The organism is Kutzneria sp. NPDC052558, from assembly GCF_044547355.1.
Taxonomy (GTDB): domain Bacteria; phylum Actinomycetota; class Actinomycetes; order Mycobacteriales; family Pseudonocardiaceae; genus Kutzneria.
Window position 1 is genome coordinate 57,672 of record NZ_JBIUAG010000025.1, and the last position, 101,995, is coordinate 159,666.

General features: G+C 70.7%; 99 protein-coding genes and 1 riboswitch (1 of these 100 running past the window's edge). Of the genes, 40 read left to right on the forward strand and 59 right to left on the reverse strand.

The features are described from left to right. Window positions 1–328, forward strand: partial view of an acyl-CoA dehydrogenase family protein gene (locus tag ACIG5F_RS35060; RefSeq protein ID WP_396524348.1) — the final stretch only. 821 nt of this gene lie to the left of the window's left edge; only the last 328 of its 1,149 coding nucleotides appear in the window; its start codon lies off the left edge, out of view; the stop codon is at window positions 326–328. Between the two features lie 58 nt (window positions 329–386). Here ACIG5F_RS35060 and ACIG5F_RS35065 read toward each other — a convergent pair whose 3' ends face one another. Then, a complete protein-coding gene (locus ACIG5F_RS35065) occupies window positions 387–1,415 on the reverse strand; it encodes a lanthionine synthetase LanC family protein (RefSeq protein ID WP_396524350.1) in 1,029 nt (342 codons plus the stop codon). A gap of 214 nt (window positions 1,416–1,629) precedes the next feature. Here ACIG5F_RS35065 and ACIG5F_RS35070 point away from each other — a divergent pair, with 214 nt between their 5' ends. Together ACIG5F_RS35070 and ACIG5F_RS35075 are read left to right on the forward strand one after the other, a co-directional pair. Then, entirely contained in the window at window positions 1,630–3,099 is a 1,470-nt protein-coding gene (locus tag ACIG5F_RS35070; protein ID WP_396524248.1) for a hypothetical protein, read from the forward strand. Further along, window positions 3,096–3,587, forward strand: a complete 492-nt coding sequence (locus ACIG5F_RS35075; protein ID WP_396524249.1) for an SCO family protein — start codon at window positions 3,096–3,098, stop codon at window positions 3,585–3,587. The genes ACIG5F_RS35070 and ACIG5F_RS35075 overlap by 4 nt, the downstream gene beginning before the upstream one ends. Here ACIG5F_RS35075 and ACIG5F_RS35080 read toward each other — a convergent pair. Beyond that, window positions 3,580–4,056, reverse strand: a complete 477-nt coding sequence (locus tag ACIG5F_RS35080; RefSeq protein ID WP_396524250.1) for a hypothetical protein — start codon at window positions 4,054–4,056, stop codon at window positions 3,580–3,582. The genes ACIG5F_RS35075 and ACIG5F_RS35080 overlap by 8 nt on opposite strands. 230 nt (window positions 4,057–4,286) lie before the next feature. Here ACIG5F_RS35080 and ACIG5F_RS35085 point away from each other — a divergent pair, with 230 nt between their 5' ends. Beyond that, on the forward strand, window positions 4,287–4,967 hold the full coding sequence (locus ACIG5F_RS35085) for a hypothetical protein (protein WP_396524251.1): 681 nt from the start codon (window positions 4,287–4,289) through the stop codon (window positions 4,965–4,967). A 7-nt stretch (window positions 4,968–4,974) separates the two neighbouring features. Here the strand turns inward: ACIG5F_RS35085 and ACIG5F_RS35090 are convergent, their stop codons facing one another. The 4 genes from ACIG5F_RS35090 to ACIG5F_RS35105 form a co-directional block, all read right to left on the reverse strand. Next, a complete protein-coding gene (locus ACIG5F_RS35090; RefSeq protein ID WP_396524252.1) occupies window positions 4,975–5,613 on the reverse strand; it encodes a hypothetical protein in 639 nt (212 codons plus the stop codon). 125 nt (window positions 5,614–5,738) lie between these two features. Next, a complete protein-coding gene (locus tag ACIG5F_RS35095; RefSeq protein WP_396524253.1) occupies window positions 5,739–7,475 on the reverse strand; it encodes a carbohydrate-binding module family 20 domain-containing protein in 1,737 nt (578 codons plus the stop codon). Window positions 7,476–7,525: 50 nt separating this feature from the next. Next, window positions 7,526–8,761 (reverse strand): styrene monooxygenase/indole monooxygenase family protein, encoded by a 1,236-nt coding sequence (locus tag ACIG5F_RS35100; protein ID WP_396524254.1) that lies wholly within the window; start codon window positions 8,759–8,761, stop codon window positions 7,526–7,528. A gap of 93 nt (window positions 8,762–8,854) precedes the next feature. After that, a complete protein-coding gene (locus ACIG5F_RS35105) occupies window positions 8,855–9,511 on the reverse strand; it encodes an alpha/beta hydrolase (RefSeq protein ID WP_396524255.1) in 657 nt (218 codons plus the stop codon). A 603-nt stretch (window positions 9,512–10,114) separates the two neighbouring features. On the opposite strand from ACIG5F_RS35105, the gene ACIG5F_RS35110 reads away from it, so the two are divergent. Further along, entirely contained in the window at window positions 10,115–11,260 is a 1,146-nt protein-coding gene (locus ACIG5F_RS35110; RefSeq protein WP_396524256.1) for a DUF222 domain-containing protein, read from the forward strand. A 482-nt stretch (window positions 11,261–11,742) separates the two neighbouring features. Here the strand turns inward: ACIG5F_RS35110 and ACIG5F_RS35115 are convergent, their stop codons facing one another. Genes ACIG5F_RS35115 through ACIG5F_RS35145 form a run of 7 tightly spaced genes read right to left on the reverse strand, consistent with a single transcriptional unit; the run spans window position 11,743 to window position 20,595 of the window. Continuing rightward, a complete protein-coding gene (locus ACIG5F_RS35115; RefSeq protein ID WP_396524257.1) occupies window positions 11,743–12,900 on the reverse strand; it encodes an acyl-CoA dehydrogenase family protein in 1,158 nt (385 codons plus the stop codon). After that, complete coding sequence (locus ACIG5F_RS35120) at window positions 12,897–14,810, reverse strand: biotin carboxylase N-terminal domain-containing protein (protein WP_396524258.1); 1,914 nt, start codon at window positions 14,808–14,810, stop codon at window positions 12,897–12,899. Before ACIG5F_RS35120 ends, ACIG5F_RS35115 begins: the two co-directional genes overlap by 4 nt. A gap of 5 nt (window positions 14,811–14,815) precedes the next feature. Beyond that, entirely contained in the window at window positions 14,816–16,414 is a 1,599-nt protein-coding gene (locus ACIG5F_RS35125; protein WP_396524259.1) for an acyl-CoA carboxylase subunit beta, read from the reverse strand. Next, window positions 16,414–17,556 (reverse strand): acyl-CoA dehydrogenase family protein, encoded by a 1,143-nt coding sequence (locus tag ACIG5F_RS35130; protein ID WP_396524260.1) that lies wholly within the window; start codon window positions 17,554–17,556, stop codon window positions 16,414–16,416. Before ACIG5F_RS35130 ends, ACIG5F_RS35125 begins: the two co-directional genes overlap by 1 nt. Beyond that, complete coding sequence (locus ACIG5F_RS35135) at window positions 17,553–19,199, reverse strand: acyclic terpene utilization AtuA family protein (protein WP_396524261.1); 1,647 nt, start codon at window positions 19,197–19,199, stop codon at window positions 17,553–17,555. Before ACIG5F_RS35135 ends, ACIG5F_RS35130 begins: the two co-directional genes overlap by 4 nt. After that, on the reverse strand, window positions 19,196–19,987 hold the full coding sequence (locus ACIG5F_RS35140) for a TIGR03084 family metal-binding protein (protein WP_396524262.1): 792 nt from the start codon (window positions 19,985–19,987) through the stop codon (window positions 19,196–19,198). The genes ACIG5F_RS35135 and ACIG5F_RS35140 overlap by 4 nt, the downstream gene beginning before the upstream one ends. Then, window positions 19,984–20,595, reverse strand: a complete 612-nt coding sequence (locus ACIG5F_RS35145; protein ID WP_396524263.1) for a TetR/AcrR family transcriptional regulator — start codon at window positions 20,593–20,595, stop codon at window positions 19,984–19,986. The genes ACIG5F_RS35140 and ACIG5F_RS35145 overlap by 4 nt, the downstream gene beginning before the upstream one ends. A 337-nt stretch (window positions 20,596–20,932) precedes the next feature. Here ACIG5F_RS35145 and ACIG5F_RS35150 point away from each other — a divergent pair, with 337 nt between their 5' ends. Beyond that, window positions 20,933–21,718, forward strand: a complete 786-nt coding sequence (locus tag ACIG5F_RS35150) for a glycoside hydrolase family 75 protein (RefSeq protein ID WP_396524264.1) — start codon at window positions 20,933–20,935, stop codon at window positions 21,716–21,718. A gap of 133 nt (window positions 21,719–21,851) precedes the next feature. On the opposite strand, the gene ACIG5F_RS35155 is transcribed toward ACIG5F_RS35150, so the two are convergent. Both ACIG5F_RS35155 and ACIG5F_RS35160 read right to left on the reverse strand, forming a co-directional pair. Continuing rightward, on the reverse strand, window positions 21,852–22,583 hold the full coding sequence (locus ACIG5F_RS35155) for an SDR family oxidoreductase (RefSeq protein ID WP_396524265.1): 732 nt from the start codon (window positions 22,581–22,583) through the stop codon (window positions 21,852–21,854). Between the two features lie 114 nt (window positions 22,584–22,697). Further along, window positions 22,698–23,219 (reverse strand): MarR family winged helix-turn-helix transcriptional regulator, encoded by a 522-nt coding sequence (locus tag ACIG5F_RS35160; protein ID WP_396524266.1) that lies wholly within the window; start codon window positions 23,217–23,219, stop codon window positions 22,698–22,700. Window positions 23,220–23,341: 122 nt separating this feature from the next. Between ACIG5F_RS35160 and ACIG5F_RS35165 the strand changes: the two genes are divergently transcribed. Then, window positions 23,342–23,929 carry a hypothetical protein gene (locus ACIG5F_RS35165; RefSeq protein ID WP_396524267.1) on the forward strand — a complete coding sequence of 196 codons (588 nt, stop codon included), beginning with the start codon at window positions 23,342–23,344 and terminating at the stop codon, window positions 23,927–23,929. A 5-nt stretch (window positions 23,930–23,934) separates the two neighbouring features. On the opposite strand, the gene ACIG5F_RS35170 is transcribed toward ACIG5F_RS35165, so the two are convergent. Then, the gene (locus ACIG5F_RS35170) at window positions 23,935–24,579 is read right to left on the reverse strand and encodes a TetR family transcriptional regulator (RefSeq protein ID WP_396524268.1); all 645 of its coding nucleotides are present in this window, start codon (window positions 24,577–24,579) and stop codon (window positions 23,935–23,937) included. A gap of 94 nt (window positions 24,580–24,673) precedes the next feature. Between ACIG5F_RS35170 and ACIG5F_RS35175 the strand changes: the two genes are divergently transcribed. The 3 genes from ACIG5F_RS35175 (at window position 24,674) to ACIG5F_RS35185 (ending at window position 27,218) form a co-directional block, all read left to right on the forward strand. Further along, a complete protein-coding gene (locus ACIG5F_RS35175) occupies window positions 24,674–25,627 on the forward strand; it encodes a zinc-binding alcohol dehydrogenase family protein (RefSeq protein ID WP_396524269.1) in 954 nt (317 codons plus the stop codon). An 80-nt stretch (window positions 25,628–25,707) separates the two neighbouring features. Continuing rightward, window positions 25,708–26,046, forward strand: a complete 339-nt coding sequence (locus tag ACIG5F_RS35180; protein ID WP_396524270.1) for a YciI family protein — start codon at window positions 25,708–25,710, stop codon at window positions 26,044–26,046. Then, window positions 26,043–27,218 (forward strand): RNA polymerase sigma factor, encoded by a 1,176-nt coding sequence (locus ACIG5F_RS35185; RefSeq protein WP_396524271.1) that lies wholly within the window; start codon window positions 26,043–26,045, stop codon window positions 27,216–27,218. The genes ACIG5F_RS35180 and ACIG5F_RS35185 overlap by 4 nt, the downstream gene beginning before the upstream one ends. Here ACIG5F_RS35185 and ACIG5F_RS35190 read toward each other — a convergent pair. From ACIG5F_RS35190 to ACIG5F_RS35205, 4 genes are all read right to left on the reverse strand, one after another. Next, on the reverse strand, window positions 27,154–28,182 hold the full coding sequence (locus tag ACIG5F_RS35190; RefSeq protein ID WP_396524272.1) for a YbhN family protein: 1,029 nt from the start codon (window positions 28,180–28,182) through the stop codon (window positions 27,154–27,156). The genes ACIG5F_RS35185 and ACIG5F_RS35190 overlap by 65 nt on opposite strands. A 152-nt stretch (window positions 28,183–28,334) precedes the next feature. Beyond that, a complete protein-coding gene (locus tag ACIG5F_RS35195) occupies window positions 28,335–28,673 on the reverse strand; it encodes a hypothetical protein (protein WP_396524273.1) in 339 nt (112 codons plus the stop codon). After that, window positions 28,670–28,831, reverse strand: a complete 162-nt coding sequence (locus tag ACIG5F_RS35200; RefSeq protein ID WP_396524274.1) for a hypothetical protein — start codon at window positions 28,829–28,831, stop codon at window positions 28,670–28,672. Before ACIG5F_RS35200 ends, ACIG5F_RS35195 begins: the two co-directional genes overlap by 4 nt. Before the next feature lie 152 nt (window positions 28,832–28,983). Beyond that, entirely contained in the window at window positions 28,984–29,889 is a 906-nt protein-coding gene (locus tag ACIG5F_RS35205; RefSeq protein WP_396524275.1) for a helix-turn-helix domain-containing protein, read from the reverse strand. 220 nt (window positions 29,890–30,109) lie between these two features. Here ACIG5F_RS35205 and ACIG5F_RS35210 point away from each other — a divergent pair, with 220 nt between their 5' ends. Further along, window positions 30,110–30,925, forward strand: a complete 816-nt coding sequence (locus ACIG5F_RS35210) for an SAM-dependent methyltransferase (RefSeq protein WP_396524276.1) — start codon at window positions 30,110–30,112, stop codon at window positions 30,923–30,925. 3 nt (window positions 30,926–30,928) lie between these two features. Here ACIG5F_RS35210 and ACIG5F_RS35215 read toward each other — a convergent pair whose 3' ends face one another. From ACIG5F_RS35215 to ACIG5F_RS35225, 3 genes are all read right to left on the reverse strand, one after another. Beyond that, entirely contained in the window at window positions 30,929–32,872 is a 1,944-nt protein-coding gene (locus tag ACIG5F_RS35215; RefSeq protein WP_396524277.1) for an intein-containing Rv2578c family radical SAM protein, read from the reverse strand. Between the two features lie 85 nt (window positions 32,873–32,957). Then, window positions 32,958–33,338, reverse strand: coding sequence for a PPOX class F420-dependent oxidoreductase (locus ACIG5F_RS35220; protein ID WP_396524278.1), 381 nt, complete (start codon window positions 33,336–33,338; stop codon window positions 32,958–32,960). Window positions 33,339–33,356: 18 nt separating this feature from the next. After that, on the reverse strand, window positions 33,357–33,950 hold the full coding sequence (locus ACIG5F_RS35225) for a dihydrofolate reductase family protein (RefSeq protein WP_396524279.1): 594 nt from the start codon (window positions 33,948–33,950) through the stop codon (window positions 33,357–33,359). Window positions 33,951–34,038: 88 nt separating this feature from the next. Between ACIG5F_RS35225 and ACIG5F_RS35230 the strand changes: the two genes are divergently transcribed. Continuing rightward, window positions 34,039–34,536: a winged helix-turn-helix transcriptional regulator gene (locus ACIG5F_RS35230; protein WP_396524281.1), complete on the forward strand. Its 498-nt coding sequence runs from the start codon at window positions 34,039–34,041 to the stop codon at window positions 34,534–34,536. Here the strand turns inward: ACIG5F_RS35230 and ACIG5F_RS35235 are convergent. After that, window positions 34,485–35,366: an aminoglycoside phosphotransferase family protein gene (locus ACIG5F_RS35235; RefSeq protein WP_396524282.1), complete on the reverse strand. Its 882-nt coding sequence runs from the start codon at window positions 35,364–35,366 to the stop codon at window positions 34,485–34,487. The genes ACIG5F_RS35230 and ACIG5F_RS35235 overlap by 52 nt on opposite strands. A gap of 107 nt (window positions 35,367–35,473) precedes the next feature. Between ACIG5F_RS35235 and ACIG5F_RS35240 the strand changes: the two genes are divergently transcribed. Next, complete coding sequence (locus tag ACIG5F_RS35240; RefSeq protein WP_396524283.1) at window positions 35,474–35,686, forward strand: hypothetical protein; 213 nt, start codon at window positions 35,474–35,476, stop codon at window positions 35,684–35,686. A 52-nt stretch (window positions 35,687–35,738) separates the two neighbouring features. Then, a complete protein-coding gene (locus ACIG5F_RS35245) occupies window positions 35,739–37,361 on the forward strand; it encodes a YibE/F family protein (protein ID WP_396524284.1) in 1,623 nt (540 codons plus the stop codon). A gap of 1 nt (window position 37,362) precedes the next feature. Here ACIG5F_RS35245 and hisS read toward each other — a convergent pair whose 3' ends face one another. Genes hisS through ACIG5F_RS35260 form a run of 3 tightly spaced genes read right to left on the reverse strand, consistent with a single transcriptional unit; the run spans window position 37,363 to window position 39,974 of the window. Further along, window positions 37,363–38,613 (reverse strand): histidine--tRNA ligase, encoded by a 1,251-nt coding sequence (gene hisS / locus ACIG5F_RS35250; RefSeq protein WP_396524351.1) that lies wholly within the window; start codon window positions 38,611–38,613, stop codon window positions 37,363–37,365. A gap of 26 nt (window positions 38,614–38,639) precedes the next feature. Continuing rightward, window positions 38,640–39,272 carry a hypothetical protein gene (locus ACIG5F_RS35255; RefSeq protein ID WP_396524285.1) on the reverse strand — a complete coding sequence of 211 codons (633 nt, stop codon included), beginning with the start codon at window positions 39,270–39,272 and terminating at the stop codon, window positions 38,640–38,642. A 3-nt stretch (window positions 39,273–39,275) separates the two neighbouring features. Further along, entirely contained in the window at window positions 39,276–39,974 is a 699-nt protein-coding gene (locus ACIG5F_RS35260) for an MBL fold metallo-hydrolase (protein WP_396524286.1), read from the reverse strand. 129 nt (window positions 39,975–40,103) lie between these two features. Here ACIG5F_RS35260 and ACIG5F_RS35265 point away from each other — a divergent pair, with 129 nt between their 5' ends. Further along, on the forward strand, window positions 40,104–40,955 hold the full coding sequence (locus ACIG5F_RS35265; protein ID WP_396524287.1) for a peptidylprolyl isomerase: 852 nt from the start codon (window positions 40,104–40,106) through the stop codon (window positions 40,953–40,955). 185 nt (window positions 40,956–41,140) lie between these two features. Here ACIG5F_RS35265 and ACIG5F_RS35270 read toward each other — a convergent pair whose 3' ends face one another. The 15 genes from ACIG5F_RS35270 to ACIG5F_RS35340 form a co-directional block, all read right to left on the reverse strand. Beyond that, window positions 41,141–43,441 (reverse strand): RelA/SpoT family protein, encoded by a 2,301-nt coding sequence (locus tag ACIG5F_RS35270; RefSeq protein ID WP_396524288.1) that lies wholly within the window; start codon window positions 43,439–43,441, stop codon window positions 41,141–41,143. A 182-nt stretch (window positions 43,442–43,623) separates the two neighbouring features. After that, on the reverse strand, window positions 43,624–44,151 hold the full coding sequence (locus ACIG5F_RS35275) for an adenine phosphoribosyltransferase (RefSeq protein ID WP_396524352.1): 528 nt from the start codon (window positions 44,149–44,151) through the stop codon (window positions 43,624–43,626). Next, entirely contained in the window at window positions 44,148–45,365 is a 1,218-nt protein-coding gene (gene secF, locus ACIG5F_RS35280; protein WP_396524289.1) for a protein translocase subunit SecF, read from the reverse strand. Before secF ends, ACIG5F_RS35275 begins: the two co-directional genes overlap by 4 nt. Window position 45,366: 1 nt before the next feature. After that, window positions 45,367–47,139 carry a protein translocase subunit SecD gene (secD, locus tag ACIG5F_RS35285; RefSeq protein WP_396524290.1) on the reverse strand — a complete coding sequence of 591 codons (1,773 nt, stop codon included), beginning with the start codon at window positions 47,137–47,139 and terminating at the stop codon, window positions 45,367–45,369. 184 nt (window positions 47,140–47,323) lie between these two features. Further along, a complete protein-coding gene (yajC, locus tag ACIG5F_RS35290; protein WP_396524291.1) occupies window positions 47,324–47,701 on the reverse strand; it encodes a preprotein translocase subunit YajC in 378 nt (125 codons plus the stop codon). 78 nt (window positions 47,702–47,779) lie between these two features. After that, complete coding sequence (ruvB, locus tag ACIG5F_RS35295; protein WP_396524292.1) at window positions 47,780–48,829, reverse strand: Holliday junction branch migration DNA helicase RuvB; 1,050 nt, start codon at window positions 48,827–48,829, stop codon at window positions 47,780–47,782. Continuing rightward, window positions 48,826–49,425, reverse strand: coding sequence for a Holliday junction branch migration protein RuvA (ruvA, locus tag ACIG5F_RS35300; RefSeq protein ID WP_396524293.1), 600 nt, complete (start codon window positions 49,423–49,425; stop codon window positions 48,826–48,828). The genes ruvB and ruvA overlap by 4 nt, the downstream gene beginning before the upstream one ends. Further along, complete coding sequence (gene ruvC / locus ACIG5F_RS35305; protein WP_396524294.1) at window positions 49,422–49,994, reverse strand: crossover junction endodeoxyribonuclease RuvC; 573 nt, start codon at window positions 49,992–49,994, stop codon at window positions 49,422–49,424. The genes ruvA and ruvC overlap by 4 nt, the downstream gene beginning before the upstream one ends. A gap of 207 nt (window positions 49,995–50,201) precedes the next feature. Beyond that, entirely contained in the window at window positions 50,202–50,987 is a 786-nt protein-coding gene (locus tag ACIG5F_RS35310) for a class I SAM-dependent methyltransferase (RefSeq protein WP_396524295.1), read from the reverse strand. Window positions 50,988–51,034: 47 nt separating this feature from the next. Then, window positions 51,035–51,541 (reverse strand): DUF4262 domain-containing protein, encoded by a 507-nt coding sequence (locus ACIG5F_RS35315; protein WP_396524354.1) that lies wholly within the window; start codon window positions 51,539–51,541, stop codon window positions 51,035–51,037. A 275-nt stretch (window positions 51,542–51,816) separates the two neighbouring features. Then, a complete protein-coding gene (locus ACIG5F_RS35320; protein WP_396524296.1) occupies window positions 51,817–52,569 on the reverse strand; it encodes a YebC/PmpR family DNA-binding transcriptional regulator in 753 nt (250 codons plus the stop codon). 47 nt (window positions 52,570–52,616) lie between these two features. Next, window positions 52,617–53,234 carry a pyridoxal 5'-phosphate synthase glutaminase subunit PdxT gene (gene pdxT / locus ACIG5F_RS35325; RefSeq protein ID WP_396524297.1) on the reverse strand — a complete coding sequence of 206 codons (618 nt, stop codon included), beginning with the start codon at window positions 53,232–53,234 and terminating at the stop codon, window positions 52,617–52,619. Between the two features lie 42 nt (window positions 53,235–53,276). Continuing rightward, window positions 53,277–54,692 (reverse strand): amino acid permease, encoded by a 1,416-nt coding sequence (locus tag ACIG5F_RS35330; RefSeq protein ID WP_396524298.1) that lies wholly within the window; start codon window positions 54,690–54,692, stop codon window positions 53,277–53,279. A gap of 175 nt (window positions 54,693–54,867) precedes the next feature. After that, window positions 54,868–55,176 (reverse strand): AzlD domain-containing protein, encoded by a 309-nt coding sequence (locus ACIG5F_RS35335; protein ID WP_396524299.1) that lies wholly within the window; start codon window positions 55,174–55,176, stop codon window positions 54,868–54,870. Continuing rightward, the gene (locus ACIG5F_RS35340; protein ID WP_396524300.1) at window positions 55,173–55,862 is read right to left on the reverse strand and encodes an AzlC family ABC transporter permease; all 690 of its coding nucleotides are present in this window, start codon (window positions 55,860–55,862) and stop codon (window positions 55,173–55,175) included. Before ACIG5F_RS35340 ends, ACIG5F_RS35335 begins: the two co-directional genes overlap by 4 nt. Window positions 55,863–55,928: 66 nt before the next feature. Between ACIG5F_RS35340 and ACIG5F_RS35345 the strand changes: the two genes are divergently transcribed. The 4 genes from ACIG5F_RS35345 (at window position 55,929) to ahcY (ending at window position 58,814) form a co-directional block, all read left to right on the forward strand. Next, window positions 55,929–56,492 carry a helix-turn-helix domain-containing protein gene (locus ACIG5F_RS35345; protein WP_396524301.1) on the forward strand — a complete coding sequence of 188 codons (564 nt, stop codon included), beginning with the start codon at window positions 55,929–55,931 and terminating at the stop codon, window positions 56,490–56,492. Window positions 56,493–56,530: 38 nt separating this feature from the next. Then, window positions 56,531–56,773: a hypothetical protein gene (locus tag ACIG5F_RS35350; protein WP_396524302.1), complete on the forward strand. Its 243-nt coding sequence runs from the start codon at window positions 56,531–56,533 to the stop codon at window positions 56,771–56,773. Continuing rightward, on the forward strand, window positions 56,770–57,174 hold the full coding sequence (locus tag ACIG5F_RS35355) for a type II toxin-antitoxin system VapC family toxin (protein ID WP_396524303.1): 405 nt from the start codon (window positions 56,770–56,772) through the stop codon (window positions 57,172–57,174). The genes ACIG5F_RS35350 and ACIG5F_RS35355 overlap by 4 nt, the downstream gene beginning before the upstream one ends. A 44-nt stretch (window positions 57,175–57,218) precedes the next feature. Next, window positions 57,219–57,295, forward strand: a riboswitch (S-adenosyl-L-homocysteine riboswitch). Window positions 57,296–57,353: 58 nt separating this feature from the next. After that, window positions 57,354–58,814: an adenosylhomocysteinase gene (gene ahcY / locus ACIG5F_RS35360; RefSeq protein WP_396524304.1), complete on the forward strand. Its 1,461-nt coding sequence runs from the start codon at window positions 57,354–57,356 to the stop codon at window positions 58,812–58,814. Window positions 58,815–58,889: 75 nt separating this feature from the next. Here the strand turns inward: ahcY and ACIG5F_RS35365 are convergent, their stop codons facing one another. Then, window positions 58,890–59,648 (reverse strand): enoyl-CoA hydratase/isomerase family protein, encoded by a 759-nt coding sequence (locus tag ACIG5F_RS35365; protein ID WP_396524305.1) that lies wholly within the window; start codon window positions 59,646–59,648, stop codon window positions 58,890–58,892. Between the two features lie 98 nt (window positions 59,649–59,746). Between ACIG5F_RS35365 and ACIG5F_RS35370 the strand changes: the two genes are divergently transcribed. Further along, window positions 59,747–61,315: an L-lactate permease gene (locus ACIG5F_RS35370; RefSeq protein WP_396524306.1), complete on the forward strand. Its 1,569-nt coding sequence runs from the start codon at window positions 59,747–59,749 to the stop codon at window positions 61,313–61,315. 62 nt (window positions 61,316–61,377) lie between these two features. Here the strand turns inward: ACIG5F_RS35370 and pdxS are convergent, their stop codons facing one another. Further along, window positions 61,378–62,277: a pyridoxal 5'-phosphate synthase lyase subunit PdxS gene (gene pdxS / locus ACIG5F_RS35375; RefSeq protein WP_396524308.1), complete on the reverse strand. Its 900-nt coding sequence runs from the start codon at window positions 62,275–62,277 to the stop codon at window positions 61,378–61,380. Window positions 62,278–62,464: 187 nt separating this feature from the next. On the opposite strand from pdxS, the gene ACIG5F_RS35380 reads away from it, so the two are divergent. Beyond that, window positions 62,465–64,591, forward strand: coding sequence for an elongation factor G-like protein EF-G2 (locus tag ACIG5F_RS35380; RefSeq protein ID WP_396524309.1), 2,127 nt, complete (start codon window positions 62,465–62,467; stop codon window positions 64,589–64,591). Between the two features lie 22 nt (window positions 64,592–64,613). Here ACIG5F_RS35380 and ACIG5F_RS35385 read toward each other — a convergent pair whose 3' ends face one another. From ACIG5F_RS35385 to ACIG5F_RS35405, 5 genes are all read right to left on the reverse strand, one after another. Then, entirely contained in the window at window positions 64,614–65,570 is a 957-nt protein-coding gene (locus ACIG5F_RS35385) for an NUDIX domain-containing protein (protein WP_396524311.1), read from the reverse strand. Further along, window positions 65,567–66,631 carry a glycosyltransferase family 4 protein gene (locus ACIG5F_RS35390; RefSeq protein ID WP_396524312.1) on the reverse strand — a complete coding sequence of 355 codons (1,065 nt, stop codon included), beginning with the start codon at window positions 66,629–66,631 and terminating at the stop codon, window positions 65,567–65,569. Before ACIG5F_RS35390 ends, ACIG5F_RS35385 begins: the two co-directional genes overlap by 4 nt. Continuing rightward, window positions 66,628–67,506: a phosphatidylinositol mannoside acyltransferase gene (locus tag ACIG5F_RS35395; protein ID WP_396524313.1), complete on the reverse strand. Its 879-nt coding sequence runs from the start codon at window positions 67,504–67,506 to the stop codon at window positions 66,628–66,630. The genes ACIG5F_RS35390 and ACIG5F_RS35395 overlap by 4 nt, the downstream gene beginning before the upstream one ends. Next, window positions 67,503–68,114, reverse strand: coding sequence for a phosphatidylinositol phosphate synthase (gene pgsA, locus ACIG5F_RS35400; protein ID WP_396524314.1), 612 nt, complete (start codon window positions 68,112–68,114; stop codon window positions 67,503–67,505). Before pgsA ends, ACIG5F_RS35395 begins: the two co-directional genes overlap by 4 nt. An 88-nt stretch (window positions 68,115–68,202) precedes the next feature. Beyond that, on the reverse strand, window positions 68,203–68,685 hold the full coding sequence (locus ACIG5F_RS35405) for a MarR family winged helix-turn-helix transcriptional regulator (protein WP_396524315.1): 483 nt from the start codon (window positions 68,683–68,685) through the stop codon (window positions 68,203–68,205). Window positions 68,686–68,772: 87 nt separating this feature from the next. On the opposite strand from ACIG5F_RS35405, the gene ACIG5F_RS35410 reads away from it, so the two are divergent. Beyond that, window positions 68,773–69,312, forward strand: a complete 540-nt coding sequence (locus tag ACIG5F_RS35410) for a YceI family protein (RefSeq protein ID WP_396524316.1) — start codon at window positions 68,773–68,775, stop codon at window positions 69,310–69,312. A gap of 76 nt (window positions 69,313–69,388) precedes the next feature. On the opposite strand, the gene ACIG5F_RS35415 is transcribed toward ACIG5F_RS35410, so the two are convergent. Genes ACIG5F_RS35415 through ACIG5F_RS35425 form a run of 3 tightly spaced genes read right to left on the reverse strand, consistent with a single transcriptional unit; the run spans window position 69,389 to window position 72,757 of the window. Continuing rightward, on the reverse strand, window positions 69,389–69,922 hold the full coding sequence (locus tag ACIG5F_RS35415; protein WP_396524317.1) for an HIT family protein: 534 nt from the start codon (window positions 69,920–69,922) through the stop codon (window positions 69,389–69,391). Further along, complete coding sequence (gene thrS / locus ACIG5F_RS35420) at window positions 69,919–71,955, reverse strand: threonine--tRNA ligase (protein ID WP_396524318.1); 2,037 nt, start codon at window positions 71,953–71,955, stop codon at window positions 69,919–69,921. Before thrS ends, ACIG5F_RS35415 begins: the two co-directional genes overlap by 4 nt. Before the next feature lie 52 nt (window positions 71,956–72,007). After that, window positions 72,008–72,757: a phosphatase PAP2 family protein gene (locus tag ACIG5F_RS35425; RefSeq protein ID WP_396524319.1), complete on the reverse strand. Its 750-nt coding sequence runs from the start codon at window positions 72,755–72,757 to the stop codon at window positions 72,008–72,010. A 150-nt stretch (window positions 72,758–72,907) separates the two neighbouring features. Here ACIG5F_RS35425 and ACIG5F_RS35430 point away from each other — a divergent pair, with 150 nt between their 5' ends. The 4 genes from ACIG5F_RS35430 (at window position 72,908) to ACIG5F_RS35445 (ending at window position 77,114) form a co-directional block, all read left to right on the forward strand. After that, window positions 72,908–73,417 (forward strand): hypothetical protein, encoded by a 510-nt coding sequence (locus tag ACIG5F_RS35430; RefSeq protein WP_396524320.1) that lies wholly within the window; start codon window positions 72,908–72,910, stop codon window positions 73,415–73,417. 37 nt (window positions 73,418–73,454) lie between these two features. Beyond that, window positions 73,455–74,465, forward strand: a complete 1,011-nt coding sequence (locus tag ACIG5F_RS35435) for a Gfo/Idh/MocA family protein (RefSeq protein ID WP_396524321.1) — start codon at window positions 73,455–73,457, stop codon at window positions 74,463–74,465. Window positions 74,466–74,541: 76 nt separating this feature from the next. Further along, on the forward strand, window positions 74,542–75,453 hold the full coding sequence (locus tag ACIG5F_RS35440; protein ID WP_396524322.1) for a S1C family serine protease: 912 nt from the start codon (window positions 74,542–74,544) through the stop codon (window positions 75,451–75,453). A gap of 35 nt (window positions 75,454–75,488) precedes the next feature. Further along, window positions 75,489–77,114 (forward strand): DUF885 domain-containing protein, encoded by a 1,626-nt coding sequence (locus ACIG5F_RS35445; protein ID WP_396524323.1) that lies wholly within the window; start codon window positions 75,489–75,491, stop codon window positions 77,112–77,114. A gap of 138 nt (window positions 77,115–77,252) precedes the next feature. Here ACIG5F_RS35445 and ACIG5F_RS35450 read toward each other — a convergent pair whose 3' ends face one another. Further along, a complete protein-coding gene (locus ACIG5F_RS35450) occupies window positions 77,253–77,969 on the reverse strand; it encodes an AraC family transcriptional regulator (RefSeq protein ID WP_396524324.1) in 717 nt (238 codons plus the stop codon). A gap of 55 nt (window positions 77,970–78,024) precedes the next feature. Here ACIG5F_RS35450 and ACIG5F_RS35455 point away from each other — a divergent pair, with 55 nt between their 5' ends. The 3 genes from ACIG5F_RS35455 to ACIG5F_RS35465 are packed head-to-tail and all read left to right on the forward strand — an operon-like array spanning window position 78,025 to window position 82,664. Continuing rightward, window positions 78,025–78,606 (forward strand): class I SAM-dependent methyltransferase, encoded by a 582-nt coding sequence (locus tag ACIG5F_RS35455; protein ID WP_396524325.1) that lies wholly within the window; start codon window positions 78,025–78,027, stop codon window positions 78,604–78,606. A 19-nt stretch (window positions 78,607–78,625) separates the two neighbouring features. After that, the gene (locus tag ACIG5F_RS35460; RefSeq protein ID WP_396524327.1) at window positions 78,626–79,048 is read left to right on the forward strand and encodes a MarR family winged helix-turn-helix transcriptional regulator; all 423 of its coding nucleotides are present in this window, start codon (window positions 78,626–78,628) and stop codon (window positions 79,046–79,048) included. After that, a complete protein-coding gene (locus ACIG5F_RS35465) occupies window positions 79,041–82,664 on the forward strand; it encodes an ABC transporter ATP-binding protein (RefSeq protein WP_396524328.1) in 3,624 nt (1,207 codons plus the stop codon). The genes ACIG5F_RS35460 and ACIG5F_RS35465 overlap by 8 nt, the downstream gene beginning before the upstream one ends. On the opposite strand, the gene ACIG5F_RS35470 is transcribed toward ACIG5F_RS35465, so the two are convergent. Further along, on the reverse strand, window positions 82,639–83,073 hold the full coding sequence (locus tag ACIG5F_RS35470) for an OsmC family protein (protein WP_396524329.1): 435 nt from the start codon (window positions 83,071–83,073) through the stop codon (window positions 82,639–82,641). The two genes, ACIG5F_RS35465 and ACIG5F_RS35470, sit on opposite strands and share 26 nt — an antisense overlap. 177 nt (window positions 83,074–83,250) lie before the next feature. Here ACIG5F_RS35470 and ACIG5F_RS35475 point away from each other — a divergent pair, with 177 nt between their 5' ends. Further along, window positions 83,251–83,667: a hypothetical protein gene (locus ACIG5F_RS35475; protein WP_396524330.1), complete on the forward strand. Its 417-nt coding sequence runs from the start codon at window positions 83,251–83,253 to the stop codon at window positions 83,665–83,667. Window positions 83,668–83,720: 53 nt separating this feature from the next. Here ACIG5F_RS35475 and ACIG5F_RS35480 read toward each other — a convergent pair whose 3' ends face one another. Further along, window positions 83,721–84,410: a L,D-transpeptidase family protein gene (locus tag ACIG5F_RS35480; protein WP_396524331.1), complete on the reverse strand. Its 690-nt coding sequence runs from the start codon at window positions 84,408–84,410 to the stop codon at window positions 83,721–83,723. A gap of 108 nt (window positions 84,411–84,518) precedes the next feature. On the opposite strand from ACIG5F_RS35480, the gene ACIG5F_RS35485 reads away from it, so the two are divergent. Together ACIG5F_RS35485 and ACIG5F_RS35490 are read left to right on the forward strand one after the other, a co-directional pair. Continuing rightward, window positions 84,519–85,037 carry an RNA polymerase sigma factor gene (locus tag ACIG5F_RS35485; protein WP_396524332.1) on the forward strand — a complete coding sequence of 173 codons (519 nt, stop codon included), beginning with the start codon at window positions 84,519–84,521 and terminating at the stop codon, window positions 85,035–85,037. After that, the gene (locus tag ACIG5F_RS35490) at window positions 85,025–85,759 is read left to right on the forward strand and encodes a hypothetical protein (RefSeq protein WP_396524334.1); all 735 of its coding nucleotides are present in this window, start codon (window positions 85,025–85,027) and stop codon (window positions 85,757–85,759) included. Before ACIG5F_RS35485 ends, ACIG5F_RS35490 begins: the two co-directional genes overlap by 13 nt. Here ACIG5F_RS35490 and ACIG5F_RS35495 read toward each other — a convergent pair. Next, entirely contained in the window at window positions 85,749–87,596 is a 1,848-nt protein-coding gene (locus ACIG5F_RS35495; RefSeq protein ID WP_396524335.1) for a glycoside hydrolase, read from the reverse strand. The genes ACIG5F_RS35490 and ACIG5F_RS35495 overlap by 11 nt on opposite strands. Window positions 87,597–87,793: 197 nt before the next feature. After that, window positions 87,794–88,987, reverse strand: coding sequence for an acyltransferase (locus ACIG5F_RS35500; protein ID WP_396524336.1), 1,194 nt, complete (start codon window positions 88,985–88,987; stop codon window positions 87,794–87,796). A gap of 780 nt (window positions 88,988–89,767) precedes the next feature. On the opposite strand from ACIG5F_RS35500, the gene ACIG5F_RS35505 reads away from it, so the two are divergent. The 5 genes from ACIG5F_RS35505 (at window position 89,768) to ACIG5F_RS35525 (ending at window position 97,431) form a co-directional block, all read left to right on the forward strand. Then, a complete protein-coding gene (locus tag ACIG5F_RS35505) occupies window positions 89,768–90,889 on the forward strand; it encodes an EfeM/EfeO family lipoprotein (protein WP_396524337.1) in 1,122 nt (373 codons plus the stop codon). Beyond that, the gene (gene efeB, locus ACIG5F_RS35510; RefSeq protein ID WP_396524338.1) at window positions 90,886–92,079 is read left to right on the forward strand and encodes an iron uptake transporter deferrochelatase/peroxidase subunit; all 1,194 of its coding nucleotides are present in this window, start codon (window positions 90,886–90,888) and stop codon (window positions 92,077–92,079) included. The genes ACIG5F_RS35505 and efeB overlap by 4 nt, the downstream gene beginning before the upstream one ends. A gap of 20 nt (window positions 92,080–92,099) precedes the next feature. After that, window positions 92,100–93,704 carry a phospholipase C gene (locus ACIG5F_RS35515; protein WP_396524339.1) on the forward strand — a complete coding sequence of 535 codons (1,605 nt, stop codon included), beginning with the start codon at window positions 92,100–92,102 and terminating at the stop codon, window positions 93,702–93,704. A gap of 183 nt (window positions 93,705–93,887) precedes the next feature. Continuing rightward, a complete protein-coding gene (locus ACIG5F_RS35520) occupies window positions 93,888–96,725 on the forward strand; it encodes a BTAD domain-containing putative transcriptional regulator (protein ID WP_396524340.1) in 2,838 nt (945 codons plus the stop codon). A gap of 46 nt (window positions 96,726–96,771) precedes the next feature. Further along, a complete protein-coding gene (locus ACIG5F_RS35525; RefSeq protein ID WP_396524341.1) occupies window positions 96,772–97,431 on the forward strand; it encodes an IclR family transcriptional regulator in 660 nt (219 codons plus the stop codon). Window positions 97,432–97,455: 24 nt separating this feature from the next. Here ACIG5F_RS35525 and ACIG5F_RS35530 read toward each other — a convergent pair whose 3' ends face one another. Next, entirely contained in the window at window positions 97,456–98,343 is an 888-nt protein-coding gene (locus ACIG5F_RS35530) for an N-acetylglucosamine kinase (RefSeq protein WP_396524342.1), read from the reverse strand. A 62-nt stretch (window positions 98,344–98,405) separates the two neighbouring features. Between ACIG5F_RS35530 and ACIG5F_RS35535 the strand changes: the two genes are divergently transcribed. Beyond that, complete coding sequence (locus tag ACIG5F_RS35535; RefSeq protein WP_396524343.1) at window positions 98,406–100,274, forward strand: ABC transporter ATP-binding protein; 1,869 nt, start codon at window positions 98,406–98,408, stop codon at window positions 100,272–100,274. Here ACIG5F_RS35535 and ACIG5F_RS35540 read toward each other — a convergent pair. After that, window positions 100,271–100,501, reverse strand: coding sequence for a hypothetical protein (locus ACIG5F_RS35540; protein ID WP_396524344.1), 231 nt, complete (start codon window positions 100,499–100,501; stop codon window positions 100,271–100,273). The genes ACIG5F_RS35535 and ACIG5F_RS35540 overlap by 4 nt on opposite strands. Window positions 100,502–100,562: 61 nt before the next feature. On the opposite strand from ACIG5F_RS35540, the gene ACIG5F_RS35545 reads away from it, so the two are divergent. Both ACIG5F_RS35545 and ACIG5F_RS35550 read left to right on the forward strand, forming a co-directional pair. Beyond that, window positions 100,563–101,159 carry a TetR/AcrR family transcriptional regulator gene (locus tag ACIG5F_RS35545; protein WP_396524345.1) on the forward strand — a complete coding sequence of 199 codons (597 nt, stop codon included), beginning with the start codon at window positions 100,563–100,565 and terminating at the stop codon, window positions 101,157–101,159. A 50-nt stretch (window positions 101,160–101,209) separates the two neighbouring features. Continuing rightward, window positions 101,210–101,620: a glyoxalase superfamily protein gene (locus ACIG5F_RS35550; protein ID WP_396524346.1), complete on the forward strand. Its 411-nt coding sequence runs from the start codon at window positions 101,210–101,212 to the stop codon at window positions 101,618–101,620. Window positions 101,621–101,995 lie beyond the last annotated feature (375 nt).

The window sequence follows — 101,995 nt, forward strand, 5'->3', positions numbered from 1 at the left end:
CGGTTTCCAGCTGGTGCAGGACCTGCTGGTGAAGATGCTGGGCAACGTCACCGCCTCGCTGGGCATGGTGGTGCGGCTGGCCCACTTGCAGGACGAGGGCGTGTACCGGGACGAGCACTCCTCGCTGGCCAAGGCGTTCTGCACCTCGCGCATGCGGGAAGCCGTCGGCTGGGCCCGGGAGATCCTGGGCGGCAACGGGATCGTGCTCGACTACAACGTCGGCCGGTTCGTCGCCGACGCCGAGGCCGTGTACTCCTACGAGGGCACCCGTGAGATCAACTCGCTGGTCACCGGCCGCGCCATCACCGGCCTGAGCGCCTTCGTGTGACCCCCGGTTCGTGTCATGAAGGGCCCCATACTGACGTTGAACGTCAGTATGGGGCCCTTCATGACGTCGAAGTGAGCGGTGGCATCCACAGGCGGGGGGTGCCGGGCACGACCAGCCGCACCAGGGCGGCGACGAGCACCGGGAGCGCGGCGTCGTCGTCCGGCCAGGCCAGGGTGGCGACCGTCTTCAACGCCCAGTCGCGGTGCCGGTCGTCGCCGGTGGCTTCGGCCATGTCGAGGAGAAACTCGACGTTCTCGACCACGCCGTGACAGCTGGCGGTGGCCATCGTCCACTGGTCGGCCCGCACCGCCGCCGCGGCGGCGTCGGCGACCTTGCGGTAGCGCTCGTCGCCGGTGGCGAGCCAGGCTCGGACCAGGAAGCTGCCCACGCCGGCGGCGTCGCCGCACCAGCCGCCGAGCGGGATGCTCTCCCCCGCCCCGGACGGCCAGCGCGCGGCCGTGCGGTCCCACATCGCGGCATCGCACAGGGCGTCGGCCAGCCGGATCGCCTTGATGCGGCAGTGCTGGTCCCCGGTGGCGAGGCAGTAGTCGAGCAGGAACGCCGCGATGCCGGCAATGCCATGGCCGAAGCCGTACTTGCCTTCGGCGGTGTCCTGGCGTCGGGCGCATTCCCCGGCCCGCTCGAGGAACTGGTCGTCGCCGGTGATCCGCCAGGCGTGCAGCAGGGTCAGGCCGGCGCCGGCCGAACCGTCGCAGACGTCGGGATTGGTGCTGGCCACCGGGATCTCCGCCGCCAGCTTGGCCGCGCGGGCCATCAGCTTCGGGTCGGGCAGCGCGGCGGCCGCGTCCAGCAGCGCCCACACCGCCCCCGACTGTCCGAAGTGCAGTCCCGGCAGGACGATCGACTCGCGCTCGCACCGCTTGGCCGTGCGCTTGGCCGAGGCCCGGACCACCGCCGGCAGCCGCTCGTCCCGCGACAGGGCGACCACCAGCGCGCCGAGCACGGAGGCGCTGTGCCGGCGGAGGTTCACGCGGTCCAGCAGCTGTCCGATGCCGTCGTCAAGTAGCCGGTCGCCGGGCACCCCTTCCGGGTGCACCGCGCCCGCTGCCACCGACCCGGTCGACATCACCGGCAGGACCCCCTCCGGCCTGCGAAAACACGCTTGCCCGTCCACAATCGCATCCGTCGATCGCCGGGCCGAAGATCCGGAGCACATCGGACCGCGACCACTGCCCCAACGGACAACCCGCCCGAATTCCGTGAAAAAGATTCGGTTCTCGCGGGCAACATCATCAACGCCGGGTCAGAGTAGCTTCGTCGGCGACGGCAGGAGGTCCCGGGTGTCCACCACGCTCACCGCCGAGCAGCTCGGCCATCTACGGCACTTCGACAACCTCTCACGGCAGCTGCCCAACGACTGGTCCCTGATGCAGGGCAAGGGAACCAACCAGGAGGACTTCGGCGGCTACCGCTTCCAGCTGGCGTACATGGCCTACGCGCTGGCGCTGACCCACCGGCACCGCCTGCCGGCCGCGCCCGGCCTGTTCCAGCCGATCATCCAACGACTGATCGACAAGATCATGCACCCCGAGGCGTGGATGTACTGGCGGGACGTCAGCCGCGGCGGCAGCGTGTTCAACGCACACCTCGTTGACGAGCTCGGTGAGCAGTGGGATCCCGTGGTGCGCGACAACATCATGTACAGCGCCTACGTGCAGTCCATGGCCTTGCTGCACGACTACCTGTTCGACAGCGACCGCTACGTCGCCGAGGGCTCGCTGACGTTCGGCTACTGGTCCTTCTTCTGGGGCGGCGAGCCGAGGCGGTTCGCCTACGACCGGGACTCGCTCAACGAGCACATCTACTGGCAGATGGTCGGCAGCGGCTATCTCGGCGTGGCCTGCGAGCCCAACTGCGTCTTCCAGATCTGCAACCAGCCGGCCATTCTCGGCTTCCGCCTGCACGACCTGATCACCGGCGGCCGGCGGGCCGAGGAGGTCGTCGCCGGCTACGAGCAGGCCTGGCGGGACTTCGGGCGGCTGGACGAGACCGGCCGCTACAACATGATGGTGCTGCGGGATTCCCGGCAGGTGCTGCCCAACGCCCGGCAGCTGGCTTGGGTCGACGCGTGGTGCGGGGCCCTGATGAACATGTGGAACCGGGACTTCGTGCGGGCCAACTATCCGCGCCAGGTCGCCGATCTGGTGCACCGCGGCCCGGCCGGCACGCTCTCCGTGGCCGCCTCGCCGCCGCAGGAAGTCATGGGGCAGACCGTCGTCAGCGACACCTGCGACTTCGGCTGGGTCGCCGCGTGGGCGTCGGAAATGGGCGACGAGACGACGCTGCGGGGCCTGCTCGATCACGTTGATCAGTTCATGGACCCCACCTGGCGCGAGGGCGGCCTCTACTACCCCCGCAACGACACCGGGACCGATCCCGACGGCAATCGCGTCGAGATGGAACCCATGACGGGCAACGTGCTGCTCGGCTACGCCCGGCTCAACGTCCCCGACGGTCTTTGGGGTCTCTACAACCAGCCCTGGGACCGCGCCCACTTCGCCGAGCCCGCCCTCACCGCCGTCGACCGCAACGTCGAGATCAGCCGGGCCGAGGTCGTCGACGGTGTCCTACACACCCGACTCCGCCGAGTCCCCGGCCTCCCCGGCGACGGCGCCGTCACCATCTCCCGTCTCACCGACCGCTGGACCGCCTCCGTCGACGGTCAGCCCCTCGACCTGCCCGTGCACGACAACCTCGTGCTCCCCTGCCCCTCGCAGGCCCGAACCTTCACCTTCCGGCGGCACCCGTGAGCGCCCCCACCACCCCCGACTACTCCCTCACCGACCACCACGGCCGCCCCGTGAGCTCGTCCAGCTACCGGGGCCGGTGGCAGCTCGTGTTCTTCGGCTTCACCCACTGCCGCTCCGTCTGCCCCCGGGCTCTCGGCCGCCTCTCCTCGATCCTCACCGACCTCGGCGACCTCGCGTCCCTCATCCAGCCGCTCTACATCACCGTCGACCCCGACCGCGACACCCCGCCCGTCATGCGCGACTTCCTCCGGGCGTATCCGGCCTTCACCGGCCTCACCGGCTCCCCCGCCGCCATCGACCAGGCCAAGCGCCACTTCCGCGTCTTCGCCCGCCGTCGCCCCGACCTCGCGGATCCCGATGGCTACGCCGTCCCCCACACCGCCATCACGTACCTGCTCTCCCCCGACGGCCACTACGTGGCTCATTTCCCCGACTCGATGCCGCCGGAGGAAGTGACCGCGGAGTTGCGGCGACTGCTTTCTAACTGATCTGGTTGAGCAGTTTCGCAATCGCGTCCACCTGGTCGCGGACGGTGGTCAGGGCGGCGGCGCAGGGGGCGGCGTTGGGGCCGTTGGTGGCGGGGTTGGCGTTGTTCACGCCGGGATTCTGCGTGCCGACGCCGCACTGGCGCTTCTCGTAGTCGGCGACGCCGGCCTGCATCTTAGTGACGGCGTCGGCGATGGCGGCGGCCTGCTTGCTGCCGGCGGTCTCGGAGGTGACGCTGTTGCCGAAGTTGACGACCTCGGTGGCGTAGCGCTCGCATTCCGGGAACACGGTCGCCGGGGCGACGGTCTGGCACTGATCGGCCTGTAGGGCGGTGGCCTTGACGGTCAGATCCTGCACGGAAGGGCCGAACTTCGCCACCGGCGGCCCGCTCGGACCGGCCTCCCCACTGCACCCGGCACAGGCCAGGAGCAAGGCGGCGGCGGGCACGAGCAGCAAGCGCAGGTTGACCACCAGGGCAGCGTAGAACAGGCCACCCCCGGCGTTCTCGGCGGGCGGTGTCCGTGTCGACGCTTCAACCAGGAAAGGTGCCGGGCAATTCCCGCCAGATACACAATCCGACTATGGGGCAGGAAACACCGACTGTCGGGACAGTTTCGGCTGACGGTCGCGCCGCGGCGGCGTAGGTTCTGCGGTGAGACGACCAATGCGTGTGATCGCACGCACTTTTCTGCGAGGCACCAATGCACACCAGCAGCACCCCCGACTGCCGTTCCGCGCTGGCCCCGGCCAGTCGCCGCCCGCGTTTGGGCCGGGCCAAGACCGCGGGTGCGCTGGCCGTCGGCTTCACCTTCCAGCGCGGCGCGCAGCCGCAGCCCGCGCCGGACGCGTGGCTGATCCTGCGCCCGGGCGAAATCCTGTTGTACAGCCGGGACATCGCGTTCGACGCGGTCGCCCAGGCGGCGGCCAGCCGGATGATCGCCGAGGAGCTGCATCTGTCCGAGGCGACGGTCCGGTTCAGCTCCGGCCACGCCCTGCACACGGTCGGCGTGCCGTGCGGGATCGCGCTGCGCCGGGCGGCGGCCTCGGCCTACTGGGCCCTGCACCGGGACGCGGCGGCGCTGCTGAACGTGCCGGATCGGTCGCTGGCCTCGGACAACGGCCGGTTCCGGGTGCGCGGCGGGCTGCGGCGGGTGTCGTACCACCAGCTGCTGGAGTCCACGACAACCGTGGTGTCGCTGGACGTCCGGGTGCCGCTGGTGTCCGATCAGGACTATCTGGCCGACTACGTCGCCCCGGCGTCCGTGCTGAGCAGCACGTCCTTCTCGTCGCAGGGAGACGGCCGGTTCTCCGGCCAGCTGCGGGACGAGATCCGCCGGGACGACGAGGCGCCGACCGGGGTGCTGGCCCGGATCGGGGAATGATCGATCCTCAGGTCAGCGGCGTGAGCTGGCCGGGCAGGAACGGCGGCAGCTCGCCGGTGGCGTCCTCGTAGCCCTTGACGGCCCCGTCGAACGCCCCGCCCGCCGCGCCGCCGGCGGCCGCGCCGGCGAGCTGACCGCCGGCAGTGCCGACCGCGGTGCCGATGGCCGTGCCGATCGGGGCGGCCGGTGGGGCGATCGCGCCGCCCACGGCCCCGCCGATCGCGCCGCCCGCCGCCCCACCGACCGCGCCACCGACGGTCCGACCGATGTCGCTGCCCGGCTTGGCCGTGCCGGTCGCGGTTCCGGTGACGCCGCCGATGCCGCCGTCCACCGCCCCGCCCAGCCCGCCGCCCGCGGTGGAACCCAGCACGGAACCCGTTTGCTGGCCGAACTGTTCGCCGGCCTTGTGCCCGGACCCGTCCTTGTTGCCGAAGATGCCGTCGGCGATCGTGCCGACCGTGCCGCCGGCGAACCCGCCGAGGCTGGTGCCGAGCTGACCGCCGACGTCGATGCCGGCGTCGGTGAAGTCGGTCGGCTCGGCCGCGCTGGCGGCGCCGGACAGCGGCAGCATCAGCATCGCCGCGACCACGCCGCCGCCGACCACGGCGGACACCGCCGACCTGCGGACCACACTGTGACGACCCATGGGAAATTCCTCTCGTGCGTGGGGATTTCGCCTGGACCGTAGCCAGATCCGCGCCGGCCGGCGGCGCCGCTGTGAGTCAGTTCATGGTGTTTTCCGAGGACTTGTCATCAGGGTGATCAGACGGCTCAGCGCCAACTGTCAGCCAGGTTCAACGGACCGGTCCCGGTGGACGCCGAGCGGTTGGGATCCCCTTCCCAGGTGATGGATCCGTCGGCGTTCTTCTTGATGTACTTGTACTGGAAGGAGGTGGTGGCCGGCAGCGAGGCCGTCGCGGTCCAGTTCGGGTAGGCGGCCGAGGACAGGGCGATGGCGTTGGCCGGGTCCCAGCTGCCCAGCGCCGGGATCGACCCGACCACGTAGACGTTCTGGCCCCAGCTCGTGGTGGCGTTCTCGGCGAACGACACCGGCACCCGAGCGCCGGTGATCTTCGAGCCGGCGTGGATGGCCACCGCGTCCATGCCGCCGACCGTGATGGCGGCGTTTCCGTTGCCGTCAACGGTGATCACCGGGCCGGTGCAGGCCCCGTTGGCCACGTCGCCGTGCAGCACGTCGCAGTAGTCGCCGGCCGGCAGGCCGGTGGCGAAGGTGCGGGCCAGGGTGCCGCCCTCCTTGTTGATGGCGACAAAACCGTTGCCGCCACGGCTGAACGCGATCTGGTTGGACCCGTCCGACCACCAGTTGCCGACGGTGGTCCCGGCGACCGCGTTGTGGAAGCCGACCATGTTGGCCGCCCAGCGCTGCCGGTGCTCGCACTCCCAGCCGCTGCCGCAGCTGACCGCCGACACCATGCCGTTGGCCTGGGCCGGCGGCGACTGGTCGGTGTTGGAGAAGTCGAAGGAGGACATCACATTGGGCGTGCCGTACGGCCAGGCCAGGCCGAAAACGGTGGCCAGATGGTAGATCGCACCGTCCTTGTAGGACAGTGTACTGCCGTTGCGTTGCGTGTCATGGTTGTCCACGAAGACCACGGCCTTGTCGCTGGGCTCCATGCCCCAGGACTGCCCGAACGTGGCCAGGTCGGCGATGGCGCCGCCGTTGAACTTGGCCTTGAGAGTGGTGCCGTAACGGAACTCCAGCAGATCGCCGGTGCTCTCGTACTGCTGAGGCTGCACCGCCTCGCCCGCGCCGTAGATCACTTCTTGGTAGAGGTACGCGGGGCGGGTCAGCTTGGCCTCGACGCCGGCGATGTCGGCCGGGTTGATGTGCTTGGCCGCGTCGACCCGGAACCCGTCCACACCAAGGGAAAGCAGGTCGTTGAGGTAACCGGCGACGGTCGTGCGCACGTTGTCGTGCTCGGTGTAGAGGTCGGCCAGCCCGACCAGCTCGCACTCCTGGACGTCGGCCTGCACCCCGTAGTTGTGGACCTGGCCGTCCGACTCCGGGCAGGGATTGGGGTAGTGGTGGAAGTCGGCCGAGGAGTACCGGCCCGGATAGTCGTACTTGTCGGGAAAGGTGGTGCCGCCGTAGCCGGTGTTGCCCTGACCGGTCATGTGGTTGATCACGGCGTCGGCGTACACCTTGACCCCGGCGGCGTGGCAGCTGCCCACCATGGCGGCGAACTGCTGCCGGTTGCCCATCCGGCTGGTCAACTGGTAGCTGACGGGCTGGTACACCTCCCACCAGGGGTGGCCGGCCACGGTGACGGACTCCTCCGGCGGCGACACCTGGACCGCGCCGTAGCCCTTGGGCCCCAGCACGTTCGTGCACTCCGAGGCCACGGAGGTCCATGGCCACTCGAACAGGTTGGCGATCACGTCGTGCCCGCCGCCGGGTGGGGCGGCAGCGGACTGAGCAGGCAGGGTAAGCAGGGCCAGCAGGGCAGCAACGATCACCACGTGGCCCCGTCGCGACGTGGTAGTCATGTCGCGACGGTACTGTGTTTTCGCCTCGCGTTCTCCTGGGTCAGCACCCCTCAAGCGACTCGTTCCGCCACCTCGCGCAGGTAGGCCTGGGCCGTCTCGGGATCGGCCAGCCACGGCTCGTAGTCCGTGGGATCGTTGAACAAGTGTGCGAAGCGGTGCGCCACCTCGGGAAACTCCTGCGCCGCGCCCAGGGTGTCCAGGACGTGCACGGGCGGCGGTTCCAGCAGGTCGTTGTTGAAACGGGTGGAATGCCGGGCGTAGCCCCAGTAGGCCTCGAAGCAGCGGTCCATGAACTCGGCGTCGAACGGGCGGTCGCCGTGCTCGGTGATCAGCCGCTGGTAGATGCGTGCGCAGTGCACGGCGTTGTTGGCGCCCTGGCCGCCGATGGGATCGTTGGTGATCGCGGTGTCACCCATGGCCAGCACATGCTGACCGCTCGGCAGCGTGCCCACACCGTGCCGGACGATCGGCGTGATCCGCCCGGTGAGCACCGCGAGCGGCCCGCCGGACTCTGCCCTTTCGGCCACCGGGGCCGACCACGGGAAGAAGCGGCGCAGCTGCTCCTGGCACAGCGCCAAGTGCTGCTCGGCGTCGGTGACGCCGTCGAAGACGTCCATCGGGCTGCCGGGAACCGCCGAGAAGTACAGGCCCATCGCCGGCCCCGCGACCGACAACACCGGCAGCACGAAGAACTCGCCGACGCCGGGCACCAGCCCGAACGTGACACCCTGGTAGAAGGCGGCGGGATCCTGCTTGACCAGTTGCAGCGTGATCCCGCGCTGCGGTTGCGTGTACGTGGAACGCTTGTCGTCACGGGGGAAAACGCTGTCAAACTGGGGCCCGCGACCGGCGGCGACCAGCACCAGATCGGCTTCGCGGGCGTAGGCCTCGAGATCCTCGGGCGTGGCCCGGCCGATGCGGAGCTCGCCGCCCCGGCGGACGAACTCGTTGAGCCAGAAGGACATCTTCACCCGCTGGTCCACCGACTGGGCCGGGTTGTCCAGCGGCGCCACCCACGAGATGAACGGATCGGCCGAACCGGGCATGCCGGCGTCGAAGGCGATACCCTCCACCGGCGGGACCTCGCCGTCCCAGTGGTTGAGCCCCAGCGACCGCTCATGGGCCAACGCCGGCTCGAAAACGCACTGGTTGGAGAGGATGCGTCCGTCCCTGATCTGCTCGGCGGTGCGGTCGGACACCACCGTCACCCGGTAGCCCTCGCCCAGCAGTCCCAACGCCAGCAGCGACCCCGCCTGCCCCGCGCCGACGATCACGATGTGCCGCATGGAAACCCCAATCGCCCCAGTCACCGCCACCCTAAGCGCAATTCTCGGCGACCGTGACCGGCATCAGGGTTTTGTCCTGCCCGAAAGGGCAATTCAGAGGATTCGGCGGAAGGCCGCGTCGGCCACCGTCGTCGGCACCTCGTGTCCGCCCGTGAACTCGCGGTAGTCGACCCGGTAGCCCACGATGCGCAGCGCCGGCACGATCATCCGGCTCGTGTTCTCGATCGGCAGCACGCCGTCATGCCGCCCGTGCGAGACGAACACCTTGGGCCTGCCCGCCCGCGCGCCCGGCGCCACGAAGCCCGGAGAGAACGCCACCACGTCCTCGAACAGCGTGCCGTTGACCAGGCCCAGCGACAGCGCGTACGAGGCACCGTCCGAGAAGCCCACGATCGCCGCCGTCTTCACGTCGAAATGCTCGAACAGCTCCGCCAGCGCGCGGTCCAGCGCCTCCACGTCCGGCCCGAAGTTCCCGTGGATCGCGTCCCACGTCCGGGCCCTCGACTTCGGCGCGTACACCACCGCGGTGCGGTCCCGCGTCAACGTCAGCGCGCGCTCGGGGTTCGACCCCGCCCCATGGAGCAGAACCACCAACGGAACCGGGCCGTCCGGCAGGTCCGCTGGGACGTGCAGCAGGCCGGTGCCGAACTCGTGTGTGCCAGGCGTCAGGCGATCCTTGGAGGGCTGGCCTGGACGCGCCGCCAGCTCACCCAACCGCCAGCCCGTCCCCAACCGCGCCGTCGTGCTCATGGCCCACCCTCCCTTGTACGACACCTGTCGAACACAACCGATGGGGGTGGGGTTCCATTCCCCTGGGGTGTGGGTGCGGGTGCGGGTGTGGTTGTGGGTGCGGGTGTGCTTCGGGTGCCCGCGCCGCGCGGTTGCCGAGGGGTGGGGCTTGCCCTCCCATCGGCGATGCTTCGCGGCTTGACTGGCGGGTCGGTGGGTGTGGTTCTGGTGCCCGCGCCGCGCGGTTGCCGGCGGTGGGGTTTGCGGTGAGGGGCGAGGGCGTTGTTCGGTTTGGGGGGTGGGTGGATCCTTTTTGGTTGGTGGCGGCGGGGTGGAGTCTGTTTGAGGTGTGAGGGGCCGTTATCCAGCTGACTCCGGGTGGATTTTGCGCGGAGACCTCTGGGCGATGGCGTATCAAGGCGCTATCGGGCAGGCTCCGCCTGCCTCGATACGCAACAAGCTTATGCCATCGCCCCCCTCCGCGCAAAATCCACCCTCCGGAGCCTGAAGGTGTAGATCATTGTTGCGGTGGTGCTTTGGGTGGGGTCGTCGCGATTATGCATGAAACGGGATTTCACCCGTTAGTGATTCGATTTGGATCTTGACAGGGCGTATGATTGAGGCATGGAAGAAATCACCCGAGAGCTGGAGTCTGCTGAGCCTTCGGGAGCGATGCTGGACCTGCTCCTGAGTGCTGATCTTTCCACTCTCACCCCCGAGCAACAAGTCACCGCATTCATCGCGGCCCGCAAGATCACGGCGGTTGCCGACCATGCTCGACTGTGCATTCTCCGGGATTTCGACGATCTGGCCGAGATGTCGATGGCCACCCACGAGTCCGAACAGTCCCTGTTCCGCCAGCAGGAACGCGCCGAAGTCCTGGACCGGCTGCCTCGGCTGTGTGAGCAGCTGCGGCGCGGGGAGATCGACCTACGCCGCCTGGAGACCGTCGACGAGCGGGTGATCCACCTCGACCCCGCCACGATCCCCCAGATCGAAGACCAACTGGTCGAGGTCGCCGCCGAGCTCACCCGCACCCAACTCGCGCGCCGCACCACCAAGCTCGTGGCCGAGGCCGACCCCCTGGGCTACGAGCAACGCCGCCAGAAGGCCCGCGACAAGGAACGCCGGATCGAGTTCTACCCCCTGCCCAACGGCATGGCCGAACTCCGCATCCGCATGTCCGCCATCGACGCCCGCCAGTGCTACGACATCGCCACCGCCGACGCCCGCGCCCTGTGCAAGGACTGCCGCACCACCGACCAGAAACGAGTCGACGCCTTCCTGGACCGGTTCCTGGGCTACGGCATCGACCGCAAGGTCCAGGTCCACGTCACCCTCTCGATGGAGACCTTGATGGGTCTGACCGAGGACCCGGGCCTGCTGGACGGGTATGGCCCCATCAGTGCCGACTCCGCCCGCGAACTGGCCATGCTGGGCCCCTGGCGCGGGGTCCTGCTCGATGAGTACCAGCGGGCCGCCGCGATGGCCACCCACCTCTACAAGCCCCCAGCCCGCTGTCGGGAGTTCACCAAACTCCGCGACGGCGGCACCTGCTGCGCCCCCGGCTGCGTCAACCCCATCCAGGAAATCGACCACACCGTGCCCTGGCCCCAGGGAAAGACGAACCCGGACCAGCTCAAGGGCTACTGCCAACACCACCACCACCTCAAGCACGGCGACCACACCGTCACCCTGGACGAGGACGGCACCTTGCATTGGGTCACTCCGCAGGGCCGGCACTACACCACCCAGCCCCACCAGTACTGACCACAACGCATTCCCGCTCCGCCCCGCCGCACCTGTTCTTTGACAATTCCACAGCGGACCGAAACGCCCCCTCCAACAATACAAAGCCGGCAACCCGGGAAAGCGACTGAAAACGCATACTTTCCGCTTCGACAATCGGAGGGTGGATTTTGTGTGGAGGGGGGCGATGGCATAAGCTTCTTGCGTATCGAGGCAGGCGGAGCCTGCCCGATAGCGCCTCGATACGCCATCGCCCAGAGGTCTCCACACAAAATCCACCCGGAGCCCCCAACCAACCGCCCCACCCCACCCCCAACCACACAATAACCCCCACCCCACAAAGCAGACCCCGCCCCTCAGCCGAACAACGCCCAACCCCTCACCGCAAACCCCACCCCACGGCAACCGCGCGGCGCGGGCACCAGAACCACAACCAACGCCCACCCCCAACGGATTCCCAATCCGACCAGCGCCCGGGCGAAGCCGCCGCCTCCCCCGTCCGACTAGTACGACTTGGGCAGCCCCAAGGTGTGCTGGGAGACGTAGTTGAGGATCATCTCCCGGCTGACCGGGGCGATCCGGCCCAGCCGGGACGCCCCGAGCAGCGCACCGAGCCCGTACTCGGTGGCCAGGCCGTTGCCGCCGTGGGACTGGATGGCCTGGTCCACGGTGGCGGCGGCGGCCTCGGCGCCGGCGTATTTGGCCATGTTGGCGGCCTCGCCGGCGGCCTGGTCATCACCGGAGTCGTAGAGGGCGGCGGCCTTCTGGGTCATCAGCCGGGCCAGCTCGATCTGGATCGCGCACTGGGCCAAGGGGTGGGACAGGCCCTGGTGGGAGCCGATGGGCGTGTCCCACACCTTGCGCGTCTTGACGTACTCGGTGGCGCGTCCCAGGGCGTTGCGGGCGATGCCGGTGGAGAACGAGGCGGCCATGATGCGCTCGGGGTTGAGGCCGGCGAACAGCTGCCCGATGCCGCCGTCGGGCCGGCCGACGAGGGCGTCGTCGGGCAGCCTTACGTCGTCCAGGAACAGGGAGAACTGCTTCTCCGGCGAGACGATGTCCATCTCGATCGGCTGCCATTCGAAGCCGGTGGCGTCGGTGGGCACGATCATCAGGGACGGCAGCAGGCGCTGCCCCTTGGTGTCGACGTGCCGGGCCACCACCAGCACCGCGTCGGCCTCGTCCACACCGGAGATGAAGGTCTTGCGCCCGTTGAGGATCCACTCGTCGCCCTCGCGACGGATCGAGGTGGCCAGCTTGTGCGAGTTGGAACCGGCGTCGGGCTCGGTGATCGCGAACGCCATCTTGGTGGTGCCGTCGGCGAAACCGGGCAGCCAGCGCTGCTTCTGGGCGTCGGTGCCGAAGCGGGCGATGATGGTGGCGCAGATGGCCGGCGACACGACCATCATCAGCAGCGGGCTGCCGGCGGCGGCCAGTTCCTCGCACACGGCGGCGAGATCGCCGATGCCGCCGCCCCCGCCGCCGAACTCCTCGGGCACGGCCACGCCCAGATAGCCGAGCTTGCCGGCCTCGGACCACAGCTCGGTGGTCTTCTCCCCGGCCCGCGCCTTCGCGGTGAAGTAGTCGGCCCCGTACTTGGACCCGAACTCGAACACCGCCTTGCGCAGCGCCTGCCGCTCCTCGCTCTCCACGAAGCTCATGCCTGCTCGCCACCTTCCACGACCGCGAGCACGGCGCCCGCCTCGACTTGCTGACCTGCCTGCACGAGCACCTCGGCGACGGTGCCGCCGGCGGCGGCCACCACCCGGTGCTCCATCTTCATCGCCTCCAACACCAGCAGCTCCGCGCCCGCCTCGACGGTTTCCCCCGCCTGCACGGAAACCCGCACCACGGTCCCGGGCATCGGGGCGACGGTGGCCCCCTCGGCGACCTTGTCGGTCGGGTCCGGGAACCGCGGGACCAGCGTCAACGCCAGCGGGCCGACATACACGGTGTCGCCGTAGCGGGCGACCTCATAGCGTTGCCGCACACCGTCGACGTCCAGCACGACCTCGTCCGCACCGGCCCGGACCAGCTCGATTCCCGCCGGCTCGACCAGCTGGCCGGCCCGGTCGAAGCGATAGGCGACCTCGGCCTGCTCGAAGACGGTCCGCTGCGGCTGCGACGCAATGTTGCGCCACCCCAACGGGAATCGAGTCTTGCGTTCCTGGGCCAAGGCGATCGCCGCCACCAGGGCGGCCCGGTCCACATCGGACACCAGCGGCTGGGCCAGCGTGTCCAGGCCGACCCGGTCCAGGAAGCCGGTGTCGGTGTCGCCGGCCAGGAACTCCTTGCTGCGCAACACGTTCACCAGCAGGTCACGGTTGGTCAGCACGCCGTGGATCGTGGCCGAGGCCAGCGCGGCCGACAGCCGGCGGGCGGCCGCCGCCCGGTCCGGGCCCCAGGCGATGACCTTGGCCAGCATCGGGTCGTAGTGCACGCCGACGACCGACCCGTCCTCGACGCCGCTGTCCAGTCGCAGCCCGTACTCCCGGGGCACAGCGAACTCGGCGTCCACATCGGACAGTGCGAACCGGTGCAGGGTCCCGCTCTGCGGCCGCCAGTCGAGTGCCGGGTCCTCGGCGTAGAGGCGGACCTCGATGGCGTGGCCCTTGGGGGTCGGGTGGTCCGCCGGCAACTGGGCACCCTCAGCGATGGCCAGTTGCCAGCGAACCAGGTCGATACCGTACACGCACTCGGTGACCGGATGTTCCACCTGCAACCGGGTGTTGACCTCCAGGAAATGGATGGTCCCCTTGGCCGACAGCAGGAACTCCACGGTGCCCGCGCCGACGTAGCTGATCGACCGGGCGGCGGCCACCGCCGCGTCGAACAGCTTGGCCCGGATTTCCGGTGTCACCGCTGGTGAAGGCGTCTCCTCGACGATCTTCTGGTGCCGCCGCTGAATGGAGCATTCCCGCTCCCCCAACGCCCACACGGCGCCGTGCGAGTCGGCGAGAATCTGCACCTCCACGTGCCGCGCGCCCTCCAGCAGCGGCTCGCAGAACACGGTGCCGTCGCCGAACGCGGACTCCGCCTCGCGACGCGCCGCGGCCACTTCCTCACGCAGCGTGGACAGTTCGCGCACGATGCGCATGCCGCGACCGCCGCCGCCGGCCGAGGCCTTGATCAGCACCGGCAGGTCGTCCTCGGTCACCGTCTCCGGGTCGAGCTCGGTCAGCACCGGCACGCCGTCGGCGGCGACCCGCTTCTTGGCCGCCACCTTGGAGCCCATCGCCTCGATCGACTCCGGCGACGGGCCGACCCAGGTCAGGCCGGCGTCCAGCACGGCCCGGGCGAAGCCGGCGTTCTCCGACAGGAAGCCGTATCCGGGGTGCACGGCGTCGGCCCCGGTGGCCTTGGCCGCCGCGATCAGCGCGTCGATCCGCAGGTACGTCTGGGACGGCGCGGCCCCGGGCAGCCGGACGGCCTGGTCGGCCTCGGCCACGAACGGGGCGCCCGCGTCCGGGTCGGAGAACACCGCGACCGGCGAGATGCCGGCCAGCCGGCAGGAGCGGAAGACCCGGCGGGCGATCTCGCCCCGGTTGGCCACCAGCAGTCGAGTGATCATGGCCCTCACATCCGGAAGACGCCGAAGCCCTCGGCGCCTTTGACGTTGTTGCTGTGCACCGCGGACAGGCACAGGCCCAGCACGGTTCGGGTGTCCCGCGGGTCGATCACGCCGTCGTCGTAGAGCCGGCCGGACAGGAATGGGGCCAGCGACTGCGACTCGATCTGGCCCTCGACCATCTGCCGCATGGCCGCGTCGTGCTCGTCGTTGTACGGCTGGCCCTTGGCCGCCGCCGCTTGTCTGGCCACAATGGACAGAACGCCGGCCAGCTGGGCCGGTCCCATCACCGCCGACTTGGCGTTGGGCCACGTGAACAGGAAGCGCGGATCGTAGGCCCGGCCGCACATGCCGTAGTTGCCGGCCCCGTAGGACGCGCCCATCACCACCGTCAGGTGCGGCACCTTGGAGTTGGACACCGCGTTGATCATCATCGAGCCGTGCTTGATGATGCCGGCCTGCTCGTAGGACGCGCCCACCATGTAGCCGGTGGTGTTCTGCAGGAACAGCAGCGGGGTGTCGGCCCGGTTGGCCAGCTGGATGAACTGGGTGGCCTTCTGGGCCTCGGCGCTGAACAGCACGCCGCGGGCGTTGGCCAGGATGCCGATCGGGTAGCCGTGCAGGGTGGCCCAGCCGGTGACCAGGCTGTCGCCGTAGCGCGGCTTGAACTCGTCGAAGTCGGAGTCGTCGACGATGCGGGCGATGACTTCCCTGGGGTCGAACGGGATCCGCAGGTCGGTCGGCACCAGGCCGAGCAGTTCCTCGGCGTCGTAACGGGGTTCGAGCACCTCGGCCCGCGGCGCCGGCCCGAGCTTGCGCCAGTTCAGGCGGGCCACCACGCGCCGGATGTTGCGGATCGCGTCCACCTCGTCCACGGCCACGTAGTCGGCCAGTCCTGACGTGCGGCCGTGCATGTCGGCCCCGCCCAGGGCCTCGTCCTCGGCCTCCTCGCCGGTGGCCATCTTGACCAGCGGCGGACCGCCCAGGAACACCTTGGAGCGCTCCTTGACCATGATCACGTAGTCGGACATGCCCGGCACGTACGCGCCGCCGGCGGTGGCGTTGCCGAACACCGCCGTGACGGTGGGGATGCCGGCGGCGCTGAGCCGGGTCAGGTCCCGGAACATCTGGCCGCCGGGGATGAAGATCTCGGCCTGGCTGGGCAGGTCGGCCCCGCCCGACTCGACCAGGCTGACCACCGGCAGCCGGTTGGCCAGCGCGATGTCGTTGGCCCGCAACGTCTTGCGCAGCGTCCACGGGTTGCTCGCGCCGCCGCGCACGGTCGGGTCGTTGGCCGTGATCAGGCACTCCACGCCTTCGACCACGCCGATGCCGGTGACCACGCTCGCGCCGACCTGGTAGTCGCTGCCCCACGCGGCCAGCGCCGAGAGCTCCAGGAACGGGGCGTCCTGGTCGACCACCAGCTCGATGCGCTCGCGGGCCAGCAGCTTGCCGCGCTTGCGGTGCCGCTCCACGTACTTGGGGCCGCCGCCGGCCAGCGCCTTGGCGTGCTCGGCGTCCAGCTCGGCCAGCTTGTCCAGCAGCGCCTCGCGGTTCTCCTTGTGCTCGACGCTGTTCGTGTCCACTGTGGACTTGATCACGGTCATCAGGCGAATCCCATCCGGCGCGCGGCCAGCTCGGCCAGCACCTCGCGGGTGCCGCCGCCGATGCTGAGGATCCGGGCGTCCCGGTAGTGCCGTTCCACTTCGGACTCCCGCAGGTAGCCGGCGCCGCCGTGCAGCTGCACGGCCTCGTTGGCCACGAAGTCGCAGGCGTCGGTGCAGGCGTTCTTGGCCATCGACACCTCGGCGATGACCTCATCGCCGGCCGCCACCTTGGCCGCGACCTCACGGGTGTAGGTGCGGGCCAGCGCGGTCCGCTGGGCCATCTCCACCAGCTTGTGCCGGATCACCTGGCGGGTGATCAGCGGCCGGTCAAAGGTGACCCGGTTGCGCACGTAGTCCACGGTCAGGTCCAGGCAGCGCTGCGCGGTGGCGTAGGCCTGCACCGCCAGCGACAGCCGCTCCACCTGGAACTGCTGCATCAGCTGAGGGAAGCCGCCGTTCTCCGGTCCGACCAGGTTGGCCACCGGCACGCGTGCGTCCGAAAAGGACAGTTCGGCGGTGTCCGAGCAGTGCCAGCCCATCTTCTCCAGCTTGCGGCTGGCGGTGAAGCCAGGCGTGCCGCGCTCGATCACCAGCAGGCTCACGCCCTGGTAGCCGGCCTCGCCGGTGCGCACGGCGGTGGTGACGAAGTCGGCGCGAGTGCCGGAGGTGATGAACATCTTGCTGCCGTTGACGATGTAGTGGTCGCCGTCGCGCACCGCGCGGGTGCGCAGCGAGGCCACGTCCGAGCCGCCGTCCGGCTCGGTGACGGCCAGCGAGCCGATCTTCTCGCCGGCCAGTGCCGGCCGGACGAACCGCTCGACGTGCTCGGCGTCGCCGGCCGCGACGATGTGCGGGATCGCGATGCCGTGCGTGAGCAGGCCGGCGACCAGGCCGGACGAGCCGCCGGCCTGGATCAGCTCCTCGGTCAACACGATGGTGTCGAGAAGGTCGCCGCCGCTGCCGCCGACCTTCTCGTCGAAGCCGATGCCGAGCAGGCCGGCCTCGGCCGCCTTGAGGTGCAGGGACCTCGGCAGCTCGCCGTCGCGCTCCCACTGGTCGATGTGGGGGCGGACCTCGCGCTCGACAAACGCGCGCACGGTGTCGCGCAGCTGCCGTCGTTCCGGCGTCTCCCAGGGACTCACACGCTCACCTCGACCGATCGCAGCCACTCCCCCAGCGCCTTTGCCTGGGGGTCGAACCGGGTGCTGGCCGCGACGCCCTCGCCGAGCAGGCCGCGGACCACGAAGTTGACCGCCCGGAGATTGGGCAGCGGATACCGCTCCACCTGCAACGCCGCCAGTTCGGGCAGCAATTCCTTGAGCCGCGCGGAACTCAGGGTCTGCGCCAGCCAGGCGTAGTCCTCGTCCGTGCGGGCCCACACGCCGAGGTTGGCGTCGCCGCCCTTGTCGCCGGAGCGGGCGCCGAACTTCTCGCCGATGCGGAACCGAGGCGTGGCAACGGGTTCGCCGTCGGGTTCGACGCTCACCTGCTCGCGCACGGGAACGGTTTCGGCCGGCGGTGTCACCTCGACCCGCCGACCGTCCGGCAACACGACCGTGTGAGCAATCGCTTGCTGCGCCAGGAAAGCCGCCGAGAACACGCCGAACGGGGTGGCATCGGAAGGCGGGGCGGTGACGTGGAAGCCCGGGTAGGACGCCAACGCCAGCTCGACCGCGGCCTGGGAGAACACTCGTCCCGATCGCTTACCGTCAGCGTCCTTGATGGTCACGTGCAACAGCGCACTGGCCGATTCCTCGGTCGGCGGCTCGTCATGCGCGACCGTGCCGAGGGTCCAGGTCACGCCGTCGGCGCCGATGCGCTCGGTGAGCTGGCGCTTCACCAGGTCGGCCTTGGCTTCCACGTCCAGTCCACACAGGACGAACGTCATCGAGTTGCGGAAGCCGCCCAGCCGGTTCAGGCACACCTTGGCGTCCGGCGGCGGCGGGGCGCCCCGAACCCCGCAGATGCTCACCCGGTCGGGGCCTTGCTGAGCCAGCGAGATCGTGTCGAAGCGGCTGACCACGTCCGGGCCCAGGTAGTCCGGCCCGCCGATCTCGTAGAGCAGTTGGGCCGTCACGGTTTCCGTGGTGACCGCGCCGCCGGCGCCGGCGTGCTTGGTGATCACCGACGAGCCGTCGGCCTCGATCTCGGCGATCGGGAACCCGGCGTGCAGCAGGTCGGGGATCTCGGTGAAGAAGGCGAAGTTGCCGCCGGTGGCCTGCGCCCCGCACTCGATCACGTGACCGGCGACCGTGGCCCCGGCCAGCTTGTCCCAGTCGTCACGGGCCCAGCCGTAGTGCGCCGCCGCCGGCCCGACGATCAGCGAGGCGTCGGTCACCCGCCCGGTGACGACCACGTCCGCGCCGGCATTGAGTGCCTCGACGATGCCCCAGCAGCCCAGATAGGCGTTCGCCGTCAGGAATCCGTCGAACTTCGAGCGCACGTCGTCGCCCTCGACATGGGCGACCCTGACCGCGATGCCCAGCCGCTCGGCCAGCTCGCGGATCGCCGCCGCCAGGCCGGCCGGGTTCAGGCCGCCGGCGTTGGCCACGATCTTCACGCCGCGGTCCACGGCCGTGCCGAGCGAGCCCTCCAGTTGGCGCAGAAAGGTTTTCGCGTAGCCCTTGGTCGGGTCCTTCATCAGGTCCCGGCCCAGGATGAGCATGGTCAGCTCGGCCAGGTAGTCGCCGGTCAGCACGTCCAGCGGGCCGCCGTCGAGCATCTCCCGCACGGCGTCGAAACGGTCGCCGTAGAAGCCCGAGGCATTGCCGATTCGATAGTTCACAGGAACTCCCCCGGCTTGCGTCCCGCGCCCGGCAGGCCGGCAAACGCTTGCGCCACCTTGACGAACTGCTCGGCCACCGGCCCGGTCGCCTCGATGTGGAGATCGTCGACGTGCCGCCGCTGCGTGACGAGATAGCAGAAGTCCAGCGCCGGCGTGGTGATCCGGTTGGCCGCGTCCTCGTCGTTCCAGGTCCAGCTCTCGCCGCCGGGCCCGGTGAGCTCGAACCGTATCGGCTCGGTCGGCTTGGGCAGGCCGTTGACCTGGAAGGCGAAACCCGTTGCCCGCACGCCGATGTGGGCCACGTGCCGCAGCCGGGCCGTCGGCTCGCGGCGCACGCCGAGCGTGTCGGCGATGTCCTGGCCGTGGGCCCAGGTCTCCATGATCCGGGCCGTCGCCATCGACGCGGGGGCCATCGGCGGCCCGAACCACGGCAGCTTCTGTCCACTCGGGACGGCCGCAAGCGCTTGCGCCAGCTCGGTTCTGCCCTGCCGCCACTGCGCCAGCAGCTCGGCCGGAGCCCGCCGCGACCACTGCTCGGCGGCCTCGTCGACAAAGCCGGTCGGGTTGGCCGCCGCCTGCTTCACCGTGTCGGCGAAGGCTTCCTCGTCGGTCGCAGCCAGCAGCGCCTGCCGGTCCGTCCAGGCCAGGTGCGCCACCTGATGGGCGATCGTCCAGCCCGGCGCCGGCGTCGGGGTCGCCCAGCCGTCCGCGTCCAGGTCGGCGACCAGGCCGTCCGCGCTCTCGCTCTCCGCGACCAGATCCGCCGCCAGGGCAGCGATGTCCGTCATGACTGCTCCTTCACCACCGCGTCGAGCATCGAGGCCCACTGCCGCAGGATCCGGCTCCGCCGGCGCGAGTCGTCGCTCAGCTGGTTGGCCAATGCCAGGCCGCGGGCCAGGTCCAGCGTGGCCTGCACCGTCTCCCGCACGCCCGGCTTTCTCTCGTCCACGCCGAGCAGCTCCACCGTCAGCCGGTGGCACTGCCGGCCCAGCCTGGTTTCCAGGTCCACCACCACCGGCTTCAGCTCCGGGTCCGTGCGCGCCGCCACCCACAGCTCCAGGGCCGCCGTGAACATGGGGCTGACGAAGAAGTCCACCACCAGCTCCACCACCGCGTAGGTGCGGTCGGTCGCCGTGGCGACGTGGGCCGACTCCCTCAGCAGCTGCTCCGCGCTCTCCTGGCCGACGTACTCCACCGCCGCCGTCACCAGCTCGTTGCGCGTGCGGAAGTGATGCAGCTGCGCGCCGCGGGACACCCCCGCGCGCTCCGCGACCTGCGTGGTCGTGGTGCCCGACCAGCCGTGCTCCACCAGGCAGTCGACCGTCGCCTCCATGAGCTTGCGTCTGGTCTCCCGGCTGCGGTCGGCCTGCCGCTGCCGCGTCAGCTCCGGTGCCATGCCGACGAGTGTGGCTTCCAACTAACAAACAGTCAAGACTGATTGTTAGTTGCGACGGACAGGGCCCCGCGGTCGCCGCCGACCGCGCCTACCTCGACGCCCTGTGCCGCGACGACGCCCCCGTCGACCCCGGCCTCGACCAGGACCGGCTCGCCCCCCCACCCCTCGAACGTCGAGCAGGCCCGTTCAGCCGACTGAACCTCACCGTGTCCGGTATGCCCAGGTTTCGTAACGCCAGCCTGACATTCCGGGAAAGTTGATCTCGTGACACGGGGCGGCCGTAGTGCTTCACTACGTTAGGAAAGTTTCCTAACGATTCGATGGAGGCCCTGCACTCATGTCATCCATCCGCACGCGCGTCGCGGTGGTGGCCGCGGCGGCGTTAGCGCTCGCGGCGCCCGCCGCTGTCCGGACCACCGCCGCTGCCACCCCCGCCTCGGCAGCCGCGGTCGGCCAGACGGCCGCTTCCCCGTCCTACACGGCCGCCGAGGTGCTGGCCGGCGTCAAGAAGAACAGCACGACCGCCAACAAGGTCAATTCCAAGCCCCACATCAACACCATGACGCGGGCCCAGAACGTCAACGTCTACCAGGTGGCCTCGGGCGTCTACGCCTACAGCTCCAGCCTGGCCGTGGACGACGACGGCAGCGACCCGGACTCGGATCCGGACCACCAGGACGAGACCACCTTCCAGGACAGCAACGGCGCGCAGCTGGCCGCCCACCACGTGCCGTTCTACGTGCTGGGTGACGACTGCTACGACCGCAAGTCCCCGTGCCCGCACTTCTTCTACAAGGAGCACGGGATCAAGGGCCGGCAGTTCGCGCTCATGTTCTACAAGAGCAAGGTCATCGGCGCGATCTTCGGCGACACCCAGACCGGCAACGACCAGACCACCTCGGACAACGACTCGCGCGAGCTGGGCGAGGCGTCGGTGAAGGCGGCCTCGTCGCTGGGCATTCCCAGCAGCGGCACCACCGGCGGCGTCGACAGCGGCGTGACCGTGGTGATCTTCTCCGGCTCCTCCTGGGTCGTGAACGGCAGCAACGCCAACCTGAACGCCAACGCCCAGGCGCTGGTCCAGAAGGCGCTGGACAGCCTCGGCTCGAGCATGGGCCTCTGAGCCAGGACAAGCACTGAAGCCGATCACCCCCATGCCGACGGCGGACATGGGGGTGATCGCGTCTCACGTCCGGACGAGACCGTGCCCGCGGACCGGCCCTCTCCAACGTGGAGTCTGATCACCGCCAGCCAGGTCAGCCGGCCTGGGCGACCGGCCGGACGACGATCTCGCTGACGTCGATGGCGGCGGGCTGGTCGATGGCGTAGGCGATCGCGTCGGCCACGACCTCGGTGGGCATGTTCAGCTTGCCGGCCATGTCCTGGACCCAGGCCATGGTGGCCGGGTCGCCGCCCGAGCCCAGCAGTTCGGACTCGGTGAACGACGGGCTGATCACGCTGACCCGGATGTTCTGGTGCTCCTTGCGCAGGCCCTCCGACAGCGCCCGCACGGCGGCCTTGGTCGCGCTGTAGACGGCCGAGGTCGCCACGATCTCCAAGCCCAGCGTGGACGAGACGTTGACGATGTGGCCGCCGCGCTCGCTCATCAGCGGCAGCACCGCGGCGATGCCGTTGAGGGTGCCGGTCAGGTTGACGTCGATGGTCTGCTGCCACTCGTCCACGCGCAGCGCGTCCAGTCGCGACAGCGGCATCACGCCGGCGTTGTTGACCAGCACGTCGACGCGGCCGTGCCGGTCGTGCGCGGTGGCGACGAACTCGGCGACGCTGTCCCGGTCGGTGACGTCGAGGCGCAGGGCCCTGGCCTCGCCGCCGTCGGCCTTGATCTTGTCCGCCACCTCGGCCAGTCGGTCGGCCCGGCGGGCGCCGAGCACCACCGTGTGGCCGGCGGCGGCGAGCCGCCGCGCCGTCACGGCGCCGATGCCGCTGCTCGCGCCGGTGATCAGCACGACTTTCGAAACAGTGCTCATGACTTGCTCCCTCATACCCCGAACGTTCCTTCCCAGGAACGCATCTTCCCAGGAAGATTATTCCAGGGCACGCCAAGGGCCCCTGTGCTCCCGAGCACAGTCACCGCGCGGGGTTCAGTCCGTCGAGATCGAGGGGTCGAGCACGGCGAGCACGTCGTGCAGAGCCGCTACGGCCGCCTTCGCCTTGTCCCGGTCCAGGTCCTCCAGGCCGGCGTGCACGCGGCTCATCCGTCGCACCGCCCGTTCCGCGATGTCCCGGCCAGCCGGCTCCAGTTGCACCAGCACGCCGCGCGCCACCGCCGGATCCAGCCGTCGACCGACCAGGCCGCGCTCGTGCAGCTTGGCCACCTGCTTGCTGACCGCGCCCGACGTGATCATCAACTGCCGGAACAGCTGGGTCGGGCTCAGCGCCTCGCCGGGCGACCGCCGCAGCGCCAACAGCACCCGCAGCTCCGAGGGCAGCAGGTCGTTCTCCCGGGCCAGCTCGGCGAAGTCCTGCTCCAGCAGCTGGGCGACCCGGTGCACGGCGTTGGCCAGCACGATGTTGGTGACGTCGACGCCGGGCAGCTCCCGCCGCCACACCTCGCCGACCGACACCGGATCCGGGCCCTGCACCCGGGCGTCCTCGGCCGCCATGTCCCCGGTTCCTCCCGCGCTCCCCCGACCGCGCCAGTCCTATCACACCGATCCGCCGATCCACTGTGGAGCGGGCCCCGTGAGAGAGTGTCCGCGAGGTAGACACACAAAGGGGGGCACCGATGGGATTTCTCTGGGGACGACGGCCGTCGCCGGGCAGACGGCTGGCGAAGGCCGCGGGCATCCGCGCGAATCGCGGCGCCGCGGACCTCGACCTCTCACGGGAGGTGGCGTTCCAGGTCATGCGGCCCGGATCGAGCGCCGTCGCGCGCGTGCTGGCCGTCACCGAGGAGCTGCTGTCCGACGAGTCCGCCCATGAATTCGCGATGTCCTTTCTCGAGCAGGTGCAGAACCTGGTCTCCCATCGCCTACCGACCTTCCTGCCGCCGGAAGAGGTCGTGCAGTCCCTCGGCCCGCGCAGCTCGGCCTGCTGGGCGACGCTGACCGACTTCTGGGCCGCGGTGGAAACATGGTGCCTGGAGAATCGCCCGCCGCTGAAGCCGCGCGAGTCGGTTCTCCGTGTCCACAACACCGAGTTGCAGGCAATGATGTGGACCTCGAACCGTTCCCTGCCCGCCGGCTCCAAGATCGGGGTGGCCGACGCGTTGCGGTACGAAAAGGCCGGCGGGGCCGGCCTGCCCGGCTTCAGCCATCTCACCGCCGTGCTCAACAACACCACCGGACTTGGCCAGCTCCCGCCGACGGAGTGACTCGGTCAGCTTTCGGCGAGGCCGATGGCGGTGGCGGCGAGGAGGCGGCTGAGCCGGGGGGCGAAGTCGGCGGCGATGTGGCCCCACAGCGGGACCTGCTCGTACAGCCGGGCGAGGGTGGGCGTGGGGTGGGCGACCTGCCAGAAGTTGGCGGCGAAGGCGAGGGCGGCGGGGAGCAGGGCCCCGACCTGCTCCCGGGTCATGACGCTGGCCCGGGCGAGGGCCTGCACGATGTCGTCGTGGGCGGCGAAGGCGTTGGTCTTGTAGCGGCGGGCCCGTTCGATGTCGACATCGCCTTCCAGGCTGAGCGGGACGTGCGTGAGCAGGTCGCAGAACAGGGGTAGCGCGGCGATGGTGTCGCTGAGGACGGCGGCCGTCTGCCCGGGATCGAGGTCGCCGCGGGGGCCGATCGCGGTCCGGACGGCGTCGCTCCACTGGCGCCAGCCGCGTTCGGCCAGCTCCAGCAGCAGCTCCTCCTTGCTGGCGAAATAGCGCCGCACGCCGGAGGGATGCAGCCCGGCGCGTTCGGTGACGGCGGCCAGGGTGACGTGCCGAGCGCCGCCGAGCTCGGCGGCGAGGGCCTGCGCGGCGACGAGGAGATCCTCGGCGCGACGGGCCTTGTCCTCGGCGGATCGGGCTCGCTGCTGCACGGTCCACAGGATAACGCATGCCACATGCGTTAAACGGCCGAGGCGTGCTACGGTCGATTTAACGCAATCAACATGCGTTATGAAGGGACCCATGATGAAAGCCGTGCAGGCCACCAGGTTCGGCGACCCGTCCGTGCTCACCGTCGCCGAGCTGCCGGATCCGACCCCGGGCCCGGGGCAGGTCGCGATCGACGTCACGCACGCGGCGGTCGGGCTCATCGACGTCTACCTCCGGCAGGGGCTGTACCGGGATCGCGAGGGGCTGCCGCAGCCGCCGTACGTGCCGGGCCTCGAAGTCGCCGGCACGGTGCGAGCGCTCGGCGAAGGGGTCACCGGGTTCGCCATCGGCGAGCACGTGGTGGCGCTGTCGGCCACCGGGGCCGGCGGCTACGCCTCGGTGTACGTCCGGGACCAGGCCTATGTCGTGTCGACGGAGGGCCACGACATCGACCCCGCGCTGGCCGTCGCCGCCGTGCCCAACGCGATCATGGCCCACGTCGCCCTGACCCGCGCCGCCCGGATGATCAGCGGCGAGAGCGTCCTGATCCACGGCGCGCTGGGCGGTTTCGCGGCCGCTTTCCCTGGCATGGCCCGACACCTCGGGGCGTCCCGGGTAGTCGGCAGCGTCCGCGGCGAGCGGACCACCACGCTCCCCTACGACGCCCTCGTCGACTCCGCCCAACTGCCGGACGAGAAGTTCGACATCATCGTCGACCCGGTCGGCGGCGCGGTCCGCACGCGCAGCCTCGACCTGCTCGCGCCGCTCGGCCGGCTGCTGGTGGTGGGCAACGCCAGCGGCGACTGGGATCACCGGATCGACAGCAACGCCGTCTGGTTCGGCACCGTCACCGTCACCGGCTTCAACTCCGGCGCCTACCTGCCGGCCCACCCCGAGGCCATCCGGCCCGCCGCCGAGGCCGCGCTGGCCGTGGTCGCCTGGGGCCACGCCGACACGAAGATCGAACTGCTGCCCTTCGCCGACGCGGCGACCGCGCACGAGCGGATGGAGCGGCACGAGGTCGACGGCCGCATCGTCCTGACCCCGTGAAGAATGTCGCGGCGGGTGTCGATCGGCGTGCGGAGCGTTCGTGTAGAGGGTGACAATCCCACCTCAAGGAGGCAGTCGCCATGAAGAACTACCTGCTCAGCATCTACCAGCCGGTCGGTCCGATCCCGGAGCCGGAGGTGTTGGGGCCGATCATGGCCGACGTCGCGGCGGTGAACGACGAGATGCGGACGGCCGGGGCGTGGGTGTTCGACGGGGGCCTTTTCCCGCCGGACACGGCGACCGTGGTGCGGGTGAGCGACGGCGAGGTCGGCATGACGGACGGCCCGTACGTGGAGGGCAAGGAGCACCTGGGCGGCTTCGCGATCGTGCGGGCCGCGGACCTGGACGCGGCGCTGGAATGGGGCCGCAAGCTGGCGGCGGCGACGCGGCTGCCGGTCGAGGTCCGCCCGTTCCAGTGACCATCGAGCAGGTGTTCGCGGCGGAGTACGGGCGGGCGGTCTCGGTGCTGGTCCGCGTGTTCGGCGACATCGACGTGGCCGAGGACGCGGTCCAGGAGGCGTTCGCGACGGCGGTGCGGAAGTGGCCGGAGACCGGCCCCCCGCCGAGCCCGGCCGGCTGGATCATCACCACGGCCCGCAACGCCGCGATCGACCGCCTGCGCCGCGAGGCGTCCCGTGCGGACAAACAGGCGCAGGCGGCGCTCCTGCACGCCGCCGAGGAACCAGCGGAGGAGGGACCGGTGCGGGACGAGCGGCTGAGGCTGATCTTCACCTGCTGCCACCCGGCGCTGGCCCCGGCGGCGCGGGTGGCCCTGACCCTGCGTCTGCTGGGCGGCCTGACCACCCCGGAGATCGCCCGGGCGTTCCTGGTGCCGGAGAAGACCATGGCGCAACGGCTGGTGCGGGCCAAGGCCAAGATCCGCGACGCCGGCATCCCCTACCGGGTGCCGCGCGACGCCGACCTGCCCGACCGGCTCAAGGCCGTGCTGGCGGTGCTGTACCTGATCTTCACCGAGGGGCACGGGGCGATCCGGGACGACCTGTGCGCGGAGGCGATCCGGCTGACCCGGGTGCTGGCCGAACTGATGCCGGACGAGCCCGAGGTGTGGGGATTGCTGGCCCTGATGCTGCTGGTGCGGTCCCGCCGCGACGCCCGCACCACCGACACCGGCGATCTGGTGCTGCTGGCCGAACAGGACCGGTCCCTGTGGGACGCCGCGATGATCGCCGAGGGGCAGGCCATCGTGCGGCGGTGCCTGGCCTGGCGGCGGCCCGGGCCGTACCAGATCCAGGCGGCGATCAACGCCGTGCACAGCGACCCGCCGACCGACTGGGGCCAGATTCTCCAGCTGTACGACCAGTTGCTGCATTTCACGCCCACGCCGGTGGTGGCGCTGCATCGAGCGGTCGCGGTGGCCGAGCTGGACGGCCCACAACCGGCACTGGCCATTGTGGACGGTCTGGACCTGGCCTCGTACCACGTGTTCCACGTAGTGCGGGCCGATCTGCTGCGACGGCTGGGCCGGCCGGCCGAGGCCGCCGAGGCCTACCGCCGGGCCATCGAGCTCACGGAAAACTCGGCGGAGGAAGCGTTTCTGGCTCGACGGCTGCGGGAACTCGCCGCCGGTTGAGCAGCAGCCACAACACCCACCCCACAGTGATCACCAGGACCAGGCTGATCAGCCGGTACAGGATGACGCCGGCGATGGCGTCGTCGGCGGGCGTGCCGCCGGCGGTCAGCCCGAGCGTCAGCGCCCCGTCGACGACGCCGAGGCCGCCCGGCACCAGCGGCACGCTGGCCGCGGCCATGCCGGCGGTGTAGGCCACGAACACCTGCGCCACCGACAACCCCCGCGCCCCGGCGGCCAGGCAGCTCAGGCCGAAGCAGACCGCGTCCAGCAGCCAGTTGCCGGCGGCGAAACCCATCGCCACTCGCAGGTCCCGGGTGGACATCCGGATCACCGACAGCTGTTGCACCGCCCCCGACACCAGCTGTGTGCCGCGCTCCACCGACCGGCCGGTCACCCGCGCGAACCCGTTGAGCACCTTGCCGCACAACCACAACAGCCAGTGCGGGTGCTGCACGACCATGCGCAGGCACAGCGCCAGCCCGAGCGCCACCACCACATCGCCGACCAGGGCCAGCCAGCCGTGGCCGCCGCGGGTGAGCACGCCGCCGACCGCACCGATCAGGATCAGGGTGCCCGTGGACAGCGTGCCGCTCACCGCCACCGCCCAGGACGCCACCGCCGTCGAGGCCCCGAACCGCCGCATCTGCGAGAAGTTGAACGCCGTCGAGAACACCGGTCCACCCGGCAGGGTGACGCTGAGGGAGTGCGCCGCGTAGGCCAGCGCCACCGCCCGCTGGATCGGCACCACCGTCCCGGCCGCGCGCAGCAGCCGCCGCTGCATCCGGGCGAACAGGCCCATCGAGGCCAGGTCGGCCGCCACCGCCAAGCCCAGCAACGGCCAGTCCGGGGTGCGCAGATGCCCCAACGCCGAGGCCAGCGCCGGCGCCCCGTACCACAGCTCGGCCGCCAGCAACGCGACCGCCAACGCCGTCGCCACGATCTTGAGTCGGCGAACGGCGGTCACCCGGTGATCGTAAAACGCCGATTCCATCCCAGCCCGACGAAGCGGGTCCCACACCAGGAAAGCGCTCACCCACCGCTCCCCACGCTTGGAAGGGGGCTTTCCTACACTCGGAGTGGAGGAAAGCCCCCTTCCAAGCGTCGGTCGCGAAGGGGTTAGCTGGCTACGGCGTGAGGCAGGAGCAGGGAGCTGGGGGTGCGGTCGTCGGGCAGGTCGAGCAGCTCGGTCAGCACCTCGCCGGCGGTGCCGGCGGAGCGCCAGGTGATGCGGGCCGGGGTGAGGAAGTTGGTCTCGTCGCCGGGCATGCGGGTGGCGACCACGTCGTCCTCGCCCCGCAGCCAGACCACGTCGATGACGTTGTGGTGGGCCCGCACGCCGATGACGGCGACGACCTGCCCCTCGGGGCTGCGGGGGTGCATGAACCGGAATCCCTTGGCCACCAGCTCGCCGAGCCGCTGGTCGGTGGAACCTGGTGCCTCAGTCGTGGAAGTCATCGAACTCGCCATCTCTTCGCGCCGGCCACCGGGGCCGCGATCTCGGCTCGGGCGCCAGCCACCGCCGGGCCGGCCGGGCAGCGGGAGCAGCCGCGCACGCTCAGTCGCCCGTTCAACGCCCCCAGTGGCGCCTTGGCGTCGTGGACCTGGCCGGTCATGCTCCCCACCCTTCGTGCTCGCATTCGAGCTTGCAGCTGCACGTGCATCTGAGTGTTGGGTCACATTAGCACGGCCACATGCACGTGCAGATGAGCGACAGGCAAGTTGGGCCGGTGGGGTGATCTTCGGCCCCAGCCCTACAGTGACGCTCCTACAGCGCGTCCATCACCTCGGCCAGCGAGCGCCGGGTGCGCTCCGGGGTCTCGGCGTCGACCATCAGCCGGTCCACCACCCGGCTGTAGGCCTCGATCTCCTGTCTCTTGTCCAGATACAGCGCGCCGGTCAGGTGCTCGATGTAGACCAGGTTGGGCAGCTCGGGCTCGGCGAAGCGCAGCATGGTGAACGAGCCCTCGGCGGCGTACCCGCTCAGGTCGAATGGAACCACCTGGATGGTGATGTTGGGGCGCTTGGTGTACTCGATCAGCCGCTTGAGCTGGGCCCGCATGATCTCCTTGCCGCCGATCGGCCGGTGCAGCACCGACTCGTCCAGCACGGCCCACAGCCGCGGCGCGTTGGGCTTGGTCAGCAGCTCCTGGCGCTTGAGCCGCAGCCGCACCCGGCGCTCGACCACGTCCCCGGCGGCCTCGGGCCGGCCGCGGGTGGCGATGGCCCGGGCGTAGTCCTCGGTCTGCAACAGGCCCGGCACGAACTGGGCCTCGTAGGTCTGGATGCGGGCGGCCGACTCCTCAAGGCCGACGTAGTCCTGGAACCAGTCGGGCATCAGGTCGGTGTAGCGGTGCCACCAGCCGGGCTCATTGGACCGCTTGACCATGTCCAGGAAGACCTCGCGCTCGCCGGGGTCGTCCACCCCGTACAGCGAGAGCAGGTCGGCGACGTCGCGCTCCTTGAAGCTGACCCGCCCCAGCTCGAGTCGGCTGATCTTGGACTCGGAGCCGCGGATGGCGTAGCCGGCGTCGGCGCGGGTGATCTCCGCGCCCTCGCGCAGCCGGCGCAGCTGGGAGCCGAGCACGATGCGCCGCGCTGTCGGCCCGGCACCATGATCAACCGAGCGGCCGTTACCACTTTCGGATGAATTGGTGGGGTCAATCGCGCCCATCGTGGCTCCTCCCGTACGCCATCGCCACCCGGAACCGCCCTGCTCGCGGTGCCCTCCCCAGGTGCTTCCATCAGGGCCTTTTCCCGGCGATCCCGACTACTCAACGTACACCGAGGCCGGTGCCGACCGACAGCGCACCGCCGTTTACCGCAGCCTTGGCGCAGCAATAGGCTTACCCGCTCGGTTGCCGGAACCACCAAAGACGGTCTGCGAGGCGGAGATGCCCGTTCCCAAAACCCCTGTCCACATCGACACCACCAAGGCCAGCATCGCCCGGGTCTACGACGCGTTCCTGAACGGCAAGGACAACTACGAGGTCGACCGAGAGGTGTTCCGGCGGGTCAAGTCGGTCGCCCCCGAGGCCGCCCTGCTGGCCATCGACAACCGGAACTTCCTGATCCGCGCGACCCGGTTCATCGCCAGCCAGACCAACATCACCCAGTACCTGGACTGCGGCTCCGGCCTGCCCACGGCCGAGAACACCCACCAGGTGGCGCAGCGGCTCAACCCCGACTCCAAGGTCGTCTACGTGGACAACGACCCGGTGGTGATCGCGCACGGCCGGGCGCTGCTGGAGGAGAACGACCAGACCCACTTCAGCGCGGCCGACATCTTCAACCCCGAAGAGGTGCTGCAGGACGAGGTGGTGCGCAAGCACATCGACTTCAACGAGCCGCTGGCCCTGTTCCAGATGGGCACCATCCACCACTACACCGGCGACCGGTCGCAGGAGATCATGCAGACCTACATCGACGCGCTGCCCTCGGGCTCGTACGTGGGGCTGAGCCACTTCTTCGACCCGGAGCAGGACGAGTACAACGAGCTGGCCCGCCGCATGGAGGACATGTTCGTGCACAGCCCGATGGGCAGCGGCGTGTTCCGCACCCGGGCCGAGATCGAGGGCATGTTCCCCGGCCTGGAGATGGTCGAGCCGGGCGTGGTGGAGTGCGTGCGCTGGTGGCCGGACGGCCCGCAGATCAAGCCGATGGACCCGGTGCAGTACTGCATCGTCGGCGGCATCGGCCGCAAGCCGTAGTTCTCACAACAGGGTGAGCTGCTCCAGGTCGACGCGATGGGCAGGGGCCACCGCGTCGACCGGCAGCGCCCCGGCCGGCCAGGTCGCCTCCTGGTCCGCGCCGGGAACGCCGGCGGCGGCGTCCCGGGAGACCTTCGGCGCCAGGCCGTGCTTGCGCACCAACGGTTCCACCAGGGCTGCGAGCTGGCGCCGGTAGCGACGGTCCGCGTAGCTGCCGTTGCCGTAGAGCCGGCGATAGCCAGGGACCAATGAGGGGTGTTCCCGTTTCAGCCAGCCGGCAAACCATTCTCGGGCCCCCGGCCGCAGATGCAGGGCCAACACGGTGACGCCGGTGGCGCCGGCGGCGGCGATCGAGCCGAGCAGCTCGTCCAGCCGTTCCCGGGAATCGGTCAGCCAGGGCAGCACCGGCGCGATGAACACCCCGCACGGCAGGCCGGCGTCGGTGACCCGCCGGACCAGCTCCAACCGGGCCTGCGGGCTGGGTGTGCCGGGTTCCAGGGTGTGCTGGACCTCCTTGTCCAGCAAGGCGATCGAGACGCCCAGGCCGACTGGCACCCGTTTGCTCGCCTCGACCAGCAGCGGGATGTCGCGGGCCATGGTGGTGCCCTTGGTCAGGATGGAGAACGGCGTGCCGGAGTCGGCCAGCGCCCGGATGATGCCGGGCATCAGCTGGTAGCGGCCCTCGGCCCGCTGGTACGGATCGGTGTTGGTGCCCATGGCGACGTGCTCACGGGTCCAGCGCGGCGAGGACAGCTTGGCCCGCAACGCCTCGGCGGCGTTGACCTTGACCACGACCTGGCTGTCGAAGTCGTGGCCGGCGTCAAGATCCAGGTACGTGTGGGTGTTGCGGGCAAAGCAGTTGTGGCTCACGATCCCGTCGGCGATGAAGTCGCCGGTGCCGGTGGTGATGTCGTAGAGCCGCCGGGTGTCGAGGCGCTCGATCGCCGTCACGGTCTGGTTCGCGGCCGGCACCAGCTCGCCCTGCACGTCCAGCCGGCCGGCCGTGGCCGGGTCGACGGTCTGGCGGAAGCGCAGCCGCTCGGCCGGATCCGCGGTCAGCACCACCGCCCGGCGGTCCTCGGTGATGTGGTGGTCGAAGTCGAGTTCCTTCAACGCCAGGCAGATCGCGTCCAGCAGCCGGGGGTCCCGGGTGAAGATCCTCGGCACGCCGTCGCGCACGCTGCCCCGGGCGTCGAAGATCCCGGCCAGCAATCCCTTGTGCCAGTCCAGCCCCGGCGCCAGCGGAAGGTCCTCCGGCACGGCCGAGGTGCCCAACTCCGAGAGATAGCGCTCGGTGCGGTCGATGCCCTCGGCCCCGGCCAGCGCCACCCGGAAGCCTTGCGTGCCACCACCCGGACCGATGCCACACTGGACCATGCCGCACAGGTAGCCCCGTTGGTAGCCCTCGGTTTCCTCCGGCGGTAAGGCGAACTTGCCGGTGCCGACCAGTTCCGTGCCCACGGTCAGGTGGGGACGCATCGCGCCGGCCACGTGCCGCCAGCCGTCGGCGGCCAGGAACCGGTGGTCGCCGCTGGCCACGATCTCCGTGCCGTCGCGCAGGGTGATCCGGTAGGCCCGCTTGCTGGTGGTCCAGTGGGCCAGCACCTTCGTGCGCACGTAGCGGCGTTCCCCGCCGACCACGCTGGTGCCGACGATGTCGTCGCCGACCTCCAGTCGTGCCAACGGTTTTGTGCTGCCGTCGGCCAGCATGATCGGCGTGGCCCCGTCCAGGCAGTAGACGCAGCCGTGCGTGCAGCCGCGGTAGGGGTTGACCGTCCAGCTGAACGGCATGGGCGAGCCCCCGGGCACCCGGTTGAGCACGCTCTTGGCCCGCACCTCGTGGAACACCACGCCGGCGAACTCCGGCGAGCGCACCGACCTGATCAGGCCGGACAGTCCCAGCAGGGCCGGCTGGTCGCGGTCCACCCGTTGCTCGTCCCATCGCACCCCGCCATTCGAACACGTGTTCGATCGGACGTCAACCGCGTTCCCCCGGCCGGGGCGGATCACCAAGCCGGACCGGGGAAAGCCGTCACATGCCGATGCGGTGCCGGTCGGGTTCGATGAGGGCGACGACCCGCTCGGCCTCGCGCGTGTAGGGGCCGCCGATGTACTTGGTGGCGATCCGGTCGACGATCTCCCAGGCGGCGTCGCCGTCGAGCCACTCGGCGACCCGGCCGCGGATGATCACCGGCTGGAACGGATTGTCCGGCGGCGTAAGGGAAATCGCGACGCGCGGGTCGCGGCGGAGGTTGCGCGCCTTGCGGCTGCCCGGGCCGGTGATGATGGCGATGCGGTCGCCGTGCGTGCCGATCCACACGGGGACGGAGTGGGGCGCGCCGTCGGGCAGGACGGTGGCGAGGTGGGCGATCGGGTTGCCGTCGAGCACGGTGCGCAGGTCGGGGTCGAGCATGATGGTCGCCTCCTGGCGTCAGCGCTGGATTTCGTAGTGCAGGTGGGTGACGCCGGGGGCCACGACGGCGTCGATCAGGCGCAGGCGCACGTGTTCGGGCAGGGCCCGGAAGAACGGACGGCCGCCGCCGAGCAGGATCGGCACCTGGTGCAGGACAACCTCGTCGACCAGTCCGGCGGCGATCGCCGCGGTGACCACGCCGCCGCCCATGAGGCCGACATCCTTTCCGCCGGCGACTTCCTGGGCCGTCGCGATCGCGTCCTCGATGCCCGTGGTGACCAGGATCTGCCGGTCGGTGATCTCCGGGGCGGGCCGGTGGCTGAGGACGACCAGCCGGGCGTCGGGGTGCGGACCGCCGCCGCCGAAGTGGTCGGAGTCCTCAAAGGTGTTGCGGCCGGCCACGATCGCGCCGACCCGGCCGGCGAGGGCGTCGAAAACGCGGGCGCTGGGCTCGCTCAGCGTGAAGCCGTCGAACACCTGACTGGGCGTGTCGCCGTCGAAGTACCAGTCGAACAGCGCCCCGCCGTCGCCGAGCCCGCGACCGGGGCCGGGCTCGCGGCCGGTGATGTAGCCGTCGACCGAGACCGCCAGCGCGGTGAACACCTTGCCCATCCCGACCCTCCTTTGAGTTCCTTCAAGAGACTCCATGACCGTAGCAGGTGGAGTTCCCTGAGGGAACCCCGATTGCTAGACTGGGCCCATGCAGCGCACCGACTACAGCAAGATGGTCTGCTCGATCGCCCGGACGCTGGACGTCATCGGGGAGCCGTGGTCGCCGCTGATCCTGCGGGACGTGTGGGTCGGCATCAACCGGTTCGACGACCTCCAGGCCGATCTCGGCATCTCCCGCAAGGTGCTGACCGAGCGGCTGAACCACCTCGTCGACCACCAGGTGCTCGACCGCAGGCCCTACGACCGCCGGCCGCGCCACGAGTACGTCCTGACCGAACGCGGCACCGAACTGGTCGACCTGCTCATGGTCATGGCCGGCTGGGGCGACCGGTGGCTCGCCGGCGAGGCCGGCCCGCCCGTGCTCTACCGCCATCACACCTGCGGCGAGATCAGCCGGGTCGACCTGCGCTGTGTCCACTGTGGAGAGTCCATGCACGCCAACGACGTCGACGTCCTGCCCGGCCCCGGCGCGGCTCAGGCGACCAGGGCCAGCAACTCCTCCACCGCCGCCGCCGGACCGTCATAGGTCAGGTGCGAGATGACGAACATCGGCGCGATCACCCGCGCCCACGCGTAAAGCCGATCTCCGTCGAGTCCGCACGCATTCGCCACGCGCTGGCAGCGGGCCTCGACGCCGTCCAGCCCGGCGGCGGCAACGACGTAGTCGACGGCGTCGAAACACGGATCGCCGATGCACGCCTTGGGATCGATCGCCACCAAACCCCGCGTCGGACCGCCGTCGAGGACGTTGCCGAGGTGAAGATCCCCGTGCAGCAACACGGTTCGGGACTGGCTGTCCAGCAACGCCTCGCAACGCCGGTATGCCCGTTGCCACGTCGTCTGGTCGAGCCGGGCGCTGATGACCGGGTCCGCCAGCCGGCGACCGATCCGGGCGAAAGCCTCCTCCAGCCGTCCACGCAGACGCAGCGGCCACTCCCCCGGCGGCGTCACGGCATGCAGGGCCTTGAGCAGCTCGCCCCACTGTTCCGGCAGCGATTCCTGGGGCAGATCCCCGGCCTCGGCGCCGGGCCGGATCTCCTCCAGCACCATCACCCCGGCCTCGACGTCGGCGGCCAGGACCGCCGGCACGCGACCGGTCGGCGTGAACAATCCGAGCATTTCCGCCTGTTTGGCCAACAACTCCCGATCCGGGCTGAACTTGAGCACCGCGGGCGTCCCGTCCGGCCATTGGCAGCGCATGATCACCGAGGACGCGCCGCTCTCGAACAGCTCCCCCAGCACCAGATTCCACCGGGCGGCCAGCCGCTCGGCGACCGTCGGGACCTCGGCCAGCCAGCCCGCGGCCTCAGGCCCGTAGCGGCTGGTCAACCGGGCGGCGACGTCGTCCATGTCCATCGGGCCAGCTTGCACGTGCGGTGGGCCGCCGCATCAACCAGGTGGTGGATCTCGGTCTGCCCGCGCGGTCGATGCGATCGGCCCTGGTCAGCAACCAGACTGGTGACATGTTCACCAAGAAGCGAGCTCAGGCGTGGGAAGGCGTTGTCCTCGAGAAGTCGCGCGGGATGACCGACGGCGCGAACCTGTACCGCTACCTCACGGTGCGGCTGTCCACCGGCCGGGCCCGCAAGGTGCGGGTCGACCGCGACCTGTGGGACTCCGTGGCCCAGGGCGACGGGATCGTCAAGGAGGCCGGCGCCAAACCGGCCAAGAAGTAGCGGCTGCGGCGTTCGGAGCAACCCAAAGGGGCGGCCCGGAGTCAGCCACGGCATGGCAAAGGGAACCCCGGAGCCGGTCCCCGGTGACACGGCCGGTCCCGGCACCGGTCAGGATGTGGTGGTGAGCCACGGGCACGGGCACAGCCACGGACCGGCGGCACCGGCCTCGGCCCGGGTGCGCAAGCTGGTCATCGGCCTGCTGCTGCCGCTGATGGCGTTGACCGTGGTCGGCCTGGTGGTGCTGTACCCATGGGGCGGGCACGCGACGGCGGCCAATGCCGGGGTGGACGGGCCGACGATCACCGAGCACGGCGTGGTCACCAAGGTGGCGGCCAACGACTGCGGCGGGGGAAACACCGCGGGCGGGGCGGCCGGCGGGGGTTCAACCGGCGGCGGCGGGGCGCAGTGCGAGGCGGTGACCGTCCAGCTCGACAACCAGCAGACCATCACCGAGCCGATGCCGATCGAGCCGTCCACGCCCCGGTTCAGCGTGGGCGACAAGGTGGTGCTGGGCTACAACGGGGCGGACCCGAACGACCCGACCTCCTACCAGCTGCTGGACTACCAGCGCGGATTTCCGTTGGCGCTGCTGGGAGTGCTGTTCGCGGCAGCGGTGCTGATCCTGGGACGCATGCAGGGGCTGAAGGCCCTGGGCGCGCTGGTGCTGACGTTCGTGGTGGTCGTGCTCTTTGTGCTGCCGGCGATGCTGGCCGGCAAGGATCCGCTGTCGGTCGGCGTGGTCGGCGCGGCGGTGATCATGTTCATGGTGCTGTACCTGACCCACGGGCTGTCGGCGCGGACCTCGACGGCGGTGGTGGGCACGCTGGCCAGCCTGGGCCTGATCGGGGTGCTGGGCTGGCTGTTCTCGGTGGTGGGCAACCTGACCGGCCTCGACGAGGACACCGCCAACCTGATCACCGTGCTCGGCCACGGCATCGACGCCCGGGGCCTGCTGCTGGCCGGCATCGTCATCGGCTCGGTCGGTGTGCTCGACGACGTCACCGTCACGCAGACCAGCGCGGTGTGGGAGTTGCGGCGGGCCAACCCCAAGCTGAGCTGGCGCGAGCTGTACGCCGCCGGCCTGCGCATCGGCCGCGACCACATGTCGTCCTCGGTCAACACCCTGGTGATGGCCTACGCCGGCGCCGCCCTGCCGCTGCTGCTGGCCTACGCCGCGAGCGGCCGCGGCCTGACCGACGTGCTGACGGCCGAGACCGTGGCCCAGGAGCTGGTGCGGACCCTGGTCGGCAGCATCGGACTGGTCGCATCGGTGCCGATCACGACCTTGCTCGCGGCGATGATCGCCCGGCAGGAGACGATCGAGGAGCCGGCGGTCGCCGAACCCGAGGTCCCCGAGCCCGCCAAGGCCAAAGAGCCCGAACCGCCGGCACGCCCCAAGCGCGTCAACCCCGACGACATGCCCACCGAGCAGTTCGAAGCCGTACGGCCTCGACCCCGGAACCCAGCCGGTGCGATGCCCCGCCGCCAGCCACCCGAGCAGCACACCCAGCTCGCGCCGCGACGGGGACAACTGCCGCCGCGACGGCAGCAGCCACCGGGTCAGGCCCGGCGGCTGCCGCCCCCGCCCGAGCTGCCGGGCGGCCACCCGTCCGCGCCGCCGGAGCTGCGCAACCGGCCGGTGCGCCGGCCCCCGGACGTCAACGCCGAGGACTAGCTCACTTGCCGAGCGGGCGCTCCTCCGGCTCCACGGTGTCGGCCTTGAGGTGGATCAGCGAGGTGTAGCCGGCGGCCTCCAACCGACCCAGCTGCGCGCCGAACTTGCCGGATCGCGGCTGCACGGCGGCGGTGCGACCGCCGGAACGGACCTCGCGGGCCACCCGGAACACGGTGGCCAGCGGGACGTCCGACTCGAACAGCACGGCGACGCTGTCCTTGCGAGGCAGCTCGCCCAGCATGTCGACGATGCGCTCGAAGCCGATGGAGAAGCCGCAGGCCGGCACGTCCTTGCCCAGCGAACGGCCGATCAGCTTGTCGTAGCGGCCGCCGCCGGCCAGCGAGTACGACACCGACGGGTGCCCGACCTCGAAGATCTGCCCGGTGTAGTAACCCATGCCGCGCACCAGGGTCGGGTCGAACTCCCAGGTCAGCCCGGGCAGCTCGTCCAGGCAGCCGGCCACCGTGCCCAGGTCGGCCACGACGTCCTCGGCCAGCGCCGGCACCACGTCGGCCAGCGTGTCGGCGACCTTGTCGGCGGCCAGCCCGGTCAGCGACTCGATGCGTTCCCGGGCCGCGTCCACCGCGGCCGCCGGCAGGTCCCGGCCGACCAGCTCGGCCCGCACCCCGTCCCAGCCGATCTTGTCCAGCTTGTCCAGCCCGATGAAGAACGTCGACCACGCCGATTCCTCCAGGCCGACCGCGGCGGCCAGCGCGGACAGGTACCGACGGTCGGACAGCCGCACCGTGGTGCCGGACAGGCCGACCGCGGCCAACGCCTCCGTGGTGGCCTCGATCAGCTCCACCTCGGCCAGCACCGACGCCTCGCCGATCACGTCGATGTCGCACTGGTAGAACTGGCGGTAGCGCCCCTTGGCCGGCCGCTCGGCCCGCCACACCGGCCCGAACTGGAAGGACCGGAACGGCGTCGGCAGCGCGGCCTGGTTGTTGCCGTAGAACCGGGTCAGCGGCACCGTGAGGTCGAAGCGCAGCCCGAAGTCGATCAGGTCGGCCAGCGGGGTGTCGGCCTCGACGACCGGCGGCAGGCCCCGGCGCAGGATCTGGAACAGCAGCTTCTCGTTCTCGCCGCCCTGGCCGCCGGTGAGCCGGTTGATGTCCTCCAGCGCGGGCGTCTCGATGCGCTGGAAGCCGAACCGATGATAGACGTCCGTGATCGTCGCGAGCACGTGGTCACGGGTGGCCACGGCCGACGGGAGCAGGTCACGGGTGCCCCGGGCGGGGCTGTTGTCCATCTTCACCTTGCGGTCCTCAATATCGGTTACGAGTCGAGCGTGGCCACGAAACTGGTCACGGTGTCGGTCTTGAGTCGTTGGGCCAGCTTGCCGGCCGGCACGGCCCCGGCCAACTGATATAGCGGCCGGCCGCCCATGTCCTCGCCGCGGGCCTCGGCCCGCAGCTGGGCCACCAGCAGCTCGGCGAACACCAGCGCCCCGGGGTCGCCGGCGCCGGACAGGCCGTCGGCCAGCTTGCGCAGCGCCAGCACGCCCAGCTCGCGGCCGCCGGCCGCCGCGTAGGTGGCCAGCGCGACGTTGATGGTGCGGCCCTTGGGCGCGCCGGTGATCAGCAGCCCGATGGTGCGGGTGCCGCGCACGTCCGTGACCATCAGGTCCAGGCCGGTCAGGCCGTGCAGGTCCACGGTCCGGGCCCCCAGCGCCCGCACCGACACCCGGTGGCCCTCCAGCCACACGCGTCGGCGGGCCTCCACCAGGGCCAGCAGGATCAGCGGCACGGCGACCACCACCGCGGTGATCCCGCCGGCGACGAACCCGCCGAGCAGGGCCACCACCTGGCCGATCACCAGGCCCAGCACCAGCGCCGCGACCACCACCAGCCGGGCCCGCTTGCGCAGCGCCGCCGGGTCGATCAGGTCAAGCGGGACACGCTCGGCCACGCCTCACATCCCCGTTCGCGGGGCGGCCGGGCGGTCCGAGCCCAGGCCGAGCAGGAACGGATTGCCGGCGCGCTCGCGGCCGATGGTGCTGCTGCCCCCGTGCCCGGGCAGCACGACGGTGTCGTCGGGCAGCGGCAACACCTTGTGCCGCAACGAGTTCAGCATCGCCGAGTGATCGCCGCCGGGCAGGTCGGTGCGGCCGATCGAGCCGGCGAACAACGTGTCCCCGGACAGCACCAGCCGGCCGCCCTGCTCGGTGCCGGCGCGGAACATCACCGAGCCGCCGGTGTGGCCGGGCGTGTGGTCGACCAGCAGGCTCAGGCCGGCCAGGTCCAGCGTCGCGCCGTCGGCCAGCTCGCGGACCTCGGACGGCTCGCGCATCTCCAGCCGGCCGCCGAAGAACGCGGCCGACTCCTGGCTCACGCCCTTGAGCGGGTCGGACAGCAGGTCCCGGTCGTCCGGGTGGATCCAGGCCGGGACGTCGTTGCCGTCGCACACCGGCGTGACCGAGAAGCAGTGGTCGAAATGGCCGTGGGTGAGCAGCACCGCCACCGGTGACAGCCGGTGCTTGCGCAGCGCCTGCGCGACCCCCTCCTCGGCGTCCTGGCCGGGGTCGACGATCACGCAGGGCTCACCCTCGCCGGCCGCGAGCAGATAGCAGTTGGCCTGGAGGGCGCCGGCCGGGAACCCGACGACAAGCACGGGCGGAACCTCCATCCGGGGGCGAATCGACCCGGCAAGCCTACCGGGCGGGGACCACCACACAGCGGTCACACCCCGTCGTCCTACACTCGCGGCAGTCTTGTCAGCACGACCACGGGGAGATGGCAGGTGCCGAGCAACGAACAGCGCCGCGAGGCCGCGAAGCGGAAGTTGGAGCGGCAGCTCGTTCGTCGAGCTCAGCGGGCCCGCAGGCGCCGCATCACCAGCATTTCCGTGACGGCCGTGGTAGTCGTGCTGGTGGCCGGCGGCGTGTGGTGGCTGGTGACCAGCCCCGGCGCGAGCTCCGACGCCGCCGCGGCGTCCACCACGCCGACGCCGACCTCGTCGACGCCGATCACCATCCCGACCGCGCTGGCCCCCGCGCCCAAGCGGCCCACGCCGCTGGCCGCCACGGTGAACTGCACGTACACCAAGGACGGCGACGCGGCCAAGGCCAACAACCTGCCCAACGGCAGCAACATCTCCACCCAGGGCACCGTGACGGTGACGCTGAAGACCAACGACGGCGACATCCCGCTGACCCTGGACCGCTCGCTCGCGCCGTGCGCGGTGAACAGCTTCCTGAGCCTGTCCGGCCAGGGCTACTACGACAACACCAGCTGCCACCGGCTGAGCACCTCCGGCCTGCAGATGCTCCAGTGCGGCGACCCCAAGGGCGACGGCACCGGCGGCCCCGGCTACAAGTTCGACGACGAGGTCTGGGACTCGATCAAGTACGGCCGCGGCTACCTGGCCATGGCCAACTCGGGCCCGAACACCAACGGCAGCCAGTTCTTCCTGGTCTACGGCGACGCCCAGCTGGACCCCAGCTACACCGTCTTCGGCACCATCTCCGATGCCGGCCTCAAGGTGATCGACGACATCGCCAAGGCCGGTGACGACGGCGCCTACGACAGCAGCGCCGGCGGTGGCCACCCCAACAAGAAGGTCACCATCACCAAGGCCCAGGTCGCGGCCTAACCCTGACGCACAAGAAGCGGGGCCCCGGGAATCCCTCCCCGGGGCCCCGCTCACGCGCCCCCACCCCATCCCCCACCCCCCGCCCCCGCCCACGTCACCCCCCTGACAGGAAGGGGGCTTTCCTACACTCCGAGTGTAGGAAAGCCCCCTTCCTGTCACTGGATGCAGTGAAAAAGGGCCTCGGGTCAGGAGGCGGAGGTGACGCGGTAGACGTCGTAGACGCCCTCGACGCTGCGGACGACCTTGAGCACGTGGCCCAGGTGCTTGGGGTCGCCCATCTCGAACGAGAAGCGGCTGACCGCGACCCGGTCCTTGGACGTGGTCACCGAGGCCGACAGGATGTTGACCTTCTCGTCGGCCAGCACCTTGGTGATGTCGGACAGCAGGCGGTGCCGGTCCAGCGCCTCCACCTGGATGGCCACCAGGAACAGCGAGGAGGAGTTCGGGGCCCACTCCACGTCGACCAGCCGCTCCGGCGAGGCGAGCAGCTCGCTGGCGTTGGTGCAGTCGGTGCGGTGCACGGAGACGCCGCCGCCCCGGGTCACGAAGCCCATGATGTCGTCGCCGGGCACCGGGGTGCAGCAGCGGGCCAGCTTCACCCACACGTCGCTGGCGTCCTTGACGACCACACCCGGGTCGCCGGGGGCACGCCGCCGGACGGCGGTGGACGGGGTGGAGCGCTCGGCCAGCTCCTCCTCGGCGTGATCCACCCCGCCGAGCAGCGCCACCAGCCGCTGGACCAGGTGCCGGCCGGAGACCTGCCCCTCGCCGACGGCCCGGTACAGGGCGCTGACGTCGGGTAGCCGCAGCTCCTTGGTCAGCGCGGCCATCGAGTCGGCGGTGACCAGCCGCTGGATCGGCAGCCCGACCCGGCGCACCTCCTTGGCGATCGACTCCTTGCCGTTCTCGATCGCCTCCTCACGCCGTTCCTTGGCGAACCACTGCTTGATCTTGGCCCGGGCCCGCGGCGAGGCGGCGAAACCCAGCCAGTCCCGGCTCGGCCCGGCGCCCTCGGCCTTCGAGGTGAAGATCTCGACGACCTCGCCGTTCTCCAGCTTGCGCTCCAGCGCCACCAGCCGGCCGTTGACCCGCGCGCCGATGCAGCGGTTGCCGACCTCGGTGTGCACGGCGTAGGCGAAGTCGACGGGGGTGGAGCCGGCCGGCAGCGTCTCCACGTCGCCCTTGGGCGTGAACACGAAGATCTCGCGGGCGGCCAGGTCGTAGCGCAGCGCCTCCAGGAACTCGCCCGGGTCGGCGGCCTCCCGCTGCCAGTCCAGCAGCTGGCGCATCCAGGCCATCTCGTCGACCTCGACGCCGCGGCCGGAGTGCGTGCCCTTGGTCTCCTTGTACCGCCAGTGCGCGGCGATGCCGTACTCGGCGGTGCGGTGCATCTCGTGGGTGCGGATCTGCACCTCGAGCGGCTTGCCGTCCGGCCCGATCACGGTGGTGTGCAGCGACTGGTACACGCCGAACCGGGGCTGGGCGATGTAGTCCTTGAACCGGCCGGGCATCGGCTGCCACAGCGCGTGCACCACGCCCATGGCGGCGTAGCAGTCGCGCACGTCGTCGACCATGATGCGCACGCCGACCAGGTCGTGGATGTCGTCGAAGTCGCGGCCCCGGACGATCATCTTCTGGTTGATCGAGTAGTAGTGCTTGGGCCGGCCGGCGACGTTGGCGTTGATGCGCGAGGCCTCCAGCTGGCTGTGCAGCTCGTCGAGCACCTTGCGCAGGTAGGTGTCGCGGGACGGGGCCCGGTTGGCCACCAGCCGCACGATCTCGTCGTACTTCTTGGGCTGCAGGATGGCGAAGGCCAGGTCCTCCAGCTCCCACTTGACGGTGGCCATGCCCAGCCGGTGGGCCAGCGGGGCCAGCACCTCCAGCGTCTCGCGGGCCTTGCGGGCCTGCTTCTCCGGCGGCAGGAAGCGCATGGTGCGCATGTTGTGCAGCCGGTCGGCCAGCTTGATCACCAGCACCCGGGGGTCGCGGGCCATGGCGATGACCATCTTGCGGATGGTCTCGGCTTCGGCCGCCGCGCCCAGCTTGACCTTGTCCAGCTTGGTGACGCCGTCGACCAGGTGCGCGACCTCGTCGCCGAAGTCCTCGCTGAGCAGCTCGAGCGAGTAGTCGGTGTCCTCGACGGTGTCGTGCAGCAGCGCGGCCACCAGCGTGGTGGTGTCCATGCCCAGCTCGGCCAGGATGGTGGCCACGGCCAGCGGGTGCGTGATGTACGGGTCGCCCGACTTGCGACGCTGGCTGCGGTGTTTCTCCTCGGCCACGTCGTAGGCGAACTGGAGCAGGCCGAGATCGGCCTTGGGGTGCAGCTCGCGGTGCACCGCCGCGAGCGGCTCCAGCACCTGTTTCACCGGTGCGGCGCGCTGCGCGGTGATGCGCCTGGCCAGGCGCGCTCGTACCCGGCGTGTCGCCGAGGGTGGCCGAGCGGCCACCGGCTGTGGCGATGCCGCGGGTTCGACGTCTTGGCTCAACCACACTCCCGGTGCTGATCGGGTGGATCGTTTCTGCACCGAGGATAACTCTGGATCGAGCCCGAGGATTCCGAACGGCGACAAGCGTGCCGCTCGACACGATGAACGCGCCCCCGATATCGGCCCAGCTAGTCACCCCGACCCCGGCGAGTCGCGCTCTCCGAGCGGGACTCGCCGGGGTGTCAGGCGGTGAGCAGGGGGGTGACGGGGATGCCGGGGACGCGGGTGCGGCCCTTGAGGAAGGCCAGTTCGAGGATCACCGAGACGCCCTCGACGATGCCGCCGGCGTGCTCGACGAGCTCCCGGGTGGCCTCCACGGTGCCGCCGGTGGCCAGCACGTCGTCCACGATCACCGTGCGCTGACCAGGGCGAATGGTGTCCTCGGGCAGCTCGAGGGTGGCCGTGCCGTACTCCAGGGCGTAGCTGACCCGGTGTCGCACGGCCGGCAGCTTGCCGGGCTTGCGCACGCACACCAGGCCGAGGCCGGCGGCGTAGGCGATGGCCGCGCCGAGGATGAAGCCGCGGGCCTCGATGGCCACGACCGCCTCGGCGCCCGCCGGCAGGCCGGCGGCCATCGCGTCCACCAGGACGCGGAAGGCCGCCGGGTCGGCGAGCACCGGACTGATGTCACGGAACAGCACGCCGGGCTCGGGGAAGTCCTGGACCTCCCGGATGAGCCCGAGCGCGCCGTCGAGGGTGGTGATGCTCAGTGCCGCCTCTTCCCACTGGGCCGGCCGCTCTTGCCGGAGGGCCGGGCCTTGGGCGTGCGCGACGGGGTGCTCGCCGCGGCGGCCATGGCCTTCTCCTTGCGGACCTCGGCCTCCAGCTGCTCGTCGTCCGCGGGGTCGAAGCCGTCCTCGACGCCCTGGGCCGCGAGCTCGGCCTTGCGGGCCAGGTTGGCGCGCCGCTGGGCGACCCGCTCGGCCTGCTGCCGGTACTTCGGGTCGCGCATCTTCAGGTCCACCACCAGCGGGGTGGCCAGGAAGATCGACGACACCGCGCCCACCAGCATGCCGGTCAGCTGGATCAGGGCCAGGTCCTGCAGCGTGCCCACGCCCAGCAGCACCACGCCGACGACGAGCAGGCCGAGCACCGGCAGCAGCGCGATCAGCGAGGTGTTGATGGAGCGCATCAGGGTCTGGTTCAGCGCCAGGTTGGCCGCCTCGCCGTAGGTGCGCCGGGTCAGCTTGAGCAGGCCTCGGGTGTTCTCCCGGACCTTGTCGAACACGACCACGGTGTCGTACAGCGAGAAGCCGAGAATGGTCAGGAAGCCGATGACCGTGGCCGGCGTGACCTCGAAGCCGGCGATGGAGTACACGCCGGCGGTGATGATCAGGTCGTTGACCAGCGAGGCCAGCGCGGCCGCGGCCATCGCCCGCTCGAAGTAGAACGCCAGGAAGATGGTCACCAGCACCAGGAACACCGCGAGCGCGATGAGCGCCTGCCGCGAGATGTCGCCGCCCCAGGAGGAGCTGACGGCGCTGTCGCTGATGGCCTGCTGGGTGGGCTGGCCGTTGGTGCCCAGCGGCTTGAACTTGGCGAACAGGGCTTCCTTGAGCTTGACCACCGAGGTGCCGTCCAGCGCGGTGGAACGCAGCTGGATGGTCTCGGAGTCGCCGGAGCCGACGGTCTGGGCCTGCTCGGCGTCGTGGCCGAGGGTCTGCTTGTAGACCTGGAGCACGCCGTCGGTGGTGGCGATCCCGGTCTGGCCCTTCACCGGCATCTGGATCTGGGTGCCGCCGGTGAAGTCGATGCCCCAGGCGAAGCCCTTGATGCCGGCCGAGCCGAGGCAGATCACGATCAGCACGGCGAACGCGATGTACCAGCGCTTGCGCTTGCCGATGATGTCGAACGCGCCGGTGCCGACGTAGAGGTTGTGCAGCACGCCGTGCTTCTGCGGGGTCACGGGAGTCGGAGTCGACATGTCACGCCTCCTTCACGGCGGGGTTGGCCGCGCGCTCGGCGGCGCGCAGCTCGACGCCGGCTTCCTGCACGGCCCCGAGGCCCGAGAAGGACGGCTTCGACAGGAGCTTCGACCGCGAGGCCAGGACCACCAGCGGGTGCGTCACCAGGAAGACCACGACCAGGTCGATCAGGGTGGACATGCCGGTGGTGAACGCGAAGCCGCGCACGTCGCCGACGGCCAGCGTGTACAGCACCGCGGCGGCGAGGAAGCTGACCGCGTCGGCGGACAGGATCGTGCGCCGGGCCCGGACCCATCCCCTCGGCACCGCGGAGCGGAACGACCGCCCCTCGCGCACTTCGTCCTTCATCCGTTCGAAGAACACGACGAAGGAGTCCGCGGTGATGCCGATGGCGATGATGAAACCGGCGATGCCGGGCAGGTCGAGGCTGTAGTTGATCCACCGGCCGAACAGCACCAGCACCGCGTACACGGTCAGGCCGGAGCAGACCAGCGAGAGCAGCGTCAGCACGCCCAGCGCCCGGTAGTAGAACAGGCAGTACACGATCACCAGCAGCAGGCCGAGGCCGCCGGCCAGCAGGCCGGCCTGCATCGAGGACAGGCCCAGGGTGGCCGACACGGTCTGGTTCTCGGACATGTTGAACGACAGCGGCAGCGAGCCGTAGCTGAGCACGTTGGCCAGGTCCTTGGCCGATGCCTGGGTGAACGAGCCGCTGATCTCGGTGTTGCCGATGATCTGCTGGTTGATCCGCGGCGCGGACTGCACCTGGCCGTCCAGGGTGAACGCGGCCTGCTGGCCGACGTTCTTGCCGGTGTAGTCGGCCCAGGTCTTGGCGCCGTCCGGCTTGAAGGTCAGCTGCACGATCCAACCGGAGCCGCCCTGCTGGTCGAAGCCGGAGGTGGCGCTCGCGATCTGGCTGCCGTCCATGAACGACGGGCCCAGGATGTACTTGAACTGCTTGTTGACGTCACACGTGACCAGCGGCTTGCTGGCGTCGTCGTAGCCCGACAGCGGGTCCTTCTTGCTGCAGTCGGTCGCGGCCACCGCGGCCTGCTGGGCGGTCGGGTCGGTCATGACGGCCGGGTTCTGCCGGACCGCCTTGGCCGCCTGGATGGCCTTGGCCTGGTCCGGGTCGGCGACCCCGCTCACGCTGGGCGCGGACGAGCTCGTGCCGCTGGCCGCGGTGGTGGAGGAGGCCGGCGGGTTGGTCGTCGTGGTCTGCGCGGCGGCCTGCTTCAGCGGCACGGGGGCGCCCTGCGGCTTCGGCGACGTGGAGGTCGCCGGCGCGGAGGTGCTCGTGCTCGGGGTGGTGGACCCGCTGGGCTTGGCCGAGTTGCCGGACGTGCTCGAGGGGGCCGGCGCGGTCGAGACCGGGATCTGGTAGGCCTGACCCGAGGACGGGTCGGTCAGCACGGGCCGGAACCGCAGCACGGCCGGCGCGCCGAGGGCCTTGAGCTGGTCGCCGTCGTTGCCCGGCGCGGTGATCACCAGGTTGTTGCCGTCCTGCACGATCTCGGCGCCGGTGACGCCGGTGCCGTTGACGCGGTCGGACAGGATCTGCTTGGCCAGGTTGAGGGAGTCCTGTGCCGGTGGCTTGCCGTCCGGGGAGATCGCGGTCAGCGTGACCCGCGTGCCCCCTTGCAGGTCGATACCGAGTTTGGGCGTCGGCTGTCCATTGCCGGTGAAGAACACCAAGGCATAGAGCACGACCACGATGAGGGCAAAGACACCCAGATAACGCACTGGGCGGATCTGCCCGGCCGGAGGTGCCACGGTCGGTCGGTCTCCTCGTGCTGATAGTTGTTGTCGGTGGCCCCGAAGCCCAGGTCGGTCTGCCGGGGAGCCCTCACGTGGCGGTCAGAGTGCGGGCGGGGTGCAGCGTACTCCCCGCCGTGTGAGGCGCGCGTCACTGTGCGAGGTCGCCGCTGATCGGGCGACCTCGCCTCGGCCGGACGGCTCAGCTCTTGGTCTTGCTCTCCAGCGGCGGAGCGATCTCGGCGGTGCTCACCGGCTCGCCGGCGACCGGCTCGTCCTGCACGTCCTCGTCCTCCACGACGTCCTGGTCGGCCGTCGGGTTCACCTTCTCGCGGACCGCGGCACGCAGCCAGGTGGTCACCACGCCCGGCGCGATCTCGATGTCGATGTCGGTCTCGGAGTCCACGCCGGCCACCGTGCCGAACAGCCCCGAAGTGGTCATCACCCGGTCGCCGACCTGGAGCGAGGTCTGCAGCTTCTGCTGCTCCGCCACCGCCTTGCGCTGCCGGCGGCTGCCGAAGAAGAGCATGCCGCCGACCAGCACGATGAGCAGCGGGAGCAGCAAGTCCTGGGGGTTCATCATTCTCCGTTCAGTGACGGCCCATACCTTCACAGGGCGTCACATGCTGGGGTATGCCCATTGAGTCTGCCACACCCCTTATCGCCCATACGCCGTGGCAGGGGGCTCGCCCGGCGCCTCCGCCGGCGGTGTCAACCCCATGTGGTGCCAGGCCGCCACGGTGGCCACCCGGCCCCGCGGCGTGCGGGCCAGCAGGCCGGCGCGGACCAGGAAGGGCTCGCACACCTCTTCCACCGTGGTGGGCTCCTCCCCCACCGCCACCGCCAGCGTCGCCACCCCGACCGGGCCACCGTTGAAGCTCCTGACCAGCGCGTTCAGCACCGCGCGGTCCAACCGGTCCAGGCCCAGCTCGTCCACGTCGTAGACGGCCAGCGCGGCCCGCGCGACCTCGGTGTCGATCAGGCCGTTGGCCCGCACCTCGGCGTAGTCGCGGACGCGGCGCAGCAGCCGGTTGGCGATACGGGGTGTGCCCCGGGACCGGCGGGCGATCTCGGCCGCGCCGTCGCCGGGCAGGTCGATATCCAGAATCGACGCCGAACGGTGCAGGATTTGTTGCAACTCCTCGGCCGTGTAGAACTCCATGTGGCCGGTGAAGCCGAAGCGGTCGCGCAGCGGGCCGGTCAGCGCGCCGGACCGGGTGGTCGCCCCGACCAGCGTGAACGGGGCGATCTCCAGCGGGATGCTGGTGGCGCCCGGGCCCTTGCCGACGACCACGTCGACCCGGAAGTCCTCCATCGCCAGGTAGAGCATCTCCTCGGCCGGCCGGGCGATCCGGTGGATCTCGTCGATGAACAGGACGTCGCCCTCGACCAGGTTGGACAGCATCGCGGCCAGGTCGCCGGCGCGTTCCAGCGCCGGGCCCGAGGTGATCCGCAGCGCGCTGCCCAGCTCGGCGGCGATGATCATCGACAGGCTGGTCTTGCCCAGGCCGGGCGGGCCGGACAGCAGCACGTGGTCCGGCGGCTGGCCGCGCAGCTGCGCGCTGCGCAGCACCAGCTCCAACTGCTCCCGGACCCGCGGCTGGCCCACGAACTCCGACATCCGGCTGGGCCGCAGCGTCGACTCGACGTCCCGCTCGGTCGCCTCGGCCAGCGCCGACAGCGGCCCGTGCTCGTCGAACTCGGTCATCGCTTACGCCCCAACGCTGTCAGCGCCTGCCGCAGCACCGCCGAGGTGTCGCGAGCCCCGTCTCGGGCCAGCACCGCGTCGACCGCCTGCTCGGCCGCCTTGGCCGCGAAACCGAGGCCCAGCAACGCTTCCGTGACCTGGGCGCGCACCAGCTCGGCGTCGGCGCCGACCTCCGGGCCGGGGGTGTTGCTGGTCAGCGCGCCGACCTTGTCCCGCAGCTCGATGATCAGCCGCTCCGCGCCCTTGCGGCCGATGCCCGGCACCTGCGTGAGCATCGAGGTGTTGCCCTCGGCCAGCGCCGCCCGCAGCTTGTCCGGCTCCAGCACGGCCAGCGTGGCCAGCGCGATCTTCGGACCGATGCCCGACACCGTCAGCAGCAGGCCGAACAGCTGGCGCGCGTCCGGGTCGGTGAAGCCGTACAGGGTCAGCGAATCCTCGCGCACGATCAGCGCCGTGTGCAGCATCGCCTCGTCGCCGCGACGCAGGCTCGCCAGCGTGGTCGGCGTGGCCAGCACGGCGTAGCCCAGGCCGCCGACCTCGATCACGGCATGGTCCAGGGCGATGGACAGCACCGGTCCACGTACCGACGAGATCACCGTGCTGCTCCCCTGTTCGCGGCCTCGGCCAGCCGGGCCTTGTGTCGTCGTTGCAGTTCGGCGGCGCGGGCCTCGGCCTGCGCCAGCCGGGCCATCAGCGGCGCCCGCCACAGGTGGCAGATGCCCAGCGCCAGCGCGTCCGCCGCGTCCGCCGGCTTCGGGGCCTCCGTCAGCCCCAGCAGCCGGGTCACCATGGTCGTGACCTGCGCCTTGTCCGCCGTGCCGGAGCCGGTGACCGCCGCCTTCACCTCGCTCGGCGTGTGGAAGCAGACCGGCAGGCCGCGCTGGGCCGCCAGCAGCGCCACCACCCCGCCGGCCTGGGCGGTGCCCATCGCCGTGCGCACGTTGTGCTGGGCGAACACCCGCTCGATCGCCACCACCTCGGGGCGGTGCCGGTCCAGCCAGTCCGTCACCACCTCGGAGAGTTGCAGCAGGCGGCGGGCCAGGTCCTCGTCCGCCAGGGTGCGGGCCACGCCCACCTCCACGCAGCGCACCGTGCGCCCCGGCCCGCCGTCGACCACGCCGAGACCGCACCGGGTCAGCCCAGGGTCGACGCCAAGCACCCGCACTTCGTCCCGCCTCCGGAGTATCGCCGAACACCCGTTCGAGCAACGACCCTACCGCCCACGTTGATCGCCCCCACCACCAACACGCCGCTCCCCCGCGCCAAGGGACCCTTTCGCTCGTTGAACGTCATGAAGGACCCCATCATGACGTTCGGTGCGGTGAAGGGGCCCTTCCTGACGTTGAACGTCAGTAAGGGGCCCTTCATGACATCAACGGACGGCGGTGAGGGAGTAGGTGAGGGGGATCCGGGGGCGGTCGGCGGGCAGGCGCCACCAGCCGGAGGTCTCGTCGGGGACCATGCCCGGCCACTGGTCCCAGGCCAGCATCGGGTGCTCGTGCAGCTCGGCGATCCGCAGCCCGGCCCGGCTCAGCGCGGTGACGACGGTGCCCAGGGCGTGGTTCCACTGGTAGTTCGCGGTGTCGCCGGCCAGCGCGGGACCGTCGGTGTAGGTGCGGGCGGAGTCGTTGTCGATCGCCTCGTCCAGGTAGTTGCCGACGATGGTGAAGTCGGCGTTCAGGGTCCAGGCCAGCGGGTGGAACTCGACCAGGTACAGGCGGCCGCCCGGGGCGAGCAGGTCGCGCACGATCTCGGCCCAGCGGTCCAGGTCGGGCAGCCACATCAGCGAGCCCTTGCCGGTGTAGACCATGTCGAAGCCGCCGCCGAGCTCGGCCACGGCGTCGTGCACATCGGCGCGGACGTAGGAGATGTCCAGGTCGCCGGCCAGTTCCCGGGCCGCCGCCACCGAGGCCTCGCTGAAGTCGAGACCGGTCATCCGCGCGCCGGCCCGGGCCAGCAGGCGGGTGTCGGTGCCCAGATGGCACTGCAGGTGGGCGATCCGCAGCCCGGACACGTCCCCCAGTTCGGCCCACTCGAACGGGGCGAGCCGGTCGACCTCGGTGTTATGCACGTCGTAGAACCGACTGGCCAGGTGCACCGGGGTGCGCTGCTCCCAGTGCCTCCGGTTGGCCTCGACCTTGGTCTGCACGTCGTCCATCGGATCAGTATCCCGACGCCAGCGACCGATTTATTACAAAGCGAAAATTAAGCCCCGTCGATCCCCGGCCGCCACGACTCGGGGCGACCGCTCGCGGTCAGCACCGGCTGCCACTGGGCGAATCCGGGCGGGGCCTTGGGATGCCACGGCCAGTAGCCGCCCTCGGCCGGCACGATCAGCTGCACGGCCGGGAAGTCGCCGGTGGGGTGCAGCAGGAAGGCGCTGCCGAAGAACTCCGGGTACCAGCCCCGGGCCACCCGCTCCACGGTGATCGGCACGCCGTTGAAGAACTGCCGGTACAGCTGCCCCGGCTGGAACCGCACGCCCTGCCGGGCCTCGTTCACGTAGGCGGTGAGCAGCACCCGCCCCAGCTCCAGCGGCAGCCCGATGACCACCGCCTCGGCCACGCCGAACCGCCGCCACGCGCCGACCGTGAAGCAGTACGGGGCGCCGCGCTCGTCGCCGGCCACCTCCACCACCGCGTTGCCGTGGTCCTCCGCCTGCTTGAGCAGCCACTGGCGCAGGTCGCGGTCTTCTTGCGAGAGGTTGTTCATCGCGGAGTTGGGCGGCACGGCGCCATTCTGCACAGAAACCGGGTGAACTAAAAGTGATGCCCGGCAACTTTCGTTGCCGGGCAGTGCTTTTGGCGCCGCCTTCGGCGTCGTGGCTCGGCCCCCGGGTAGCCGTTGCCTTGCCCTGGCCGGATTTCGCCCGCCGCGCCGGCTCGGGCGGGTGGTCACGTCAGGTGGCGGCGGAGGAAATCCGGCGTTCGGGCACAGCGACGGCGGGGCCTCGCGACCCCGCCGTCGCCTGTGACAGAAGATCGAACTCAGGCGTCGACCTCGGCCATGACCTCGTCGGACACGTCGAAGTTGGCGAAGACGTTCTGCACGTCGTCGCAGTCCTCCAGCGCGTCGATGAGCTTGAACATCTTGCGGGCGCCGTCGGCCTCCAGCTGGACCGTCATCGACGGCAGGAAGTTGGCGTCGGCCGACTCGTAGTCGAAGCCGGCCTCCTGCAACGCCTTGCGGACCGGGATCAGGTCGCCGGCCTCGGACACGATCTCGAAGCTGTCGCCGAGGTCGTTGACCTCCTCCGCGCCCGCATCCAGCACGGCCATCAGCACGTCGTCCTCGGACACGTCGTTCTTCGGCATGAGCACGACGCCCTTGCGCGAGAACAGGTAGGCCACCGAGCCCGGGTCGGCCATGCTGCCGCCGTTGCGGGTCATCGCGGTGCGCACCTCGGAGGCCGCCCGGTTGCGGTTGTCGGTCAGGCACTCGATCAGCACGGCCACGCCGTTCGGCCCGTAGCCCTCGTACATGATCGTCTGCCAGTCGGCCGCGCCGGCCTCCTCGCCGCCGCCGCGCTTGCGGGCCCGCTCGATGTTGTCCAGCGGCACCGAGTTCTTGCGGGCCTTCTGGATCGCGTCGTACAGCGTGGGGTTGCCGTCGGGGTCACTGCCCCCGGTGCGGGCCGCGACCTCGATGTTCTTGATCAGCCGCGCGAACAGCTTGCCGCGCTTGGCGTCGATCGCGGCCTTCTTGTGCTTGGTAGTCGCCCACTTGGAGTGGCCGCTCATGAAACTTCCTCCGTCAGACTCGACGACTCGACGACCGTCTCCACGCCTCAGGCCGCGCGGACAGTCTCCACGAACAGGCGGTGCACGCGCTCGTCGCCGGTGAGCTCGGGATGAAACGCCGTCGCGAGCACGGACCCCTGCCGAACTGCGACGATCCTACCGGCGGCGCCGCCGCTGGACGGTATGTCGGGCACCCGGGCGAGGACCTCGACGCCCTCGCCGACCGACTCCACCCAGGGGGCGCGGATGAACACCGCGTGCACCGGGCCGCCGTCGACCCCGGTGACCGGCAGCTCGCACTCGAACGAGTCGACCTGCCGGCCGAAGGCGTTGCGCCGGACCACCATGTCCACGGCGGCCAGCTGCTGCTGGTCGGGGCGGCCGTCCTCGACCGTCCCGGCCAGCAGGATCATGCCGGCGCACGAGCCGTACGCCGGCAGGCCGTCGGCCAGCCGCTTGCGCAGCGGTTCGAGCAGCTCGAAGGTCTCCAGCAGCCTGCTCATCGTCGTCGACTCGCCGCCCGGCAGCACGATGCCGTCGACCTCGGCGAGCTCCTCCGGCCGGCGCACCGGCCGCGCGATCACGTCGCACTCGGCCAGCGAGACGAGGTGCTCGCGAACGTCGCCCTGCAGGGCGAGCACTCCGATGACGGGCTGGGCGGGCACGGGCGAGCGACCTCCTGGACGGCAGTACCTGGTCGTCCTAGCTTATTGACCGCCGACCGGGACTGCGCTGGTGGGGTCGTCGTGGGCCTGCGGGTTGCGCCGGCGGACCGCCCACCAGCCGATCGCGATGACCGCCGCGATGGCCGGGATGGAGAAGAAGGCGACCTGCTCGGCCCCGCCGGCGTAGCCCATCATCACCACGATCAGCACCAGGAAGCCCAGCGTCAGCCAGTTGGTCCACGGCGCGCCGGGCATCCGGTAGGTCGGCCGTTCCAGCTCCCCGCGCAGCGCCTTCTTGCGCAGCTGCATCTGGCAGATCACCAGCGTGGCCCAGGTGGCGACCACCCCAAGCGAGGCGATCGCGGTGGCGATGTCGAACGCCGCGGTCGCGCCCTTGAACTGGTTGAGGGCCACGCCGGCCACGTAGACGACCGAGGTGAACAGGATGCCGCCGTAGGGCACGTGCCGGCTGCTCATCTTGCCGGCGAAGGCCGGGGCCTCCTTCTTGTCGGCCAGCGAGCGCAGCACCCGGCCGGTGGAGTACAGGCCCGAGTTGCAGGAGGACAGGGCCGCGGTCAGCACGATCGCGTTCATCACGTCGCCGACCCAGGGCAGGCCCAGCGCGCCGAACACGGTGACGAACGGGCTCTCGGTGGAGCTGTACATGATCGAGGGCAGCAGCATGGCCAGCAGGGTGACCGAGCCGACGTAGAAGATCCCGATCCGCCAGACCACGCCGTTGATCGCCCTGGGCATGACCTTGTGCGGGTCCTTGGTCTCGCCGGCGGCGATGCCGACCAGCTCGATCGCCGAGTACGCGAAGATGACCGCCTGCAGCGCGATCAGGGCGACGCCGATGCCGTGCGGGAAGAAGCCGCCGTCGGCGACCAGGTTGGCCGGGCCGGCCGGGTGGCCGGCGATGTCGGTGGACGTGACCACCAGGCCGATGCCGACCAGCAGGAACACGATGATCGCGGTCACCTTGAGGACCGAGAACCAGAACTCCAGCTCGCCGAACAGCTTCACCGAGACCAGGTTGATCGTCAGCAGCGCGCCCAGCGCGATCAGGGCGGTGATCCAGGTCGGCAGGTTCGGCAGCCAGCGCTGCACGTAGATGCCGACCGCGGTGATCTCGGCGACGCCGGTCATGGCCCAGTTCAGCCAGTACAGCCAGCCCGAGGTGAAGCCGGCCCAGGGGCCGATGAACTCACGGGCGTAGGTGACGAAGCTGCCCGAGGTGGGCCGGTACAGCACCAGCTCGCCCAGGGCCCGCATCACGAAGAACGCGGCGGCGCCGCACAGCGCGTACGAGAGGATCAGGCCAGGGCCGGCGGTGTGCAGGCGGCCGCCGGCGCCGAGGAAGAGGCCGACGCCGATGGCGCCGCCCATCGCGATCATCTGCACCTGGCGGTTTCCGAGGGCTTTCGAGTAGCCCTCGCCGCCGTGGGAAGAATCCACGGAAACGGTCCCTTCACTGCCATAATTGGCGACGGAACCGCCCCCGGCTCCGACGCTGGGAAATCTCGACCTCGGGTGAGGCAAACCACAGCCCGATGAGGTCGGGACTCTAGCCAGCGAACGGAGCAGTCCTCTATTCCGTTTGAGCAAGCCTTGATGTGACGACTGCCACTGTTTACACGACGCCGACCAGCCGCAGTGCCGCCGTCGTGGCCGCCGCCAGGACCACCACCAGCACAAAGGGTGCCTTCCGCCAGGCCGCCACCCCGCCGACGGCCACCCCGGCGATCAGCGCCCAGCCGCCGAATTTCCCTCCGGGGACGAACGCGTTGACCGTCACAAGGGCAAGAAGAAGCGCCGTCGCGGCCATTGACAGCAGCATTTGCACGCGCATTGGCACGGTGAGGCGATTGCGCAGTTGCGGTCCGGCGAAGCGAATCCCGAAGGTGCCGGCGGCCAGCGCCAGGACGACGGCCAGGGTCATGCCGCCACCGCCTTCTCGCGGGCCGGCAGCGCCGCGACCACACCGAATGCCGCCAGCACGACCGGAATTCCGGCCGGCAGGAACGGCGTGCCGGCCACCGCGATCGCCGCGCCCAGCAGCGCGACCCGCAGCGTCACCCGGTCCTTCAGCGCCGGCAGGATCAGGGCCAGCATCGCCGCCGGGAACGCCGCGTCCAGGCCGAACCGGTTGGGATCGCCGATGACCTGGCCGATGAGGGCGCCCACCAGCGTGCCCGTGTTCCAGGTCAGGAACAGTGCCGCGCCGCAGGTCCAGAAGGCCGCCTTGGCGCGTTTCCGGTCACCTTGCGCCAGCGCGAAGGCGACCGACTCGTCGATCAGGATGTGGCTGCCGACGATCCGGGTGGCCAGTCGCTTGCCGAGCACGTCGCCGATGGCCAGGCCGAACGGCAGGTGGCGGGCGTTGAGCAGCAGGCCCGCGACCACCGCCGCGACCGGGCTGCCGCCGGCGGCGACGATGCCCACCACCATGAACTGCGAGCCGCCCGCGAACACCAGCAGGGACATCGCGCAGACCAGCCACACGGGGATGTGCGCCGCCACCGCGATCGCGCCGAAGGACGCGCCCGTGACGAAGGCCGTGAGGGCGATGGGCGAGACATTGCGGACCACCGTCAGGTCTAATGTTCGCCAGATCGAACGAACCATAGTCCAAACTGAACACCCCACCCCGGCGTTCGTCAAGCCGAACGTCCCGACTGATGGAACGAACACGTGGACCAGGACCGCAGCTCCGCCCCGCTGGACGTGATCGCCGCCGCGCTGCGCCGGGAACGAGACCGGGCCGGCCTCTCGCTCAGCGAGCTGGCCAAGCGCGCCGGTATCGCCAAGAGCACCCTCTCCCAGCTCGAGTCGGCCTCCGGCAACCCCTCCGTGGAGACGCTGTGGGCGCTCGGCGTGGCGCTGGGCGTCCCCTTCTCCCGCCTCGTCGACCCACCCCGGCCGCCCGTCCGCGTCGTCCGCTTCGGCGAGGGCCCCTACCTTCGCTCCGACCAGTCCAACTACGCCGCCGCCCTGCTCTCCGCCTGTCCCCCCGGCGCCCGGCGCGACATCTACCTCGCCACCATGAGCTCCGACGCCGGGCGACACTCCGTGCCCCACATGCCCGGCACCGTCGAACACCTCGTCGTCTCCACCGGCCGCGTCCTCGCCGGCCCCGCCGACGACCCCGTCGAACTCGGCCCCGGCGACTACCTCTCCTACCCCGGCGACATCCCCCACCTCTACCAGGCCCTTGCCCCCGACAGCGTGACGGTCATGGTGATAGAGCACGTGTAATCCGATCGTGGCGAACGACCTGGGGCTAGCCTGAACACATGTCCGAGAACGCGTGGGCGCACGACCCGGCCCACATCGAACCCCCGACAGGACGGGTCATCCGACCAGCAGTCCTGTCCCTTGACGCGTATATCGAACGCGCCGACACGGAACGCAAGTCCTTCAACGGTCCGACGATGGGCGAGTGGCTGGACGAGATCCGAAAGCTCGACTGGGGCACCGTCACGATCGAGGACATCGTGGACGATATCCGCAGCTACCGCGACAGGGACGAAGCGTGACCGAAACCATTGTCGTCGACGCATCGGCGTTGGTGGCTGTGTTCATCGGGAAGGCGACGCCTCCCCAACTGCTGCAACGGATCGTGTCCGCACGGGCTTTCGCTCCGCACCTGATCGACCTCGAGGTCCTGCACGTCCTCAGTCGCCGCGAGCGCCACGGCGCGGTGCCACCGGCGACCGCCAAAGCCGCGGTCGACCGACTGCCGACACTGCCCATCACCCGTATCGAACACCAACCGTTCGTGCCGCGGCTCTGGGAACTCCGGCACAGCATCACGGCGTATGACGCGTCATACATCGCCCTCGCCGAGCAACTGGGTGTCCCGCTGATCACTTGCGACGGAAAACTGGCCCGTAGCCATGGGCACAGCGCGAAGATCGAGCTGTATCCGGTGTCGTGACCCACCGTTGACAGGCGGCGAAGGGGGTGGTTACCGTCGTCGGCGGAGCCGAGAGGCGCTGCGACGGACCAGGTCCGCCACGCTCGGCTCCGAGTGATCGTCACAAGGGCGCCTCCCCGAGCGGGAGGCGCCCTTCGTCGTGAGGCCGCCTCTCCGCGAAGCATGCGGAGGATACCGACATGAGCACGAAGCTGAGGCAGGTCAACGGGATCGACTTCGCGGTCGCGGACCTGTCGCTGGCGGCGGCTGGGCGGCACCAGATCCGGCTGGCGGAGCTGGAGATGCCGGGCCTGATGGCGCTGCGTCGGGAGTTCGGTGAGAGCAAGCCGTTGCGGGGGGCCAGGATCGCGGGCTCGCTGCACATGACGGTGCAGACGGCGGTGCTGATCGAGACGCTGGTGGACCTGGGCGCGCAGGTGCGCTGGGTGTCCTGCAACATCTTCTCCACGCAGGACGAGGCGGCGGCCGCGGTGGTGGTGGGTCGCGAGGGCACGGTCGATGAGCCCAAGGGCACGCCGGTGTTCGCCTGGAAGGGCGAGACGCTGGCGGAGTACTGGTGGTGCACGGACCAGCTGTTCACGTTCCCGGGCGGCGAGGTCCCGAACATGATCGTGGACGACGGCGGCGACGCGACCATGTTGGTGCACAAGGGAGTCGAGTTCGAGAAGGCCGGCGCCGTGCCGCAGCCGACCGAGGACGACCCCGAGGAGTACGGGATCCTGCTGGCGACGATCCGGGCCAGCATCGAGCGTGACGCCAACCGCTTCACCCGGGTCGCCGAGCAGATGATCGGCGTGACCGAGGAGACCACGGCCGGGGTGAACCGGATGTACCGGCTGGCCGCCGACGGCGAGCTGCTGTTCCCGGCGATCAACGTCAACGACTCGGTGACGAAGTCGAAGTTCGACAACAAGTACGGCATCCGGCACTCGCTGGCCGACGGCCTCAACCGGGCCACCGACGTGATGCTGGGCGGCAAGCTCGCGGTGGTCTGCGGCTACGGCGACGTGGGCAAGGGCGCGGCCGAGGCGCTGCGCGGCCAGGGCGCCCGGGTCGTGGTGACCGAGGTCGACCCGATCTGCGCGCTGCAGGCCTCGATGGAGGGCCTGGAGGTCGTGCACCTGGACGACGTGGCCCACAAGGGCGACATCTTCATCACCACCACCGGCAACCGCGACATCATCATGACCGAGCACATGGCCCGGATGAAGCACAACGCGATCGTCGGCAACGTCGGCCACTTCGACAACGAGATCGACATGGCCGGGCTGGCCAAGGTGCCGGGCATCCGCAAGGTGGAGATCAAGCCGCAGGTGCACGAGTGGGTGTTCCCGGACGGCCACGCGATCATCGTGCTGTCCGAGGGCCGGCTGATGAACCTGGGCAACGCCACCGGCCACCCCAGCTTCGTCATGTCGAACTCGTTCTCCAACCAGGTGATCGCCCAGATCGAGCTGTTCACCAAGCCCGGCGAGTACGAGCGCCAGGTCTACCGGCTGCCCAAGCACCTGGACGAGAAGGTGGCCCGACTGCACCTGGACGCCCTGGGCGTGCGGCTGACCGAGCTGTCCAAGGTCCAGGCCTCCTACATCGGCGTCGACGTCGCCGGCCCCTACAAGCCCGACCACTACCGCTACTGACCCGCCCCACGCCACTGACCGCTTGGAAGGGGGCTTTCCTCCACTCCAAGTGGAGGAAAGCCCCCTTCCGAGCGTCTAGTCGGGGTGGCGGCTGCGGGACAGGAAGGCCGTCACGCCGCGTTGGAAGTCCTCATAGGACACTGCCGGGCCGCTGGCGAAGCTGTCGGCGGCGGCCCGGGTCGGGGACAGCCCGACGCTGACGGCCTGTTTGGCGGCGATCAACGCGGCCCGGGGCTGGGCGGCCACCGCGCCGGCCAGCTCCCGGGTCGCGGCGGCCAGGTCCGCGGCCGGCACGCGCCGGTTGACCAGGCCGGCCGCCATGGCCTCGGCGGCGTCCAGCAAACGCCCGGTGTACAACAGTTCCCGGGCCAGGCCGTGCCCGGCGAGCAGGGCCAGCCGGGCGGCGAAGGCCGGGCTGACCAGGATTCCCAGCCGCGCGATGGGCATGCCGATACGGGCGTCCTCGGCGAAAACCCTGAGGTCACAAGCCAAAGCCAACTGACAGCCGGCGCCGGCGGCCACGCCGTCGACCTGGGCGATCACCGGCGTCGGGCATTCCTCGATGGCGGTGCAGGCGGCCTCCATGGCGGCGAAGGCCTCCTCCACGTCGTCGGGCGCGGCGTGCACCCACTCGCGCAGGTCGGACCCGGCGCTGAAGGTGCCGCCGCTGCCGCGCACCACGATCACCCGGATCCCTTGCTCCGAAGCCAGTTCACGGAACGTCAACTCCAGGGCGCGCCAGTCGTCGTGTCCCAACGCGTTGGCGCTGCCACCGGAGCCGAGCACCACTTCCGCGCTCGAACCGTCCACGCCGACCGTGACGTTTGCCGACACCCGGGCCTCCCCACTTGTGTCAACTGTGGATCCCTAGTCCACCACGACGGCGTGGACTACCGTCTGCCGGACCCTTCAACGGCGAGGTGGTCCCGCCCATGTACACCCCCGTCCTTGCCCCGATCGCCGGTTCGCTCCCCCTGTCCGCCCTTGTCGCGGCGCTGCCGCTGGTCGTGTTGTTCGTGCTGCTGGGCGTGTTCCGCCTGCGGGCCTGGCTGGCCGCGGCGATCTCGCTGGCGGTGAGCCTGCTGGTCGCGGTGCTCGGCTATCCGATGCCCGTCGGGCCGGCCGTGCTGGCGGCCACCGAGGGCGCGGCCTTCGGCTTCTTCCCGATCCTGTGGATCGTGGTCAACGCGATCTGGATCTACAACATGACCGTCCACACCGGACACTTCGACGTGCTGCGCCGGTCATTCGCGCGGATCAGCGACGATCACCGGATCCAGGGCGTGATCGTCGCGTTCTGCTTCGGCGCGCTGCTGGAGGCCCTGGCCGGCTTCGGCACGCCGGTCGCGGTGACCAGCGTGATGTTGGTGGCGCTGGGTTTCCAGCCGCTGAAGGCGGCCGCGGTGGCCCTGGTGGCCAACACCGCGCCGGTCGCGTTCGGCGCGCTGGCCGCGCCGATCACCACCCTGGCCACGGTGTCCGGGCTGCCGCTGTCCGACCTGGCGGCGATGGTCGGCCGGCAGACGCCGGTGCTGGCCCTGTTCGTGCCGATGACGCTGGTCGGCATCATCGACGGCTGGCGCGGCGTGCGCGAGACGCTGCCGGCCACCCTGTCCTGCGGCATCGTGTTCGCCGTCGCCCAGTACGCCACGTCGAACTTCTTCAGCGCTCCCCTGACCGACATCGTGGCGTCCCTGCTCAGCGCGCTGGCCGTGGTGCTGATGATCCGCCGCCGCGTGAGCACGACGGAGACCGAGGACAGCCGGGCCGAGGTGATGCGCGCCTACGCCCCGTACGCGATCATCATCGCCGTCTTCGGACTGGCCCAGATCCCGGTGGTCAAGAACGCCCTCACCGCCGTCACGGTCAGCTTCAACTGGCCCGGACTGCACCTGAACACCTTGAGCGGCAAGGCATCCACGCTGCCGCTGTTCAAGTTGGACTGGCTCGCCGCCGCCGGCACGCTGCTGGTCGTCGCCGGCCTGATCACCATCCCCGTGATCAGGATCGGCGCCGGGGCCGCGCTGCGCGCCTACGGCGGCACCTACCGCCAGCTCGCCACCGCGATCGTCACGGTGATGGCCGTGCTGGCCCTGGCCTACGTGATGAACGCCAGCGGGCAGACCACCACCCTGGGCACCTGGATGGCCAACGCCGGCGGACTGTTCGCGCTGCTGTCGCCGGTGCTTGGCTGGCTCGGCGTCGCCGTCACCGGCTCCGACACCTCGTCCAACTCCCTGTTCGGCGCGCTCCAGGTGACCGCCGCCCAGCACACCGGCCTGAGCCCGACCCTGATGGCCGCGGCCAACTCGGCCGGCGGCGTGCTGGGCAAGATGATCAGCCCGCAGAACCTGGCCATCGTGGCCGGCGCGGTCGGCCTGGCCGGCCGTGAGGGCGACGTGTTCCGCCGGGTCTTCCTGTGGAGCCTGATCCTGCTGGCCGTGATGTGCCTGCTCGTCTTCCTCCAGTCCACCCCCATCCTGGGCTGGATGGTCGTCTGAACGCTTGGAAGGGGGCTTTCCTCCACTCGGAGTGAAGGAAAGCCCCCTTCCAAGCGGGGGAACTACCAGCCGCGGGTGGCCAGGAGCTGGGACTCGGGGAGCTCGGAGACGTTGATGCCGACCATGGCCTCGCCCAGGCCGCGGGAGACCTTGGCGATGACGTCGGGGTCGTCGTGGAAGGTGGTGGCCTTGACGATGGCCTCGGCCCGCTTGACCGGGTCGCCGGACTTGAAGATGCCGGAGCCGACGAACACGCCCTCGGCGCCGAGCTGCATCATCATGGCGGCGTCGGCCGGGGTGGCGATGCCGCCGGCGGTGAACAGCACGACCGGCAGCTTGCCGGTGGTGGCGATCTCCTTGACCAGCTCGTACGGCGCGCGCAGCTCCTTGGCGGCGGCGTAGAGCTCGGCGTCGTCCAGCACGGTCAGGCGGCGGATGTCGGCCCGGATCTGGCGCATGTGCCGGGTGGCCTCGACGACGTTGCCGGTGCCGGCCTCGCCCTTGGAGCGGATCATGGCCGCGCCCTCGGCGATGCGGCGCAGGGCCTCGCCCAGGTTGGTGGCGCCGCACACGAACGGCACGGTGAAGGGCCACTTGTCGATGTGGTTGGCCTCGTCGGCCGGGGTGAGCACCTCGGACTCGTCGATGTAGTCGACGCCGAGCGACTGCAGCACCTGGGCCTCGACGAAGTGGCCGATGCGGGCCTTGGCCATCACCGGGATGGACACCGCGGCGACGATGCCGTCGATCATGTCGGGGTCGCTCATCCGGGCGACGCCGCCCTGCACGCGGATGTCGGCCGGCACGCGCTCCAGCGCCATGACGGCGACCGCGCCGGCGTCCTCGGCGATCTTGGCCTGCTCCGGCGTGACGACGTCCATGATCACGCCGCCCTTGAGCATCTCGGCCATGCCGCGCTTGACCCGCGCGGTGCCGGTGGCGGGAGTGGTGTCGATAGTCAACGTGCCGACCTTTCGGGACGTGCCAGCGGGGGTACGCCTCCGATGGTAGGTCGCACGTGGACTGGTGTTTGAGGCCAATCTGACGGAATTTCGGAAGGCCACTTCACCGGCGGGCTTGTCCGAGCAGCCGTTCCGGTGTGAGATCGAACACATCAAGGTGTATTCCGTTCGTACGGGAGGTGACCCCATGGGGTCCAAGAACACCGACAACACCACTTCCGGCGGCGCGGTCGCTGTAGCCGACCCGGCCAAGGTCCGCAACGTCGTGCTGGTCGGCCCGTCCGGGGCCGGCAAGACCACGCTCACCGAGGCCCTGCTGGCCGCCTCGGGCGTGCTGACCAGGGCCGGGTCGGTCACCGAGGGCACGACCGTGTGCGACCACGACCCCGCCGCCCAGCGCCAGCAGCGCTCGGTCGGGCTAGCCGTGGCGCCGCTGGTCCACCAGGACGTCAAGATCAATCTCATCGACACGCCCGGGTACGCCGACTTCGTCGGCGAGCTGCGTGCCGGGCTGCGCGCGGCCGACGCCGCGGTTTTCGTGGTCGGCGCGGCCGAGGGCGTGGACGCGATGACCATGGCCCTGTGGGAGGAGTGCGCGGCCGTGGGCATGCCCCGCGGCGTGGTCATCGCCCGGCTCGACCACCACCGGGCCGACTTCGACGCCGAGCTGGCCGCCTGCCAGGACGCCTTCGGCGCGGGCGTGATGCCGCTGTACCTGCCGGTGCCCGGCTCCGGCAACACCAAGCTGGTCGGCCTGATCACCCAGAGCGTCTTCGACTACTCCGACGGCTACCCGCCGACCGTCCGCGAACCCGACGCCGCGCTCGCCGACTTCCTTGCCGACCACCGCAACGCGCTGATCGAGGGGGTCATCGCCGAGAGCGAGGACGAGACCCTGATGGAGCGCTACCTCGGCGGCGAGGAGATCGACCCGGACGTGCTCATCGCCGACCTGGAGACCGCGGTCAGCCGGGGCTCGTTCTACCCGGTCGTGCCGGCCTGCGCGGCGACCGGTCTGGGGCTGGCCGAGATCCTCGACGGCATCGTGCGGGCCTTCCCGTCCCCGCTGGAGCATCCGCTGCCCTCGGTCACCGACCCGGTCGGCGGCGCCGTGCTGGAGATCAGCACCGATCCCGACGGCCCGCTGGCGGCCGAGGTGGTGCGCACCGCCGTCGACTCGTACGTCGGCCGTGTGTCGCTCGTCCGGGTGTTCTCCGGGACGCTGCGGCCGGAGCGGTCGGTGCACGTGTCCGGGCACGGCATGAGCGACCGCGGGCACGAGGACCACGACGAGGACGAGCGGGTCGCGCACATCTACTCGCCGCTCGGGGCGCAGCTGCGAGAGGTGCCGTTCTGCGTGGCCGGCGACCTGTGCGCGCTGACCAAGCTCGGCTCGGCCGAGACCGGCGACACCGTGTCCAACCCGGATCAGCCGCTGCTCATGTCGCCGTGGCTGATGCCCGAGCCGCTGCTGCCGGTGGCGATCGTGGCCCGTAAACGCAGCGACGAGGACACCCTGGCCCGCAACCTCGCGCGGCTGGTCGCCGGGGACCCGACGCTGCGGTTGGAACGCAACACCGAGACACACCAGATGGTGTTGTGGTGCATGGGCGAAGCCCACGCCGACGTGGTGCTGGCCCGGCTGCGGGCCGGCGGCGCCGAGGTCGACACCGAGGACGTCCGGGTGCCGCTGAGGGAGACTTTTGCCAAGGCCGCCAAGGGACATGGCCGGCACGTCAAGCAGTCCGGCGGCCACGGCCAGTACGCCGTGTGCGACCTGGAGGTGGAGCCGCTGCCGCGCGGATCCGGCTTCGAGTTCGTGGACCGGGTCATCGGCGGCTCGGTGCCGCACCAGTTCATCCCCAGCGTGGAGAAGGGGGTGCGGGCCCAGCTGGCCAAGGGCCTGCACGGCGACCACCCGTGCGTCGACGTGCGCGTGACCCTGGTCGACGGCAAGGCGCACAGCGTCGACTCCTCCGACTCGGCGTTCCAGACCGCCGGCGCGCTGGCGTTGAAGGAGGCCGCCGCCAACAGCCGGATCTCGCTGCTGGAGCCGATGGACGAGGTGACCATCCGGCTGCCCGACGAGTACCTGGGCTCGGTGCTCGGCGACCTGTCCAGCAAGCGGGCCCGGGTGCTGGGCACCGAGGCCGACATCGCCCCCGGCCGGACCGTGATCCGGGCCGAGGTGCCGGCCACCGAGCTGATCCGCTACGCCGTCGAGCTGCGCTCGCTGGCGTCGGGCACGGCCACCTTCACCCGGCACTTCGCGCGGTACGACCCGTTGCCGGACAACCTGGCCGCCAAGGCCTGAGGCGCCGTGTGCGGCTCGTGCCTCAGCGCACGGGCCGCACGGTGCCATCCCATTGCGTGGCAAGGAGATCGTCGAGCAGCGGGCCGATCAGCGGCGGGTAGACCAGTTCCCCGGTGTCGGCCAGCTCGGCCGTGGTCCACCAGCGGTGGCCGGTCATGATGTCGTTCTCCAGCTCGGTGAAGCCCGAGGTGTCGATCGTCTCCGCGCTGGTGCGCAACAGGAAGAACCACTCCTCGCCGAGAAACCACCGGCTGTCGAAGCGAAACGTCACCCGGCGCAGCCACACCGGGCCGGTCAGGTCCTCCTGCGCGCAGCGGATTCCCGTCTCCTCGGCCAGTTCCCGCACCGCCGCCTCGCGCAGCTTCTCCCCCGGCTCGACGCCGCCGCCCGGCGTGAACCACCACTGCTCGGTGTTGTTCGGCGGCGGATTGCCGCCCCGGAACAGCAGCACTCGCCCCCGGTCGTCCACCAGCAGGATCCGGGCCGACGCCCTCGGCACCAGCGCCTGCTCCCCGCTCTCCGGCGCCACCGGCTCCGCGATCTCGAAGTAGCTCGGCAGCGGGGCCGTGCCCGCCAGCCGCAGCCATCGAACGGATCGCTTGCGCCGCAAGGCAAGCGTGTCCCGCACCGCGTCGTTGTGCACCCTGCGGGCCAGCACCAGCCGGTGCTCCGCGTCCGCCAGCTCCGTCCCGATCTCCTCCGGCAGCGCCGCCCGGTCCAGCTCCCCCAGCAGCCGGCTCACCTCGTTCTCCGCCGCCTCCCGCTCCGCCCTCGGCGCCCGCTCCGCCGCCTCCGTCGCCGCCTGCGCCTTCGGGCTCGCCAACCGCGCCAGCAACGCCCTACGTGCCAACGCCGCGTCCAACGCCGCCCACGCCGCGTCCGTCCGGATGTGCAACCGATCCAGCCGGCTGGTCAGCCGCAGGGTGCGGACCGCCAGCGCCAGCAGCACCACGACCCCCGCCACCAGCGCCTCGATCACCCGCCAACCTTACTGGGGCTGGCGGAGGTGGCGGCTTCGTAGACGCGGAGGACCTGGTCGGCGACGACGGACCAGTCGAAGGCCAGGGCGCGGGAGGAGCCGGCGAAACCGGATGCCCTGCGGCGTACGGGATCGGTGAGCAGGAGGTCGAGCTGGGCGGCCAGGGGGGCGGGGTCGCCGGGTGGGGCGAAGGCGGCGGCGGGGCCGAGGACGCGGCGGAAGGCGTCGAGGTCGCTGGCGACGATGGGAGCGCCGGCGCTCATGGCCTCGGCGAGCACGATGCCGAAGCTCTCGCCGCCGGTGTTGGGGGCGCACAGGACGTCCACGGAGTGAAGCAAGGCGGCCTTGGTGGCGTCGGGGACCTCGCCGAGCACGACGGCCTGGGGGCAGGCGGAGCGCAGGGCGGCGGCGTTGCCGCGGCCGGCGACGAGGAGACGGAGGTCGGGGTGGCGGGGGGCCAGCCGGCGCACGGCCTCGACCAGCACGGACATGCCCTTGCGAGGCTCGTCGAAGCGGCCGACGAAGCCGATGGTGCCGCCGGCCCGGGGATAGCCGGGCAGCGGCGCGGCCTGGGCGAAGAACCGCACGTCGACACCGTTGGGGATCTCCACGGCATCCCCGCCCAGGTGCTCGACCTGCACGCGCCGGGCGGGCTCGGACACGGCGATGCGGGCGGTGACCTTCTCCAGCTGCGGCCGCAGCACGCCCTGGGCGGCGAGCAGGATCCGGGAGCGGGCGAACGAGGTGTGGAAGGTGGCGACGATCGGGCCGCCGGCCAGGGTGAGGGCCAGGAACGACAGGCTGGGCGCGATGGGCTCGTGCACGTGGAGCACGTCGAACGACCCGGCCCGCACCCAGCGTCGCACCCGGACGTAGGCCGAGGGCCCGAAGGCGAGCCGCGCGACGGAGCCGTTGAACGGGATCGGCACGGCCCGCCCCTTGGGCGCCAGCACGGACACCTCGTGCCCGAGCCCGCGCAGCGCGGCGGCCAGCCCGGTGACATGGGCCTGGACGCCGCCCGGCACGGCGAGCGAATACGGGCAGACCAGGCCGATCCTCACTCCGAGTCCGCCAGCCACAGCCGTTGCAGCATGTGCCAGTCCTCGGGGTGGGCGGCGATGTCGGCGGCGAACACGTCGGCCAGGGCCTGGGTGGCGGCGGGAATGCCCTCCACCCCGTTGACCTTGACCGGCGGGTGCACCCGCATCCCCCACCCGGTCTCGGTGAACCAGGTGCCGACCGGCAGCAGCGCGGCCCCGGTGGTGGCGGCCAGGTAGGCCGGCCCGGCCGGCATCTTGGTGGTGCCGCCGAAGAACGACACGGGCACGCCGTTGTCAGTGAGGTCCCGGTCGGCGAACAGGCACACGGTGCCGCCGGCGCGCAGTCGCCGCGCGAGGTGCTCGGTGGGACGGGTGTCGCCGCCGGAGGACGGCACGACGTCGAACCCGAGCCGTTCGCGGGCGCGGGTGAAGCTCCGGTACAGGGATTCGGGCCGCAGCCGCTGCACCACCACGCTGACCTGGGCGGTGTGCCCGAGCAGCCACACGCCGGCCAGGTCCCAGCTGCCGCAGTGCGGCAGGGCCAGGATCACGCCGTTGCCCTCGGCGCACGCGGCCTGGAGGTTCTCCTGCCCGGTGGCCGTCCGCTCGACGGCTTCGTGCACGGCCGCGACGTCGCCGGGCCGCAGCCGGAACGTCTCGCACCAGTAGCGGGCGTAGGACCGCATCGCCCGGGCGACGAGCTCGTCCAGCTCGGCCGCCCCGGCCCGGGGCACGACCCGGGCCAGGTTCCGGCGTAACTGGGCGACGCCACGGCCGCCGCGCCGGGTGGCGAAATCCGCGCCCCACTGGAACGCGCCGACGGCGACCTGCTCGGGCACGATCCGGGCGAACAGCCAGCCGGCCCGGAAGGCGGCGGTGACCAGCAGGCCTTTCACCCGGCCTGCTCCTCGGCCGACCGGCGCACGGCCAGCAGCCGCTGCGCCACGGTGATCACGGCCAGCGGCGCGAGCACCCACAGGGCGATGTCCAGCGCGTACGGCACGCCGAGGCCGGTCAGCCCGGCACCGACCAGGGCCAGGATCATGCGCTCGGCCCGTTCGACCAGGCCGCCGTCGGCGGCCAGGCCGGTGGCCTCGGCGCGGGCCTTGACGTAGGAGATGACCTGGGCCGCGACCAGGCAGATCAGCGCGGCGGCGCCGCCGAGGCGGTCGTCGGTGGCGGACAGGCAGAACCAGGCAATGGCGCCGAACAGCGCGCCGTCGGCGATGCGGTCGCAGCTGGCGTCGAGCACCGCGCCGAAGCGGGTGCCGGTCCCGCCGGCCCGGGCCACGGCCCCGTCCAGCAGGTCGAACAGCACGAAGAAGGTGATCACGAGGGTGCCGGCGAACAGCTGTCCGCGCGGGATGAACCAGAGGGCGGCCAGCACAGTGCCCGCGGTGCCGACGAGGGTGACGGCGTTCGGCGTGACACCGCGCCGTCGCAGCCACGTCCCGACCGGATCGGTGACGCGGGAGACCGAGGCGCGAGCGAAGATGTTCAGCATGGGGCGGCGGAGGCACCTACCTGCACGTCAGGATGGGGTACGGCCAGACTAGCCAGCGCCCCCGCTCACCCCGCCAGCGACACCCGTCTCATTCGTCACACGGATTGCTGGGGCAGCCCTTGCTGGCCTGGGCGGTGATGGCCTCGGAGATCAGCCCCAGCTGCTTGACCTGCTCGTCGGTGAGCCCGTCGAACAGCACCGCCCGGACCTCGGCGGCGTGCCCGGGCGCCGCCTGCTCGACCGCGGCCATGCCGTCGTCGGTGAGCACGGCGAAGGCCCCGCGCTTGTCGGTGGGACAGGACCGCCGGGACACCCAGCCGTTCTCCTCCAGGCGGGCTATGGCGTGCGAGAGTCGGCTGCGGGAGGATCTGGTGAACTCGGCCAGCTCGCTCATCCGCAACTCACGATCAGGTGATTCGGAGAGTGCGACGAGGATCTCGTAGTACGTGGTCGGCATGCCCGAGTCGCGCTGCAGCTGGCGGTCGAGACGCTCGTTGACCAGCTTGGTGGCGGCCGTGTACGCCCGCCACGCCCGCTGCTCGGACTCGGACAACCACCGCGGCTCGCTCATGGCTTCCATGGTACCTGTTGTTGAGCTCTCAACCTCAGTGCTAGGCTTCACTTGAGAGTTCAACCAATGCTCATGGAGGACCGAAAGATGACTGCCGCAACCCAGATCCCCGGATACGTCGCCGGCACCTGGACCATCGACCCCGTGCACTCGGACGTCGCGTTCATCGTCCGCCACCTCGGCGTCTCCAAGGTTCGCGGTCGCTTCAACACCATCTCCGGCACGATCGTGACCGGTGAGGACCCGGCCGCCTCCACGGTGACCGCCACCATCGTGGCCGACAGCATCGACACCAAGAACGAGCAGCGCGACGGCCACGTCCGCTCGGCCGACTTCCTGCACGTCGAGGAGCACGAGCACCTGACCTTCACCTCCACCGCCGTGCGCATCGACGGCGAGGAGATCGAGATCGACGGCGACCTGACCCTGCACGGCGTCACCAAGCCCGTCACCCTGACCGGCGAGCTGGGCGGCTTCGGCGACGGCCCCAACGGCAAGGTCCTGGGCGTCTCGGCCAGCACCGAGATCAAGCGCTCGGACTTCGGCGTCGGCGGCGGCATCCCGGCGGCCGTGGTCAGCGACAAGATCAAGGTCGAGCTGGACGTCGAGGCCGGCCTCCAGGCCTGAGCCACGACCGGGCCGAGCCCCGTTCTCGGGACGTCATGAACGACACGTCATGGCGGCCCGAGAGCGGGGCTCTCGCCTATTTCGGCCAGGCTTTGCTCAGCAGGGCCCAGGTCTCGCCCAGGAGCTGGGGGATGGTGCGGGTCTGGCCGATGACCGGCATGAAGTTGGCGTCGCCGCCCCAGCGGGGCACCACGTGCTGGTGCAGGTGGGCGGCGATGCCGGCGCCGGCGACCGTGCCCTGGTTCATGCCGATGTTGAAGCCGTGCGGCGCGGAGACGGCGCGCACCACCCGCATCGCGGTCTGGGTGAACTCCCCCAGCTCCACGGTCTCGGCCGGGTCCAGGTCGGTGTAGTCGGCGACGTGCCGGTACGGCACCACCATCAGATGCCCGGCGTTGTACGGGTACAGGTTCAGCACCGCGTACACCAGCCGCCCGCGGGCCAGGATCAGCGCCTGCTCGTCGGGCAGGCTGACGATGGCGCAGAACGGGCAGCCCGCCGGCTCGTCGCTCGCCGGCTTGTTCTCGCCCTGGATGTAGGCCATCCGGTGCGGGGTCCACAGCCGCTGCAACGCGTCCGGGACCCCGACACCGTGCTGGGGAACCGTCACGCGGTGGCCACCACCGAGAAGTCCCCCGGAATGAAGTTGGTCTGGTTGGGGGAGGCGTTCTCACGGCGGGCGATCCAGTCCACCACGGCCTCCACGGCCTGCTCCACGGCCACGCCGTTGACCTGGCTGCCGTCGCGGAAGCGGAAGGACACCGCGCCGTTCTCCACGTCCTTCTGGCCGGCGACCAGCATGAACGGCACCTTCTGCAGGGTGTGGTTGCGGATCTTCTTCTGCATCCGGTCGTCGGAGGCGTCCACCTCGACCCGCACGCCGCGGGCCCGCAGCGCCTTGGTGACCTGCATGAGGTGCTCGACGTGCTCGTCGGCGATGGGGATGCCGACCGCCTGCACCGGGGCCAGCCAGGCCGGGAACGCGCCGGCGTAGTGCTCGGTGAGCACGCCGAAGAAGCGCTCGATGGAGCCGAACAGCGCGCGGTGGATCATGACCGGCCGCTGCCGGCTGCCGTCGTTGGCGGTGTACTCCAGCTCGAACCGCTCCGGCAGGTTGAAGTCCAGCTGGATGGTGGACATCTGCCAGGTGCGGCCCAGCGCGTCGCGGGCCTGCACGGAGATCTTGGGGCCGTAGAAGGCGGCGCCGCCCGGGTCCGGCACCAGCTCGAGGCCGGAGTCCTCGGCGGCCTCGCGCAGCGCCTCGGTGGCCTTCTCCCACACCTCGTCCGAGCCGACGTACTTCTCGTCGTTGCGGGTGGACAGCTCCAGGTAGAAGTCGTCGAGGCCGTAGTCGCGCAGCAGGTTGAGCACGAAGCCCAGCAGCGACTTCAGCTCCTCCTGCACCTGCTCGGGGGTGCAGAAGATGTGCGCGTCGTCCTGCGTCATGCCGCGCACCCGGGTCAGGCCGTGGATCACGCCGGACTTCTCGTACCGGTAGACGGTGCCGAACTCGAACATGCGCAGCGGCAGCTCGCGGTAGGACCGCCCGCGCGACCGGAAGATCAGGTCGTGGAACGGGCAGTTCATCGGCTTGAGGTAGTAGTCCTGGCCCGGCTTGCGGACCTTGCCGTCCTCGTCGTACTCGGCGTCCAGGTGCATCGCCGGATACATGCCGTCGCGGTACCAGTCGAGGTGGCCGGAGGTCTCGAACAGCGCGCCCTTGGTGATGTGCGGCGAGTAGACGAACTCGTAGCCCTCTTCCTCGTGCCGGCGGCGCGAGTAGTCCTCCATGGCCCGGCGCACGATGCCGCCGCGCGGGTGGAACACGGCCAGCCCGGAGCCGATCTCGTCCGGGAAGCTGAACAGGTCCAGCTCGGTGCCCAGCCGGCGGTGGTCGCGGCGCTCGGCCTCGGCCAGCAGCTCCAGGTGCGCGTCCAGCGCCTCCTGCGACTCCCACGCGGTGCCGTAGACCCGCTGCAACTGCGGGTTCTTCTCGCTGCCGCGCCAGTAGGCGGCGGCCGAGCGGGTCAGCTTGAACGCCGGGATGTGCTTGGTGGTGGGCACGTGCGGGCCGCGGCACAGGTCGCCCCACACCCGGTCCCCGCTGCGCGGGTCGAGGTTGTCGTAGATGGTCAACTCGCCCGCGCCGACCTCCATGATCTCGGAGGTGTCGATGTCGGACTTGATGTCCACGAGCTCCAGCTTGAACGGCTCCGCCTTGAGCTCGTCCTTGGCCGCGTCGACGGACTCGACGACCCGGCGGGAGAACCGCTGCGAGCCCTTGATGATCTGCTTCATGCGCTTCTCGAGCGCGGCCAGGTCCTCCGGGGTGAACGGCCGGTCGACCTGGAAGTCGTAGTAGAAGCCGTCCTTGATCGGCGGGCCGATGCCCAGCTTGGCCTCGGGGAACGCCTGCTGCACGGCCTGGGCCAGCACGTGCGCGGTGGAGTGCCGGATGACGCTGCGGCCGTCCTCGGTGTCGGCGGCGACCGCCTCCACCTCGACGTCGGCCTCCGGCGTCCACGACAGGTCGCGCAGCCTGCCCTCGGCGTCGCGCACCACGACGATCGCGTCGGAGCCCTTGCCGGGCAGGCCGGCCTCGCGGACCGCGGTGCCCGCCGTCGTCCCGGCCGGCACCGTCACGCGAGGTGCTGATCCTGGGCCTGAGGGACGCGGCTGCGACACGGTGACTCCTTTAGACGGGATAAGTCGGTGTCCCATCGTATCCAGCGGCAACCCGGGTGTCGGCCGTAGCCCTCGGCTGCGCGCACAGGGGCAGCGCGACCGCGGCCATGGTGCCGGCGGCGATCGCGCCGGTGGCGACAATCACCAGGTCGGAGCTGGTGGTCGAGGCCACTGCCACATATCCGGCGAGCACGGCGGCGATCGGCGCGATGGCCCCGGTGATCGCGGCCCAGCGGGCCGGCGGGCCGTCGGACAGGGCCGCCGCGACGGCCCCGCACAGCGCCAATGCCCCGATCGTGTCGCTGAGCCGGTGCCAGCCGAGCTCGGCGGTGGCGGCCGCGACGTAGGACGTGAGCACCGCGCCGGGCGCCAGCGCCACCGGCCGCATGTCCCGCGGCAGCACGAGGATCGCCCCGAGCACGATCGCCGCGCATGCCGTGACGTGGCCGCCGGGATAGCTGTTGCCGGCCGACTCCGGCCGGTGCAGCCACTCCTTGAGCACCCACGCGATCGAGATCGAGGCGGCCATCAGCACCGCCGCCGCGGCCGTCTCCCGCCAGTGCTGCTGGAGCACGCCGACCGCCAGCACCAGCACGATGCCGATGGCGATCAGGCCCGGGCTGATCGCGCCCAGCGAGTTGGTCAGGTCCGGCGGCAGCAGTGTGGCGTCCTCCAGCCGCCGTCCGGTCGGCGACAGCACGAACACCGCGTAGGCGAGCACGAACCCGACCACGCATCCCCCCACGGGCAGCAGCTTCATGGGATCGACACTGCCTGTGTCCTGTGTGTGAACTGTGCGTGTGGCGTCATGGTTTCGCTACGAGTTCGACAGGTTCCGCTCAGCGGGAGCACAGCCGGCTCTCGCAGTCTGGTGTTCAGCAGCAACGCGCACACCCCAGGAGCAGGCCAGATGTCCGAGCCGAACAACCCAGACGAGCAGCCGACCGAGCAGCACCAGCAGCCGGTGGCCGGCCCCGACGCGCACCAGCAGCCCCCCGCCGCCGAGCCGCCGACCGCGCCCCAGCCCCAGCAGCCGGTCGCCGCCGACGCGCCGCAGGAGCCCCAGGCGGCGGCCTTCGCCGCCGAGGCGCCGACGGCGGCCCAGCCCGGGCCCGAACAGCCGCAGGCGTCCTACGCGCCACCGCCCGGCGCGCCCCAGCCGCAGGTGATCTACGTCCAGAAGCCGCCCGGCAAGTTCGCCGTCTTCGCCCGCAACCGGGTCACCCAGGTGGTGGCCGCGCTGGTGGTCGGGCTCATCGTGGGCGGCGGCATCGGCGGCATCATCGGCTCCCACCACACCACCGGCGGCCCCGGCGTCCACCGGCCGTACTCCCAGTACGGCCCCGGTCCGCAGGGCGGCTTCGGCGGCCGCGGCGGCTTCGGCCAGGGCGCTCCCCAGCCGGGCACGCAGCAGGGCTAGTTACACCCGTTTACCGTGATGCGGCATCATCGCCGGCATGAGCGAGCGTGCGAGCGAATCAGCGAGTGACAGCAAGACCATCCGCATCGGGGTGCTCGGCGCGGCCCGTATCGCGCCGAACGCCCTGATCGCGCCGGCCCGGGACAACGCGGAGGCCGAGGTCGTCGCGGTGGCGGCCCGCGACCGCGACCGGGCCTCGGCCTACGCGAGCAAGCACGGCATCGCCAAGGTCCACGGCGGTTACGAGGAACTCCTCGCCGATCCGGACATCGACGCCGTCTACAACCCCCTTCCCAACGCCTTGCACGCGCGGTGGACGCTCGCGGCGTTGGACGCCGGCAAGCACGTGCTGTGCGAGAAGCCGTTCACCAGCAACGCCGACGAGGCCAAGACCGTCGCCGAGGCCGCCGACAGGAGCGGCCTGGTGGTGATGGAGGCGTTCCACTACCGCTACCACCCGTTGGCCCAACGGGTCGCCGACATCATCGCCGGCGGCGAGATCGGCACGCTGCGCCATGTGCAGGCGGCCCTGTGCTTCCCGCTGCCGAAGTTCTCCGACATCCGCTACAACCGCGATCTCGCCGGCGGGGCCATGATGGACGCCGGCTGCTACGCGTCGCACATGGTGCGGCTGCTGGGCGGCGGCGAGCCGGATGTCGTGTCCGCGCGGGCGAAACTGCACAAGCCGGACGTCGACCGCGCGATGAAGGCGGCCTTGGTCTTCCCCCAGGGGCACACCGGCGCGCTCACCGCCTCGCTGTGGTCGCGGGACCTGCTCAAGATCACCGCCTCCGCCGTCGGCGACAAGGGCCGGATCACCGTCCTCAACTTCGTGATGCCGCAGGCCTATCACCGGCTGACCGTGCGGACGGCCGAGGGCAAGCGGGTGGAGCAGCTGTCCAAGCGGCCGTCCTACAGCTACCAGCTGGACGCCTTCTGCGGCGCGGTGCTGCGCGGCGAGCCGATCCTCACGCCGCCGGCCGACTCGATCCGGAACATGACCGTGATCGACGAGATCTACCGCAAGGCCGGCCTCAGCCCGCGTTAGACAAAGCCAGGAACTTCTTGGGGATCACATGCCTTGGCCTCAGGTTCCTCATATGTGGCGAGGTCAGGCTGGTGCCATGACCGAGACGCCCCGCACCCCTGAGCCCGCCGCCGTGTTGACCGACGACACGCCGACGCCGCCGACCGGCTTCCAGAACCCGCTGTTCGTGCCGCCCCCACCGCAGCCGCCCCGCAAGTCCCGCAAGGGAGTCGCCGTCCTGGTCGGCGCCGCGGTGCTGGCGGCGGTGGTCGGCGGCGGCGCCGGCTACGGCATCTACGCGGTCAGCTCGCAGTCCACTGTGGTCAGCAGCCTGGCCAGCACCAGCACCACCGGCGCCCCGGCCGCCAACAGCACCAGCGGCTCGGTCAGCACGGTGGCCGCCAACGGCCTGCCGGTGGTCGTGCAGATCTCCAACTCGCAGGGCCTGGGCTCCGGTGTGATCATCAGCTCCGACGGGCTGATCCTCACCAACAACCACGTGGTGGCCAGCGGCGGCACGTTCACCGTCACCTTCAACGACGGCAGCAAGGCGCAGGCCACCGTGGTCGGCACCGACCCGACGACCGACCTCGCGGTGGTCAAGGCCCAGGGCGTCAGCGGGCTGAAGACCGCCACCTTCGGCGACTCCTCGCAGGTCAAGGTGGGCGACGAGGTCGTGGCGATCGGCTCCCCCGAGGGCTTGCAGGGCACCGTCACCACCGGCATCGTCAGCGCGCTCAACCGGACCGTCAGCGCGTCGGACGACCAGGGCAGCAGCCCGTACTCGCGCTCGGCCGGCACGACCACCACCTACAAGGGCGCGATCCAGACCGACGCCTCGATCAACCCCGGCAACTCCGGCGGCCCCCTGTTCAACCTCCAGGGCCAGGTCATCGGCATCAACTCGTCGATCTACTCGACCAGCGACGGCAGCATCGGCCTCGGCTTCGCCATCCCCAGCAACACCGCCAAGACCGTGGCCCAGCAGCTGGTGGCAAACGCCAACTAGCGACCTGCCGGGCGCTGACCACCTATGCTCGGCCGGTGAACCCTGTCGACGAGCTGTCCGACCGGTACGTGGGTCAACTGGCGGCGAGCAATCCCTGTCTGGCCGCCATGATGGGCATCGCCGGGCACGACGGCGAGCTGACCGACTACAGCCCCGACGGCTTCGCGGCCCGGCACGAGCTGGCCGAACGCACCCTCACCGAGCTGACCGCCGTCCCGCTCGGTTCGGATGCGCAGCGGCGGGCCGCCTCGGTGCTGCGGGAACGGTTGGAGATCGACCTGGCCCGGTTCGCCGCCGGCTACGTGGAGGCGGACCTCAACACCATCGACAGCCCGCCGCAGCTGTTGCGGCAGGCCATCGAGGTGCTCGACCAGGGCGAACGGACCGTCGTGGCGGACATGCGCTCGCGGCTGGCCGGGATTCCCGAGGCGCTGGCCGGGTTGCGGGTGACGCTGGAGCGGGGCCGGCAGCAGGGGCGCGTGTCGGCCGTGCGGCAGGTCGTCAACTGCGCCCGGCAGAGCAAGGAATTCGCCGACTACCTGGACACTCTGCCCGGCACGTACCGGAGCGAGACCACCCGTGCCGGGGCCGCGCTGCTGGAGTTCGCGTCGTACCTGACCGAGACCCTGGCGCCCGCCGCGCCGACCCGGGACGCCGTCGGCCGGGAGCGCTACGCCTTGGAGGCGCGCAACTTCCTGGGCAGCGACATCGATCTTTTGGAGACGTACGAGTGGGGCTGGCGGGAGCTGGCCCGGCTGGAGGCGGAGATGCGGGCCGTCGGCTCGCACATCCGGCCCGGCGAGCCGCTTCCGGCCGTGCTGGCCGCCCTGGACGCCGATCCCGCGCACCGGGCCGCCGGCGCCGACCAGTTCCGCGGCTTCATCCAGGAGCTGGCCGACAAGGCCATCGCCGACCTGGACGGCGTGCACTTCGACATCCCGGAACCGTTGCGGCGCCTGGACTGCCGGGTGCCCGGCTCCAACACCGGCATCTACTACCTGGCCCCGGCCGAGGACCTCAGCCGGCCCGGCACCGTGTGGTATTCGGTCACCGAGGAGCAGCCCGCCACCTGGTCGGTGCCGTCGGTGATGTTCCACGAGGGCGCGCCCGGGCATCACCTCCAGCTCGGCCTCAACGTGCTCAACACCCGTACCCTCAACCGGTTCCAGCGTGTCAGCGCCGAACTGCACGTCGGGCACAGCGAGGGCTGGGGGCTCTACGCCGAACAACTCATGGACGAGCTCGGCTGCTACGAGCTGCCCGCGCACCGGATGGGCATGCTCGCCGGCGGCCAACAACTGCGCGCTGCCCGCGTCGTCGTCGACATCGGCCTGCACCTCGAACTGCCCATCCCCCAAGGGGTCGGCTTCCACGACGGCTCCGTATGGACCCCCGAGCTGGCCGTCGAGTTCGTGCGCGAACGCTCCGGCTCCATCGGCGGCGAGGAGTTCGCCCGCTTCCAGGTCGACCGCTACCTGGGCCTGCCCGGCCAGGCCATCGCCTACAAGGTCGGCGAACGGGCCTGGCTGGCCGTCCGCTCCGCTGCCCGGGCCCGCCAGGGCTCCCGCTTCGACCTGCGCGCCTTCCACAAGACCGCCCTCGACCTCGGCCCCATGGGCCTCGACCTCCTCACCACCGAGCTCTCCCGCCTGCTCCCCTGACCCCGTGCCTGTGCCCGGCGTTTTTTGGTGTCATGAAGGGCCCCATACTGACGTTGAACGTCAGGAAGGGTCCCTTCATAGCGTCTGGCGTCATGATGGGGCCCTTCCTGACGTTCAACGAGAGGATCGGTCCCTCGATCATGAGAAGTAGGTGCCCGGGGTGGTGCCGGTGACGCGGCGGAAGGCGGCGACGAAGGCGCTGGGGGTGGCGTAGCCGACGCGGCGGGCGGTGGTGGCGACGGGCATGCCGGCGGCGAGCAGCGGCAGCGCGGCCAGCAGGCGGATCTGGGTGCGCCAGGTGCCGAAGGTCATGCCGGTCTCGCTGAGGAAAGCCCGCGCCAGCGTGCGGGAGGAGGCCCCGACCAGACGGCCCCAGGCGGCGAGGTCGCGATCATCGGCGGGGTCCTCGGTCAGGCCCCGGGCGATCAGGGCCAGGCGGTCGGACACGGCGGGCACGTGGATGGTGGACACCGGCACCGGCACGAGCAGGTCCCGCAGCACGGCCTCGCCGCGACGGCGGGGCGCGGTGGGCAGGGTGAGATCGGCGAGGTAATGGATCAGCTCGGCCAGCAGCGGGCCGACGGCGACGACAGTGGGATCCGCCCAGTGCCGGCCGCCGAAGTACACGCTGTGCATGGACGAAGTGCTGGCCGCCCCGGTGCGGTGCACGGTGCCGGCCGGGATCCACAGGGCCCGGCTGGGCGGCAGCACCCAGGTGGCGTCGCCGATCTGCACGGTCAGCATGCCCTGGGCGGCCCAGGCGAACTGATGGTCGGGGTGCACGTGCCAGTCGAACCACTCCCCCTTGGGCATGGTCACGCTGAGCACCATGATGGCGTGTCCGGGTGACGACATCACCTGTCCTTCTACTCGGTAGCGGACACCGTCGGCCCACCCTACCGTCGACGGCATGCCGATGAACTTCATGCACCGGAGGATCTGTTCCTCCCAGGACTGGGCCAGGACGGTCCGCGAGCGCGGCCTGCCCTGGTCGCTCGGGGGCGTGGACCTGGGCGAGAACCTGCTGGAGATCGGGCCGGGCTACGGGGCCACCACCCGGGTGCTGGTCGAGCTGGCCCCGAACGTCACGGCGGTGGAGGTGGACGCCCGGTCCGCGGCCGACCTGCGCGGCGAGTTCGACGGCCGGGCTCGGATCCTGCACGGCGACGGTAGCAAGATGTCGTTGCCGGACAACGACTTCAGCTCGGTGGTGTGCTTCACGATGTTGCACCACGTGCCCACGCGGCAGATGCAGGACGGCATCTTCGCCGAGGCGCTGCGGGTGCTGGAGCCGGGCGGGGTGTTCGCGGGCAGCGACAGCCGGCTGAGCTTGCGGTTCCGGATGCTGCACATCGGCGACACGATGAACGTCGTCGACCCGGACGAGCTGCCGGAACGCCTGCGCCTGGCCGGTTTCTCCGATGTCGAGGTGACGCTTCGCGAGGGGGCTTTCAAGTTCCGGGCGACCAAACCGTTGGCGCCGTCGCGTTAGTACGCAGTAGCGTACTAACGTGCCTCGTGACGAGAACGTCCGCCGGGTCCGGTCCGCCGTGACCCGGCTGTCCCGCCGGCTGCGGGCGGAGCGGCCGGCGGACGCCCTGGCCCCGACCAAGATCGCCGTGCTTGCCGAGCTCTGGCGGGACGGCCGGATGTGCGCCGGCGACCTGGCCACCCTGCTGCGCGTGCAGCCGCAGTCACTGACCAGGTCCTTGGCCGCGCTGGAGGCCGACGGCCTGATCCTGCGCCGGCCGGACGAGCTCGACCGCCGGCAGGCGGTCATCGGCATCACCGAGGCCGGCCTGGCCACGCTGTCGGCGGACATGCACGCCCGGGAACGCTGGCTGGCCAAGGCGATGGACATCCAGCTCAGCCCGTCCGAACGGCAGCTGCTGATCGACGCCGCCGCCCTGATGGATCGGCTGGCCGATGCCTGACCACTGGATCCGCCGGCTGCTGCCGTTCCTGAAGATCCAGCGCCGCAGCCTGGCGCTCACCTTCGCCGCCGCGCTGGCCGGGGCCGGCCTGGCCGCGGTCACGCCGCTGCTGGAGCGGCACATCGTCGACGAGACCATCCTCAGCCACCGATCTCCGCTGTGGCCGTGGCTGATCGCGCTGATCGCGGTCGGCGTGCTGACGTTCTTCGCGTCCCGGATCCGCCGCTACCGGGCGGCCAAGGTGGTGCTGGAGGTCCAGTACCAGATCCGCAACGCGGTGCACGAGCAGTTGCAGCGCCTGGACATCGGCAGCCACCAGTCGCTGCCGACCGGGCAGCTGGTGTCGCGCATCTCCACCGACGCCGGCGTGATGGTCCGGGTGCTGTCCTATCTGCCCGCGTTGAGCAGCAACGTGCTGCTGATCGTGGTGTCGCTGGTGGTGATGATCGTGCTGTCGCCGCTGCTGGCGGTGATCAGCGCGCTCGTGGTGCCGGCGCTGGTCCTTGTGGTGTACAAGATGCGCCGGCAGGTGCGACCGGCCACTTGGGACAGTCAGCAGCGCGGGGCCGAGGTGACGCAGACCGTCACCCAGACCGTGTCCGGCATCCGCGTGGTCAAGGCGTTCGGCCAGGAGGACCACGAGCTGGACCGGTTCGTCGAGGCCAGCCAACAACTCTACGGCGCGCGCATCCGCTCGGTCCGGCTGATCGCCAAGTACCAGCCGCTGCTGCAAGCGATCCCGGCCGTCGGACAGGTGCTGCTGCTGGGCTTGGGCGGCTGGCTGGCGCTGCACGGCGCCATCACCGTCGGCACCTTCCTGGCCTTCGCCACCTATCTGGCCCAGGTGATCGGGCCGGCGCAGATGTTCGCCGGGATGATCAGCGCCACCCAGCGGGCCGGCATCTCCGCCCGCCGGATCTTCGACCTGCTGGACTCGGTGCCGGCCGTCGTCGACAAGCCCGACGCCGAGGTGCTGCCGCCGGTCCGCGGCGACATCGCCATCACCGACGCCACTTTCGGCTACCTGCGGTCGGAACCGGTGCTGGATGGCTTCACCCTGCGGGTCGAGCCGGGCGAAACCGTGGCCCTGGTCGGCACTTCCGGCTCGGGCAAGTCCACCGTGGCCATGCTGCTGGCCCGCTTCCACGACGTGCAGGGCGGCAGCGTCAGGATCGACGGTGTCGATCTCCGCGACGTGACGGTGGATTCGTTGCGCAGCCAGGTCGGCATGGTGTTCGAGGAGAGCTTCCTGTTCTCCGACACCGTACGTGCGAACATCGGCTACGGCCGGCCGGACGCCACCGACGAGGAGATCGAGGCGGCGGCCCGGTCGGCCGAGGCGCACGAGTTCATCATGGCGCTGCCGCGGGGTTATGCCACCCAGGTCGGCGAGCGCGGTCTGACGTTGTCCGGTGGGCAGCGGCAACGGATCGCGCTGGCCCGGGCCCTGCTGACCGATCCGCGGATCCTGGTGCTGGACGACGCGACCAGCGCCGTGGACGCCCGGATCGAGGAGGGCATTCACGCGACACTGCGCCGGGTGATGGTCGACCGCACCACGCTGTTGATCGCTCACCGCCGCTCCACGCTGCGGCTGGCGAGCCGGATCGCCTTGGTGGACAAGGGAAGCGTGGTCGCCCAGGGCAGTCACGACGAGCTGATGGCCGCCAGTCCGCTGTATCGGCGGCTGCTGGCCGGCGCCGACGAGGACATCGACATCGAGGTGGCCGAAGGGGTCACCGAGCAGGCCTGGCAGGCCGACGACGGCGCCCGCGCGAAGCTGGCGATCATGGAGACGCCCAAGGAGATGGCCGCCGGGATCGCCGCGTTGCCGCCGGCCCGAGACCGGGCGGAGGTCGACACCGTCGGCGACGACGACCCGCACTTCTCCTTCCGTCGCTTCGTGTGGCGACACCGCACGGCGCTCGGGCTGGGCCTGTTTCTGGTGCTGCTGGACGCTGTCGCCACCGCCGCCGGCCCGTACTTCTCCCGTGAGGGCATCGACAACGGCGTGCTCAGCGGGTCCGGCGCGGCACTGCTGCTGTCGGCCGGCGTCTTCTTCGCCGTGGTGCTGGGCGATCTCGCCGTGTCGGTGGCGATGACGCTGGTCAACGGCCGCACCGGCGAACGCCTGCTGCTGGCGTTGAAGGTCCGGGTGTTCAAGCGGCTGCTGCGGCTGCCGGTCTCGTTCTACGACCGGGAGATGGTCGGGCAGGTCATGACCCGCATGACCACCGACACCGACTCGTTCTCCTCGTTGCTGCAGAACGGTTTGCTCCAGGCCGCGGCCAGCGTGCTGACCTTCACCGGCGTGTTCGCGGCGATGGCCGTGATGAACATCGAGCTGACCGGGGTGGCCGCGCTGGTGCTGATCCCGTTCGTGCTGGCCACCACCGTGTTCCGGCGGCTGGCCAAGGGCAGCTACGTGCAGGCCCGGGAGCGGATCTCCGACGTCAACGCCGGCTTGCAGGAAAGTCTTTCCGGGGTGCGGGAATCGCAGGCGTTCGGGCAGCAGGGGCGCCGGCACAGCGAGTTCAAGCGGCTGACCCGGGGCTACCTGGACGCCCGGATGAAGGCGCAGCGGCTCATCTCCGCGTACTTCCCGTTCCTGGAGTTCCTGTCCGACCTCGGGGCCGCGCTGGTGCTCGGCGCGGGCTACTTCCTCATTGCCCGCAACGAGTTGACCGCCGGCGAGCTGATCGCGTTCGTGCTCTACCTCGGCCTGTTCTTCGCGCCCATCCAGCAGCTGTCCGGCGTGTTCGACGACTGGCAGCAGGCGCGGGTGTCCATGCAGCGGATCAACGACCTGCTGGCCGAGCCCGATCTCACGCCCACGGCCTCGGATCCCACGCACCCCGGTCGGCTGACCGGCCGGATCGTCTTGCGGGACCTGTGGTTCCGCTATCCGGGCGTGGACACCGACGTGCTGCGGGGCGTGGATCTCGTGGTGGAGCCGGGGGAAACGGTCGCGCTGATCGGCGAGACCGGGGCCGGAAAGTCCACTGTGGTCAAGCTGCTGGCCCGGTTCTACGACCCCGACCGGGGATCCGTCACCATCGACGGCCATGATCTGCGCCAGCTGGATCCGCAGGAGTTCCGCCGGCAGCTGGGTTACGTGCCGCAGGAGGCTTTCCTGTTCCCCGGCACCATTCGGGACAACATCGCCTACGGCCGGCCCGAGGCCACCGACGCCGAGGTCGAGGCGGCCGCCCGGGCCATCGGCGCGCACGACTTCGTGGCCAAGCTCCCCGGGGGCTACCTGCACGAGATCGGCGAGCGGGGCGGTTCGCTCTCGGCCGGGCAGCGGCAACTGCTGTGCCTGGCCCGGGCCCAACTCGTCGACCCGGTCCTGCTGCTGCTGGACGAAGCGACCGCAAACCTCGACCTGGCAACGGAATCCGTCGTCTCCGCCGCCATGTCCACACTGGCCGTGGGCCGCACCACCATCCTGGTCGCGCACCGCTTGCAGACCGCCCGCGCCGCCGACCGGATCGCGGTCATGGACGCCGGGCGTGTGGTCGCCGTCGGCACTCACGAGCAACTGCTCGCCGACAGCGACCACTACGCCAGGCTGTGGACAGCCTTCGCTGTCACACCAGCTGCGCGTCCAGCGTGATCGTCGTGCCGGTCAGCGCCTTGCTGACCGGGCAGGTGTCCTTGGCGGTCTTGGCCAGCTCGGCGAACTTCGCCGGGTCGAGGCCGGGGATCTTGGCGTTGACCGTGATCGCGATCCCGGTCAACGCGAACCCGCCGGCCGGGTCCGGGCCCAGCGTCACCTCGGCGCTCACGTCCAGCGAGTCGGCCGTGATGCCCTCCCCGCCGAGCACGCCCGACAGGTTCATCGCCAGGCACGAGCTGTGCGCGGCGGCGATCAGCTCCTCCGGCGAGGTCTGACCGTCCGGGTTGCCCGTGCGCGTCGGGAACGACACATCGAACTGCCCCGCGTTGGAGGAGTCGAACGACACCGTCCCCTTCCCGTTCTGCAGTCCGCCTTCCCAGTGGGTGGTGGCGTCGCGGCTGGGCATTGTGGCCTCCCTGGTGAGTGGTTGTAGCCCAACCCTAGCGCACACTTAAATCGTCCGCAATGCATCTGCCCGAGTTCGCCCGGTCACACCCCCGCAGCCGTCCAGTCCGACCGGCCCCGCCGAAGGTAGAGGGAAACCGGTGGCGAAGCGGGCGGGCGGGTACGCAGAATGCCGGGTATGACCGTGTTCGTGTGCCAGCAGTGCCGAGCTCCGCTGACCCGCGCGGTCGTGCTGGTGGAACTGCCCGATCCGGGGGACGACCGCGAGCCGACGATGGGCCGCGGGACGTACGCGGTGGATCCGGAGCCGTTCGGGCCGCCGTACGTGCCGGCGCCGCCGGACAGCCCGGCGCTGCGGCGGTACTCCACTGTGAGCGTGTCGGACGGCCCGAAGGGGACGATTGTGTTGCACCCGGAGGACTTCCGACTCTGGCCGCGCCGGATTGCCAGGCGGAGCATCGGGTGCTGCGGGCCGGCCGGGACCGATGGGCCGAACCTGGTGTGCTGGTGCGACACGGAGATCGCGACCGAGGTGAACGACTGCTACACCCCGCACGAGATCCGGCTGGAGCCGGACCGCGTGACGAAGGACTGAGCCACCAGGGCACGACTTGGCTAAGACACAACGTTGCGTCCAGCCAAGTCGTTCTAGAAGATCAGCACTTCAGCCCCGGGGTGCAGCAGCGGGTAGATGTCGTCGATGGACTGGTCGGTCATGCGCACGCAGCCGTTGCTGGCCGGCACCGGCTCGACCGGCTCGCCGCCGTGCACGGCGATGCCGGTGGTGGTGATGTAGCTGGGGCGGTAGAGCTTGCCCAGCGGCGCGTACTCCCAGAAGTTGATCTGGTAGTAGACGTGGAAGTCGCCGAGCGGCGTGATGCGGTCGCCGGTGTTGGCGCCGGTCGACACGTCGTAGATCCGGTCCACCGCCCCATCGACGACGGTGTAGTCGACCTGGTGGGCGATGTCGACCTCGAGGTGGGTGCCGGCGGTGGCGTGCTGGGGAGTGATCTTGTGCGGCGAGCGCAGCGCGGCGGCGGTGGCGTCGTCGATGACGCCGGTGCGGGGCAGGCCCTGGACCTTCTGGAACGCGACGAGGGCGTGCTTGGTCTCGTCGTCGAGAGTCCCGTTCACCTGCCGGGCCTGGTACCCCAGGTCGTGCAGGATCTGCTGCGCCTGCGCGACGGTCGGCGGGGCCGGCTTGGCCGGGGACGAGGTCGCGGCGGTGGCGGAGGTCATGGCCTTCGCGATCGGCGCGGGGGCGGACTGCGCCTGGGCGCAGGCGGTGGCCAGCAGCACGACAGAGCCTGCGACCAGCGCTTTAGCGGTCTTCGACATGTGCTCGGATCTCCCTGATCCCCTGGGGCGAACGAATCGGCGTCACTGGGGATTGGCTCGAGTGTCCTCGGGCGCAACTTCCGACGCCACTCGGCCGTCGACCCTGGTGTGGAAGAACTGGAGTCGCTGTACCGGGAGAACGTGCGCGCGCTGCTCGGCTACGCCGCGCGCCGGCTCCGCGACCCGAACGAGGCGGCCGACGTGGTGGCGGCCACCTTCCTGGCCGTGCTGGAGAAGCCGGGCGGCTACGACCCGGCCCGCGGCACGGCCCGGTCCTGGCTGTTCGGCATCACCGCCAACCTGATCGCCTCCCGGGGCCGCCGGCGGGGCGCGGAGTTCCGGGCCTTGCATCGCGTCTACGGTCAACGCACACTCGCGCCCGACGACTTCGCCGAACTGGAGGCCCGCGTGGACGCCGCCAACGCCGCGACCGCCGTGCTGGCCGGGCTTGACGACCTGCCGCCGGCCGAGCGGGAACTGTTCCTGCTGGTCAGCGTGGACGAGCTGACGCCGGGCGAGGCGGCCGCGGTGCTGGGCATCACGGCCTCGGCGGCGCGGATGCGGCTGGCCCGGGCCCGCCGCAAGCTGGTGCCGCTGACCGGGGAGGGATCGACATGCCCGAGCTGACGCCGTTCGAGGAGCGGATGCTGGCCGGCCTGCGGCAGATCGAACCGCCTCACCGCCGCCGGCGCTGGCTGCCGGTGGCGGCGTCCGCGGCGGTGGCGGCCGCGCTGCTGGCGCTGGCCGTGGTCCGGCCGCCGATCGGCGGGCCGAACGAGGTGCACGAGGCCGGCGCGCCGCCGTCGATCCGCTACCTGCGCTGGGTCACCCCGCATCCGGGCACGCCCGACCAGCGGACCGACGAGGTGTGGATCGACGACGTGCACCACACCGTGCGGCTGAAGTCGGCCGACTTCGACCGCACGTTCACCGACGTGCCGGAGCCGATCGCGCTCAACCGGCCCGGCATGCCGGACGAGTTCGCCAAGATGTCGCCGGACGTGCTGGTGGCCGACCAGCGCACCATCGTCGCCGACCTACCGCGCGCCGAGACCGACCTGTCCGCCGCGATCACCACGGTGGCCAGGCAGACCGGGACGAACAACGCGCAAGTGCTGGCCGACCTGCTCAGCAAACCGGGACTCAGCGCGGACATGCGGGCCGTGACGGTGAAGGTCCTGCTGCGGCAGCCCGAGGTCGGCCTGGTTGACCCGAAGACCATTGGCTACGACAACATGCAGGGCTCGCTGTACGTGGCCAACATCGGGGACCTGTCGTTGCAGCTGGTCATCGACATGGGCACGGACACGCTGCTGTCGATGAACAAGGCGCAGATCGTCAACCGGTAGCGTTCAGCGTCCACTGCTGCCCGGGGCCGACGGTCAGCCGCACACCGTCCGATGTGGACGTTGCCGTCAATCCCCTGCCCTGGTTGGAGATCGTGCCGTTGGCGATCGACCACTGCTGGCCGGGGGACCCGTCGCAGGTCCGCTGGGTCACCGCCGTGGCCGAGGCGTCGAGGCACTTTCCGCTGTTCACGGAGGTGACCGTGCCGTTGGCCCGCACGGTCCAGCGCTGGTTGGCGTCGCCGGTGGTGTGGTACTGGATCACCGCCGCACCGTCCGAAGTGGACGCACCGGCGACGTCGGCGGCGGAGCCGGAGTTGGCGGCCTGGATGACGTAGCTACGGCCGGGCGTGGCGGAAGTCGGCTGGCTGAAGGTGAACGTGGTGATGCTGCGGGCCGGCAGCGTGGCGGTCGCGGTGCTGCCGCTGACCGTGGGCAGGACTACCGGCGCGAGGTCCTCGGTGGCGCTCGTGCGGTAGGCCCCGGTGGCCGTGAGCTGGCCGTTGGTCGCGCCGAAGTGCAGCGGGAAGGCGGTGTCCGAGGTGTTGTCGTTGATCGCCACGACCGTCCAGGCGCCGCCGGACTCGAAGGCCACCGGCCACACGTTGGCCGGCATGCCGGTGATCGGGAAGCGCAGCGCGTTGGGCCGCACGAAGCGGCTGAAGTTGGCCAGCGCCCAGAACCGTTTGGTGACGTACAGACTCTGGTTGCCGTTGGTGGCGTAGTTCGGGTCGTAGTAGATCAGGCCGTCGTTCCAGCCCTGCCCGTTCTTGGTCGTCGGGCAGCTCGGCGCGGCCACCGGGTCGCAGCCCAGCACCGGCGACAAAGCCGTCCACCAGTCGAACTGGGCGTCGTTGGCCTCGGTCAGGTCCTGGTGGATCAGGTCGGCCATGCGCAGGCCGCCGTCGATCGTCGGGTCGTAGCCCTGGCCGAAGCCGCCGCCGTTGGAGCAGCAGATCTCCGTGGCCCACAGCGGTTTGCCGTAGTTCTTGGCGCTGGCCCGCAGGGTGTTGAGGGTGGAGTTGGCCGGGAAGTCGTAGGTGTGGTGGGCCAGCGCGACCAGGTAGCGCTGGGTGGTCGCGTCCCCGGCCCAGGCCGGCAGCTCGAAGATGTCCTGCAACGCCCAGCTCGTCTCGTCGGCCAGCACCTGCGCCGACGAGCCGGCGTTGGCCAGCGCCGCCCCCACCGCCCGCACGATCGGGCCGCGCTGGCCGGTGCCGACCGACATGCCCTCCTGGCCGCAGTCGCCGAAGTTGCTGTCCGGCTCGTTCATCGGGCTGACCTGCGAGAACGTCACCCCCTGCTGCTGGAAGTGGGTCACCACGTCGGCCAGGTACTGCCCGAACGCCGCCTCGTTTCCGCTGGTCAGGGAGCCGCCGCAGCTCTTGCCGTTGGTCGTCCACACCGGCGGGGCGCTGTTCACGAACGCCTGGAGGTCGGCAACCCCGTGCCGCGCCGCCTGCGTCACGAAGGTCGTGCCGCCCGGATCCCTCGTCCAGTCATAGACCCCCGGGCTGACCAGCGGCGTCTGTGGGGCCCGGGGCGGATTCGTCACGCCGACCCCGCCGCCGCCAACGTTGTAGCGATAGACGCTCAGGTTCAGGCCGTCCGGCCCGAACAGCAGATCCCCCACCCGCTGCTGCACCGCCGGGGCGAAGTGCGCCAGGTCGTTCACCCACCACGCGCCCGAGGCCCCGAACCCCTGCACCGACTGCGCCGGCGTCCCCGTCACCTCCGCCGCCGCCAGTGGCGCCGCCTGGGCCGTCGTCCCGTGGCCCGCCACCGCCGGGGCCGCCACCACCGTCATCGCCAGCGCCGTCGCCAGGATCACCCCACGCATGGCGACGACGTTAGGCAGTGATCGCCACCCCCCGGTACCCCCAACAGTTCACAGTTGAAAACCCCGGCGATCCGCGCTCACCCACAGAGCGAACGCCCGTTCCCAGCCGCGTGCGGCAAGCCGCCCGGGCGGGCGGCTTGTCGATCTGCCTGAAACCTAGAGTCGGTCTGTCGGTGAGGGGGACTCGCGGGGGCGGGTCAGGCGGGTTGGAGTTCGGGCTTGGCGGGCTTGGGCCTGCGGAGGCGGTCGCGGCCGATGAGGACCTTGGCCAGCGGGGTGCGGATGACGATCTCCACGAAGACCAGGGAGGTGACCACGGCGAAGGCGTAGGCCGAGACGGTCAGGGGCAGGCCCTGGGGGATGTGGTTGGGGAACCACTGGCCGAACTCGTTGAGGAACACCCACAGCATGGCCGGGTGGACCAGGAACACGCCGAAGGAGCGCTGGGAGGCGGCGGCGACCAGGCGCTGGGCCCGGGAGCCGGGCTCCTGGCGGGCGGCCCAGCGGGAGCCGACGAGGTAGAGGGCCAGCACGACGAAGCCGTACCAGGGCAGCATCTCCGGCTGGAGCACGCCGGTGGCGTCGCCGGGGGTGTGCCCGTACGCGAGGTTGACTCCGTACCAGGTCAGGGCGAGCGTGGCCGAGCCGGCCAGGCCCCACCAGATGAGCCGGCTGTGCGCGGTGATCCAGGCCTGGAACGCCTCGTAGTGGAAGGCGGCGATGCAGCCGGCCAGCAGGAAGAACTGGTAGGTGATGACCAGGGTGCCGTCGTTGGACCACAGCTGCCCGAGCAGCGAGTCGGGGTCGGACGGGGCCGGCAGGTAGGTCTCGGCCAGCGACAGTCCGACCTGGAGCACGAGCGAGCCGACGAGGATCTTCTTGTGGTGCCGGACGGTCCGCTTCAGCACGGCCAGCACGAACGGGAACAGGATGTAGAACTGCAGCGACACCAGCAGGAAGTACAGGTGGTACCAGCCCAGTCCCTTGTAGATGGTGCCCCACAGGTTGTCGATGAACTCGCCCATCGGCAGCGGCTGCATGCCGACCTGTTGCAGCACACCGAAGTAGAAGGCGGTCCAGATCAGGTACGGGATGCCGACCAGCGACATCCGCCGCCGCCAGAAGTTGCCGGGGGCCAGCGGGCGCCGGCGGTAGGTGTAGACCAGCACGAACCCGGTGAGGAAGAAGAACACGGACCGGGTGAAGTGCAGCAGGGTCAGCGCCCCGTAGGCGGTGACGCTGGCGCCGTCGTTGGTGTACGTGATGACGTGCACGGCGATCACGCTGGCGAAGGTCAGCACTCGGACCAGGTCGACCTGGTTGAGGTGTCCCTTGCCCGCCTTCGCCGTGGCCTTGGCCGCCGGCGCGGCGGGGAGCAGTTGAACGCTCATCGGGCGTGTCCTCCCTCGTCCCACTCGTGATCGGTGACTAGCTAACAACCTCGACCTGAGAGTGGCTTAAGGATGGGCGGCCCACTGCCTGTCGAATTCCTGATGATGATTCGACCCGAGCTCCCATGTTGCGCCAACGTCCCTTCCGACCAGGGGATTCACCGTCGCCCCCTGGGCCGGGCGGGACAGGTGACCTTCAGCATCTCGACAGCTGACGCCCAGGTTTCCCGATCGGGACCACGCCGCGCGCCACGCGTTGGTTCACCGTAGCGAACGGGATCACTGACACGTCCGGGTGACCAGGGCGGACGCGCAGGCGTGGCGGGCGAGACCCTGGCCTCAGGGCTGGACACGGTCATCACGGATGACCGGATACCCGAACAGCACCGGTTTTAACACCGTTCCGGCGCTGGTCCTGGTCACGGAACCGTCGGCGCGCACACCGCCCGCCACGCCGATTCCCGGGTCACCGTCGGTGAATTGTCCAGATCGGCCGCTGTGGCGGAGGTCTCGATGACGCCGCGCCCAGGAGTCCGGTGTGGACAGCGGGAACGAAGCCGTGGCCGCCGAACCACGTTCCGCGCCGAGCACGCCAACCCTTTCGAGTATCGATCCCGTTACTGACAGTCGATGTGCGGTGCGTCCATCCGAGGGAGCAATGCCCAGTCTGTCCGACTAGGACAAACAATGCGTGACGAGCGAACCAACAGTGTCCGACCACCGTGACAGGCCCCCTAGGATTCCCCACGATAGGAATTGCCGATCACCAGGAGCGACCCTGTGCGCACTCCCCGTCCCCTGCCGGCGGCGATAGCGGTGGTGGCTGTCGCGGCGGTGGCAGCGGTGGCGGTGTGGCGGCCCTGGGAGGGGTCCGCCGACGCGGCGGGCGGCCCGCCCCAGATCACCGTCTCGCGCAGCCAGTGCGGCCAGGGCTGGACCGACGCCAAGGCCGGCCGGCAGACCTTCACCCTGCGCAACACCGGGGACGCGGCGGCCGAGGTGGATCTGGTCGAGGTCGGCACCGACAAGGTGTACGGCGAGGTCGAGGGCCTGGGCCCGAACACCAGCGCGCCGATGGACGTGCAGCTGGGCGCGGGCCGGTACGCGTTCCGCTGCCTGATCGAGGACACCGACCCCATCACCGGTCCGAGTGTCACCCTGACGGGCGAGGCCAAGAGCGGCCCGGCCGCGGTGGCCGTCACCAAGAACGACATGCTGCCGCTGGTGAAGCAGTACGAGGCCGCGGTCGCGAGCGGCGTCGCCGACCTGGCGGCCAGGACCGACAAGCTCAAGGCCGACGTCGACGGCGGCGACCTCGACGCCGCCCGGGCCGACTGGCTGCCCGCGCACCTGGCCTACAACTCCCTGGGTGCGGCCTACGACGCCTTCGGCGACTTCGCCGACAAGATCGACGGCGCCGACGGCTTCCACCCGTTGGAGAAAGGCCTGTGGCACAACGCCTCCGCCGGCGACCTCAAGCCGATCGCCGACGGACTGGCCGACGCCGTGCACGGCCTGCAAGCCGACCTGCCCGACGAACAGGTGGATCCGAACGATCTCGGACTGCGGGCCCACGAGATCATGGAGAACGCCCTCCAGTTCGAGCTGACCGGCGAGAACGACCAGGGCAGCGGCACCACCCTGAACACCGCGCTGGCCAACCTGGACGGCACGGCCAGGGTGCTGGCCATCCTCGACCCAGTGCTCAAGCCCCGCTACCCCGACCTGCCCCAGGTGCGGAAGTGGGAGGACCGGGTCCGCGCGCTGCTCACCGCACACCAGAACACCCTGGTGACCCAGCTGGACCAGAGCACCCGGGAACAGCTCAACGGCGCGGTCGGCGAACTCCTGGAGAAGCTCGCCCCGGTCGCCGCCATCTGCGAAGTTCGGAGAAGCTCATGACCGGCGTCGGGCGCCGTTCCTTCCTGCGCGGCGCGATCGTCGGGGCCGGCGCGGCGGCGGTGACCGGGCTGTCGGTGAGCGCCGACGCCGCCACCACCAATTCCATTGCCTTCCATGGGACACACCAGGCCGGCATCGTCACCGAGCCGCAGAAGCAGGCGGTGTTCGCGTCGTTCGACGTGATCGCGGCGGACAAGGGCGAGCTGGCCGAGCTGTTCCAGACGCTGACCGACCGGGCCCGGCTGCTGACCGCCGGCGGGGCGCTGCCGCCGCTGGGGATCACGGCCCCGCCGGCCGATTCCGGGGTGCTGGGCCCGGACATGCCCGGCGACGACCTGACGGTGACGGTCGGCGTGGGGGCGTCGCTGTTCGACGACCGGTACGGCCTCAAGGACCGCAAGCCGGCCAAGCTGACGGCGATGAAGGCATTCCCCAACGACAGCCTGGACGACAGCCAGTGCCACGGGGACCTCAGCCTCCAGCTGTGCGCGAGCGAAACCGACACCGTGCTGCACGCGCTGCGGGACATCGCCCGGCACACGCGCGGCGCGATGCAGCTGCGCTGGCGGGTGGACGGCTTCCAGAGCCCGCCGCGGCCGTCCGGCACGCAGCGCAACCTGATGGGCTTCAAGGACGGCATCGTCAAGCCGGCGCCCGCCGACTACGACAAGCTCGTCTGGGTCGGCAAAGGCAACAGTGAGCCGGCGTGGACCGAGGGCGGCAGCTACCAGGTGCTGCGCCAGATCCGGATGCTGGTGGAGTTCTGGGACCGGGTCTCGGTCAGCGAGCAGGAGAACATGTTCGGCCGCCGCCGGGACTCCGGCGCCCCGCTGGACGGCAACACCGAGACCGACGTGCCGAACTACTCGCTCGACCCGACCGGCGGCGCGATCCCGTTGACCAGCCACATCCGCGTGGCCAACCCCCGCACCCCCGCCACCGCGGACAGCCAGTTCCTGCGCCGCGGCTACAACTACGACAGGGGCACCGACTCCGTCGGAAACCTGGACATGGGGCTGCTGTTCTGCGGCTACCAGCAGGACATCGCCCGGCAGTTCGAGGCCGTGCAGACCCGGCTGGCCGACGAGCCCCTCGTCGACTACATCCGGCCGGTCGGCGGCGGTTATTTCTTCGCGCTTCCCGGTGTTCGGGACAGCAGCGACCACCTCGGGCGGTCGTTGCTCGCATGAGTCACTCAGGAGGAGAAGGCATGCGTAGACGCCGTGTCCTGGCCACGGCCGCCGTGGCCGCGACGGGGCTGTTGCTTGCCGCGTGTAGCGGCGGCGACGCCAACCAGGTGGCCAACGCCGCCGAGTCGTACCAGCTGGTCCACCCGACCACGCCGATCCAGCACGTGGTGGTGATCTTCGGCGAGAACATCTCGTTCGACCACTACTTCGGCACGTACCCGAACGCCACCAACGCGGACGGCACCCCGTTCAAGGCGGCCCCGGGCACGCCCAAGGTCAACGGGTTGTCCCAGCAGCTGCTGACCGACAACCCGAACGCCTACAACCCGAAGCGGCTCTCGCCGTCGCAGGCCCTGACCTGCGACCAGAACCACAGCTACGGGCCGGAGCAGAAGGCCGTCAACGGCGGCAAGATGGACAAGTTCGTCGAGAACACCGAGACGGACAAGTGCACCGGCCAGCCGGTCCTGTTCGGCGAGCCCGGCCTGGTGATGGACTACTACGACGGCAACACCGTCACCGGCTTGTGGAACTACGCCCAGCACTACGCGCTGAGCGACAACTCCTTCGACTCGGTGTACGGCCCGTCCACCCCGGGCGCGATCAACCTGATCTCCGGGCAGACCCACGGCGTGCAGGCGATCGACCCGAAGACCGGCAAGCCCACCACTGACTCCTACGCGGTGCAGTCCCCGGACAAGAACGGGATCGGCACCATGACCAACGACCCCGACCCCTACTACGACGACTGCTCCAACACCAACGGCACGGCGTCGAACAACCTGGCCGTGATGCACGGGCAGAACATCGGCGACCTGCTCAACCAGAAGCACGTCACGTGGGGCTGGTTCCAGGGCGGCTTCGCCCCGACCAGCACCGCCAACGGCAAGGCCGTCTGCGGCGCCAAGCACGCCAACGTCGGCGGCAACAGCGCGCTGGACTACAGCCCGCACCACGAGCCGTTCCAGTACTACCAGTCCACGGCCAACCCGAAGCACCTGCCGCCGAGCTCGGTCGGCGCCATCGGTCGCACCGACCAGGCCAACCACCAGTACGACCTGACCGACTTCGACAAGGCGGTCGCGGCCGACAACCTGCCGGCGGTGAGCTTCCTGAAGGCCGGCGAGTACCAGGACGGCCACGCCGGCTACTCCGACCCGCTGGACGAGCAGGCCTTCGTGGTCAACGAGATCAACCAGTTGCAGAAGTCCAAGGAGTGGTCCTCGACCGCGGTCGTGCTGGCCTATGACGACTCCGACGGCTGGTACGACCACGTCAAGCCGCCGACGGTGAACGGCTCCAAGGACGCGGCGCTGGACCAGGCGGCGCTGTGCGGCCACACCCCGGTGTCCGGCGGCTACGCCGACCGCTGCGGCTACGGCCCGCGCCTGCCGCTGCTGGTGGTCTCGCCGTACGCGAAGACCAACCACGTCGACCACACGCTGACCGACCAGACCTCGATCCTGAAGTTCATCGAGGAGAACTGGCGGACCGGCCAGATCGGCGACCACTCGTTCGACCAGCGGGCGGGCAGCCTGACCGGCCTGTTCGACTTCTGGCAGCGCCCGAGCGCCAAGAAGCTGATCCTGGACCCGAAGACCGGGGCCGTGGTCAGCGACCACTGAGTCACCGCCCTGCCGCGACGCCCCGCTCCCCGCTACCGGAGCGGGGCGTTGTCGTGTCCCGGATTGTCCGATTGCCTGTCGCTACGGGTCGGTAGCGCATCCCTTACCGACACTTACGCTTTGCAACGGACCAATCACGGACGAGGATAGCGGCACGGGGCGAGGGCGAGCGGAACGGTGGCTATGGACGGCGGGGGTAGCACGGGAACGGCCGTCCAGGTGCTGGGCCGGATCCAGGTGCTCGTCAACGGCGCGGAAGTGGAACTGGGGCCATCAGGGCCGCGCTCGGTGTTCGCGGTGTTGGCCTTGCGCGCCAACACAACCGTCACGCTCGATGAGCTGATCGCCGCGCTGTGGGGCGACACGCCGCCGCGGACCGCCGAGGGCGGCATCTACTCGCACGTCTCGACGCTGCGCAAGGCGCTGGAGCCGGGCCGTGGCCGCAAGGACGAGCCGCGCGTGCTGACCAGCAGCCGGGCCGGCTACTCCTTGGTGTTGCCGCCGGAGGCCGTGGACGCCTTCCGGTTCGAGACCGAGGCGTCCGAGGCTCGCCGCCGCTGGGCGGCCAACGACTTCGACGCTGCGCTGATCCATTGCGACCGCGCGCTGCGGGAGTGGGGCGGGCCGCCGCTGGGCGGGGCGGCCGGGCCGTTCGCCGAGGCCGAGCGGGCCCGTCTGGAGCTGCTGGAGCTGGACCTGCTGGAGCTGCGGTGCGCGGCGCTGCTGGAGACCGGGGCGGCCGGGGCCGCGGCCGCCGCGCTGACCACGCTCACCGCCGAGCACCCGTTGCGGGAACGGCTGCACGAGCTGCTGATGCTCGCGCTCGGCCGCAGCGGCCGGCAGGCCGAGGCAATCGGCGTGTACCAACGGCTTCGGGCTCGTCTGATCGATGAGCTGGGCGTGGAGCCCGGCCCGGCGACACGCCGGGTGCACGAGCAGCTGCTGGCCGGCGACGACACCACGCCGATCGAGCCCGGGCCTCGCGTCGTGCCGGCCCAGTTGCCGCACGGCGTCTCGGAGTTCACCGGCCGTGAAGCCGAGTTGCGGCGGCTGGGCGAGCTCTGCGCGGAGGCCGCCGGCGCGACGCACGGCGGGTCGGTGGTGATCTCGGCCATCGACGGCGGGGCCGGCGTCGGCAAGACCGCGCTGGCCGTGCACCTCGCGTACCGGGTGGTCAAGCAGTTCCCCGACGGCCAGCTGTTCCTCGATCTGCGCGGCTTCGACCCGCACCTGGCGCCGGTCACGCCGGAAGACGCGTTGGGGCATCTGTTGCGCGGCCTCGGCGCGAAGTCCGACGGCCAGTACACCGGGATCGCGGCCCAGTCGGCGCTGTACCGGTCGCTGCTGGCCGGGCGACGGGTGTTGGTGGTGCTGGACAACGCCGTCAGCGCCGAGCAGGTCCGCCCGCTGCTGCCGGCCTCGCCCGGCTGCCTGGCCCTGGTGACCAGCCGCAACCGGCTGGCCGGGCTGGTGGCCCTTGACGGCGCCAGCCGGCTCAGCCTCGACGTGCTCCAGCCGTCGGAGTCGTTGGCGCTGCTGAGCCGGATCCTGGCGACGGCGCGGGTGGAGGCCGACCTCGCCGACGTGCGGGCGCTGGCCGAGCTGTGCGGTCATCTGCCGCTGGCGCTGCGGATCGCGGCCGAACGTGTGCTCAGCCTCGACCACCACGACGTCGCGCATCTGGTCGAGGAGTTGCGCACGGAACGGGACCGGCTGGACGCACTGTCCACATTGGACGACGAGTCCTCGGTGATCAGGACCGTGTTCTCCTGGTCGTACCAGTCGCTGAAACCCGTTGAGGCGCAGGCGTTCCGGCGGCTCGGCCTGCACCCGTCGGTCGAGTTCGACGTGGCCGAGGCAGCCGCCCTGCTCGACGCGTCCGCGCCGGAGACCCGGCGGCTGCTGGCCGGGCTGGCCCAGTCGCACCTGCTGGAGCCGGTCGCCCGCGACCGCTATCGGTTCCACGACCTGCTGCGGATCTACGCCGCCGAGTGCGCGGAGCGCGACGAGTCCCCGGTGGCGGTCAAGCAGGCTGTGCGGCGGCTGCTGCGCTGGTGCCTGGCCTCGGCGGTGGCCGCCCGTGAGCTGCTGACCCCGGAGCTCGGTCCGATCGAGACGGAGCCGCCGAACCACCCGCCGTTCGCCCCGACCGGCTACGAGGACGCGCTGGCCTGGACCAACCGTGAGCTGCCGACCCTGATCGACGCGCTGCGGCTGGCCGTGGACCACGGCCTCGACGCGTACGCCGCCAAGATCGCCACCGCCCTCGGCGGCCTGTGCCACTGCACCAGCCGCTGGCCGGAATGGCTGCGGGTCACCGAGATCGGGCTGGCGGCGGCGTGGCGGGCCGGCGACCGGCTGTGCGAAGCCCGCCTCTACAACGACTCCGGGGTCGTGCACCACTTCCTCGGCCACGGCGACCAGGCCGTCTCCTACCACCGCAAGGCCGTCGACCTGCTGACCGAGCTGGCCGAGTCGGGCGAGGGCAACCAGGAGGCCATCGCCGCCAACCTGGCCGTCGCGTACCTGATGATGGGCATGCGGCTGGACGCGATGCCGCTGCTGATGGACGCCCTCGCGATCGCCCACCGGCAGGAGAACCTGTTCGTCGAGTCCGCCGTCTCGGAGGCGCTCAGCGCCGTGCTGTCCAGGCGGGGCCGGCACGACGAGGCGATCGAGCACGGGCTGCGCTGCGTGGAACTGGCCCGGCAGACCGGATCCGAGCACATGCTGGCCTACGGCATGGCCCAGGTCGGCGGTTCCTGCCTGCGCGCCGGCCGGGTCGAGGAGGCGGTCCGGCACTTCGACGACGCCCTCCAGCTGTGGCGCAGCCTGGGCGACCGCTGGGGCGAGGTGCACAGCATGCACGCCCTGGCCCGGGCGCTGCGCAAGGCCGGCGACCTGGACCGAGCCCGCGAGCTGCTCACCGAGGCGCTGGACATCGTGCGCGGGAGCGAGCGCCCCGGCGTCTACGACCGCGAGGTCGCCGAGATCCGAGCCCTGCTGGCCGTGATGTCTTGAGACACGACTGAGGTTTTGTTGAGGCGGCCCGCCGAGGCTGGTCGCCATGACCACCTGCACTCCCGCCGTCGACAAGGCGCTGATCGTGTTCGACGTGCTGCGCTCCGCCGAGGGCGCGGTGCGGCTGTCCGACCTGAGCCGACGCACCGGCCTGCCCAAGTCCAGCGTGCACCGCCTGTTGAGCGCCCTGATGAAGTCCGGTCTGGTGACGCGGTTGGGCGCGGGTTACGCCGCCACGGACCTCGCGCCGGCCGCCGAGGACAGTGGCCGCGCCCTGCGGCGGCTGGCCCCGTTCGTCGCCGATGTCGTGATGCGGACCCGATCGACGGCCAGCCTGGCCGTGCTCGACGGCGACGACGTGGTGTTCTCCCACCGCGTGCACGGCCACTGGGACGTGCGCATGCCCAGCGACGACCAGGGACGCGCGCCGGCCCGCCAGACCGCGGCCGGGCGCGTGCTGCTGGCCCTGGACCCGAGGTCGACGGACCGTGAGCTGGTGCGGATCCGCGATCGCGGCTTCGCCACCGTCGAACGGGACGGCGTCACCTGCGTCGCCGTGGCGGTGCCGCTGCGCGGGCAGCGAGTCGCGCTCACGGTTCGGGCCCGGACGGAACTCGTCGAGCTCGACCGCATGGTGTTCTGGCTGCGCACCGTCGCACAGGGCGCTGTGGAGAACGGAGCACATTTCATTGCCAGGAACGCATAGCGAACGAACCCCGGGTTCGACCACCTACAGGAGCCGGGCCAGCTTGGCCGCGCCGGCCGCCCCGTCCTCGGCGAACCGGACCGTGAGGCCGAACCGGTCGGTCACGCCGCCGGCCACCAGGGCCCGCAGCGGGCCTTCGGCCAGCAGCAGCCCGCCGGCCAGCACGACCTCGCGGTAGCCGGCGCCGGCCGGGTCGAGGGCGTCCACCGCGGCCAGCAGCAGCTCGGCCGCCTCGGTGACGATCTCCGCCGCCACCGAGTCGTCCGCGTAGAGGCCGGTGACCAGCGGCGCGAGCGTGGCCAGCCGCAGCGGCGGCTCGGCGTAGACGGCGCGTTCGATCGCCGCGGTGTCCGGCTCGGTGGCCAGGGCGTAGGAGACGAGGTCGAGCAGCTTGGTCGGGCGGCCGCGGCCGTCGAGCATGCGCAGCACCGCCCGCACCGCCTGCCGCCCGATCCAGAACCCGGAACCCTCGTCGCCCAGCAGCCAGCCGTTGCCGTCGATGTGCCGCTTGAGCCGCCAGTCCCGCAGCTCGGCGGCCGCCGCCCCGGTGCCGGACAGCACCAGCACGCCGTCGGGCACCCGGCTGCCGGCGGCGAAGGCCACCTCGGTGTCGCCCAGCACCACCGGTGCCGCCTTCAGGCCCACCTCGGCCGCCACCCGCTTGATCTCGTCCAGCAACGGCCGGCCGACAGTGGGCCCACCGGCGAGCCCGATCACCGAAGCGGTCACCTTCGCGGCAGAATGGTTGCCGAGCGCCTGCCGGAACGCCTCCGCCAGCTGCCGGCCGGCCTGCTCGATCCCGTGCACGACCGGGTTGGCTCCAGCGGTCCTGCCGGCGCCGAGCACCTCGCCGTTCGCGTCGACCAGCACAGCCCTGGTGTTCGAACCGCCCGCGTCGGCGCCGAGGTACATGGAATAGAAGAGTAGACGGCTCGGTTCCCCGGTCGTCACAACGTTGGAGGAGTCGGGGGATCATGGATTCGTCGTGGATGTTCATGCGCGGCGCGATGGCCAGGGCGGACGCCCCCGCCCAGGTGCGCCGCGGCACCATGCGCCGGGTGCTGGAGTTCGCCCGGCCGCACTGGGGGAAGCTGACCGTGTTCCTCGGCCTGACGGTCGTGGACGCGGTGCTCGCGGTCAGCACGCCGGTGCTGGCCGGCCGGGTGGTGGACGCGATCATCAACCACGCCGCGATCAGCGTGGTCGTGGGGCTGGCGGCGCTGATCGCGCTGGTGGCCGTGGTCAGCGCCGGCACCAGCCTGGTGGAGCGCTGGCAGTCCTCGCGCATCGGCGAGGGCCTCATCTACGACCTGCGGCGCGCGGTGTTCGAGCACGTGCAGCGCATGCCGATCGCGTTCTTCACCCGCACGCGCACGGGCGCGCTGGTCAGCCGGCTCAACAACGACGTGATCGGGGCCCAGCGGGCGTTCACGTCCTCGCTGTCCGGCCTGGTCACCAACGTGATCCAGTTGGCGCTGTCGCTGGTGGTCATGCTGTCGCTGTCGTGGCAGGTCACGGTGCTGGCCCTGGTGCTGCTGCCGGCGTTCCTGTTGCCGGCGCGGCGGATGGGCGCGCGGATGGCCGGCCTGGAGCGGGAAGCCGCCGGGCTCAACGCGGGCATGACCAACCAGATGACCGAACGCTTCTCCGCCCCCGGGGCCACGCTGGTGAAGCTGTTCGGCCGGCCCAAGGCCGAGGCGGCCGAGTTCGGCGACAAGGCCCGGCGGGTGCGGGACATCGGCATCCGGACCGCGATGGCGTCACGCTGGTTCCTCACCGGCATGTCGCTGCTGCCGACCATCGCCCAGGCATTGGTCTACGGGGTCGGCGGCTGGCTGGCGCTGACCGGTCAGATCGAGGCCGGCACCGTCGTGTCGCTGGCGCTGCTGCTGACCCGGCTCTACACGCCGCTGACCGCGCTGGCCAACGCCCGGGTCGACATCATGACCGCCCTGGTGTCGTTCGAGCGGGTCTTCGAGGTGTTGGACGTGCGGCCGATGATCGTCGAGTCGTCCCGGCCCGTGCCGCTGCCCGCCGGGCCGGTGTCGGTGGAGTTCGACGACGTGCGGTTCGGCTACCCGGCGGCCGACCAGGTGTCGCTGGCCTCGCTGGAGTCCGTGGCCACCTTGGACACCCGGGGCGGGCAGGAAGTGTTGCACGGCATCAGCTTCCGGGCCGAGGCCGGGCAGCTGGTGGCCCTGGTCGGATCCTCGGGGGCCGGCAAGTCCACCATCGCCTCGCTGGTGCCCCGGCTCTACGACACGGTGTCCGGCGCGGTCCGTCTGTCCGATGTGGACGTACGCCAGCTGTCGTTCGACGACGTCCGGGACGCCGTCGGCGTGGTCACGCAGGACGGGCACCTGTTCCACGACACCATCGAGGCCAACCTCCGGTACGCGCAACCCGGGGCCAGCACTGAGGAACTGTGGGACGCCATCGAGCGGGCCCGGCTCGGCGACCTGATCCGAAGCCTGCCCGACGGCCTGGAGACCGTGGTCGGCGAGCGCGGCTACCGGCTGTCCGGCGGCGAGCGGCAGCGGCTGACCATCGCCCGGCTGCTGCTGGCCCGGCCCCGCGTGGTGATCCTCGACGAGGCCACCGCGCACCTGGACTCCGAGTCCGAGGTGGCGGTGCAGGCCGCCCTGACCGAGGCTCTGCAGGGCCGGACCGCGCTGGTCATCGCCCACCGGCTGTCCACCATCCGGGCCGCCGACCAGATCCTCGTCATCGAGGACGGGCAGGTGGTGGAACGCGGCGCCCATGCCTCGCTGATGGCGGCGAACGGCCGTTACGCCGAGCTGCACAACACCCAGTTCCGCGAGGAGCCCAGTGCCGCCGTCTAGTTCACAAGGCCCTTCTTCTTGGCGTTCTCCAGCTGCCACAACGCGGCGAAGCAGGCGACGAGCACGGCCCCGGCCACGATCAGCGACGCCGGGTCCGGCAGCAGCAGCGGCAGGGCCAGGCCGCTCACGTGCCAGCCCGTCAGCTTGAACACGAAGGGCAGGATGCCCGAGTGGATCCCGATGCACGCGGCCACGCCTTCCAGGGCCTCGTGGGTCTGCTTGGTCATGCCTACACCCCCATGGCTTTTTATGATGCGATCGCACCATAACAGATCGTGAGGAGCTCCGGTGCCCAAAGTCGTCGACCACGACCAGCGACGGCGCGAGATCGCCGCCGCCGTCTGGCGCCTGGCCAGCGGGCAGGGCCTGGAGTCGGTCAGCCTCCGCCAGGTCGCCGCCGAGGCCGGCGTGTCCATGCGGCTCGTGCAGTACTACTTCGAGACCAAGGACCGGATGCTGCTGTTCGCCCTCCAACACCTCAACGAGGTGCTGGAGAGCCGGGTCCGCACCGCGCTGGGCGGCGAGCCCACCCCACGGCAGATCATCCGCACCACCCTCGCCGAGCTCGTCCCCTCCGACGAGCACGGCCGCATGGTGTCGCTCGTGTTCATCGCGTACTTCGTGCGGGCACTGGCCGACCCGGTCTTCGGCGCCGCCTTCCAGGGCGACGGCGCCGACGAGCTCGCCGCCTACTTCGCCGGTCTCATCCGGGAGTCCCAGGCCGCCGGCCGCACCCCCGCCGACCTCCACCCCGAACGCGAGGTCGCCACCCTCATGGCCGTCGCCAACGGCATGGGCCCCGACGTGCTGCTCGGCACCGTCACCGCCGAGGAGGTCATGGCCACCCTCGACTACAACCTCGACCGCGTCTTCCCGCCGGCTTGATCTTGTCGCCATCCGCGCTGCGCGGGAACGCATGTGGCAGGGTGTCCGCCGTGGAGCTGAAGCTCGAACTTGTGCTGCTGCCCGTCGCCGACGTCGACCGGGCCAAGGCCTTCTACGCCGACCAGTGCGGCTTCGCCGTGCACGTCGACCACCGGGCAGGCGACAACTTTCGCGTCGTCCAGATGGATCCCCCCGGCTCCTCCTGCTCCATCGCCTTCGGCGTCGGCATCACCGACGCCACCCCCGGGTCCGTCCGGGGACTCCACCTCGTCGTGTCCGACATCGTCGCCGTGCGCGACCAGCTCGTGGCCCAGGGACTCGACGTGAGCGAAGTCCGGCACATGAAAGACGGCTGGCAGCCCGGCGTCGACCCCGACCACACCGACTACAACTCCTTCGCCGACTTCGCCGACCCCGACGGGAACACCTGGGTGCTCCAGGAAAAGGGCTACGGGGGTTAGGGGTTAGGGATTAGGGGTTAGCGGTTAGCGGTTAGCGGTTAGCGGTTAGGTTGCCCTGGTCCCGGTCTGAAGGCTGGTTGTGCTTCTTGTGCCCACGCCGCGCGGTTGCCGGGTGATGAGGTTTGCGGTGAGGGGTTGGGCGTTGTTCGACTGAAGGGCAAGGTCTGCTTTGTGGGGTGGGGGGGCGTTGTGTGGTTGGAGATGGGGTGGGGCGGTGGGTTGGTGGCTCCGGGTGGATTTTGTGTGGAGGCCTCTGGGCGATGGCGTATCGAGGCGCTATCGGGCAGGCTCCGCCTGCCTCGATACGCAAGAAGCTTATGCCATCGCCCCCCTCCACACAAAATCCACCCACCGATTTTCGAAGTGGAAAGCCTG

What these genes read in the sequence shown, in the direction of transcription:
- ACIG5F_RS35065 (WP_396524350.1), bottom strand. Translation starts at nt 1,415, where the DNA reads ATGTCGACCGGGTCGGTGGCAGCGGGCGCGGTGCACCCGGAAGGGGTG.
- ACIG5F_RS35085 (WP_396524251.1), top strand. Translation starts at nt 4,287, where the DNA reads ATGCACACCAGCAGCACCCCCGACTGCCGTTCCGCGCTGGCCCCGGCC.
- ACIG5F_RS35090 (WP_396524252.1), bottom strand. Translation starts at nt 5,613, where the DNA reads ATGGGTCGTCACAGTGTGGTCCGCAGGTCGGCGGTGTCCGCCGTGGTC.
- ACIG5F_RS35095 (WP_396524253.1), bottom strand. Translation starts at nt 7,475, where the DNA reads ATGACTACCACGTCGCGACGGGGCCACGTGGTGATCGTTGCTGCCCTG.
- ACIG5F_RS35100 (WP_396524254.1), bottom strand. Translation starts at nt 8,761, where the DNA reads ATGCGGCACATCGTGATCGTCGGCGCGGGGCAGGCGGGGTCGCTGCTG.
- ACIG5F_RS35105 (WP_396524255.1), bottom strand. Translation starts at nt 9,511, where the DNA reads ATGAGCACGACGGCGCGGTTGGGGACGGGCTGGCGGTTGGGTGAGCTG.
- ACIG5F_RS35110 (WP_396524256.1), top strand. Translation starts at nt 10,115, where the DNA reads ATGGAAGAAATCACCCGAGAGCTGGAGTCTGCTGAGCCTTCGGGAGCG.
- ACIG5F_RS35115 (WP_396524257.1), bottom strand. Translation starts at nt 12,900, where the DNA reads ATGAGCTTCGTGGAGAGCGAGGAGCGGCAGGCGCTGCGCAAGGCGGTG.
- ACIG5F_RS35120 (WP_396524258.1), bottom strand. Translation starts at nt 14,810, where the DNA reads ATGATCACTCGACTGCTGGTGGCCAACCGGGGCGAGATCGCCCGCCGG.
- ACIG5F_RS35125 (WP_396524259.1), bottom strand. Translation starts at nt 16,414, where the DNA reads ATGACCGTGATCAAGTCCACAGTGGACACGAACAGCGTCGAGCACAAG.
- ACIG5F_RS35140 (WP_396524262.1), bottom strand. Translation starts at nt 19,987, where the DNA reads ATGACGGACATCGCTGCCCTGGCGGCGGATCTGGTCGCGGAGAGCGAG.
- ACIG5F_RS35145 (WP_396524263.1), bottom strand. Translation starts at nt 20,595, where the DNA reads ATGGCACCGGAGCTGACGCGGCAGCGGCAGGCCGACCGCAGCCGGGAG.
- ACIG5F_RS35150 (WP_396524264.1), top strand. Translation starts at nt 20,933, where the DNA reads ATGTCATCCATCCGCACGCGCGTCGCGGTGGTGGCCGCGGCGGCGTTA.
- ACIG5F_RS35155 (WP_396524265.1), bottom strand. Translation starts at nt 22,583, where the DNA reads ATGAGCACTGTTTCGAAAGTCGTGCTGATCACCGGCGCGAGCAGCGGC.
- ACIG5F_RS35160 (WP_396524266.1), bottom strand. Translation starts at nt 23,219, where the DNA reads ATGGCGGCCGAGGACGCCCGGGTGCAGGGCCCGGATCCGGTGTCGGTC.
- ACIG5F_RS35165 (WP_396524267.1), top strand. Translation starts at nt 23,342, where the DNA reads ATGGGATTTCTCTGGGGACGACGGCCGTCGCCGGGCAGACGGCTGGCG.
- ACIG5F_RS35175 (WP_396524269.1), top strand. Translation starts at nt 24,674, where the DNA reads ATGAAAGCCGTGCAGGCCACCAGGTTCGGCGACCCGTCCGTGCTCACC.
- ACIG5F_RS35180 (WP_396524270.1), top strand. Translation starts at nt 25,708, where the DNA reads ATGAAGAACTACCTGCTCAGCATCTACCAGCCGGTCGGTCCGATCCCG.
- ACIG5F_RS35195 (WP_396524273.1), bottom strand. Translation starts at nt 28,673, where the DNA reads ATGACTTCCACGACTGAGGCACCAGGTTCCACCGACCAGCGGCTCGGC.
- ACIG5F_RS35200 (WP_396524274.1), bottom strand. Translation starts at nt 28,831, where the DNA reads ATGACCGGCCAGGTCCACGACGCCAAGGCGCCACTGGGGGCGTTGAAC.
- ACIG5F_RS35205 (WP_396524275.1), bottom strand. Translation starts at nt 29,889, where the DNA reads ATGGGCGCGATTGACCCCACCAATTCATCCGAAAGTGGTAACGGCCGC.
- ACIG5F_RS35210 (WP_396524276.1), top strand. Translation starts at nt 30,110, where the DNA reads ATGCCCGTTCCCAAAACCCCTGTCCACATCGACACCACCAAGGCCAGC.
- ACIG5F_RS35220 (WP_396524278.1), bottom strand. Translation starts at nt 33,338, where the DNA reads ATGCTCGACCCCGACCTGCGCACCGTGCTCGACGGCAACCCGATCGCC.
- ACIG5F_RS35225 (WP_396524279.1), bottom strand. Translation starts at nt 33,950, where the DNA reads ATGGGCAAGGTGTTCACCGCGCTGGCGGTCTCGGTCGACGGCTACATC.
- ACIG5F_RS35230 (WP_396524281.1), top strand. Translation starts at nt 34,039, where the DNA reads ATGCAGCGCACCGACTACAGCAAGATGGTCTGCTCGATCGCCCGGACG.
- ACIG5F_RS35235 (WP_396524282.1), bottom strand. Translation starts at nt 35,366, where the DNA reads ATGGACATGGACGACGTCGCCGCCCGGTTGACCAGCCGCTACGGGCCT.
- ACIG5F_RS35240 (WP_396524283.1), top strand. Translation starts at nt 35,474, where the DNA reads ATGTTCACCAAGAAGCGAGCTCAGGCGTGGGAAGGCGTTGTCCTCGAG.
- ACIG5F_RS35245 (WP_396524284.1), top strand. Translation starts at nt 35,739, where the DNA reads ATGGCAAAGGGAACCCCGGAGCCGGTCCCCGGTGACACGGCCGGTCCC.
- hisS (WP_396524351.1), bottom strand. Translation starts at nt 38,613, where the DNA reads ATGGACAACAGCCCCGCCCGGGGCACCCGTGACCTGCTCCCGTCGGCC.
- secF (WP_396524289.1), bottom strand. Translation starts at nt 45,365, where the DNA reads ATGTCGACTCCGACTCCCGTGACCCCGCAGAAGCACGGCGTGCTGCAC.
- yajC (WP_396524291.1), bottom strand. Translation starts at nt 47,701, where the DNA reads ATGAACCCCCAGGACTTGCTGCTCCCGCTGCTCATCGTGCTGGTCGGC.
- ruvB (WP_396524292.1), bottom strand. Translation starts at nt 48,829, where the DNA reads ATGACCGAGTTCGACGAGCACGGGCCGCTGTCGGCGCTGGCCGAGGCG.
- ACIG5F_RS35310 (WP_396524295.1), bottom strand. Translation starts at nt 50,987, where the DNA reads ATGGACGACGTGCAGACCAAGGTCGAGGCCAACCGGAGGCACTGGGAG.
- ACIG5F_RS35315 (WP_396524354.1), bottom strand. Translation starts at nt 51,541, where the DNA reads ATGAACAACCTCTCGCAAGAAGACCGCGACCTGCGCCAGTGGCTGCTC.
- ACIG5F_RS35320 (WP_396524296.1), bottom strand. Translation starts at nt 52,569, where the DNA reads ATGAGCGGCCACTCCAAGTGGGCGACTACCAAGCACAAGAAGGCCGCG.
- ACIG5F_RS35335 (WP_396524299.1), bottom strand. Translation starts at nt 55,176, where the DNA reads ATGACCCTGGCCGTCGTCCTGGCGCTGGCCGCCGGCACCTTCGGGATT.
- ACIG5F_RS35340 (WP_396524300.1), bottom strand. Translation starts at nt 55,862, where the DNA reads ATGGTTCGTTCGATCTGGCGAACATTAGACCTGACGGTGGTCCGCAAT.
- ACIG5F_RS35350 (WP_396524302.1), top strand. Translation starts at nt 56,531, where the DNA reads ATGTCCGAGAACGCGTGGGCGCACGACCCGGCCCACATCGAACCCCCG.
- ahcY (WP_396524304.1), top strand. Translation starts at nt 57,354, where the DNA reads ATGAGCACGAAGCTGAGGCAGGTCAACGGGATCGACTTCGCGGTCGCG.
- ACIG5F_RS35370 (WP_396524306.1), top strand. Translation starts at nt 59,747, where the DNA reads ATGTACACCCCCGTCCTTGCCCCGATCGCCGGTTCGCTCCCCCTGTCC.
- ACIG5F_RS35380 (WP_396524309.1), top strand. Translation starts at nt 62,465, where the DNA reads ATGGGGTCCAAGAACACCGACAACACCACTTCCGGCGGCGCGGTCGCT.
- pgsA (WP_396524314.1), bottom strand. Translation starts at nt 68,114, where the DNA reads ATGCTGAACATCTTCGCTCGCGCCTCGGTCTCCCGCGTCACCGATCCG.
- ACIG5F_RS35405 (WP_396524315.1), bottom strand. Translation starts at nt 68,685, where the DNA reads ATGAGCGAGCCGCGGTGGTTGTCCGAGTCCGAGCAGCGGGCGTGGCGG.
- ACIG5F_RS35410 (WP_396524316.1), top strand. Translation starts at nt 68,773, where the DNA reads ATGACTGCCGCAACCCAGATCCCCGGATACGTCGCCGGCACCTGGACC.
- ACIG5F_RS35425 (WP_396524319.1), bottom strand. Translation starts at nt 72,757, where the DNA reads ATGAAGCTGCTGCCCGTGGGGGGATGCGTGGTCGGGTTCGTGCTCGCC.
- ACIG5F_RS35430 (WP_396524320.1), top strand. Translation starts at nt 72,908, where the DNA reads ATGTCCGAGCCGAACAACCCAGACGAGCAGCCGACCGAGCAGCACCAG.
- ACIG5F_RS35435 (WP_396524321.1), top strand. Translation starts at nt 73,455, where the DNA reads ATGAGCGAGCGTGCGAGCGAATCAGCGAGTGACAGCAAGACCATCCGC.
- ACIG5F_RS35440 (WP_396524322.1), top strand. Translation starts at nt 74,542, where the DNA reads ATGACCGAGACGCCCCGCACCCCTGAGCCCGCCGCCGTGTTGACCGAC.
- ACIG5F_RS35450 (WP_396524324.1), bottom strand. Translation starts at nt 77,969, where the DNA reads ATGTCGTCACCCGGACACGCCATCATGGTGCTCAGCGTGACCATGCCC.
- ACIG5F_RS35455 (WP_396524325.1), top strand. Translation starts at nt 78,025, where the DNA reads ATGCCGATGAACTTCATGCACCGGAGGATCTGTTCCTCCCAGGACTGG.
- ACIG5F_RS35465 (WP_396524328.1), top strand. Translation starts at nt 79,041, where the DNA reads ATGCCTGACCACTGGATCCGCCGGCTGCTGCCGTTCCTGAAGATCCAG.
- ACIG5F_RS35470 (WP_396524329.1), bottom strand. Translation starts at nt 83,073, where the DNA reads ATGCCCAGCCGCGACGCCACCACCCACTGGGAAGGCGGACTGCAGAAC.
- ACIG5F_RS35475 (WP_396524330.1), top strand. Translation starts at nt 83,251, where the DNA reads ATGACCGTGTTCGTGTGCCAGCAGTGCCGAGCTCCGCTGACCCGCGCG.
- ACIG5F_RS35480 (WP_396524331.1), bottom strand. Translation starts at nt 84,410, where the DNA reads ATGTCGAAGACCGCTAAAGCGCTGGTCGCAGGCTCTGTCGTGCTGCTG.
- ACIG5F_RS35490 (WP_396524334.1), top strand. Translation starts at nt 85,025, where the DNA reads ATGCCCGAGCTGACGCCGTTCGAGGAGCGGATGCTGGCCGGCCTGCGG.
- ACIG5F_RS35495 (WP_396524335.1), bottom strand. Translation starts at nt 87,596, where the DNA reads ATGCGTGGGGTGATCCTGGCGACGGCGCTGGCGATGACGGTGGTGGCG.
- ACIG5F_RS35500 (WP_396524336.1), bottom strand. Translation starts at nt 88,987, where the DNA reads ATGAGCGTTCAACTGCTCCCCGCCGCGCCGGCGGCCAAGGCCACGGCG.
- efeB (WP_396524338.1), top strand. Translation starts at nt 90,886, where the DNA reads ATGACCGGCGTCGGGCGCCGTTCCTTCCTGCGCGGCGCGATCGTCGGG.
- ACIG5F_RS35515 (WP_396524339.1), top strand. Translation starts at nt 92,100, where the DNA reads ATGCGTAGACGCCGTGTCCTGGCCACGGCCGCCGTGGCCGCGACGGGG.
- ACIG5F_RS35520 (WP_396524340.1), top strand. Translation starts at nt 93,888, where the DNA reads ATGGACGGCGGGGGTAGCACGGGAACGGCCGTCCAGGTGCTGGGCCGG.
- ACIG5F_RS35525 (WP_396524341.1), top strand. Translation starts at nt 96,772, where the DNA reads ATGACCACCTGCACTCCCGCCGTCGACAAGGCGCTGATCGTGTTCGAC.
- ACIG5F_RS35530 (WP_396524342.1), bottom strand. Translation starts at nt 98,343, where the DNA reads ATGTACCTCGGCGCCGACGCGGGCGGTTCGAACACCAGGGCTGTGCTG.
- ACIG5F_RS35535 (WP_396524343.1), top strand. Translation starts at nt 98,406, where the DNA reads ATGGATTCGTCGTGGATGTTCATGCGCGGCGCGATGGCCAGGGCGGAC.
- ACIG5F_RS35540 (WP_396524344.1), bottom strand. Translation starts at nt 100,501, where the DNA reads ATGACCAAGCAGACCCACGAGGCCCTGGAAGGCGTGGCCGCGTGCATC.